Source organism: Streptomyces sp. NPDC047043, from assembly GCF_040644055.1.
Lineage (GTDB): Bacteria > Actinomycetota > Actinomycetes > Streptomycetales > Streptomycetaceae > Streptomyces.
Map to the genome: position 1 here is coordinate 1 of NZ_JBEYVO010000047.1, position 93,245 is coordinate 93,245.

The 93,245-nt window shown below is 69.4% G+C and carries 64 protein-coding genes, 3 pseudogenes and 1 CRISPR repeat array; of the genes and pseudogenes, 15 read left to right on the top strand and 52 right to left on the bottom strand.

All coding sequences use genetic code 11. The features are described 5' to 3' along the window. Positions 1-221: 221 nt before the first annotated feature. The 6 genes from ABZ880_RS48330 to ABZ880_RS48355 all read right to left on the bottom strand — a co-directional run bounded on the left by ABZ880_RS48330 (position 222) and on the right by ABZ880_RS48355 (position 9,772). Complete coding sequence (locus ABZ880_RS48330) at positions 222-2,015, bottom strand: pentapeptide repeat-containing protein (RefSeq protein WP_361277433.1); 1,794 nt, start codon at positions 2,013-2,015, stop codon at positions 222-224. A 1,204-nt stretch (positions 2,016-3,219) separates the two neighbouring features. Further along, a CRISPR array of direct repeats spans positions 3,220-4,577; the repeat unit is 28 nt; unit sequence GGGACCATCCCCGCGGGTGCGGGGAGCA. Between the two features lie 132 nt (positions 4,578-4,709). Then, positions 4,710-5,375 (bottom strand): type I-E CRISPR-associated protein Cas6/Cse3/CasE, encoded by a 666-nt coding sequence (locus ABZ880_RS48335; RefSeq protein WP_361277434.1) that lies wholly within the window; start codon positions 5,373-5,375, stop codon positions 4,710-4,712. Positions 5,376-5,425: 50 nt separating this feature from the next. After that, positions 5,426-6,277: a type I-E CRISPR-associated protein Cas5/CasD gene (gene cas5e / locus ABZ880_RS48340; RefSeq protein WP_361277435.1), complete on the bottom strand. Its 852-nt coding sequence runs from the start codon at positions 6,275-6,277 to the stop codon at positions 5,426-5,428. Then, the gene (locus tag ABZ880_RS48345; RefSeq protein WP_361277436.1) at positions 6,274-7,614 is read right to left on the bottom strand and encodes a type I-E CRISPR-associated protein Cas7/Cse4/CasC; all 1,341 of its coding nucleotides are present in this window, start codon (positions 7,612-7,614) and stop codon (positions 6,274-6,276) included. The genes cas5e and ABZ880_RS48345 overlap by 4 nt, the downstream gene beginning before the upstream one ends. Then, positions 7,611-8,216: a type I-E CRISPR-associated protein Cse2/CasB gene (casB, locus tag ABZ880_RS48350; RefSeq protein WP_361277437.1), complete on the bottom strand. Its 606-nt coding sequence runs from the start codon at positions 8,214-8,216 to the stop codon at positions 7,611-7,613. Before casB ends, ABZ880_RS48345 begins: the two co-directional genes overlap by 4 nt. Beyond that, positions 8,213-9,772, bottom strand: coding sequence for a type I-E CRISPR-associated protein Cse1/CasA (locus ABZ880_RS48355; RefSeq protein WP_361277438.1), 1,560 nt, complete (start codon positions 9,770-9,772; stop codon positions 8,213-8,215). Before ABZ880_RS48355 ends, casB begins: the two co-directional genes overlap by 4 nt. Before the next feature lie 65 nt (positions 9,773-9,837). Here ABZ880_RS48355 and ABZ880_RS48360 point away from each other — a divergent pair, with 65 nt between their 5' ends. Continuing rightward, entirely contained in the window at positions 9,838-10,725 is an 888-nt protein-coding gene (locus ABZ880_RS48360; RefSeq protein WP_361277439.1) for an HD domain-containing protein, read from the top strand. 142 nt (positions 10,726-10,867) lie between these two features. On the opposite strand, the gene ABZ880_RS48365 is transcribed toward ABZ880_RS48360, so the two are convergent. Together ABZ880_RS48365 and ABZ880_RS48370 are read right to left on the bottom strand one after the other, a co-directional pair. Further along, positions 10,868-15,265, bottom strand: coding sequence for an AAA family ATPase (locus tag ABZ880_RS48365; RefSeq protein ID WP_361277440.1), 4,398 nt, complete (start codon positions 15,263-15,265; stop codon positions 10,868-10,870). Beyond that, positions 15,262-16,128 (bottom strand): hypothetical protein, encoded by an 867-nt coding sequence (locus tag ABZ880_RS48370; RefSeq protein ID WP_361277441.1) that lies wholly within the window; start codon positions 16,126-16,128, stop codon positions 15,262-15,264. Before ABZ880_RS48370 ends, ABZ880_RS48365 begins: the two co-directional genes overlap by 4 nt. A 2,687-nt stretch (positions 16,129-18,815) precedes the next feature. Here ABZ880_RS48370 and ABZ880_RS48375 point away from each other — a divergent pair. After that, positions 18,816-19,436 (top strand): hypothetical protein, encoded by a 621-nt coding sequence (locus ABZ880_RS48375; RefSeq protein ID WP_361277442.1) that lies wholly within the window; start codon positions 18,816-18,818, stop codon positions 19,434-19,436. A gap of 457 nt (positions 19,437-19,893) precedes the next feature. On the opposite strand, the pseudogene ABZ880_RS48380 reads toward ABZ880_RS48375, so the two are convergent. Further along, positions 19,894-20,349: pseudogene (locus ABZ880_RS48380) on the bottom strand (NAD-dependent DNA ligase LigA); the annotation flags it as partial. Between the two features lie 324 nt (positions 20,350-20,673). On the opposite strand from ABZ880_RS48380, the gene ABZ880_RS48385 reads away from it, so the two are divergent. Continuing rightward, the gene (locus ABZ880_RS48385; RefSeq protein WP_361277443.1) at positions 20,674-23,547 is read left to right on the top strand and encodes a hypothetical protein; all 2,874 of its coding nucleotides are present in this window, start codon (positions 20,674-20,676) and stop codon (positions 23,545-23,547) included. A 955-nt stretch (positions 23,548-24,502) separates the two neighbouring features. Here the strand turns inward: ABZ880_RS48385 and ABZ880_RS48390 are convergent. Then, positions 24,503-24,838, bottom strand: a complete 336-nt coding sequence (locus ABZ880_RS48390) for a hypothetical protein (protein ID WP_361277444.1) — start codon at positions 24,836-24,838, stop codon at positions 24,503-24,505. A gap of 552 nt (positions 24,839-25,390) precedes the next feature. On the opposite strand from ABZ880_RS48390, the gene ABZ880_RS48395 reads away from it, so the two are divergent. Beyond that, a complete protein-coding gene (locus tag ABZ880_RS48395) occupies positions 25,391-27,181 on the top strand; it encodes a reverse transcriptase domain-containing protein (RefSeq protein WP_361277445.1) in 1,791 nt (596 codons plus the stop codon). Between the two features lie 490 nt (positions 27,182-27,671). On the opposite strand, the pseudogene ABZ880_RS48400 reads toward ABZ880_RS48395, so the two are convergent. From ABZ880_RS48400 to ABZ880_RS48440, 9 genes and pseudogenes are all read right to left on the bottom strand, one after another. Then, positions 27,672-28,286 (bottom strand): annotated as a pseudogene (locus ABZ880_RS48400) (DUF2637 domain-containing protein); the annotation flags it as partial. Between the two features lie 558 nt (positions 28,287-28,844). Next, positions 28,845-30,950 carry a protein kinase gene (locus tag ABZ880_RS48405; RefSeq protein ID WP_361277446.1) on the bottom strand — a complete coding sequence of 702 codons (2,106 nt, stop codon included), beginning with the start codon at positions 30,948-30,950 and terminating at the stop codon, positions 28,845-28,847. A 425-nt stretch (positions 30,951-31,375) separates the two neighbouring features. Then, positions 31,376-34,039, bottom strand: a complete 2,664-nt coding sequence (locus ABZ880_RS48410; RefSeq protein ID WP_361277447.1) for a DEAD/DEAH box helicase family protein — start codon at positions 34,037-34,039, stop codon at positions 31,376-31,378. Positions 34,040-34,120: 81 nt separating this feature from the next. Beyond that, complete coding sequence (locus ABZ880_RS48415; RefSeq protein WP_361277448.1) at positions 34,121-36,739, bottom strand: TniQ family protein; 2,619 nt, start codon at positions 36,737-36,739, stop codon at positions 34,121-34,123. Then, positions 36,739-37,869, bottom strand: a complete 1,131-nt coding sequence (locus ABZ880_RS48420; RefSeq protein WP_361277449.1) for an ATP-binding protein — start codon at positions 37,867-37,869, stop codon at positions 36,739-36,741. Before ABZ880_RS48420 ends, ABZ880_RS48415 begins: the two co-directional genes overlap by 1 nt. Beyond that, positions 37,866-40,043, bottom strand: coding sequence for an integrase (locus ABZ880_RS48425; RefSeq protein WP_361277450.1), 2,178 nt, complete (start codon positions 40,041-40,043; stop codon positions 37,866-37,868). The genes ABZ880_RS48420 and ABZ880_RS48425 overlap by 4 nt, the downstream gene beginning before the upstream one ends. Then, positions 40,034-40,786: a TnsA-like heteromeric transposase endonuclease subunit gene (locus ABZ880_RS48430; protein ID WP_361277451.1), complete on the bottom strand. Its 753-nt coding sequence runs from the start codon at positions 40,784-40,786 to the stop codon at positions 40,034-40,036. The genes ABZ880_RS48425 and ABZ880_RS48430 overlap by 10 nt, the downstream gene beginning before the upstream one ends. Positions 40,787-40,942: 156 nt before the next feature. After that, positions 40,943-44,413 carry a hypothetical protein gene (locus tag ABZ880_RS48435; protein WP_361277452.1) on the bottom strand — a complete coding sequence of 1,157 codons (3,471 nt, stop codon included), beginning with the start codon at positions 44,411-44,413 and terminating at the stop codon, positions 40,943-40,945. Continuing rightward, entirely contained in the window at positions 44,413-44,856 is a 444-nt protein-coding gene (locus ABZ880_RS48440; protein ID WP_361277453.1) for a Tad domain-containing protein, read from the bottom strand. Before ABZ880_RS48440 ends, ABZ880_RS48435 begins: the two co-directional genes overlap by 1 nt. Positions 44,857-44,940: 84 nt before the next feature. Here ABZ880_RS48440 and ABZ880_RS48445 point away from each other — a divergent pair, with 84 nt between their 5' ends. Beyond that, positions 44,941-45,276, top strand: coding sequence for a hypothetical protein (locus ABZ880_RS48445; RefSeq protein WP_361277454.1), 336 nt, complete (start codon positions 44,941-44,943; stop codon positions 45,274-45,276). Positions 45,277-45,296: 20 nt separating this feature from the next. Here the strand turns inward: ABZ880_RS48445 and ABZ880_RS48450 are convergent, their stop codons facing one another. The 23 genes from ABZ880_RS48450 to ABZ880_RS48560 form a co-directional block, all read right to left on the bottom strand. After that, on the bottom strand, positions 45,297-45,797 hold the full coding sequence (locus ABZ880_RS48450; RefSeq protein WP_361277455.1) for a TadE/TadG family type IV pilus assembly protein: 501 nt from the start codon (positions 45,795-45,797) through the stop codon (positions 45,297-45,299). A 14-nt stretch (positions 45,798-45,811) separates the two neighbouring features. After that, positions 45,812-46,234 carry a TadE/TadG family type IV pilus assembly protein gene (locus tag ABZ880_RS48455; protein WP_361277456.1) on the bottom strand — a complete coding sequence of 141 codons (423 nt, stop codon included), beginning with the start codon at positions 46,232-46,234 and terminating at the stop codon, positions 45,812-45,814. Continuing rightward, positions 46,234-46,407: a hypothetical protein gene (locus ABZ880_RS48460; RefSeq protein WP_361277457.1), complete on the bottom strand. Its 174-nt coding sequence runs from the start codon at positions 46,405-46,407 to the stop codon at positions 46,234-46,236. Before ABZ880_RS48460 ends, ABZ880_RS48455 begins: the two co-directional genes overlap by 1 nt. A 188-nt stretch (positions 46,408-46,595) precedes the next feature. Then, the gene (locus ABZ880_RS48465; protein WP_361277458.1) at positions 46,596-47,480 is read right to left on the bottom strand and encodes a type II secretion system F family protein; all 885 of its coding nucleotides are present in this window, start codon (positions 47,478-47,480) and stop codon (positions 46,596-46,598) included. After that, a complete protein-coding gene (locus ABZ880_RS48470; protein ID WP_361277459.1) occupies positions 47,477-48,430 on the bottom strand; it encodes a type II secretion system F family protein in 954 nt (317 codons plus the stop codon). The genes ABZ880_RS48465 and ABZ880_RS48470 overlap by 4 nt, the downstream gene beginning before the upstream one ends. Beyond that, positions 48,427-49,914, bottom strand: a complete 1,488-nt coding sequence (locus ABZ880_RS48475) for a CpaF/VirB11 family protein (protein WP_361277460.1) — start codon at positions 49,912-49,914, stop codon at positions 48,427-48,429. The genes ABZ880_RS48470 and ABZ880_RS48475 overlap by 4 nt, the downstream gene beginning before the upstream one ends. Further along, on the bottom strand, positions 49,904-50,731 hold the full coding sequence (locus tag ABZ880_RS48480; RefSeq protein WP_361277461.1) for a hypothetical protein: 828 nt from the start codon (positions 50,729-50,731) through the stop codon (positions 49,904-49,906). Before ABZ880_RS48480 ends, ABZ880_RS48475 begins: the two co-directional genes overlap by 11 nt. Beyond that, complete coding sequence (locus ABZ880_RS48485; RefSeq protein WP_361277462.1) at positions 50,731-51,447, bottom strand: SAF domain-containing protein; 717 nt, start codon at positions 51,445-51,447, stop codon at positions 50,731-50,733. The genes ABZ880_RS48480 and ABZ880_RS48485 overlap by 1 nt, the downstream gene beginning before the upstream one ends. A 22-nt stretch (positions 51,448-51,469) precedes the next feature. After that, positions 51,470-52,366 (bottom strand): ATP/GTP-binding protein, encoded by an 897-nt coding sequence (locus tag ABZ880_RS48490; RefSeq protein ID WP_361277463.1) that lies wholly within the window; start codon positions 52,364-52,366, stop codon positions 51,470-51,472. Then, positions 52,312-52,824 (bottom strand): hypothetical protein, encoded by a 513-nt coding sequence (locus ABZ880_RS48495; RefSeq protein ID WP_361277464.1) that lies wholly within the window; start codon positions 52,822-52,824, stop codon positions 52,312-52,314. Before ABZ880_RS48495 ends, ABZ880_RS48490 begins: the two co-directional genes overlap by 55 nt. 367 nt (positions 52,825-53,191) lie before the next feature. After that, entirely contained in the window at positions 53,192-53,800 is a 609-nt protein-coding gene (locus ABZ880_RS48500; protein WP_361277465.1) for an OmpA family protein, read from the bottom strand. Positions 53,801-53,813: 13 nt separating this feature from the next. Then, positions 53,814-54,389 carry a hypothetical protein gene (locus ABZ880_RS48505; protein ID WP_361277466.1) on the bottom strand — a complete coding sequence of 192 codons (576 nt, stop codon included), beginning with the start codon at positions 54,387-54,389 and terminating at the stop codon, positions 53,814-53,816. Positions 54,390-54,491: 102 nt separating this feature from the next. Then, entirely contained in the window at positions 54,492-54,623 is a 132-nt protein-coding gene (locus tag ABZ880_RS48510; RefSeq protein WP_361277467.1) for a hypothetical protein, read from the bottom strand. A gap of 250 nt (positions 54,624-54,873) precedes the next feature. Next, positions 54,874-55,788: a replication-relaxation family protein gene (locus ABZ880_RS48515; RefSeq protein ID WP_361277468.1), complete on the bottom strand. Its 915-nt coding sequence runs from the start codon at positions 55,786-55,788 to the stop codon at positions 54,874-54,876. Then, positions 55,785-58,412, bottom strand: coding sequence for an ATP/GTP-binding protein (locus tag ABZ880_RS48520; RefSeq protein ID WP_361277469.1), 2,628 nt, complete (start codon positions 58,410-58,412; stop codon positions 55,785-55,787). The genes ABZ880_RS48515 and ABZ880_RS48520 overlap by 4 nt, the downstream gene beginning before the upstream one ends. Continuing rightward, the gene (locus ABZ880_RS48525; protein ID WP_361277470.1) at positions 58,388-59,035 is read right to left on the bottom strand and encodes a hypothetical protein; all 648 of its coding nucleotides are present in this window, start codon (positions 59,033-59,035) and stop codon (positions 58,388-58,390) included. Before ABZ880_RS48525 ends, ABZ880_RS48520 begins: the two co-directional genes overlap by 25 nt. Next, complete coding sequence (locus ABZ880_RS48530; protein ID WP_361277471.1) at positions 59,032-60,183, bottom strand: bifunctional lytic transglycosylase/C40 family peptidase; 1,152 nt, start codon at positions 60,181-60,183, stop codon at positions 59,032-59,034. Before ABZ880_RS48530 ends, ABZ880_RS48525 begins: the two co-directional genes overlap by 4 nt. Beyond that, the gene (locus tag ABZ880_RS48535) at positions 60,180-62,885 is read right to left on the bottom strand and encodes a hypothetical protein (RefSeq protein WP_361277472.1); all 2,706 of its coding nucleotides are present in this window, start codon (positions 62,883-62,885) and stop codon (positions 60,180-60,182) included. Before ABZ880_RS48535 ends, ABZ880_RS48530 begins: the two co-directional genes overlap by 4 nt. 1 nt (position 62,886) lies before the next feature. Beyond that, on the bottom strand, positions 62,887-63,234 hold the full coding sequence (locus tag ABZ880_RS48540) for a hypothetical protein (RefSeq protein WP_361277473.1): 348 nt from the start codon (positions 63,232-63,234) through the stop codon (positions 62,887-62,889). Beyond that, positions 63,234-65,921: an ATP-binding protein gene (locus tag ABZ880_RS48545; protein ID WP_361277474.1), complete on the bottom strand. Its 2,688-nt coding sequence runs from the start codon at positions 65,919-65,921 to the stop codon at positions 63,234-63,236. Before ABZ880_RS48545 ends, ABZ880_RS48540 begins: the two co-directional genes overlap by 1 nt. After that, positions 65,918-66,499 (bottom strand): hypothetical protein, encoded by a 582-nt coding sequence (locus ABZ880_RS48550; RefSeq protein WP_361277475.1) that lies wholly within the window; start codon positions 66,497-66,499, stop codon positions 65,918-65,920. Before ABZ880_RS48550 ends, ABZ880_RS48545 begins: the two co-directional genes overlap by 4 nt. Continuing rightward, complete coding sequence (locus ABZ880_RS48555) at positions 66,496-66,837, bottom strand: hypothetical protein (RefSeq protein ID WP_361277476.1); 342 nt, start codon at positions 66,835-66,837, stop codon at positions 66,496-66,498. Before ABZ880_RS48555 ends, ABZ880_RS48550 begins: the two co-directional genes overlap by 4 nt. Continuing rightward, positions 66,834-67,763, bottom strand: a complete 930-nt coding sequence (locus tag ABZ880_RS48560; protein ID WP_361277477.1) for a conjugal transfer protein — start codon at positions 67,761-67,763, stop codon at positions 66,834-66,836. Before ABZ880_RS48560 ends, ABZ880_RS48555 begins: the two co-directional genes overlap by 4 nt. Positions 67,764-68,470: 707 nt before the next feature. Here ABZ880_RS48560 and ABZ880_RS48565 point away from each other — a divergent pair. The 5 genes from ABZ880_RS48565 (at position 68,471) to ABZ880_RS48585 (ending at position 74,331) form a co-directional block, all read left to right on the top strand. Next, a complete protein-coding gene (locus ABZ880_RS48565) occupies positions 68,471-69,910 on the top strand; it encodes a hypothetical protein (RefSeq protein ID WP_361277478.1) in 1,440 nt (479 codons plus the stop codon). Positions 69,911-70,059: 149 nt separating this feature from the next. Next, on the top strand, positions 70,060-71,331 hold the full coding sequence (locus ABZ880_RS48570) for a hypothetical protein (RefSeq protein ID WP_361277479.1): 1,272 nt from the start codon (positions 70,060-70,062) through the stop codon (positions 71,329-71,331). A gap of 494 nt (positions 71,332-71,825) precedes the next feature. Beyond that, positions 71,826-72,581 (top strand): response regulator transcription factor, encoded by a 756-nt coding sequence (locus ABZ880_RS48575; protein ID WP_361277480.1) that lies wholly within the window; start codon positions 71,826-71,828, stop codon positions 72,579-72,581. A gap of 559 nt (positions 72,582-73,140) precedes the next feature. After that, positions 73,141-73,905: a hypothetical protein gene (locus ABZ880_RS48580; protein ID WP_361277481.1), complete on the top strand. Its 765-nt coding sequence runs from the start codon at positions 73,141-73,143 to the stop codon at positions 73,903-73,905. 21 nt (positions 73,906-73,926) lie between these two features. Further along, positions 73,927-74,331, top strand: coding sequence for a hypothetical protein (locus ABZ880_RS48585; protein ID WP_361277482.1), 405 nt, complete (start codon positions 73,927-73,929; stop codon positions 74,329-74,331). A gap of 215 nt (positions 74,332-74,546) precedes the next feature. Here ABZ880_RS48585 and ABZ880_RS48590 read toward each other — a convergent pair whose 3' ends face one another. Together ABZ880_RS48590 and ABZ880_RS48595 are read right to left on the bottom strand one after the other, a co-directional pair. Next, positions 74,547-75,434: a hypothetical protein gene (locus ABZ880_RS48590; RefSeq protein WP_361277483.1), complete on the bottom strand. Its 888-nt coding sequence runs from the start codon at positions 75,432-75,434 to the stop codon at positions 74,547-74,549. Beyond that, complete coding sequence (locus ABZ880_RS48595; RefSeq protein WP_361277484.1) at positions 75,431-76,120, bottom strand: restriction endonuclease; 690 nt, start codon at positions 76,118-76,120, stop codon at positions 75,431-75,433. Before ABZ880_RS48595 ends, ABZ880_RS48590 begins: the two co-directional genes overlap by 4 nt. Positions 76,121-76,674: 554 nt before the next feature. Between ABZ880_RS48595 and ABZ880_RS48600 the strand changes: the two genes are divergently transcribed. The 3 genes and pseudogenes from ABZ880_RS48600 (at position 76,675) to ABZ880_RS48610 (ending at position 79,231) form a co-directional block, all read left to right on the top strand. Then, a complete protein-coding gene (locus ABZ880_RS48600) occupies positions 76,675-78,075 on the top strand; it encodes an oxidoreductase (protein WP_361277485.1) in 1,401 nt (466 codons plus the stop codon). 34 nt (positions 78,076-78,109) lie between these two features. Next, a pseudogene (locus ABZ880_RS48605) lies at positions 78,110-78,391 on the top strand (DNA mismatch repair protein MutT); the annotation flags it as partial. 276 nt (positions 78,392-78,667) lie between these two features. Beyond that, positions 78,668-79,231, top strand: coding sequence for a hypothetical protein (locus ABZ880_RS48610; RefSeq protein WP_361277486.1), 564 nt, complete (start codon positions 78,668-78,670; stop codon positions 79,229-79,231). On the opposite strand, the gene ABZ880_RS48615 is transcribed toward ABZ880_RS48610, so the two are convergent. Continuing rightward, a complete protein-coding gene (locus ABZ880_RS48615; protein WP_361277487.1) occupies positions 79,218-82,319 on the bottom strand; it encodes a tetratricopeptide repeat protein in 3,102 nt (1,033 codons plus the stop codon). The two genes, ABZ880_RS48610 and ABZ880_RS48615, sit on opposite strands and share 14 nt — an antisense overlap. A gap of 112 nt (positions 82,320-82,431) precedes the next feature. Then, positions 82,432-83,067 carry a hypothetical protein gene (locus tag ABZ880_RS48620; RefSeq protein WP_361277488.1) on the bottom strand — a complete coding sequence of 212 codons (636 nt, stop codon included), beginning with the start codon at positions 83,065-83,067 and terminating at the stop codon, positions 82,432-82,434. A gap of 269 nt (positions 83,068-83,336) precedes the next feature. On the opposite strand from ABZ880_RS48620, the gene ABZ880_RS48625 reads away from it, so the two are divergent. Together ABZ880_RS48625 and ABZ880_RS48630 are read left to right on the top strand one after the other, a co-directional pair. Continuing rightward, positions 83,337-83,933 carry a hypothetical protein gene (locus ABZ880_RS48625; protein WP_361277489.1) on the top strand — a complete coding sequence of 199 codons (597 nt, stop codon included), beginning with the start codon at positions 83,337-83,339 and terminating at the stop codon, positions 83,931-83,933. A gap of 229 nt (positions 83,934-84,162) precedes the next feature. Further along, the gene (locus ABZ880_RS48630; protein ID WP_361277490.1) at positions 84,163-86,229 is read left to right on the top strand and encodes an NACHT domain-containing protein; all 2,067 of its coding nucleotides are present in this window, start codon (positions 84,163-84,165) and stop codon (positions 86,227-86,229) included. 142 nt (positions 86,230-86,371) lie between these two features. Here ABZ880_RS48630 and ABZ880_RS48635 read toward each other — a convergent pair whose 3' ends face one another. The 6 genes from ABZ880_RS48635 to ABZ880_RS48660 form a co-directional block, all read right to left on the bottom strand. Further along, positions 86,372-88,786 carry a hypothetical protein gene (locus ABZ880_RS48635; protein WP_361277491.1) on the bottom strand — a complete coding sequence of 805 codons (2,415 nt, stop codon included), beginning with the start codon at positions 88,784-88,786 and terminating at the stop codon, positions 86,372-86,374. A 240-nt stretch (positions 88,787-89,026) separates the two neighbouring features. Beyond that, positions 89,027-89,479: a hypothetical protein gene (locus ABZ880_RS48640; RefSeq protein ID WP_361277492.1), complete on the bottom strand. Its 453-nt coding sequence runs from the start codon at positions 89,477-89,479 to the stop codon at positions 89,027-89,029. Positions 89,480-89,759: 280 nt separating this feature from the next. After that, on the bottom strand, positions 89,760-90,455 hold the full coding sequence (locus ABZ880_RS48645; RefSeq protein ID WP_361277493.1) for a restriction endonuclease: 696 nt from the start codon (positions 90,453-90,455) through the stop codon (positions 89,760-89,762). Positions 90,456-91,294: 839 nt separating this feature from the next. After that, complete coding sequence (locus ABZ880_RS48650; protein ID WP_361277494.1) at positions 91,295-92,422, bottom strand: caspase family protein; 1,128 nt, start codon at positions 92,420-92,422, stop codon at positions 91,295-91,297. Further along, positions 92,419-92,817: a hypothetical protein gene (locus ABZ880_RS48655; protein ID WP_361277495.1), complete on the bottom strand. Its 399-nt coding sequence runs from the start codon at positions 92,815-92,817 to the stop codon at positions 92,419-92,421. The genes ABZ880_RS48650 and ABZ880_RS48655 overlap by 4 nt, the downstream gene beginning before the upstream one ends. Positions 92,818-92,912: 95 nt before the next feature. Further along, the coding region (locus ABZ880_RS48660) for a hypothetical protein (RefSeq protein ID WP_361277496.1) at positions 92,913-93,245 on the bottom strand (333 nt) is incomplete at its 5' end.

A 93,245-nucleotide genomic window follows, 5' to 3' on the forward strand; every position in this document is an offset into this window, starting at 1 on the left:
CCCGGCCCCCCCCCAACCCACCACCCCCCGGCTGGCCTCCCACCCACCACCGAGGGGCCCGGCCCCCCCCCCACCCACCACCCCCGCCCGGGGGGGGCGTCAAAACCCCCTGGCCCCCCCCCCCCCCCAACTGGGTTCGGTTCGGTGGCCTCCAGTCAAGATCAGGGACACACCCACTCAAGATCCCCGGCAGCGTCACGCACTGACGCCGATCAGCACATCTACCGTTTGACGCGACTGCGGGTGGCAAGGACGGCGAGACCGAGGAGGACAGGTTCGGTGAGCCGGGAGGCCATTTCGATGTAGGTGCCGGCTGTCGTCAGGTCCTGGCCGGAGGATCGGAAGATCACCGAGTTGATCAGCACTCGCAGCGACTTCTCGAACCGCTCAGTGGTGATGCGCTCATCCAATGGGCCAGTGGGGTTGACCGGGTCGGGAACGTCGGTGACCAGGGTGAGGGTCTGCCCGGCCTGGACCTGGCGGCCGACAGTGGTCGGTTTGGGTGCCTCCACTGGGATGCCCCACAACACCATTACTGTCACGGTGGCGGTCATCGCCGCAGCCAGCCAGGCCAATGCGCGAGAGGCACGCAGGCCATAGCCGGAGACGGCCCAGTACACCGTGAGCAGGATGCGTTCGGCCCAGGTGGTGTCGGTGCGGTCGTGGCGGCGCATCTCGCACTCGCCGTAGTAGAAGTCCGCGGCTCCGGGTTCGTTCTTGCCGTCTTCCAAAGCCTTGCGTAACTGCCGGTAGATGGCAGCTATGGTATCCGGCCCCGCAGGGCGTGCTGGTCCTTGGGGACCCGGGCGCCACTCCCGTACGGACGGCTGATGGCCCGGTGCGGGGCGGTTGGCGGCGGCGGCGCGCCAGTGGTGCTCTTCGGCGAGTGTGCGCCGCTGGGACCAGCGCAAGACCACCGGCCCACGGCGGTGCCAGCCCACCGGAGGGCGGGAGAAAACTGTGCGGCCCTCGATGCGGAGCTGGTCGAGGTGCACCGTGCCGACGAAGCGACAGTCGGACAGGTCCACGTCCGTCAGCGCCAGGTGCACGGCATCCACCCCGCTGAGAGCCTGCACCCGCACGCCCGGATCCCGGTCCTCTAACCCCAACTCGGGCAAGTCCCCGCCGTGTTGATCGGCGAAAGGTTCTGGCTCGGCAGCCAGTGTGACTGGATACTCCAGCACCGCTCCGGCCAGGTCCACCTCGGCATAACGCAGCCTCAGTGCAGCCGTAGAACGCCAATGCGTCCGTCGGCACGACAGTGCTCTGGGCGCCATCTGCACCGTCACTGGGCCGCCGAACACCGCACGATCAAGATTGACCGTGCCGCCGCAGACCAGCGGCCCCAGGTGCGGGGCCGCTTCGAAGCGGGCCTCGGCGAACCCGGCGTCGGCGTTGAAGATCGTCCCGTCGAACTCGGCGCCGCTGTTGAAGGTCGCCTTCTTGAATCCGGCGTCTCCCCTAAACACCGTTCCGTCGAACGTGGCGTTGCCGTTGAAGGTGGTGCTGTAGAACGAGGCATGGTCGTGGAAGGTCGTCCTCCTGAACGAAGCATCGTCGGCGAAGGTCGCCCCGAGAAACTGGGACATGCTCGTGAAGGTCGTCTCGGTGAACAGGGCGCTCTGGTTGAAGGCCGTCAAGCCAAAGTGGGCGCCACCATTGAAGATCATCTTGTGAAACATGGCGATGCCGTTGAAGATCGCCCCGTTGAAGGTTGGCCCAGAGCCAGAGTCGCCGGGGGCGAAGGCCCCGTGCAGGAAAGTGACGTCGCCGTTGAAGATCGCCTCGTCGAACGCAGCGGTGCCGTTGAAGACTGCTCCGCCGAAGTGGGCACCGCCGTCGAAGGTCGCGCCGACGAACATGGCCAGGCCGAACTGGGGGCCGGGCGTTGTGGGGGAACACAGGGCGTCGAGCAACCGGTTCAACAGGGATCGGGTGAAGGGGGTGCCACTGTGGTCGATGTCGGCGCCAGGACTCAGGGCGGCCAGGTAAGCGGCGCGATCAGCCTCCTCCAAATGTGCTAGGCATACGGTCCATCCGGGTACGTGGACACCGCGGCAGCCGACCGGATCATCCGAGGTGGCGCCGTGACCACAGTGGGGCCAGTGCGGTGGAGTCGTCAGTGGCTCGGGCGTTGAGGACGTCACTTCATGAAAGACGATCGAGCACCATCAATCAGTTTCCTCACCAGGCACCCATGGTCTGGCCCCGCAGCGTTTCCCGGTCGCGGCCGAACCGCCGGGCCCTGCGCCCTTTCGAGGCGACGCACCACCATGGGCACCAAGCCCGTGTCCGTCACCGGCACGGCACCAGACCACAGCACCGACACCCAGGACTGCCAGGCAACCCTCGCCTGGAGCGACGCACGCGTCGAATGAACTCCCTCAACCAATGTGAAACTCGATGGGACCATCCCCGCGGCTGCGGGGAGCAGATTCCCGCCGAGCTGCAGCGCCGCGACGGCACGGGACCATCCCTGCAGGTGCGGGGAGCAGGCCGTGACCGCGTCGTCCGCCAGGAGCAGATCGGGACCATCCCCGCGTGTACGGGGAGCAGTGCGCATTCGGCCGTTCTGGCTCGTGCGTACCGGGATCATCTCCGCGGGTGCGGGGAGCAGCGGCCTGATCCTGGCCTATAACAAAATCGGCTGGGGACCATCCCCGCGGGTGCGGGGAGCACATGGAACACAAGCACACCGACATCCCGGAGGAGGGACGATCCCCGCGAGACGGGGAGCAGACGTTGGTCGGTCCGAACGCGGTGTAGAGGTGGGGACCATCCCCGCGGGTGCGGGGAGCAGAGCTGTTTGCACCCGGACGTGGTCAGCAAGGAGGGAACATCTCCGCGAGTGCGGGGAGCAGTCAGCGACGGGGACCAACCACGCTGAGGGGCCGGGACCATCCCCGCGGGTGCTGGGAGCAGTGCTCGGCCGAACTCTGCTTGGCGCCGTACAGGGGACCATCCTCGCGGGTGCGGGGAGCAGCCGGACCCGGAAGTGCTCGCCACCTACCGGCAGGGACCATCCCCGCAGGCGCGGGGAGCAGCCCGTGGACGCCCGGGCGACCCTCACCCAGTCGGGACCATCCCCGCGGGTGCGGGGAGCAGTTGCCGGACCCGCGCACGCGTTCGGTGCCGTAGGGACCATCCCCTGTCGGCGTCGCTCGAATCCTGACCCTCTGACGGCACGTGAGTTCCAAAGTGGGTCCAGATTCAGCCGCCGCCGACATCCCCGCGGGTGCGGGGAGCAGATTCGCTTCTTCACAGGGACAGCCTTCCTGTAGGGACCATCCCCGCGGGAGCAGCGGATCTCTCCGGCCGACACCGCCAGGAAGCCGGGACCATCCCCGCGGGTGCGGGGAGCAGCCGGACGCCCGCCCGATCGTCGCCGTCAGCAAGGGACCATCCCCGCGGGTGCGGGGAGCAGTGTCGGTGACGACCTGGCGGGCTTCGGCTTCGGGGACCATCCCCGCGGGTGCGGGGAGCAGTCACCGGACTGCTCGACGGCAAGCAGTGCTTGAGGACCATCCCCGCGGGTGCGGGGAGCACCACTTCGACAAGTCGTTCATCACCCGGAACTGGGGACCATCCCCGCGGGCGCGGGGAGCACCCTTCGCTCGTCTGAGCCACGAGCGGGAGCACGGGACCATCCCCGCGGGCGCGGGGAGCACCGTTCTCCTCTACTTGCGTCCGGTCACGACGAGGGACCATCCCCGCGGGTGCGGGGAGCAGTGTCAAGTGCCGTACCAGTACGAGATGTTGTCGGGACCATCCCCGCAGGTGCGGGGAGCAGTGGGGGGCGAAGCAGGGGCCGCCGGTGACGACGGGGCCATCCCCGCGGGTGCGGGGAGCAGTCGAACGCGTTCATCGCCCCGGCGGCCTGCCGGGGGCCATCCCCGCGGGTGCGGGGAGCAGTTACGGAACGGCACGCCGCCGCCGAGCGGGAGGGGACCATCCCCGCGGGTGCGGGGAGCAGGGCCTTGTGTCGGGTGATCCACTCGCCCTCGACGGGACCATCCCCGCGGGTGCGGGGAGCAGCGTGCGTGGGCCTGGCCGGCCACCCTGGACCTGTGACCATCTCCGCGGGTGCGGGGAGCAGAGCGTCGTCTTGATCTTCCCGGGATTCCAGTCGGGACCATCCCCGCGGGTGCGGGGAGCAGGAGCAGACCACCGACGCCCTGAAGCAAGGCGTGGGACCATCCCCGGGGGTGCGGGGAGCAGCTGCACACGGACCTCACCCCGGGTTCGAACACGGGACCATCCCCGCGGGTGCGGGGAGCACGTTGGCCAGGACCTGCGCAACGGCACATGGCTGGGACCATCCCCCCGGGTGCGGGGAGCAGTGGCGCTACGCCGGCAACGAAACGCCCGACGAGGGATCATCCCCGCAGGCGCGGGGAGCACCCGAATCGCTGCATCGTCTGCACGGCGACGTTGGGACCATCCCCGCGGGCGCGGGAGCACGCCTTCTCGATCTGGTACATGAGTCAAGGGACCGTCCCCGCGGTGCGGGGAGCAGTCTGCCCATGAAGCGGTGAAGTCGTTCTCCGCGGGGCCATCCCCGGCGGCGCGGGGCGCGGGCCAGATGTTCGCGTCCACACAAGGACGGGATGATTCCCGCGGGTGCGGGTGCGGGTGCGGGTGCGGGTGCCGTTGTCGGTGTCTCAAGGACCACCCTCGCAAGTGCGGGGGATGGTCCCGCTGACGGGTGTTTACCGTGTGAGGAGTAGTCCGCAGCTGTATGCCCGTGCGTGTCCGATGCCGTGGGTCATGGTGTCGACGAGGGCGGCGGGGTCGGTGACTGTGAGTGTGCCCCGGATTTCCGCGCGGACTATGCGTAGGCCTTTGTGGGGGCCGGGGCTGGTGATGGTGGGGAGCATCCGGACAGCGAGGGATTGTTCTTCGGTGGTAGCGCCGATGCGGGTGAGGCCGTCGGGTGTTTGGCGTGGTTGGCCGGGAGGTTGCAGGCGGCGTACGAACCAGGTTTTGACGTGGTCGGGGCGGGTGTGAGCGGTTCGTTTGCCGCGGGGGCGGTCTGGAGCCGGCGGTCCGGTTGGGCGGTTGTGTGTGGGGTTGACGACTGTGCGGAAGGTGAAGGAGTCGCCGGCGCGCAGGGTGCGGTCGACGGTGATGACGTGCGGTTTGTCGGTGAGGGCGCCGCGGGGTATGGCTGCCCAGTCTCCTGGGACTTTGGACTGCACGACCAGGACGAGGGCGCCGGCCTTCAGGTCGACGGACCAGGTGGACAGTACTCCCATCTGTGCGCGGGCGTCGGGGGCGCCGTCTTCGACCCAGCCGCGGAAGCCGCTCATGACGGTGCGGTGCATGTCCTGGGCGTCGACGAGGGACTTGGCCGTGTACGGGTGCCGGGCGTCCATGGTCAGGACGCTGTGTGTGGCAACGAAGCGGGCGGCAGCAGGGGGTTTGGTCACGGGATGACGTCCCATTCGGTGGCGTTCTCGGCGATGGTGACGCGGGTTCGGGTCTCCCATCGCGTGGTGTGTGCGCGATGGTCTGCGTCGAAGGTGACGGGCTGGTCTTGTACAGGGGTTGCGGCTGGGGCGCCCGGTGCCGCTTCAACCCATGCCCAGGGGCGCGGTGAGGGCCGTGGCCCGATGCTCTGCGAGGGCAGGAGGGCGGTGGACTGGAAGGCGTCTTCGATGGTCCCGCTGCGCAGGGGGCCGGCCAGTGTTCCGGAGGGTGGGCACGATTTGCGGCCCAGCCACAGCAGGCGTTTCGGGCTCTCCAGAGCTGCGGCGATCTTTGCGAGGAAGGCCCGGTCGGGGTGCTGCAGCGCGGCCACGAACGCGGCGTCGGCGAGGTACCAGCGTTCGGTGACGAGTGCGCCTCGGGAGAGCTGCTTGGAGACCAGAGCGCCTGAATCCGGATCGGTGACGACGTATTTCGGCGCTCCGTACCAGTCGGCGAGCTCGTGGTGGCCGAACGATGTGCCGTCGGTGTTCGCAAGGTCTGCGGCCAGCGCGGCCGCCAGGCGGTGGTCGGTGATGATGTCACGGGGGCGGACGGGGTATCTGCCGGCTCCGACGACGTGGTAGTCGCGCACCGGGCTGCCGGGGTGGTCGGCGCGGACGCCGAAGCGGGCTGTGATGAGATCGTCGTCGAGGTCTTCTGCCCGGTCGTGCCCGAGGGCTGCGGCGCACAGGCCGATCACCCCGGATTTCGTCGGCCGGTTGTGGGTGTCGCGTCGGGAGAACCGGGAGACCGTTCCCCAGGACTGCAGCGGGGCGGCGAGCCTGATGAGCAGGACGTGCTCGCTCACGCGGTGAGCTCCTCGACGGACTCCACGTCCTTAATCCCCAGTTCCTGCAGGACGGCGTGGATGGCGGGGTCGTAGGTCAGGATGCGGCCTGCGGTGATGTCGTCGCGTCGTCGGCAGACGAAGTCGTGGTGGGCGAGGAGCCGGCGTACGGCGAGCTCTCCTGCGGGGCCTGCGTCGGAGATTTCGTCAATGGGCTTTTGGAAGGCGGCGGCGTAGTTGAAGGGGCGGTCTCCGTCGAAGGCGAGGACCAGGGCGGGCAGCACTCCCGTTGAGGCGGTCGAGTTCTTCTTGGCCTCGGGGAAGGCGTTGACGAAGGAGCTGACGAATTCGGCTTCGGCAGCGGTGGCGGCGGACTCGGCGTCCGGTTCGGACATGCCCGCTGCGCGCAGGTTGTGCCGTAGTTTGCGGCGGTCGAGGACGGCGTGGCGGTAGAAGGTGCCGGAGATGAGGGCCTGGTAGCCGGTCATGCCGGCTCCGGAGTCGTCGGCGGCGTCGAGGAAGTCGAGGGCGTTGCTCTTGCGGGCGAGTTTGGCGTCGTCGGCGGCGGCGTAGAAGTCGTCCGTGTGCTCGGCTTCGTGGACGGTGAAGGCGTGGCTGCTCTGGATGGCTCCGTCGACGTTGGGTGAGTCCGGGATTTCGGCGAGGAAGCGGCCGTAGAGCGCGATGTCGATCGCGTCGCGGGGAGCCAGCGCCGTGAGCACTGCGTTGCGGGTCGCCTTCGGCAGCTTGGGAAGCTTGGCATCGGCGGTCTCGGGGGCACCGTCAGTTGGGTCCGTGCTCGCGTCTTCCTGAGGGGCGCTTTGGCGCCGTCCCTTCGGCTTCTTTGCGGCTGCCGCCGTCTCGGATTGCGCGATGTACTGCTCCGCCCAGGCGGCGATCTCCGCCTGTTCGGCTTGGATGTGGTCGGCGATACGGTCGCCTGCGTCCGCCGGGGCGAAGAGCAGCACTTTGGTCCGGTTGGCGACGGTGGTCTTGGCCGGGTCACCGAACTTGAGTCCGATGGCCTGCAGAACGGCGCGCGACGTCAGCAGGGCCTGCTCCTTGGGCCAGCCGTGCCGAGTTTCCAGGGCGCGAGCGGTCATCAGCGCCCACTCCCGGGTGCGGACACCCATGGTGTGGCCGGCCAGCGGCCCCTTCTGGGCGTTCGCCCGGTCGCGCGAGTACACCCTTTCGGCGCGGCGGCGCGCCTGGCTGGTGATCATGTGTCGCTCCACGCCGCCGTACACGATGGACTTCGGGGCGCCGTTCTCGTCCCGGACGGGGAGCACCGCGGCGAGGGTCTCCAACAGGTGGAGGGAGAGGAATTGGTGCCCGGCCGGGCCAACGTGGGTGCTCACAGTGTGTCCTTCGTGGTCGTCGTGGTGGTGGTCCTGTTGTCCCTGGCATTGGGTCTTGGCGGTGGTGCATGGAAGTCGACGGCCCACTGGTAACGGACGCGGGCCTGACGGTCGGTCCAGCGGGCCAGGTCGTCCGCGAGCCGTGACCAGGAGGGCGGCTGCTGGTCGCACGAGCGCAGCCGGGTGATGGCGTGCTGAAGGTGTCGCTGAGGAGGCCGACGGCTGGCGACGATGCGGTCCATCAGTCGGCTGGCGCCTGCGTCGTCGGGACCACGTCCGACACTGGTGCCGATCCGGCGGGCAGCCGCCCCGAGGCTTCCGTAGCCTCTCGACGGCTCGACGGCCCCCCGGTGGTAGACGGCGAAGAGGAAGGCCACCTGCTCGAACACCTCACGACGTCGTGGGTCGAACCAGCCGGCTTCGATGTGGGCGTTCTGGCTGATGGTGGGCCGTCGCAGCTCGGCAAGTTTTCCGTAGTTGCGGCTGGTGACCAGAGTGACCAGCCACTGCGTGAGCAGTTCGCTGCGCGAGGGCTCACGCAGGCCGGTTGTCTCGCCAGTGATCGTGGTGCGGTTTCCACCGCCCGGTGCGTCGGCGATCACCTGCGGTCCCCTTTCAGTTCGTCAGGGGCTTTGGGCCCGGTGAGGTCGCCGGCAAGGCGGCGAACCGCTTGTGCCCGTGCCTGATAGCCGCGCGAGTTGGCGGGCAGCGAGTCGAGCCGGTTACGCAGGAAGCGCCTGGCGGCCTCGTCGAGTACGGTCGCGTACTGGACGAGTGCCGCGTTGACCTGATCCTCGGTCTCGGCTGCCGTTGTGTCGTCCAGCAGCACGTGGAAGGGCTCTGCGGCGTGGGCCCAGTGTTCCGGCCGCGCGTCGAACCGGGCGATCTGGTCGTCCTTGTCGGCTGGCTTGGGGTTGGGATAGGTCACGGTCCAGGCGACATACGCCGCCCTGGAGAGGCTTGAGGCGACGTAATCGGCAATCAGAGAGCCCCGCTCGGCCGCGTAGCGCAGGTCTCGCTCCCGGCCCGGCACGAAGGGGAATGTGTCCGACACCCAGGTGACGACCGTGGTCTGTTTCGCGATCAGTCCGACCGCCCAGAGGTTGAGCCGGCGGCCGCTGAGCTGGGCGAGGCGGTCGTAGAGGTCGGGTCCGTGGTTCCGCTCCGCTACAGCGGCGTACAGGGCATGCGCTTCACGCCACAGAGCCCGGGATGCGGAAGGCCGCAGCGGCTTCGCCGTACCGTCCGCCGCAGTCGTGTAGACCGCGTCCTGCAGGTGGTGAGCCGCCAGGGGTTCCAGGAGCTCACCGGCTGCCACCAGGACACGGTCGACGGCAGGCTGGCCGTCTTCTGTGCGGGTCGGCCGCATGAGGATCGAGCGTCCGAGAACGGTATGCAGGTCGGCTGGCCCGTCCACCCGGCGCCCCGACGGCTTGGCTTGAAAGCCCCGGCGGGGCTGGGGAGCCACTGTCCAGGTGCGGTTGAAGCGGCCGGGGCCTGTGTCGCTCGGCACAAGGTTGAGCCGCAGCGTGTCACCGAGGGTTTGCCCCAGCGCGAACACGCGAAGGCGCGTGCTGAGCCGTCCGGCGGCCAGGTTGGTGATCGTGGGGCCCAGGGTGTCCTTGCCGGAGATCCGAGCACGGCCGCCGGGTCCGTAGACGTGCTGGGTGAGCATCGCCCGGAACGCGGCATCGGCGGGCAGAGGAGCTGGGTGTTCGAGGTGGTGGTGGTCGAAGAACAGGTTGTAGTCCCCGGCGTGTTCGATCACCAGCTGGGCCGGGCCCGCTCCGTGTTCGTCGAGGTAAGGGGCTAGCAGAGCGTTCTGGCCCAGTGGTTCCGAGGGGTGGAAAAGGTTCCAGTGCTCGTCTGGGCGGCTGTCCAGCCAGTCGGCGGCACCGGTCAGCGGGCTGCTGTCGTGCACCTGGTCGAGCCACTCGTCGACGTTTGCGGGGCAGGCCCCGGAGGCGTAGCAGACGGCGAGGAGGTACTCCAGCAGTGCGACGGTCTCCCCGGCGGTAGTTGCCGAGATGCCGAGTAACTCGTCCGCGCGCCGCAGAGCGTCAACCAGGCTGACCGAGGTACTTTGCCCGGCGGTTGTCAGTGCCGGGACGCATGCTTGTCGGCGCGGGTCCCAGTGGGGACGGAGCTCCTCCGCCAAAGACGGAGGTAATCCGGACAAGGGCACGTGCATCCCCCCTTCAGTCTCCACAGTTATCTGATGAGATGCGGCAGGACCGTAGCACGCGGGATGAGGGCAATATGGGCGAACCAGAAGATCTCAACAGCAGTGCGCATCAATGGTGTTGGGGAACGATCGATCTCTCCGCCCGGCGGGCATGGAATCCACTGGTCGCTGAGATGGCCGCGGCTGCCTCCGTCATGCTCGAACTGTGGGAGAAGGTGTTGAGCCCGCGGCAACGGGCGGATCTCGCGAGCAGTTTCGCAGCCGTAGACGAGCAAAATGCCCGCCTGGCCGCCGCCTTCCTGGCCGGCGTGCGCCGCATCGGGGAGGCCAGCCCGTCGCACATGGCGTCGTTCGGCACGGGGCAGCAGCCCTCCCGTGCCCTCGAACAGGCGCGCACGGCATGGCGGGAACAGGCAACGGGGGCAGCACTTCCACTGCCGGCGGTGGGCGCCCGGGTCCGTCACGCGGAACCGCAGCACATCACGGCGGCGGTACTGCCGCGGCTCACCGGTTGCGACTGCGCGGGGTACGTCGACGGTGAGCGATGCCGTGACAAGAACCATCGAGGTCTCCACGTGGCTGCTTACGCACTCAATCGTCACGGCACCGATGTCCTGCACGCTGACACGGTCGCCAGGGCCTATCGGGCGACCGGCGGCCCCGCCTGGGATGCTGTCCGGACCGCGTTGGTGGACAGCGTCGCTCACCACGTGGGTATCGACGCACGGGATCTTCCGCACCTGATTCGGCCATCGGATCCCCTGCGCCTGACAGCCTTCGGCCGCCTAGTCTCCCAGAGCAGCGACCTTGCCCGCGGGGACGCGCTTCGCGGCTTCGCCTCGCCCCACGACACCTGGGAGGCGATCTCGAACCGTGCGCGGGCGCACGCCCAAGAAGCCGTGTACCGGATACGCGTGGCCGGGTGACAGCCGCGATCCCCGCACTGCGGGGGGTGTGCCTCTTCAGTCGCCACAAGGGCCATCTCCGCAGTGCGGAGCAGGTCACCCCGTTCGTGGCGGCGTGCCGATCGTAGCGGAATGACCAGCAGCGTCCGCCCTGCCTTGCGGATTACTCCTCGGACTGCGGCAGCCGCAGCGTCACGGCGGCGATCCCGGCCGGACCACCAAAAGCGATCAAGGGGTGTCGGGCCGCCGGCATGCCGTAAAGCGGCGGGACACCGAGGGATGTCAGGGACGTGCCGGTGACCAGTCGCAGCACCTCTTCGCCCGTGCGGGCGTGGCACAGCCGCACGGTCGTGTCCTTGCGGCCGCTGCTGACGATCAGAGGGCGGGAACCCGACGGCTGCACGATGCCGAGAGCCGATACAGGTCCGTCGTGGCGGGACAGCAGCGTGTACGGCTGCTGCTCCGGTGCAGCAGGCGCCCACAGGTGTACGCGGCCATCGACTCCTCCAGCTGCCAGGAACCACTCGCCCTCGTCATCCCCTGGACAGACGGCCAAAGACTCCACGGGGCCGATATCTCCCGGCCACTGTTCATGCGGTGGTTGAAAGGGGCGACAGAGCGAAACGCCCTGATCCGAGCCGATGGCGAGAACAGCGCCTGATGGCAGAGGCAGGTACGCCAGTGCGCAGACGGGGCCGCTGTCGTGACGGTTGTGGAGCCAGCCCAGTACCTCGCCGTTCGTCGGATCGCAGTACGCGACTGATCCGCGGCTGGTTCCTACGGCCACCACAGTGCGTGTGCCGTCGGCGAATGCAGCGAATGCGGTCGCGTGCTCCTCATGCGAGGTCCAGGCGTTCATCAGCTGCCAGCCGCCGTTCCAGCAGCCGACCGACTTGTCGGGCAGCCCGACGAAGACCATGGCGGAACCGTCTGCCGCCGTGTGTGTGGCGAGGGCGGTCACCGGGCCGTCAACTCCGGTCTGCGGAAGGGGGAGCGCTTCTGTGGCCTCGCCAGTCGTGGCCGACCTCACGACAAGGTTCCGGTCGGGGCCGACCGAGACGAGTTCAGCGGAACCACGGCTTCCTGGAAGCACGGCAAGCAGTGTTCCATCGGCAGACTGGGCAGACGAGACCGTGCGGCCAGTTGATGCTTCGGGATTCCAGACACGGACGGTCCGGTCGAGCGAAGCGGAGACCAAAACGGAGACTCCGTCAGGGGCAGGCACAACGGTGAGCCCCGTTACGGCACTTGTGTGCTCGGTGGGAAACCGGCAGACCTCCTCACCGGTATCGGGATCCCACAGCTGTACGGCGCCGTCGCCGGTGCCAAGCGCGAGCAGGTCGTCCCCGCTCGGCTGGGGGTAGGGCGTCAGCGCGGACGCAGACCGCCTGATCGCGCTGTGCCGGCGTTCAGTGCCTGTCAGGGCGTCCCAGAATCTGACCGTCTTCGAAGATGCCGTTGCCGTGACCAGCAGGGGGCTTCCATCTCGCGTCTTCAGCAGGGCAAGCGCGGAGATCTGATCCTCCGGAAATGGCACTGCACACACCGGATAGAGAGAGACACCGTCCAAAATCTCGACGGTTCCCGCCCCGCCAACGGCCAGAAGCGCGCGGTCTCCAGAGAGGGCCACGGCGGCCAGCGCGTTCCCCTGACCCGCCGGGGCGCCTGCGTCCACATCGCTGGACACAACAGTCCCAGCACGCGGATCGCACAGGACAAGCCCGTCGGAGGTGCCGATGGCCAGCCGAACCACTCCCTCCCGGTCGCTTATGGCCACCATGTCGTGAACGGACGCGGTCAGGGGTAGTGGCGTGTGCTGGCCGCTCAGTGGATCACACGTCCATACTCCGCTGTCGCAGCCGACGGCCAGGAGGGGGTCTTGGCCTGGACGGGTGATCACGCTCAATGCCCGCGCGAACGGCCCATATCCCGGGATCGGTGGACCTACCGGAGCCACAGTGGACGGATCCCACACTCGCACGGCGCCGTCCGCACCCCCCGTGGCTGTCAGCGGTGTTCCGTCCCGCAGGGTGAAGGACACGAGGGAGCGGACGTCCGTGTCCTCCCGCGCCAGGACGTTGCCAGCCACCGTGAAGTCCTTCCATCTCGGCACGAGATGCCCGCCAACTAGGCTGCGCGTGCCGTCTGGGCTCGACGCAGTCTCAGCCTCCGGCCCCCACTCCGCGAAGTGCAGGCTTTCCGCACGTGCGAGAGGCGATGCGTCTGCAAGGAAGGGCTCGATCCCGGACCATGCGAATAGGCGCGTTGCGCCCTCGGCGTGTTCGGAAAGGAGTCCGAGTGCGCCCCGCACACTCCCGCTCGTCTCCCAGGGTAGGAACTTGGCAGTGATGATCTGGTCGTTCAGCACACCTCCGGCCGCCGCATGCTGGATTAGGTGGCGACGCAGATACGGGTGCGGCGGCACGGTTTTCGTCTCCTGCAGAGCGCTGAAGGCGCCCGCCAGTTGCCGATGAGCCGCCCTGACGCGTGCAGCCGACGCCTCAGACGTACTGGGTGGGGCGTCACCACCGAGAAGAACGCGTGGGTCCTCCCTCAGCACTTCACTGATGCGCTCGTGAATCGGCCGGTAGACGTACCTGTCGTCCTCGACTCCGGTCGTCAGGTACCCCTTGAGCCGACTCTCCCGTACACCTCGGATCACCGTATCGGGAGCGCTGACGTCGCCTTCTGTCAGTGCCCCCACCGCGCACGGCCACACTTCGGCCCACGGAAGGCCGGTGCCCTGGGCGAGCGCTGTGGCTCGCAGAACCTGTACGACATGCTCGGCGGGCAGACCTGTGTGGCGCCCTACCGCGGCAATGTCTTGCCGCAGAAGCTCTCGCGTCCCCTGGCGCAGGGTGCGCCGCCACTCCAAATCGTTCGGATCGGGCAGCTGGCCTCGGGCGTGAAGCGCCTCGACGGCGAGGCGGGTATCCAGGAAGGAGGGTGCCACTATCTGAGCTACTACCGCAGCAACCTCATGCAGGAGGCGGGGATCCGGGCACTGTGATGAGTCGGAACCGTCAAATAGCGCTCTGAGCAGCGTGCTCGCGTATGCCTCGATGTCCTCCGTGGTGCCGGTATCGGTGCGCAAGGGTTCGCTGGCGTCCGTAGAACGGATCAGCAGGTGCAGCAGATCCGACGCCTGGTCCGGTGACGGACGGAGCCCATCAAGCGTGGCCACCTGCGCACTGCGGATGCCCAGAAGCATCCGGACAGCGGGCCGCCCATCGTCCGTCCACTGGTCGGCCAGCCGGCGGATGAGGTTGGTGACGATCGATCGTGGATTCCTCGCCTCGTCGATGCCGTCGACGACGATCGTCAGAGGCCGGCCCTCTTCGCGAACAGTCGCCAGCACGTAGTCCAGCAACTGATCGAGGGGGGTGACCCCCCTGCCATCGGCGGGCGGTTCGTCCGCGAGGGCCGTGTACAGGGCGGCAGCCAGGTCATCGACGTCCATGTTCCGGCCGAGCACGGCAGCGTCGACGACTCCCTCCGGCACGAGGAGATCGCGTGGTACCGCCTCGATGACAGACCGGTACTTCTCGTCAGACCGGAACGCTGGGGTGCTGAGTGTGACAACGCTGGCGAGCAGTGCGGACTTGCCCGAGCCTGCTTCTCCTGTGACGACGAGACTGCCGCTTCCTTCCTTGAGGAACTCGGTCAGGCGTCGTACGTGGCTGGTCCGGCCTGTGAAATACCAGCCAAGATCATCATGAGAAGGGCGCCCGGAAGCCCGCGAAAGCCAGTATGAGTCGAGGTCGGGCCGGGGCTCGTAGCCTGGGTTAGGAAGGCACGGACTAGGCTGGGCGTGATCCTTGCGGCCCGGCAGCGTAGGTTTCGGCCACAGGAACTGCACTTCGGGTGCGATGCCCGATTCGTACAGTGCCGTCATCGCCGTGAAGAGCTCTTCAAAGCTCAGGTGAGAACGTGCAAACCCCGATTCTTGAGTTGCGAAGTGAGCGACAACGGATCCGAGGAAGCGTGTGAACTGTTCGGGATGGGGGGTCCCTGTTTCGTTGGCAGACGAGATAACAACAAGAGAGTTCAGCTGTTGTCGCGTGTCGCTGAGTGCTTGGCAGCGCCTCATGAGTTCTTCGCGGAGGACACCGGAGTAGCAGGAATCAACCATGACCAGAATATGGTCAGCATCGGAATCAAGGACCCTGGTGATCAGGTCGGCGGTCGGAAACGCCGTTGCTGGAAGACGGTGCGTGCGGGACTTCGGCAGAAGTAGAAAATGATCACCTGACGGCCTACTGACTCCATGGCCTGTGATGTATATGACGAGGGCCTCGTTGTGGGCAGCGTTCTCCGGTCGCTGCTCATCCAGAAATGCGCGCAGTTCGTAGACGTCCTGGAGTTGCTGGGGCGCAACAACGTTGAACCTGTGCTCTGTGCTGAGGTCTTTATGGGTCCACCAGCCCCGTACGGCGGCAACTTGGGCGTCGATAGCATTTTTGAAAACGGCGTCTCTGGAGGCGTCGCCTGTGTCGTAATCCGAGACAGCAATTTCGATCAATGTTCGTTTTTTTGTCTCTGGAACCGTGCTGCGGCTCACCGGCAGCCGTCCGCAATTGTCCGCGCAACCGGGCTGGTCCTGAGGTAGCGCAGCGCGCTGTGCGGGTCGCCGTTGCCGTTGTTGACTTGCGCATCGATGATTCCTGGCGAAAGAGTGCTCAGCCCCATGCCTCCGGTGATGAAGTCCCCGGGGTCGAAGACATTGACCCAGGCGGTACCGCCGGGCAGTTTCAAAGGTGCTCCGTCGGCGACGTCCAACCCACGCCTGACTGAGGGAATGCTCAAGGGGGATCCGCACGTCACGAGCGTTCGAACAGCTGCCGTTCGGTCCGGTGCGATCTCGCCCCGGCGAAGCAGGTCGTAGGCGATCACGCTTCCCAGTGAATGCCCGATGACGACGGAGGTACGAGCATCGAAGGCCTCGGCAACGAAGGAACGGACCCGAGCTGCGAGCTCGGGCTCGTAGAGGTACAACCGCACCTCACGCATCGCGCTCACAAGCAGCTTGCCCCCACCTCGGGGAAACCGCAGGTCGTACGCCATCACTAGGCGCGTCAGGTAAGGAGGCCAAAGCTGTGGCAGGCCAAGCGTCTGCAACTCCACCTGCTGGATACGGTCCAGGTCTTCCTGGCGGACAACTTCTTCCAGCGCGCCGGCTACAAAGTCGACTTCTCCCTGGCTCAGCGGTACCGAGGCATCGAAGCGGTCCTTCTCCGGACCTAGGTCGTTTGCTCCGCGCTGTAACAGCCCTGTCCAGTGCGGCAGCTCCAGCGCGTCGCTAGACAGGACCGGCATACCTAGCTCGCCAAGGCCATCATCGAGCGCCCCGGACCAGTCCTCCGTCAGTTGTCTTTTCGACGTCCCGGACTGTCGAATCCCATGTACCCCAACAATGCGCGTCATGTTCGTGTTTCCCCCGCCACCATGCCGTTCAGTACCGGCAACGAGGTTAGTGCGTCATCGAGTTCGTGCCCAATAGGATGGATGCCAGCGTGTACCTGCAGCACCTAAGAAGATCAAGTCGCCATCAGGCGGGGAGCACGGAGCTCGATGATGCTGCTCCTCGCACAGTAGAGACCTGGGCCCAGCTTGACTCAGCCCGCTTCCCGCACTAGCGGGGATGTCCCCCAGACTGGCTGCACCTTCAAGGACCGTTTCGTCTGCGCCCGGCACCCGCGGGGATGGTTCCACGGGTGGCAACGCCCGGTTCTATGGGATCGCCTGCTACCCGTACCTGCGGGGATGGTCCCGGCTGGAACCTGCGCACCGGCCCGTCCACCGGCTGCTCCCCGCGCCCGCGGGGATGGTCCAGAGATCCGGCTCATCGGTCAGGGTGCCGAGAACGCACCCCCGGGGATGCTCCCAACTACAAGGAGAGCGTCTGCGGAAAGTACCTCTGTTCCCCGCACCTGCGGGGATGGTCCCTACGTCGCCACCACCCTGGACGACCTCCACACCTGCTCCGTGCACCCGCGGGGATAGTCCCTACGCCGAGTGGCTGCGCGTCGGCACCGAAGGCTGCTCCACGCACCCGCGGGGATGGTCTCAAGGTCGGCTGGTGCCGGGCGTTCGTCGATGGCTGCTCCCCGCACCCGCGGGGACGGTCTCCACGGGTCAGCCGCCGTGTGGGAGTGCGTGTGCTGCTCCCCGCACCCCGGGGATGGCCCCAAGGACTGGCGCGCCCGGGTCCGAACTCAGCGCTGCTTCCCGCACCCGCGGGGATGGTCCCCATCCTACCTGCCACCATTAGTCCGGGGTGTACTGCTCCCCGCACCCCCGGGGATGGTCCCACCGGCCGCTTCGAGGTCCACTCGACCAAGTACTGGTCCTCGCACCCGCGGGGATGGTCCCCTCACCCAGGAATCCCTCGCCCACACCAGCGTCTGCTCCCCGCACCCGCGGGGATGGTCTCGACACGGGCAACACACCTGATCCCGTTTGGCGTTGCTCCCCGCACCTGCGGCAATGGTCCCGGGGCGGACCGCGTGAACTCGCCGCTGTTGGCCTGCTCCCTGTCCCGCGGGTATGGTCCCGAGCCGATCGGCGACTCGGCCGGCACCAAGTTCTGCTTGCGCACCCGCGGGGATGGTCCCGAGACGAGGTTGATCGGCCAGGGCGCCGGCAACTGCTCCCCGCACCCGCGGGGATGGTCCCAAACGCACCGGCGAATGGGAGCACCCTCCCGCCTGTTCCCCGCACCCGCGGGGATGGTCCCGACGACCCGCGCCAGCTGACCGGCGGCCGGTACTGCTCCCCGCACCCGCGGGGATGGTCCCTCGAGTCCGCCCGGGCGGAGTACGAGGCGCAGCTGCTTCCCGCGCCCGCGGGGATGGTCCCAACCCGCGCGGCGTGTTCCAGTTCCCCGACCTCTGCTCCCCGAACCCACGGGGCTGGTCCCTTCGTTCACGGAGTGGCCGAGATCGTGACGGTCTGCTCCCCGCACCCGCGGGGATGGTCCCGGCAGCAGGTTGAGGCCGCCGCAGATCTCCTGCTGCTCCCTGCACCCGCGGGGATGGTCCCGGGCTCAAAACCGCGGCGGGCGAGGGCAAGATCTGCTCCCCGCACCCGCGGGGAAGGTCCCGACACCCAGGCATGGGTGAACGCCGTCGCCGCCTGCTCCCCGCGCCCGCGGGGATGGTCCCACCGGGGCTGACGTTGATGGTCAACCCGGCCACTGCTCCCCGCGCCCGCGGGGATGGTCCCGAGGAGGAACGTGAGCAGAGCGAGGGGCTTCCCTGCTCCCCGCGCCCGCGGGGATGGTCCCGTGTGGCGTAGCTGTTACGCCTGCTTATTGATCTTGTTTGTGGCCTGCTGTTGCTCAGCTGTACTGAGCGGTATGCCTGTTGCGTGGGGAAGGCTTACGCGGGGCCGTGGTGTCGACGACGGGTGGTACGTGTGCTGAGCTGGGCGTTTATGGCTGCGCAGCGGGTTGAGTGTGGTGGCGGTTTTTGCGCAGAGTAGTTGGCGCGTCTATAGGTACGGGAGTTGTGGGCCTGTTCTGTCGGGGCTGGGCAGCGAGGGGTGTGGATTGGTTCAGCGGGTGGTCAGGCATTGCCAGAGGAGGTCGTGGTCGGCGGGTGTGAGGCGGGGGAGTTGGAGGCGGCCGGCGAGGTGGTGGAGGAAGGCGGTCTGCTGCGCGTGTGTCAGGGGGTGTGGGGGCAGGCGGTCGAGGGCTGCGGCGAGGGTGAGGGGTTCGGGGTAGGTGATCAGGTTCCGGCCGGGCCGTACTCCGGAAGTCGACGTCGACGAGGACCGGCGCGGCCTCTTCGTCCGCGTCTTTACGGCGAAAGCCCGCGCGGCGGCCGACGGGTCTACATGCTGCGCCGTAGCGCCTGACGCGACGGAGGGCCGTTGCCCGTCGGCTCCGGCCCTCCTATCCACTAGCCGCACTCACGCATCAGGCAGTGGATGCGTCTGGCGCGCGGGCTTCTCGGGCCTGCGGCTGCGCTCAGGGGACGGCGAAGGCGCCCCGCTCCCCACCGCCGTTGCGGCAAGGAGCGGGGCGCCGGTGTGTCACGGCTCGGCGACAAGCGGGTACCTGTAGGGCGCACATGCTTTACCGTGTCGGCACGTTCAACCCTGGGGGACCCATGCGCGCACGCGCAACCGCGGCCACGGCCGCCCTGCTTCTCGCCGCACTCACCGCATGCAGCGGCGGCAGCGATAAGAAACCCGACGCGGCTCCGAAGGCACTGGCTTCCACGTCGGCCAGCAGCAAGCCGTCCGCGCCGGCCACGCCGAAGGACACGCCGTTCGGGAAGCCAGCCCAGACAACAGGCGTGGCCGAGACAGGCGTTCTAGAGATCACGCCAACGAACATCGTGTACAGGAAGAAGGGCGGCGGGGAGACGTCGCAGTACGGCACGTTCGTCGTCGTCACCACAAGAGACAAGGCCGTGACAGCTGTCGCTGCGGACGAGGAGCCGCCCGCGAATGGCGGCGGCTGGAAGTGGCTCGCGCCGGACGGGCAGTCCATCAACGAGGGCAACGGCAACGCCTACAACGTGGTCATGGACCAGTACAACAACGCTGGGATGATCGAACCCGGCTCGTACCAGTTGCGCGCGAAGGTCTTCGACCTGACGGCGGCGCAGGCCAAAGGCGGCACCCTCGTCTACGTGGACGGCACTTATAACACGCACCGGTGGACGGCACCCACGAGTGACACAGGTCCTGATGTGGCCGAGGTGAAGAAGCAGCTGGAGTTCTGACACGACGAAGCGCCCCGCCGCCTGCGCAGGCAGGGGCGGGGCGTAGTCGTGCCACCTCAGAGTCCGAGGCAGGCGCTGAGGCCGACGTACAGGTCGACGACGAGGTGCAGCATGGGCGGTCACCTCCCTCCCGCACGAGTGGACTGGTGGGGGTCAGTCGGGCTCGTCGGCGGGCGGCAGGTCGGGTTCGAGGAACGGGCTGATTGGCTCTGACGTCGTTTAGCGCCCCTCAATATGGGGTGCTTGAGGGGTATGTGGCCGCGCACCGCCCCGGGCATGCCCCGGTCTCCCTGGTGCACAGACCGTGGACGGCGGAACACCCCGCGTCGGCGGGCGCGACGGGCAACTCCAGGTCTTCCAGCTCATGGGCCCGCTTGAACAGCTCCCGCTGGCCCAGGCCGGCTATCGCGCCGACACTTCCGATAGTCCCGGGGTGCGGGTGGCGCAGATCGTGGGCGATCGCGTGCGAGACGTCCTCCCCGGCCGTCCCGTCCCCGCGGGTGATCAGCTGTCTCAGGCGGCCGCCGGTGTAGCGGGCGGCGACCGCGAGCCCGTCCAGCTTCGGCTCGACACTGAACCGTTCGACCTCGTGGCCGATCCTCCGGACCAGCGAGGCGGTCCAGGCGGTGAACTCCTCCGGCGAGAACACGTTGTCCAGGCTCAGCATCGCCACCGTGTGCGGGACATCGCCCTGAACGGCGCCGCCGGCGACCTTCCCCGTCGGGGAGTCGGACAGCACCTGGTCGGGATGGTCGGCCTCCCACGCGGCGCTGCCACGCACCAGCCGGTCGTAGGCGTCGTCCTCCAGAGGCGAGGTGCCGCCCGCGTAGTAGGCGGCCGACGCCTTCACCGCGTCCTCGACCGCCTGCGCGTAGGCGGCGCCATCCACGATCACTGCAGCTGGTGTGGTCATGCCCGCACTCCTGCACGCCACCACTGACAACGCAACGGTGTGATTTTGCCCTCTTCGGGCTACTGGCTGCGGTGGTGTGTCTACGCCGGGCGTACGGACGCGGGCGCATCCGGGGAGTCACCCTGCGCAGTGAGGGGCCGGGCGCAGGCGAACCGGAAAGCGCCATTTCACACTCGGATTTTCGATAGAAGCGATGCTGGCAGCTCAACGATACCCGCGGCAAGTAGAAGTGGCATTCATCAATTGCGTCGCATACGTAGCAGGGGATCCACAGTGTCAACTAGCCTTCGCTCAAGCAAGTGCGTTTGATCCCGGAGGCGTCGGATGACCTCAAATCCGCAAGGAAGCCTGGCATCCATACCTAAATGGCTACGCTGGATTGCCCTTTGGGTCCTATGTGGCTACGTGGCACTGATGTTCATTGTAGTGGCGCATGCGAACGTCCGTAATTTCTTCGACGAAGATGCGAGCACGAAAAATCCATTCAGTTGGAAGACTGCACCCTGGCGCAGTGCCACACTCGACAAGAGCCACCCTCGGCGCGACTTCATGACCACGGTAGAAATTCGGCAAGATCATACACAGGTGGTCGCGACCGTAATCCACCAGTTAACACTTAAACCCAATGACCGACTGCTCAACCAATTTCGCGCGTCACCGGACGGATTTATCCTCAAGAAGGCACTCTCTTCCATCGTTGGCACCGTGATTACCTGGGTGGAGGGGCCCGAGGTTGAGGCTGATGGATGGACGCTCACCATTTCTCAAAAATCCCCAGATTCGAACGCCTTGATTACGGCGCGAGGTCACCTTTCCTGCGCACTGGCCAGATGTCATCCGATCACAGTGCAGGTGGAAATAGGACCACCATCCTGGGGAGAAGTTGATGCTTACAAGCTAGACGATAGGGGCTATACACCCGAGCGAACGACCCGGCGCGCTAAGGTCCTGCTAGAGAATTGGCCTGTGCAACGGGTCAGCGGAGCCAGCGCCTCAGCGCAGCACGTCAACACGGTTTCCCTACTGCTCGGCTCTCGCGCTGCTGATATCACCGGAATTATGACGGGGGCAGATAGCAAGCGCGTGATTGAGCGCTGGTATGACGGCCCAGGGCAGCCGGGAGATCCTCGAAACATCTCTCGTCGTGCATCGCTGGTCACGGTGTTCGCACTCTCGCTGAGCGTACTGACTGTAGCGCTCTCCATCCTAAATGCGGTACACCATCCGCCTAGCCTTCAACGGACGTTCCCCGACCAGGGGCAGCCGTGGTTCGCGATCGGAGTACTGATGCCATGCATCACTACCTTATTGCTAATGCTGGCAGGGCTGTCAATCCCTCATCTTTTCTTCCTATTTCTGCTAAGCGTGCTGATCGCGGGGGTTCCCTTTCTTGTGCTGCGCCATTCGGCTCGCCCGGCCGGCTCTGGCCGTGGGCGACGCTGGTTCTCTGTCGACTTTTTGATACCAAGCATTATATGGGTGGCATTGCTGGCGTCGATCCCGGGATACGGTTACTATTATGGACATCTGGATTCCCGCTTGAGTGTCCTGTGTGCCGTCCTGGTCCCTTCCCTGGCGGCTTGGCTCTTATGGCTTTACGCCCCTATACCGGCAGTCGGACGAGCGTGGGCATATCGCGCATCCGTGGCTGTTTATGCCTGTCTCTCCATTTTCTGCTTTGCGCTTGACGTGTGGACTTCATCAGGATTCAAGATCAGCCCTTACTTGCTACCCTTGATCGTAGGGCTAACGGCCTACTTTTACCTACGGCTTAGGCGCCGCAGCTCCGGGATTCCTCATGTATGGGCCAACGCCGCTGTCGTCAGCGCGACAATAATGGCCACCTGGAGAGCATACGAGTACGATGCGGGCATCTATTACACCGTTTTCGATGCTCCCAGCGGTCTCATGGCGGCTCTCTCTGGAACCCTGTGGCTGCCTGCGCTCATTCTTATGCTAGTTACTGATTCGCCGACCTTCAGGCGCAGCAGGCGCCGTCTCGTCGCTGCCGCAGGCGTATGCGTAGTGCTGTATCTTCCGGTGGTTGACCCTCATGGCGGGTACGGAAGATATTGGGATCTTGGCCCGGAATCTCTACATTTTGGATACGCTCTTGTCAGCACTGACGCCGCTGCCTGTGTCGCAATACTTGCCGCGACGCTACTTCTGCGGCATCGCGGACAGGATTCTCAGAGCGGTCCTGACCGGCGGATGATCCCAGTTGTGGCCAGCGTGTTGGTCTTAGCTGGCGAGCCGATTGTTGTGAGTTCCGCTGCGCCCTTCCGCTATCTTGCAGTTGTCGCTTTAGCCATCGCCATCAGCTTTACAGTGCTGTTGGCCCCTAAACGGCGGATGCAGAACTTGGATGAGCTCCTCATCAACTCCAATACTCATCTGATGCGGGTGCAGGATTTCGCCGAGCGGGAATTGATGAGCCGTGCACAGCAACGGCTCGCCAGAGACGCGGGCGCCACTATCGCTGGGAATGAGGGATCAGTCGAGGACTTCCGCACCAAGTGGCGCGCAATGAACACTCCGGTGTCGGGGGCATCGTCGGCCTCTGATCCGTTCTCGCACGAGCGAAGGGCGCTGGGCAGCAATGCTGGTTTGAGCCCATGGGCCCTGGGGCGAATGGCAGCGGTCTCCGCATTCGTCTTGAGTCTGCCGATGATCCTCTATGACCTGTGGGCAGTCCGCGGCTGGTTCGTCTCGCTCACCCTGGTGCAGATCCTGGATCTGCTGCGGCACTCTCTGCGCTGGGTTGGGTACGGGTTCGTGTACGGCCACTTCTACCCAATGATTCCTGGCCGTGCGCCCATGGCCAAGGCGGCAAGGCTACTCGCGGCAATCGCAGCACCAGAGGTACTGCTGGTGCTGTTCCCACAGTCAACAGGGGCCGGCAATCTCGGCATCGCCGTGCTCCTTCGGCTTGGTGAGTCAGTTGCCTTCTGCATGCTGCTGGGGCTGTGGTGGGAACGGAAGATCGCCGTTACAGCTCAGCTGCCTTGGGCAGCCATTCGCAATCTTCGCAGCGTCACAGCTCTCGGTGCGCCGGCAGCAGCCGTAACGGTCGCTGCAGTGACGACGCTCGCCACCGCCCTCGCGGGCGCCGCCACCGTGGCACTGCTGCACTCACCTACCGCCCAAGAGCCAGATCAATCCGGCTCCCCCACACCGTCCGTCTCAGAATCCCGGTAGAACGCCTACCAGAGGAGCAACCGGTGGAGCAAGTCCGGGTCTTTGCGTTCCAGGAGGCGGACCGGGATGTCGACTTCGGTGCCTTGGGTGATGCGGGTGAGGCGGGGGCTGGGTGGTGTGGAGACGACGGTGGGCGGTTCCACCGTGGTGAGCAGGGCGCAGGCCTGGCCAGATGCGCGGGGTGGGCACTGAGCCGGGCCAGGTCCTCGAGGACGGTGACGGTCTTGGGCCGGGGGTTGTGCTTGGTTGCGTGGGGAGGGGTGAGCAGTCGGCCGCGGCGTACGCACTCGTCGGCGGCCGCGTGCAGCTGCTCGGCCGCGATGTCCAGGAGGGCGGGGTTGTCGTGGACTCGTTGGGCGATGTGGTGGAGGCGGTGTCGGGCGGTCACGCTGGGCTTGGGCAGGCTGGCCATCTCCGGGGACCGGCGCGGGTTGCGGCCGTTCGGCCGTGGCGTCCTGGGCGCCACGGGTGAGGAAGTCGCCGGCCGAGTGGAGCATGCGGGCGGCGTGCCTCCACCTCGGCCTGGTCAGGAGGAGGTGCTGGACGGCGGTGTGCCGAGGGTGAGGTATTCAGGTGGCGAGGATGCGCCAGGGGGCGCCTTCGCCGAACTCTTGGGGCATGCCCAGCCCGGCGCGTTCGGAGATCTTCCCCCCGTCGTGCTGGGGGGCGGGGTGCGGCCGGTTGCTGGTGTCGATTGCGTGCGAGGGGCGCCTGTCGGCGGCCTGCGGCGTCGGTGGACCGGGCGGTGCCTGTCGCGGACTGGGTGTGTCCGCGATTTCGGCTGTTGAGGGCGTCGTGTGGGGCGCCGTGTCCGTGCTGGGGTGTGCAGAGTACGGGGAGCGGCGAGGGGGCGTCGTGTCGGGCTGGGCCGCCGTGTTCCGGTGGTGCGTTGGGCGGATAGCGGAGGCAACGGGGTTGGGGCTGGCTGCGGGTGGTGTGGTGGTGCGTGGTGTGGTTACTGCTCCTCCGTGGTGGGGTGTGTGTGGAGGGTGTGCCAGCGTCGTTCGAAGTCTGCGGTCAGTTTCTCGATGTGGTCGGGGGTGAGGGGTTTGTTGTATTGGGCGGTGATGTGGTGGGTGGCGCATTCCTGGGTGATGGCCTGGAGTGGCGGGTTGGGGTCGTGTTGGCGGTGTTGGGCCCAGATGGTGTAGATGCGGTAGGGGAGGAGGTAGCGGCGTAGGTGGGCGGGGCTGATCGGTGTTTGTCCGCGGCCGTGCTGGCCGTGGGCGGCGAGGTAGGCGGACAGTTGCTGCGCCGTGGGCTCGTTGCCGTTGTCGGCCTGGTACTGCATCCATGCGAGGTAGTAGCGGTGTGCGCCGTGAGGCGCTTCGTTGTATCCCCGACGCAGTCGGGAGGAACAGGAGGGAGGTTCTTGGGTCTCCTGGCTTACCTGGACGCGAAAGCGCGAGGGGACAAGAGCATGCCAGATCAACGGTGGCCGTTCGAAAGCGTCTCGGACGGGGTGCCGCGAGACCCGCGCGACATGGCCAAAGCTGTACTGCCTGAAGCCCAATCCCCAGGTGGTAAAACTACCGACCCGCCGGAACGACGCCTGAAACCGGTGCCGCACCCTGCCCTGGTCACGGCCGATGGCCGAGGCACCCTCTGGGTTGTGGACCGCCGTCCAACGAGGACGGCCAAGGGGATGAGTGGGCGGCCTACCTCGCGCTCGATACGTACAGCGAAGACGTACCACGGGATCACCTACAGGGCGCGAGCCCCAAGGTGACGGAGTGCCCGTAGTAGTCGCAGGAGTAGCGACCTGCCACGGAGACCGGGAAAGCCGGTCGCAGGGCGAAGGGGCACAGGTGTTCTTGACGCTCGGCGAAGGGAGGTATGCGAAATGCAGAGCGCCGAAACGGTGCTGAGCGTCATCCGGGAACGCGGCAGGCGTGGCCTGCCGCTGGAGAGGCTGTACCGGCAGCTGTTCAATCGTGAGTTGTTCCTCCTTGCCTATGGGCGCATCCGCACCAATGCGGGTGCGATGACTCCCGGGGTGAACGGGGAGACCGCGGACGGTATGTCGCTGGCCAAAATCGACGCGATCATCGGGGCCTTGCGCCGCGAGTCGTATCGGTGGATGCCAGCACGACGGGTGTACATCGAGAAGAAGGGATCCAGGAAGAAACGCCCGCTGGGCCTGCCGACCTGGTCGGACAAACTGGTCGCTGAAGTGGTGCGCCTGCTCCTTGAGGCGTACTACGACGTCCAGTTCTCGGACCGGTCCCACGGATTCCGCCCGCGCCGGGGCTGTCACACCGCCCTGCGCGAGATCGTGGACAACTGGCAGGGAACCCACTGGTTCATCGAGGGTGACATCTCCGACTGCTTCGGATCCCTCGACCACACGATCCTGGTCGAGACCCTCGCAGCGAAGATCCACGATGGCAGGTTCCTGCACCTGATCGACCGGATGCTCAAAGCCGGGTATCTGGAGGACTGGCGATGGAACGCCACCCTCAGCGGTGCGCCGCAGGGCGGTGTCGCCTCGCCGATCCTGTCCAACATCTACCTGGACCGGCTCGACCAGTTCGTTGAACAGCAGCTGATGCCGGATTACAACCGGGGCAAACAGCGCCGGAGAAGCCCTGCGTACGCAAGCGTCCACAACCGGATGACCCGGGCCCGCAAACGCGGCGACCGCGAAGCGGTAAGGCAACTGCGCAAGCAGAAGCGCCGCCTTCCGGTCGGAGACCCGTTCGACCCCGGCTACCGGCGATTGCGGTACGTCAGGTACGCCGACGACTGGCTGCTCGGGTTCGCTGGGCCCAAGGGCGAAGCAGAGGAAATCAAGGCCCGGATCCGTCGGTTCCTGCGCGATGACCTCAAACTGGAACTGTCCGAGTCCAAGACCCTGATCACGCACGCCGCCAGCCAGCCGGCGCGCTTCCTCGGCTACGACATCAAGACCCAGTACGCCAACACGAGGATCACCGGCGGTCTCCGAGGCGTGAACGGGACCATCGGCCTCTTCGTGCCTGGGCAGGTAATCCGGCAGCGCTGCGCGCTGTACATGAAGCGCGGGAAGCCGGTGCACCGTGGCGTGCTGATTCACGACAGCGACTACTCGATTGTGTCTCAGTACCAGGCGGAGTACCGGGGGTTGGTTCACTACTACCTCCTCGCGCAGGACGTGTTCCGGTTCAACCGGCTGTACTGGGTGATGGGGTACTCCCTGCTCGCGACCTTGGCGAACAAGCACAAGTCCTCCGTAGGGGCGATGGCGCACAAGCTCAAAACGACCATCGACACCCCCTACGGGCCCAGGAGGTGCCTCGAAGTCACGGTCCACCGAGACGGAGGAAGGGAACCGCTCATCGCGCGCTTCGGCGGCATACCGCTCAAGCGCCAGCGCACTGCCAGGCTGACCGACGCCGCGCCGCCAGAAAGCCGCGCAGGCAATAACGAACTGCTGCACCGGCTCCTGGCCGAGGAGTGCGAACTCTGCGGACGGCGGACTGCCTTACAGGTCCACCACATCCGCAAACTCGCTGACCTCAACCGGCCCGGTCGACCACCTCGGTCCACCTGGATCCGCCTGATGGCGAAACGGCGCCGCAAGACCCTCGTGGTCTGCCTGCCCTGCCACCAGGACATCCACGCAGGCCGTGCCACAGCCTCAACCCGGAAATGACCACTGGAGAGCGGTGTGCCGGGAAACTGGCCCGCACCGTTCGGGAAGGGGCCGTCGGAAAAGGACCCACACCATGGGCACCTCGTCGGCGGCCTACTTCACCGGCCGTGTTCGGGGCGGCTGGTTGTCGGGAGGTGTGGTCCTGGTCCGGTAGGACACGCAGGGCGGTGTTCGCCTGGGGGGTGCGTCGCGTTGTGGTGTGGCGCGTGGTGGCGCCGGCGGGCGGCGCCTTGGGAGGTTCGCTCTGTTCTGGGGGGTGGTCGGTGGCGTGCTTGCGGTGGACGGCGGCGGTTTGTGGGGTGGGTGCCGGCGTGTCACGTGACGACTCGGCCGGGCGGGTTGGGACAGGCTGCGGCGGGGCTGTGTCCGGCTCGGTCGTCTGCTGCTCGTGCTTATGGATGGGTGGTGCAGCGCGGTCGGGGAGGTTGGATCGGGTGGGGGCCGGCACCTCGGTGGTGGGTGGGAGGCCAGCCGTGGGGCCTGGTGGGGTGGTTTGGGTGAGCGGTATGCCGTGGCGGGCGAGCCGCAGCGGTATCAGGGCCTCTACCGGGGCTTTGTGGCGCCAGGTGCGGCCGTACCGTGCACGCAGTCGTGCCTGGTAGACCAGGCGCTGCTGCTCGAGCTTGATGGCCTGCTGGTAGGAGCGCAGTTCCCACAGTTTCATCCGGCGCCAGAGGAGGAGCGTGGGGAGGGGGGAGAGCAGCCAGCGGGTGGGGCGGACGCCCTCCATGTGCTGGTCGGCGGTGAGGTCGGCGAGGCGGCCGGTGGCGTGCCGGGCCGCCTCGACGGTCACCACGAACAGCAGGGGGATGACCGCGTGCATGCCCGCGCCCAGCGGGTCGGGCCAGGCCGCCGCGCCGTTGAAGGCGATCGTCGCGCTGGTGAGCAGCCAGGCCGTCTGCCGCAGCAGCGGGAACGGTGTGCGGAGCCAGGTGAGGAGGAGGTCGAGGGCGAGCAGCACGCAGATGCCCGCGTCGATGCCGATCGGGAAGACGTAGGAGAAGGTGCCGAAGCCCTTGGTGAGGGCCAGCTCGCGGAGCGCGGCATACGAACCGGCGAAGCCGATGCCGGCGGTGATGACCGCGCCGGAAACGACCGTGGCGATGAGGCCTTGCTGGGGGCGGCTGAGGGCCGGTGGTGTGCCGCGCCGGCTGGGCGGAGGCGCCTCCGGGGGCTGGGTGTGCGCCCTTCGGCCCGTGGGAGAGGGCGGTGTTGTCGGCTCGCGGTGCGTTCGGCCCGTGGGAAGGGGCGGCGTCGTCGGGTGTGTCGGGTGTGCTGCGGGTGGGGTGGGTGGCGCTGATCGTATGCGGGTCGTCACGGCAGTGGCCGGTGTAGGGTCCGCGACTTCGTGAGCAGTGCCCCTGCGGGAATGCAGAAATCCGGGCTTGGTGAGCACGGTGTGTGTCGGCCTGTTGTGAGCATTCTCGGTCGTGAGGGGCTCTCTTGTGGCGACGGTCGGTGTTGGCGAAGGGGTTGGGTGGAACGGCCTTTTGGCGGATCGGCAGGGCCTGCCGTGGTGCTCACGCCGCACCTTCTGGCACCCGATCCTGAGGTCATGATGTGCCGTTCTTGCTGGGCAATGTCTGTATCTTCGGTCGAATCCTCGTGATTCCCGGGCTCAGAGCGCAGGTTCCGTCTCGTGTTCTTGTCGACCCGGCCCCTGCTAACGGTCGGATTCAATCGCGCCGCCAGTGGGCGAAGCCGTGCTCGCCGCAGGAGCAAGGAAGGAACGGAGCAGGAGATCGGGGGCGGGAGCGATGATCACGTCGCCCAGGGTGACGAGCCGCGGAATGGGTCCGATGAACTCGGTCGCACGGACTGTCCCTATCGAGGGCTGGCTCTGCCACAGGACACCGCCGGTGCGCCGGTCCAAGGCGATGACCGTTCCGTCCTTGGACAAGAATTGGACGCGGTCGCCGTCCACCGACGGAGCGGAGAGTCCGTCCCGCAATGTGGTTGACGACCACAGGCGTCTCTTCGCGGAGATGTCATAGGCGCTGACCACCCCCGTGCCGCTATGAGCGTAGAAGACCTGCCCCGCCACGCCTAGCAGTTCCTCGGGAACCTCCAGCTTCAGCGACTTCACCGCGCCGGTCTTGCGGTCGATCCGCATCAGCCTGCTCACCTCGGCGCCGGAGGACGAGGACCCCGTGGCGTACACGAAATTCCCGGAGACGGTGACGAGATCGGCTCCCTGAGGGACATCGCAATGCCAGAGGAGCGTTCCGTCGCCCTGCGTGATCTCTCCGACTTCCGTGGGGCGTCCGCTCGCGTCAGGCTTCACCACGTAGACATGGTCGAAGGACTCTCCGGTGCCCGGGGAGAGCAGGTCCCAGCCCGAAGCACCAGTCCACATGCGTTCCATGCCCACCGGCTCTCGGGCGGTGATCGCTCCGCCCTGCGTGCAGAAGAGGGTCTCTTCGGCGACGACGCACCTCTCGGCGCCGGCGATCACCTGTTCACGCAAGGGTTTGCCGGTCTGTGCATCGAATGTCCAGATCCTGTACGCATCGGTCCGCGCGCCTTCGTTGTTCTCGCCGACCACGACAGCCTCCTGCGTCACACCGAGGAGGGTGGGGGCCGCGTGGTTGTTCAAGGTCCGCCGCCAGATCGCCTTCCCTGTGCGCGGGTCCAGACGAGCCGCCAGAGTGGTGCCTTCGGTGCACCAAAGAGCCGCGGACCGGTAGCGGCAGGTGGGCGAGACGTCGGGCAGACCGTCCCCCAACCGGGTTGTCCAAGGCTTCCAGCCCGGCAAATGGACCGGCGTCGGCGTCGCTCGTGGGGCGGTGGCGGATGGCCGAGCTGCGTCCGCCTCGCCGCCCTCGGACTGGGGCCACCACTGCCATACGCCGACCACCAGCGCCGCGCATACCAGCGCCGACAGCGCCGACGCGCCGCGGCGCAGGCGTTTACGACGTGTGAGTGCGAGGGCTGCACCTCGCGCCAGCGCCGGCTGGGTGCGCCGCTCACGCCGGGACGACAAGAGAGCCAGCAATGCTTCCAGGTCGGGTCGCGCGGAGGGCTCTTTGTGCAGGCACGGTTCCACGACCGGACGGAGTGACTCCGGCAGCCCTGAGAGGTTCGGTTCCTCGTGGACCGCGTTCCAGGCGATCGCATAGGGGGTGTCGGCGTCGAACGGACCGTGCCCAGTCGCCGCGTAGACCAGCACCGAACCCAAGGCGAAGACGTCGGCGGACGACCCGGCTTCACGAGGATCCCGGAATTGTTCCGGTGCCATGAACAGCGGAGTCCCCATCATCTCCCCGCTCTGTGTCAGAGCGGTTGCGTCCACGATGCGGGAGATTCCGAAGTCGATGACCCTGGGCCCGTCTTCGGCCAGCAGAATATTGGCCGGTTTGAAGTCCCGGTGCACCAGACCGACTCGATGGATGTCCCGCAGTGCCTCGCAGAGACCGGACGCCAGTTGCCAGACCTCCTCGGCGGGCAACGGGCCTCGCTCTTTCACCGCGTTGTCGAGAGAGGGACCGGCGACGTACTGGGTGGCCATCCACGGGACGTCACTGGTTGTGTCCGCGTCCAGTACCGGCGCAGTGAACGCGCCGCTGACTTGTCGGGCCGCCTGGACCTCACGGGCGAACCTCTCGCGGAATCCCGGTCTCGCAGCGAGGTCCTCCCGGATGACCTTCACGGCCACCGCCCGTCCGGAGGGGGAGTGGGCGAGATAGACCTCGCCCATCCCGCCGGCGCCCAATAACTCAGCCACCTGGTAGTGCCCCAGAGCAGTGAGGCTCCTCTCTCCCTGGTCCATCTCCACCCCCGAGCCAACGATCACGCAAATGGCTCGGTCACCATAGCGGTGATCGGTGGGGGCGCATGAACCCTCCGCAATCTCCGACCGCGGAGGCGCGAAACGGCGTCCTTTTCTCGGCGAGGACCACGGCGGCGGCGGTGAGTCCTGCCGCCTCGGTCCCGACTGTGGACGATCACTCGTTCAATCTTCAACCCGACCGTGACGCGCAACTGCACGAGCGCTGGCGCATGAGGTTGCACACGGGAAAGTGCCGCACAGCCGATCACTACCGACCGTAGTCATTGCTAACGCAGGCACGGATTTGCTGAGTCCACTGCTAACGAACGGCCTTCAAGCGGGGAGTGTTGGTGGATGGTGAGCAGTCGGTGGCTCCTCCGCGGTCGTGTTGGTGATCGCGGGTTTTGCTGGCCGGGGTTCGTCGGCTATGGGGTGGGGTGGGTGTGCTGGCCGTTGGTGGCTGGGTGGGTGGTGTGCCAGGCGTTCCAGATCTGTGCGCGGAGTCTGCCGCGTGGTGGTACGTCCATGCCGTGTTCGCGGGCCCAGGCCCGTACTTCCGCCACGCTCGGCGCCGCCACGGCCGAAGGGCGTGGCTGACGGGCGGCGGGGACAGGAGGGCGGGGTGGTGCGGGCGGGAGATTGTCGGGGGTGGTCGTTGTGAATCCGCGGCGTTCGAGGATGCGGCGGCGTTTGTGGTGCATGCGCTGAAGGAGGGGGACGTCGGCGTCGAGGTAGTCGTGGGCCTCGACGTGGGGCTTCCTGGCCTCGGTGTTGCGCATGATCCGGCCGACCTGCTGGATGACGCGTCCCTTGAACGAGATGGGGTTGGTCAGGAAGAGGGTGTCGAGGCGCGGTGCGTCGAAGCCTTCGCCGGCGAGTTTGTCGATCGCCAGGAGCACCAGCGGCTGATCGTGCTCCTCGGCCAGGGCGGAACGGACCCGGGCGCGTTCGGCCGGCGGCATGCCGCCGTGCAGGATCAGCGGGGTGATGCCGTGCGGTTGGAGGGCTTCGGTGAGCTGGTGGAGGTGTTCGACGCGGTTGGTCAGGGCCAGGCTGCAGCGGCCGCGCCTGGCGGCGTCGGCGATGTCCGCCGCGATCAGCCGGTTGCGGCTGGTGGTGTGGGCGAGTTCGTTGTAGATGGCCTGGATGGAGGCGCCGTCGGTGCCGGGCTCGTCGGTGGTGAAGGTCGTGGTGTGGATGACGAGGTGTTTGGCGAAGGTGCTGGCGTCGTCGATCTCGTGGCGGATCGGCCCGCACAGCATGGTGATCACCGGGTCCATCTGGTCGGCGCGGTACGGGGTGGCGGACAGGCCGACCCACCGCGGCGCCTTCGCTTGGCGGATCGCGGCCTCGGCGCCGGGGGCGCCGACGGCGTGGCACTCGTCCACGATGACCAGCCCGTAGCCGTCGAGCAGGTCGTCGGGGGCGTCGCGGTGGGACAGCGTCTGCAGCATGATCAGGTCGACGGTATGGCCGCGGCGGTCCTTGCCGCCGCCGAGCGTGCCGACGTGGCCGTCTCCAAGGTCCAGGAACGCGGCCAGCCGGTCCTTCCACTGGGTCAGCAGCTCGGCCCGGTTGACGATCACTGCGGTCGGGGTGTGGTGGTGGGCGATCAGGGCGCAGGCCATGACGGTCTTGCCGGAGCCGGGCGGCGCGACCAGGGTGCCCGCCGGGTGCTTGGCCATCGCGTCCACGGCCTGCTGCTGGGTGGGGGTGAGCACGCCGGTGAACTGGGCGGTGATCGGGGCGGGTTCGGGCAGGTCGCTGGTGATGGTGAGGGCGCCCCGGGCGGCGGCGATGAGCTGGGCGGCCTCGTCTGCCAGACCGCGGGGCAGCCTCAGCCAGTCGGGGTCGGAGGCGTCGAAGCAGCAGATGAGGCGCGGGGTGTTGAAGGTGGAGAAGCGCTGGTTCTGCTTGCGGTAGAACTCCGGGTTGTGGAACGACGCGGCGTGCTTGAGTGCGGCCAGCAGCTGCGGCGGCAGCCCGGCCGTGGAGATCGCCAGCATCGCCGAGAGCCGGGCTGCAACGCGTGCGGGTGCCTTGCCGAGGGCCTTGCGGCGAGGGCGGGCACCCAGCTGAGGGGTGGTCGGGGACGGGCCGGCCTTGACCGGGCCGAGCTTGCCTGCGAGCGCCTCAACATCGGCCGGAGCCAGCCGCTCGGTTAGCGACAGGTGGGCGAACTGGTCTGGATACGGCTCCCAGGTGTCGGGGTCCACGAAGACGGTGGTGCCCTTGGCGCGGGAGACACCGTGCAGCGGCAGCGCGATCAGGCTGCCGAACCGGAAGCTGCCTCTGGCCTTGGTCGGCAGGAAGTCCTGGGCGGGAAAGAGCCGGTCGTAGCTGGACAGCGCCATCTGGCCGCGGGCGTCGATCGCCCGGCGCAGCAGTGCCATCCCCAGGGCGCGGGCGGTGGCCGCCGCGACGGGCGCGGTGAAGAACGTCCACACATGCGCGCCCTTCCCGGACCGGGAGATCTCCAGGACGGCGGGTACCCCCGCCTCGTGGCAGGCCGTGACGTACGCGCTGGCGTCGGCGCGCCAGTCGCTGCCGTTCTTGCCGTCGAAGTCGCACGCCAGCAGGCGGCAGGCGTCGTCGGCCAGCAGCGGATACAGGCCGATGTGCAGCTCGCTGCGCCCCTGCCGGGTCGGGTCCAGGTGGCGGTAGAGGGTCTCGTCGGTCAGCGGCCAGAAGACCCGGTCCTCGTCGGCCTTGTTCTTGTCGAACGGGTTGTCCTCGGCCGGGCTCCAGCCGGTTCGGCCGGACTTGGCGCTGACCCACCGCTTTGCATAGACGTCCTCGCGGCCTGCGAACAGGGCCCTGAAGAGGGCGATCTTCGCCTCGGCGCTGGAGGAGGCATCCGCATACGGCAGGCCACCGGCCCCCGTGGACGGCGGGAGGGCGACCGGCTCGGGAACGGACGGGATGGCGGCGGGAGTGGCCTGGACATCGCGGCCCAGAAGGCTGTGCAGCCGCGCGTTGTCGGCTCTCAGTCGGGCGATTTCCTCGTGTAGCTCTGCGTTCTCCTCCCGCACCACGTCGAGACGGATGCGCAACTCGTCGGGATCGAAGCAGTCGGACCAATCCTCCACGCTCCCATGATCCAGACTGCGCGTACGTCACGCAGCGAAAGCATTCAGGTTTCCCTCTCCCGGCGCCCCTGTTGCAGAGGCTCACTGGGATTTCGGACGGATCTTGTCGGCGATGCGGAGGATCTCGGTGGCCTCGCGGAGGAAGTCGTGTCCGCGTGGGGTGGGGGCGAGAGGGCGGGTGGAGCGGTCGATGATCTGGAATCCGGCAGCCTTTTCGATCTTCGTGATGCGTTGTCTGAGAGCGCCGTCGCGTCCGCCGTAGATGGCGCGTGCGGCGGTGGCGATGGTGGGGTGGCCGGGGATTTGGATCAGGGTTTGCAGCCGGTGGAGTGCGGTGGGGGATGCGGTCACGGCCTGGATGGCCGGGGATGGGGTCCAGGGCAGGTCGAGGTGGCCGATGGCGTTGTAGCGGCGCCCGGTGCTGCGAATGGGGAGCTCCCATCCTCTGGCCAGGGTGGTCAGGTGGTAGTGGCTGACGCCGCGTTCGCGGGCGAGTTCGGCCATGGTGCGCCGCTTTTCGACGTACTCGCGCTGAAGCCATGCGCGGGTGATGTCGGGACGTGGTGGCAGCCGGTCGGGCCGCGGGCGGAGCGGGACTTCGTCGTGGATCAGCAGCGCGCGGACGGTACCGGGGTTGCAGGACGCCAGCCGGGCGATGTGCGCGAGGTGCAGTTGATGGTTTTCGTAGAGGTCACGGAGCTTGTCTGGGGCGAGAATGCCCTGGCGGACCTCGGCGGCCTCGGGCGTGAGCTGGTTGGCGAGGTTGCCGATCGCGTTACTGGGGGTGGGCGTGCCGATGTCCGCGAGGTCGCAGTACAGGCGGATGTGCTCGGGCGTCAGGTCGAGCGCATCGCTGGCTTCGTTCACGGAGGTGACCGTGCTCAGGAGGTCGCGGACATCGTCTGGGTCAAGGCTTGTGGGGCTGATCCCGGGCCATGTCGCACCGGTCACCCAGGAGTTGGGGGGTTCCCAGGTCAGGGGTTCGTCGATGCCGTGGCGGGCGAGGTTGTCCTCGGCCTGCCGGCGCAGGAACGAGCGAAGGGCTGGGGGTGCGCGGAAACGGAACTCGGTGCAGTTCCAGGCGAATCGTGTGTTGGCGCCGCTGGGCGGCGGGTGCATCTCGCCGGTCAGCAGCATCAGCAGATACCAGCGCAGCAGGGACGTGCGGTGCTCCTGTCCGGTTCTCCAGCCGTGCTGGGCGCAGAGCCGCTGGTAGGCGCTGTGATCGAGGTGGATGGAGGCGTAGGTGAACGTGACCCTGCGCCGCGCGTAGTCGATCGGGGCGCCGTGGGCGTCCAGCGCGTAGGCGAGTTGGGCCAGTGTCGAGGCCAACGGGGTCAGGTCGTGGTGGCGGTAGAGGCGTCGCTCGACGCTGTCGCGATCGGTGTGGATCTGGCCGTTGTTCAGCAGTGGACCGACGCGTTCGAAGTTCAGCTTGGGCGGTCCGCCGGGCAGCAGGAGGAAGCTGCTGCAGCCGCGCCGGAAGGCGCCGACGCGCAGGTTGACGGTGTCTTTCAGCCGCGGCAGCAGGCGCATGGTCCAGCCCGGCCAGAGCATCGAGGGGATCAGCGCCGCCCGCTGGATGATGGTGTCGGCGGGCAGCCTGGGCCAGCGCGGGCGGGGGCTGGCGCTGGCGTAGCGCAGCCGGGCATGCAGGGTGGCTTGGCGGTCGAGCCTGGCCAGGGCCCGCTCGACGAGTGCGGGGCCGCTGAAGGACCATCTGGCCGTTCGGCTGCCGAGGTTGGCTCGCGGGCCCTTGTGGAGTGACTGGTCGGCCTCGAGGACCCAGTCGAAGAGTGCGTCGCGGTCGCGGTGTCCGGGGTGGAGAGCGACGTGTGCCAGGGCGGTGCCGAGGGCTGCGTTGTGGGCGTCGTGTCCGACATCCTCGTCGGTCAGTTGCGGTAGCACTCCGCCGCACTCGGTCAGCGCGGCGCGTACGACGTCCGGTGCCCGGTCGGCGACGGTGTGCAGGCCTCGCAGGATGCGCCAGGCCAGCGCGTACAGCTGCTTGAGCTCGGCCAGTGCCTTCGGCCGTGAGGAGGCGTCACTGGCGAGAAGGGTGATGATGCGCTGCTGGGCTGGCAGCACCAGACCGGTTTCGGGCAGCCGGAGGACCGGAGCCTGCGCCAGGTCGGCTCCGCAAGGACGTCGGCCGGTGTGGCCTGTGGGGCTGGTCAGGTTGTCGCGGGTGCAGACGCCCGCACCGCGTGGGCCGAGGCGGCGTGCGTTCCACGGATTCGGTGGCCGCTGGCAGTGCGGGCACAAGTCGAGGAGCACAGTGCGGTGGGTGGGGCAGGCGAAGGCCCAGGGCAGACGCCAGAACACCGGGCCCCGGCCGGCGTTCTCGGCCAGACACGCGGGGCAGTAGCGGGTGCGGGCTCCGTTGAATCTCCAGGCCGGAGGCCGGGTCAGTCGGCGTCGGTGGGGATGGATGGTCACGGCCACCCCGTCGTAGGGCGTGAGCGTCATCGCGGTCAGCACGGGCAGCGGGATGCCGGTGGCGTGGTGGAGGGTGTCGGCTTCGGCCTCGGTGAGCCGCACAGCCATCTGTGTCGTGCGGGCCCCGGTCAGGCCGATGGCGTCCAGGAATGCGCTGTTGGTGGCGTGCAGGCGTCGGGCATAGGCGCCGATCCAGCTCTCCAGCGCCTCGCCGGGCAGCGGCCTCAGCGAGATCGGGAGCGAGCCGCCCATCCAGGTCATCACGCACTCTTTCTGCGTCGGCGGGCCTGGGGGCGGGATGTCAGCAGTCCGGCCTCCAGCGCGCAGGCGAGTTCTCGGCGGGCTTCCTCGGCGGCCGCGTCGTTGTTCACCTGGTCCATCAGCCAAGTGTCCAGGCGTTCGTGACGCGTGCGGATCGCCCGCAGGCAGCCGCGGTTGATCAGCGCCATGAGCGAGGCGAAGTGGCCGCTGGAGCGGGCCAGGAGGTAGTCGCAGAGGTCATCCGCAAGCATTCCGGGATACTTCTCGGCCAGTACCAGCTTGTGCTCGATGGTCAGCAGCAGGCGCCGCCATTCCAGGCGCCCTTCTTCGGTGTCGATCTGGAAGGGCCGCAGTGACAGAGCGGTGGTGCGGCGGCCGAACTGTGCGTGCAGCGTCTGATCGGGGGACAGCCCCTCGGTCAGGATGCCGCGTTCGCGAACCCCGACGCCGATGTAGATCAAGGTGACGGGGAAGGTGTTGGCCAGGAACTTCAGGTGGTTGGCCATGGTCGCGGTCGCCCGGGCCGAGGCATCCAGGAAGTGGATGTCGTCGATGATGAAGACGGCCGTCCTCAGGCTCAGCACCGCGTCCTTGGCCCGTTCGGACAGGGCGTCGGCATCCCCTCGGGTGGGCAGCCCGTAGAACCGGCAGATCGCCGCGTTCAGGCCGCGGATACGGGTGTTGCCGCTCAAGGCGATGTAGAGGACCGGGACCCGGCGATGGCCCTGCGGGGAGGTCTCTCCGCGCAGGGCGATCTGCGCGCGGTGGAAGTCCCGCCCGTACTCGAGCACTGCCGTGCTCTTGCCCAGCCCGGGATAGGCGTCGACCAGGGCCGCGGGCTTGGCCTTGTCCCCGTCATGCCGGTTGGAGTCGACGATCTCGGCGAGCTCGTCGTGCAGCCGCAGCAGTTGAGGAGTCTTGATCGGCCCGAGATTCGCGTGCCAGACCGCCCGCCGGTCGTTGTGCCGCAGCAGCGCCGCCGGGGACAGGGCCGCCAGCTGCGGGCGAGAGAGCGTCTCTGGCTGGCTTCGCTGGGGGCCGTCCACGAACTCCAGCCAGCCCTCCAGCCGGGTGGGCGAGTAGGGCCGGTCGTCTCCCTCGAAGACACCGGCCTCCTCGGCCCGGCTCACCGGCTGTCCATGATGTCGGCGTAGAACTCGTCCTCCTCCGGCAGCACTTCTTCGTCGCCGGGGAAGGCGGCCTCGCACTCGTCGTCCTCGTCATCGTCCCCGCCCAGATCTGCCCCAGCGGGCTCAACCACCGGCAGATCCGGCTGACCCTCAGCGTCCAAGCCCCCGGGGGACGACGCCACCGCAGCCAGCCGGCGAAGCGACGGCAACTGGTTCACGTCGTCCGTCGGGGCGTCGTCCTCGCCGACCAGCCGCAGCCGTTGCTGGGACAACCGCACCGCCATCCGCCGCTCGGTGCGGTCCGCGGCAAGCCCGGCACCCCACCGCTCCAGCAGCTCGACCAACGCGCGTTTGGTGTCCGGGAACCGGTGGGTCTTCCGCGCGAGCCTGCGGGCATAGACCAGCGCCTCCCGGCTGAAGGGGTTGTTGAGCGTGGCCGCGTGTTCCCAGTCGAGCGGATGCCACGTCTGCTTCTTCGGGTCCTGGAAGTACACCTTGGTCATATCGCCGCGGTCCACCGCGATCGGCCACTTGCCCGCATCCACCCCGCCATACGGACTTGGCTGGTTGCGGTAGTCGTCCAGGCCGTCGCCGTTGTAGCGCAGCCCCTCGATCTCGACGCCGTAGTGCTGGATGGTCGTGCGTTCCTCCTCCAGGAATTCCAGGGCCAGATGCGGGCGGGCCGGAATCCGGAGCGGGCCGGCGCGGGTGACGCCGTGCTCGAACATGTCCAGCGGGCTCAGCTTCAGACCCGGCACCTCCGGGACACACAGCCCGCGGTGGTGGCGCCGGTGATAGATCCGGGTAATCCACTCCCGGATGATCGCTTCGAGTTCGTCGATGAAGAAGAACGCCTCGTCCTCCACCTTCTCCCCGCGGCTGTGCACGTCGGAGCCCTTGTAGCCGGGCAGTGCGGCCAGCAGCCCCTGGTTGAGGGTACGGAACCAGCGCTCGATCGGCTTGTCGGTCGGCGTCTTCGGACGGGCCGGCTGCAGCGAGATGCCCAGCTTCGTGCAGACGCTCTGGATGTGGTTCGACAGGTACACCTTGCCGTGATCGAAGATGATCGTCTCGGCCGCGACCGTGGGCAGCAACGGCTGACCGTCTCGGTCGACCAGCTTGTCCGCGTCGACCACCACGGTGGAGGGCACCCCGCAATACGGCAGCGGTTCACCCCCGTCTTCCGGCACCGCCCGAGGACGGACCGTCTCGAACAACACCCCTGCCACGTCCGTCGACTTCGTCGACACGGGAGTCAGCCGCAGACCGGTGATGCACCGGCTGTAGAGGTCCATCGCGACGGTGAGCTCGCACTGCACCCAGCGACAGGTCACCGGCTCCATCGCGAACACGTCCAGCCGGTTGGTGTCGAGCACCACATATTCACCCGGTCGCGTCGCCCGCAGCCGGCCGTAGACGCCCTGCGGCCGCTTCGCGATCGAGCGCTTGCCCTTGGTGCTGCCCTCGAAGGCGTTGGTGCCCTTGGCCAGCTCGCGCAGCAGCTCGTAGCCAGTCGTCTTTGCCGGGATCGGCACCGCACCGCGGCCATGCTCCTCAGCCAGGCGCTCCTCGATCTCCAGCAGGACCAGCTTGCGCACCGGGCGGCTGGACTTCACATGCCCTGCCAGCACCGAGCGGGCCATCTCCACCCAGCGCGGATCCACCCGGTCCAACACATTGCGCACCGGTCGCCCGCTCACCAGACCAGCCGGCCCGGACTTCCGCACCGCCGCCACCCAGCGGCGGACCGTACTTTCACCCACCCCGAGCTCGGCCGCCTTGGCCGCGTACCGGTGCAGCATCGGAGTCCCCGGAGCGTAGTCCGGCCGCGGCTCACCTTCCAGCGGCAATTCCGAGGAGCCCAGCCGGTAGCCGGTGAGGACTTCTTGGACATGGCGGACCCGGATCGTCAGCTCATCGTCCTCCTCGCCGCTCAGCCCGCCCAGCCGCGCGGCAGCCGCAGGCTCCTCCGCGGGGACCTCCACCAGGACCTGCGTCGAGGGATGAGACAACAGCATCGTCACATCGACTTGCCGCCACACCGGGGCCTTGCCGTTCGAGGCCCCCTGCAGCAACACCCGGCGCCCTGCGACCTCGGCGACAGTGAACTGCTCACCGTCAAAGCTGATCAGCAGCCCCGGCTGCAACGCAGCAGTCCAGGCGCTCACGCGCACCTCCGCAGCACCGAGTCACCCGAGAGCGGACGGGACAGGTCGGTGACCAGCTGCCCGGCCCACAGCAGCGCCATCAGGGCAGGACGCACCTCGTGGGCCGGGCGCCCGCCCGCCAGCCGCCGCTCGGCCACCGCAAGCTCATCCCCGTCCCGCACGCTCCGCCAAGCAGCGTGGACATCGCGCTCCGCCACCACGCCGGGCCGCCGATAGGCCGCCAAGAACCGCACGTTCGCCAGCATCACAGGATCCGCGCCCGACCAGGCCTCGTACTCCCAGCCACGACGCTCGACCAGCCCACGTGGCCAGGCCAGCGCTTGCGCGACCTTCGGGTCGGCCAGCCGGTCTGCCGGCTTGACGTTCACCACCCGCGCCGTCCCCGACCGCGTCACCAGTAAGAAGTCCGGAACATACCGACGCACACGGTCGCCGAACCGGGCCACCAGATGGCACGGCTGGCCATAAATTTCCCGCACTACAGGATCGAAGTCGGCCAGCAACAAACGGGCCAGTTCCAGTCGGCTCTCATACACGACCGGCCCGCCCGTCGTGGCCGACATGTACGTGCCGGAGTAGTGCCGTTGGCCGTGCACCGAGCGGACCTGCCGCCACGGCCCCGACTCCGCGAAGTCAGCCAGCCGCAATCTGGAGAACGGCACCGTGCGCACTGAACCGTCGAGGTACCGGATCGACGCAGAGGGCACCGCCCTCTCGTCACCGACCCCGCTCATGCTGCGTACCGCCATACCCGGGACGGTACGGAGCACTGGTGCGCAGCCGCTGTGAAAGATCACAACAGCCCGATAAACGGCTATTACTGACCGTAGCCAGTGCTCATGATCGCCCGGAAATGCCCAGACGGTGCTCATGGTCACCCGGAATTGCTCACGCTTCTCCGGAACCTACAGCCGGCGGATGTCGGGTGTGTGGTGGAGGAGTTGATTGATGAGGTGTTGGGTTTGCGGTTCCATGTCGCAGTCCAGGGCGCTGTTGATGTGGTGGAGGCGGGTGAGGACGGTGTGCAGTCCTTGCCGGTTTGCGGCCGCAGCCTCGATGCGGAGCCAGTCCCGGTAGAGGAGTTCGGCGGTGGGGTCTGCGTCGAGGCCGGTGGCGACGGCCTGGCGGGCGGCGCCGAGGTCGTGGTGGGGGCCCGCGGGGATGCGGTGGGTGGCGACGGTGTGTGCGACGTCGATGATGCGGGTGGTCATTTCCTGGGCGTGGGGTTCGGCCCAGGGCAGCGCGTTCCCGCCGAAGGGCTTGCCGCGGACCAGTGTGAGTGCCTTTTCCAGGTCGGTCAGGCCGGCCGGGCCCTGTGGGAGGGCGTGTTCGGCGAGTTGGAGGAAGTGGGTCCAGTCGCAGCGCACGCCACCGGCGAGCCGGTAGGGGTCCTCGCCCGCCTTGCGGCGCGGCACGTAGGGGTTGCCGTCCGGGTCGTTGCCCAGGCAGCGGCGCAGGCCCTGCAAGCGGGCGTTGAGGGTGCTCGTCGACCAGGGGCTTGCGGGATCCATGTCGGCGCACAGCACATCAGCGCTGCGCCCGGGCCGGAAGTACAGCAATGCGGCGAGCTGCGCCATCCGCGGGCCGTGGCCGGTGCTGTCCACACGGTCCACCTCGACCGGGCCCAGGACCCGGATCTCCGGGGCGTGCAGGTCTGGCGCCTCGCAGTCGTCCGCCTGCGACCCCGTTGGCTCTTCAACGGCGGGCCCCGGGCCGTCCTCTTGCGTGGCCTTTGCCGTGTGGGTGGAGTCGGCAGCCGGAAAAGCCGGCGGCGGAGCCTTTTCCGCGTCGGTACCCGGCTCGGGTTCCTTATCGGCCTGGGGCGTTGGCGCGGTGGCGGGCAACAGGCGCAGCCCGGACGGATCCGTGGTGGCGGCGATCAGGGCCGGGAAGACCTCGCCGCCCCCGTCCGCGCCCGACGCCGCGGACGGGGTTGTGCCTGTGTCGGGCGTGGGCCCGGCGAACTCCTGCGGCGCGGGCTCCTGCCAGACGTCGGGTTCGTCCGGGATGTTCTGCCACGAGCCCTCGGCCGGGTGCGGCGGCTGCGCGGACACCCGCAGCGCAGTCGTGATCTGAAGGTAGGCGGCGTGCTGAAGGCGCTGCACGGTGATGTCGGTGCCGGCGGCGTGGAGAGGCTGCGGGTCGCTGACCGAGGCGTTGAGGATCTCCGCCTGGGGGAAGTGCGCGGCCGCCGTGCTCGCGGGCGCGACCAGGGTGACGGGCACCGTCCCGGCCTTGTCGATGACGTCGGCGAACTTCCACGCGGTGTCCGAGTCAAGGGCCGCCGCGCACAGCAGCAGGTAGGGCTGATGGCTGGTCTCCGGCATCTGATGTGCTTCCAGCAGCCGTTCACTCAGGTCGCGCAGCGCGTGCGCGGCCTGCCGCAGGTGGGCGATCCGCGCGGTGGGCAGCAGGTGCGGCAGGTCCTCGCCGAACCCCACCGTCACGACCTCGACTTCGCTGGCCCACGGGCTCATCCCGAGCTCCAGGGCGAGCGAGGTGCACACCTCGGTGATGTGGACCGGATTGCCGTCCAGCAGCAGGGCGGGCAGCCGGGCGAGGTTGAGCAGCAGGAGGTCATCCCCCTCGGTGCTGCCGATCGTGACCAGCCCCGGGTAGGGCGCCGGCACGTCGCGGGCGGCGTCTTCGTTAAGGAGGTCGGCGTCGGCGGGCAGGACCCACCAGCCGGCCGTCCCGGAGACGAAAGGCGCCACCGCTTCCAGGGCGAGGTCCTCAGGCAGCACCTCCACCGTGCGGGCACCGATGCGTGCGGCCCGCACCGGCGGCAGGACCGCGTCCTCTTCCCGGTGGGCCAGCTGGTCGGCCAGGGTCCGCAGGGCCAGGTCCAGGCGGGCGGCGGTGCCGGGTTCGGCGGCCACCGCCAACTGCGCCTCGGCGGTGGACGTCTGCGAGGCGATGGCGATCGTCTCGCCGGGCCCTCGGCGGCGGCGCTGCAGCGTTCGGCGCAGGGCGAGCGCGCCGGTGATGGCGGCGACCAGCAGCGCGCCGGCGCCCAGGACGGTGCGCAGGTTCAGCGGACCGTCGGACGGAGCCGGCGCCGGCGTCTGGGGCGCCGTGGCGGCGGGGGAGGGGGCAGCACCGGAACCGGAGGCTGACGTCGGCGGGGAGGCGGCAGAGGGCGACGCGCTGGCGCTGGGCTGCGGGGTCGCGGAGGCCGGTGCCGAGGGCGATGCCTGATCCTTTCCGGGCTGCTCGGCGGGGCGACTTGCCGGTGCGCTGGGGGCCGACGATGGGGGTGCGGGCGTGGTGGTCTGGCTCGGCGCGGGCGCCTGGCCGGTGCCCGTGCCCTCGCCCGGCTTCTGCTCACCGTCCGGGTTCTGGCCGGCCGGCGGGGGAGTGGTGTCCTGGCTGCCCGCCTCCTCACCCTGGTCACGGTCCTGGGACGGCTCCTCGGCCTGCGCGCCGGGCACGGTGACCTGCTGCCCCGGGTAGATCATGTTCGGGTTGGTGATCTTGGGCAGGCCGTGTGGCTGCGGCTTGTCCTTGCTGGCCTGGAACAGCTCCGGCCACTGGTCACCGTCGCCGAGCTCCTCCTCCGCGATCTTCGACAAGTAGTCACCTGAGTGGACCGTGACGACATGCTCCCGGTCCCCGGAGGCAGTCTCGCGGCCGTCGCCCAGCTGCGCACGGACGCCTCCGGGAAGGGCGCTGGTCTCGGGCATCTGCAGCTGCCAGCCGGGCTGCAGAAAGCTGTTGGCGCGGAAGGTCGTGCCGTCGGCCATGGTGTGGCCTTCGTTGAGGGCGGCGATCTCCCGCCACCGCTCGCCGTTGCCCAGCTCGCGTTCGGCGATGCCCCACAGGCTTTCTGCGGGCCGCGTCTCGCGCACCGTGTACGTGCGCGGCGTCGGTGTGCTGGCCGGGGACGTCGGGGAGGTCGGGTCGGCGGCGGTCTGCGCGGCCTGAGCCCCCGTCTGGCCGGGCACCAGGCCCGCAGTGCCGGCCGGTGCGGCCTGCGCATCGGAGGCCAGGGCCGAACTCGTGGGCAGCAGCACCAGGATGCTGCCGATCAGCAGCGCCGCGGCACGCTGCGGGGCCCCCATTCCCCGCGGGACGCGCCACGTCCGGCTCCGTACCTGTGCGATGAGTTCGCGTATCGCGCAGAAGCTGAACTGGGCCCATCCGATCCAGCCCACGCAGGTGAGCAGCAGCAGAAAGACCCCGCCGGTGTCCTGCCGGTCGAGCAGGTGGGTGAGGTCGTCGTGGGTGGCGGCCCAGATGAGGGGGGTGGCCCAGGCCAGCAGCAGCGGCAGCCCGGCGACCGCGGCGGCCAGGACGAGCAGGCTCAGAACGCCCTTGAGGATCCGTGCCAGGGTGCGGGCGGCCGGTGCGGCGGGGGAGCGGGTGGTGGTGCGCATTAATTTCCTTCGGGTGTGACGCCGTGCAGGAGGGTGGCCGTGCCGTGGCCGGTCACCGGCAGCGTGCCGATCCCGACGACCGACAGGAACTTCGTGTCGTACGCGTCGGTGATCGTGACGGTGAGGGTCTTGCCGTCCCCGGACAAGTTGACGGTGCCGGTGGCGCCGGCGGAGTGCAGGTAGGCCTGCGCGGCGGCGGCGGCCGCCTGCGGATCGACGTCGATGGCGGTGCCGCTGATCGCGTCGGCGGGGTCGATGGCCTGTCCGCCGGCCCGTGCGGCCTCGCCGGCGATGTAGTCGGCGCGCTCGGTGGCGCGCATGGTGCTGCCGCCGTCCACGGCGAGGCCGATGATGCCGATCAGCGCGAAGACGCACACCGCGACGAACACCGTGACGCCTCCCCGGTCGTCACACCGTGTCCGCAGGATCCGAAGCAAGATCATCAGTCGCCTCGTGTCGGAAAAGCCGTAGGTTCGGCGGCGGCCGCCCCGTCGGCGTGACCCAGCACGGTCACGGACAATGGGGGCATGACGCGCTGGTTCCGCAGTCACTGGGCCGAGGAAGACACCTGGTTCTACTTCGAGGTCGACGCCGACGGCTGGGTCACCCGCCAGGTGGAACTCCAAGGACCGCTCGAAAAGCCCGTCGCTGCGGCCTCGTTGGCCGAATGGGAGGCCGCCCGGCAGGCCGGGACTCTCGCGGATTACGAGGCGACATTCGGCGTCACGGCGGAGGTTTCCGTCCACGAGTGGGACGCCCACGAGCCGCAGGACCTCACCGCTGGAGAGTTCGAGACCGTCTGGCGCACCGCACGGGCAACCTGCCAGGCAAGAGCGCGTGCACGCTCGAGGCGCGGAGCGTGAACCCAAGTGCCCTCGCGCGCTCACTGCTGAGCACCCGCACTTGGGTTCGGCCCCCACGGCACTTCAGAATTCGCGAACCCAAGAGCCCTTGTCCGGTACTGGTCCACTACCGAGGTCGCCGTCGAGGTGAGGGTCTTGGCTCCGGGCAGGCCCGGAAGCAGCAGGTCGGAGAGGGTGACCGTGCAGGTCACGGTCACGGTGACCGTGCCGACCTGGCCCACCGGCACGCTCAGGCCGCCGGTGTTGATGCTGACGGATGTTGACGCGCACTTGATGCCCTGGTCGTCCAGCGACTCGGCGGCCGCCGCCTGCGCGGCACCTTGGGCGGCTGCCGCCGTGCGGTGAATGGAGGCCTCCCGGGCCGCGTCCTCGGCCGCAGAATCGATCTTCGAGCCGGAGGTGACGATCCGGCCGCCGGCGATCGCCAGACACAGGAACATGATCAGCGACGGCAGGATGATGGCCGCCTCGATCGCGGCACTGCCTTCGTCGCGGCGAAGCCTGTGAGCCCAACGGGCCATGTCACGCACGTGATTCACTCCCCCGGTGTCCAGCGTTCTACCGGGCCGGACGCCGACTGGCTGACATGCAGGCCCGACACACCGGGGATCATGGACAAGGCCGTACCAGTCACCTGGACCCGCACACGCTGCCCGTCGCTGCTGGCCACGACGCTGTAGCCGCTCAGGCTGTCCCCCGCCGTGCGCCCCAGCACGTCCCGCGCCTGGGCCGCTCCGTTGGCCGGACTCGCCTGGTAGGCGCGGGCCGCGGAGGCGCCCTCGCGGGCCGCGGTCAGCGCGATCTGCCGTGCGTAATACCACAGGGAGGCCTGGATGACGGCCACCGTGGCGAGCAGCACGAACGGGAAGATGATCGCCATCTGGATCGAGGTGTCGCCGCGGTCGTCATGCCATCGTCGTCCCTGCCACCAGTCTTTCAGCCGCTCGGGAGGCTTCATCACAGGCCGGTGAGCTTGCCGTTGTACTTGGCGATCACGACGGCGATGGTTCCGGCGATCAGGACGGCGCCGGTGACGGCGGCCACCCAGATGATGACGGTGGTGGTGGAGATGTCGCCGCGGTCCGGACGGTGGGCGGCCTCCTGGAGGCCTTCCTGCACGCGCGTGGTCATTCGCAGGACCGCACGGTGCGCGCGCTGCCAGGCACGCGCGCCCCGACGGCTTCGCCCCGGCCTGCGGGAGGTGGGGTGCCGGCCGGTGTGGGGGTGCGAGCTCGCGCGGAGCACCGCACGGCGGGTGCGGGCTGCGGTGTGCGTCATGTTCCTTGCCTCTCTGGAGCGTTGAACGAGTCGGGGTGGTCTCAAACGGTCAGCATGCGGATCACCGCGGGGAAGGCCATCAACAACATGACCAGCACCGCGAGCAGGGCTCCGGGCGCGGTCATCTTTTCGCTGGCCGCGTTCGCCTCGGCGGCCTGGTCGGCCAGGAGTTCGGCATTCAGCGCGGCGGTGCGGGCCCGTAGGGCCTTGTAGACGGCGGCGCCGTCGGTGGCCGAGCCGCGCATGATGTCGGCGACGTCGGTGAGGACGGGCAGCTCGTATTGGTGGGCGAGTTCCGTGAGCGCCTGGTACGGGGGGATCTTCTCCAGGCGGGCTCGGCGCAGGGCGCCCTGCAGGTACAGGAACGGCCAGCCCGCGCCGATGGCGGCGGCCTTCTCCAGGGCCTCGGCGGGCCCGGCGTCCGCGGCCCGCTTGAGGGCGACCAGGTCGAGGTAGGCGGACAGGGCGTGCGCGAACTCCTCCCGGGCCCGCTGGGCCGCATCCCGCACCGCGAGATCCGGGGTGATGAACAGCAGGCCGGCGAGGAGGAGTCCGAGGCCGGCGGGCACGTAGAACGGCAGGCCCACCCCGGCGATGATCCAGGGAATCGTGGCGGTCACCGGGCACAGCAGCCCCAGCGCGGCGAGCGCGGTCTTCTTCAGCATGAACTGGCCCGGCCCCTGGCCGAGCAGGGCCAGGTTCGTGGCCGGGACCTTCACGCCCGGCAGGCGCTCGAGGCGGGCCAGCAGCCACCGGCCCCAGACCTCCTCGCGGTCCGGTTCCGGCCCGGGCAGGGGCAAGGAGGCCGGGGCACTGCGCTTCAGGGCGGGCCCCAACGCGGGCTGGGGCTTAAGGAGTTCCCTAATCAGCAAGGCGACGCCGGCGCCGACCGTGCCGCCGGTCGCCACGACGGGGAGCAGGTTCACCGGATGGCTCCTTCCGGCTCCCGGGCGGCGGCCGGCGCGTCCGGTTCCGGCGCGGGGGCGGGCAGCCGGACGGTGCTGGTCGGGTCGGGAATGAGGAAGCGCGGGAGGCGGCGGAAGGTGCCCAGCTGTCGCATCAGGGCGAGCACGCCGACGAACCCGGCCGTCAGGAAGGCGAGCACGAGTTGTCCCAGCAGTGTGGAGTAGGGCGTGGTGTAGGACGGCACGAAGAATCCGGCCACCACCACACCCACGGTGATGATCGTCATCCACCGCACGGTCGTGCGGGGTTTCGCGCGGTCCGCCTCGATGGCGCGCTTCTTGGCGACCTCCTCGCGGACGGTGCCCGCCAGGTCCTCCAGTGCCTGCGCCAGGCCCGGGCCGCGGTCGCCCGCCGACAGGATGAGTGCGGCGATCACCTTGTCCGCGGTGACGTCGTCGAGTTCCTCGGCGAACGCGCGCAGTGCCCCGTCCGGCCGCCAGCCCAGGCGCAGCCGGTCGGACAGGTTGATGATCTGCCCGGCGAGTTCGTCCGGTGCCCCCCGACGGCTGGTGATCATCGCCTGCTCCAGGCCCATGCCCAGCCGCAGCAGCCCGGCCAGCCGCTGCGTCCACTCGCTCAGGCCCTCCAGCTGGCCGATACGTTCCTGCGCCATCCGCGCCGGGGTGATCAGCCAGGGCACGCCGATGACGGCCGCGCCCAGCAGCGCCCCGCCGACGAAGTTCCCCGAGACCAGCCACACCGCCACGAAGACGACGACGGCCGCGACCATGAGGGTCCGCCGCCGCAGTCGGACGTCCTCGCTCTGCTTCTTCCCACCATGCAGGCCCGCCTGCCAGCGCTTGAGCAGCGGAGCCCGGCGCGGCGCCGTGGTCCCCACGAGACCCGCCACGACACCGATCAGCCCGCCGATCACGGCCATGCCGCACAGCAGCCCCAGCAGCAGCGTCATCGGCCCGCCCCCACCTTCAAAGGCAGCGGCGCCGCCCAGGCCCCGTACGACTCCTGCAGCAGGCCGGAGTCGAAGCCGACGCGGCGCAGGTCGTCGATGCAGCCCGGGTCCATCCTCGGGACCGCCCGCAGGTCGCCCCACTCGCGGCCGGGCGAGAACACCTCGTTGGTGGCGGGCCGGCCGTGCTCGCCGATCCCGGTCAGCTCCAGCACGTGGGAGACGTAGCGGTGGCGGCGGCCGCCGATCTGCGTCTCGTCCGTCATGTCGACGTACACGACGAAGTCCAGGCCGTTGGCGGTCTGCCGGTAGGCGAGCTGCTCGGACAGGTTCTCCTGGGCGAGCGCGTACAGCTCGGCGATCCGGTCGAAGATGATGTCCGGCCGCCGGGCGTGGATCGTGCACAGGTTGCCGCCCGAGCCGTTCGTCAACGCCTGCATCATCGCGACGACTTCGGGGCCGCGGACCTCGCCGACCACGATCCGCTCCAGCGACATCCGCAGCGCCGGATGCATCAGGTCCAGCAACGTGACCTCGCCCGCGCCGCGCCCGGTGACGTCCTTCTCCCCGTTGGACTCACGCCCGACGAGGGACACGACCTGGCGGTGGTAGCCGTTTTGGTGGGCGAACAGCTCGTCCTCGGTCTGGATGGTCGCGAAGCGACACTCCGGGTCGAACTCCTTGAGCATCGCCCGCATCAGCGTGGTCTTCCCGGCCTTCTGCTTCCCCGCGATCATGATGTTCTTCTCGGCGCGCACGCACGCGCCGAGGAACTCGCGCAGGATCGGGTCGATGGTGCCCAGCCGCACCAGGTCGTCGAGATCGGCGTGGGAGACCCGGTGGCGGCGGATGACCGCATACGTCATCGGCCCGAGCCCGGTGATGGCCTGCAGGCGCGAGCCGTCCGGCAAAGACAGGGCGAGGGTGGGGTTCGCGGTGGAGATGGTGCGCTCGCTGTGCCCGGATCCCCGGGCCAACTCCCGCAGCAGCTCCAGCAGTTCCTCTTCGGACTCCGCGATCGGCCCGACCCGGCGGCGTTCGCCGTCGCCGTAGTCCAGCCACACCTCGCCCGCGCCCTGGATGATGATGTCCTCGACCCGCTCGTCGTCCAGGTACGGCTGCAGCCGGCCGGCCCGAAACAGCAGGTCGTACACGGCGCGCCGCAGCGCCTCGTCTTCCCGCGGGGTCATGGCCTGGGCGTCCGACCACAGGGCGACGGCCTCGGTGATCCAGTTCAGGCAGCGCTGCTCCTCGCTGGCCCGGTCCATGTCGGGTTTGGTCTTGAGCAGTTCTTCGCGCTGCTTGGCGACCTGGGAGGCGATGTCCCGGGCCACCCGGTAGTCGACGGTGACCTGCGGAGCCGCCGTGCCGAGCACTTGGGTACTCGAGGCGGCACCGGCCGCCGCCGGTGCGCCGTTGGCGTGCCGCGTCCACTCCTGGGGCAGCGGGGCCACGGTGGGGTCGGGGTGCAGGGGCCTAGCGTGCATGGGTCACCTCCCCGCCTGCCCTACGCGCGACGCGCGGATCGAGACGGGCCCGACGCAGGGCGGCCCGCTGCAGAAGGAGAGTGCTGCTCGTGCGGGCGGCCTTCATCAGCGGCGACCTGGTAAACCGGCGGGGCTGCTCGGCGCCGTCGGACAGCACGCGGGCGTCGTCCCGGGCGTACGGCAGGGTGGCGATCACCGGCACCTGCAGCACGCGCTGCACCTCGCCCGCGGGATACGGGCCCTCCTCGATCAGCAGCACGCTGACGTCGCCGACGCGCTCTTCCAGGGCGCGCACCCGGCCCTCGGCCGCCTGCAGGCAGCGCAGCGTGTTGCGGACCACCACGAAGGTGGCGTCGGCCCGCTCGGCCAGCACCCCGGACGGCCCGTACGCCCCGCGGCGGCCGAGGTCGATCAGGACGTCGTGGCCGGCCTCGGCCTCGATGCCGCGGAACATCTGCGCCAGGACCTTCCACACCGAGCCGAGGCTCGCCGCCTGCCCGGGGTCGGTGATGCCGGGCAGCAGCAGCCGGTCGCGCGGCGACTGCTGCTTGCCGTTCTCGCTGCTCAGGTCGATCAGCTGCCGCCAGAAGGCGTCGCTGAACTCCCCCTTGCGGGCGGCGACCGAGAGATTGCGCAGCCCGTACCGGTCGCCGAGGGTGCCCTGCAGCAGTCCGTGCAGCACGGCCCCGCCGTCCGGGTCGCACTCGGCCAGGATCATCCGCCGGCCCGCCTCCAGCGGCCACGACAACAGCAGGGCCAGAGCGCTCGTGGTCACGCCGGGCGCGCCGCTGCACCCGGCGAGCGCGATCACCGCCATCAGCTGCCGTCCGGAGCAGACAGGACCAGGCGCAGGGTGCCGGCCGCCTCCCACGCGGCGGCCGTGGCGCCGTCGGATGCGGAGGTGGCCACGTCGACGACCACGATCCCCGTGCCGGGGGCGGCGCCGGACGCCTTCACGACCCGGCCGTCGATGGTCTGCGGTGCGGTGTCGGATGTCTTGCCCGTGCTCGTGTCCGTATCCGCGGTGCCCTGGGCCGGCACGTGCACCAGCTCTACCCGCTGGCCTGGCACCAAAGCGGTGGCCGGGATCTGCTTGGGCTCCAAGCCGATCGGCACCAGCTGCTCACCAGCTTTCACCAGGTTGTCCTTCGTCACCTGCGAGGGGGCGAGCAGGGAGCCGGGCTTGAGCTCGACGGCGGCCCGCTTGCCCACCACCGACTTCAGGCCATCGGCGCGCACCGCCTTGACGGCCGGGTCCAGGGCGACGGACGCCTTGCCCAGGTCGTCCTCGGCGAGGACCTGGCCGACCTGGACGTCGCGGACCACGGTCACCACGTCCGTGCGGTGGCCGACCTGGAGCAGCAGGACCGCAACTCCCGCGCCTCCGGCGGCGATCAGCGCCAGCGACAGGGCGATGACACCTGGTCGTCGCCGGCGCGCCGACACCCGGGGCGGCGCCACCGGTCCCGCGGTGCGTCCCTGCTGGGGGACGCTGTTCGGGGTTGTGTCTACACGTTCTTGGGTCTTGCTCACCGTTGTTGTCCTTCCGGCGGCGTTACCTGACGACCTGGACTTCGCCTATCGCCACCTGCACGTTGGTCTGCCGGACCTCGGTGAGCTGGCCGGCCTGTCCGCCGCCCTGCCAGTTGATCGTCCACGTCGAGGTCGCGGTCACGGGGAACTTGCCGCTCTGGGCTTGGGCCGAGGTCTTGGCGTACACGTGTCCGCAGGTCGGCGATTCGGCCATGCCCTTGGACGATGCATAGGGCGTGCCGGGGCCGTTGCACGTCACGGAGGCGCCGTCGCCCATCGACCACACGATCTTCGACACCTTCGCGGTCGCGGTGACGGTGACCCCGCCCGCCGCGGCCGTCGCGGCGTTCGGTCCGTACGTCGTGGCGCTCTGGTTCACCCACATCCACATCGGGACGCCCACTGTGTACTTCCCGGCCGCGCGCGGGCTGGCGATGTCCGGACCAAGCAGCGTCATGGAATCCACCGCGCGCTGGGCCAACTCCGCAGGATCGACCTGCGGCGCAGGATTCTGACCCGTCGGCACGACGACGAAGCTGGCCGGGTTGTCCTGACCGCCGTCCGAACACTCCATCAAATACAGGTCGTTCTTCTTGGGGTCCTTGCCCTTCCAGGCCGGATGGCTGGCCGGAGGCTTCGGATCGGCCTTGGTGTAGGTGCACTTCATCTTGCTGTCGCTGCCGTCGCCGCCCTGCGAGCCACCCGCCTGCCCGCCGCTGCCGCCGGATTCGTCTCCGACACCCACGTCGACACAGAACTTGATGACCTGGCACTTGCCGGCACCGACGTCGGGATCGTCGCCAGCGTGCGCGATGCCGGCCGAGGCCAGGACGAGCGCGCCGGTGAGTACGGCGAGACGCCCGGTCAGCAGGATTGCTCTTGAGCGGTCAACTTCGTGACCATCCACTTCGGCCCCCACTTTTCAAGAGTTGCGGTGCTGACGTATTTGATGAGCCGCGTCGTGGGCAGCGGGACCGGCTTCTTCGAGGCCTTGTCGGTCAGGATCCAGTGCGTCGTGTCGACGCAGTCCGTGACCGTGGCCGTGGGGATCTTGGCGGCGGTCACCTTGACGACCTTCGGACTGATCGCTGGCTTTCCGGTCGTCACCTGCCCGGCCTTCCGCATGACCGCCAGATCCTTCTCGATGTCGGCCAGCGCCTTGAAGGTGGTGTTCTTCTTCAAGTCGGTGCCCGCCGAGGAGGCCTTGCTGTAGGCCAGGGTCTGCGCGTCCCAGGAACTGGTGTACGCCGCGATGACAGCGGCGTCCTCGGCCTCGTCGGGGGAGGTGGGGGACGACGGGCTGGTCGGTTGACTATGGCTGGGCTTCGACGGTGACGCGTCCGTTCCGCTGTCGCTACAGCCGGCCAGTATCACCAAACTCCCAGCGAGAAGCAGGGCGGTTGCATGCTTTCGGGTGCGAACAGTAGCGGGCCTGGGCCCGGATGAGCGTCGTTGTGTAGCTGTCACGTTGTCTCCCCGTGCGGACGTTCTGGCGCATCGACTGCAGTCCTGGGCATCGGCCAATGCTGTGATCCGGTACGTTGCGTGGTCGAGCTGCGATGATGTGTTTGCGTGGCCGCGAGGCTACGGACATGCCGTCAACTTCCCACTTCTATATCTGAGTTCACTTTCATATCTCGGGGCGTTTTCGGTCACTCTTGAAACCCGATGCGGGTGTGTGGCGGGCGGCTTTGCTTGTTTCGCATGCAACGAATTGAGGCGGCCTTGCTTTGCGTGCCGCGTTTCACCTGGCTGTTCGCGGGAACGAGATCTCCACCCGCCGGTTCATCTGGCGGCCGGCCTCTGTGGCGTTGGAGGCGATCGGCTGCCGTTCCCCGAATCCGTGCGTCTCGAAAGTGACCGCGGTGGCTCGGAGTTCACCGGCCAGGACGGTCTGCACGGCGCGGGCGCGCTGTTCGGAGAGCACCTTGCCGTGGGCGGCGGAGCCGAGGTTGTCGGTGAAGCCCGAGATGCGCACTCGTGTCGCCGGGTGCTGCTCGATTGACCGGGCGATCGCGGCGATGCGGGACCGGGCCGAGTCGCTCAGCCGTGCACTGTCCTTGGTGAACAGCACACCGGCCTGCAGCTCGTACGTCACGTCCCTGGCCGTGTCCGTGCGACGTTGGGCACGGTCCTGGTCCTCCACCGTCCGGCTGATGTCGACGGGGTCCGAGCGGAGATCGAGAATCTTGGACGGGGCCAGGGTCTCGCCGGTGCGCAGCGCGAGATCGGGGCTGCTGCGGTCCGGGTGGGTGGCCGCCCGTGGAACACTGCTTGCGGCGGCGCCCAGCGTTGCTGCCAGGGTGGTCAGGGTGAGCAGCGACACCGTGAGCGGGGATCCGAACGGATGCATGCGGCTGGTCACCTCACTTCGCGATCTTGATGTTCGCGGTGTCGAACAGGGGCAGTTGGAAGCCGACCGTGGTGGTGCTCGCCGGCGGGGCCGGGAACTGCATGAAGACGCGGACGTTTTCACCGGCCTTGAGGGTGGACAGGCCGGTGGTGGTGAGGGGGTGTCCGGTGGTGTCGCGCAGCACGTAGTAGCGTTTGCTGTGGGTGAAGTCAACGAGGGTTGCCCCGGCCAGCGACGGGCCGGTCCTGAGAATGTCGAGCTCGTTGCCGCGTAACTCGGCGGGAACGACGGTCGTTTCGGATGCGTCGTTTATCAGGTTGCCGTGGACGGTGAGATAGCCGGCCGCTTCCCGCTCGGCCGATGTGATTGTCAGCGTGAGGCCGTTCTGGCCCTGCAGTTCAGCCAGGGGCGTGCTCGGCTGGTCCTGTTGTGCACGCGGGGCGGAGCCGCTTGTGTGTGCGGCTGCTGCCTGGGTGAGGTCTGGTTGCTGGCTGTCTTGGGAACAGCCGGCGATTCCCAGAGCCAGGCCTGCCGTGGCGGTCAGTGCGGCAAGGCTCCTGCCGAGGCTTGTGCGAGTGGGAGTGCACATGGATCTGGGTCCTTCGGTTGAGTGGGCGGAAGGTGAGGGCGTTGCGTGGTGCGGGCGTCGCGGGGGTGGGGCCGTGCGACGGCTTTCGGGGAAGGTGAGGCTTCAGCCGTCCGGAGCGGAGGTCGGCGGCCACACGGTGATCACGTCACCGTCGAGCGTCACGCGTTGGTGGGGGAACTGGCGGCGTACCAGGTTCAGGTCGTCGAGGTCGAAGTCCCCGGTCCCCTGGACCACGCATGCGCTCCCGATGTTCGAGATGGCTCGCGTCCGCTGGGGCCACACGCGCTGAGCGCATTCTTCGTTGCTGCGAATTGCTCCAGCTGCTCGTTCCACCTGCGGAACTCCCTAAATACGTGAGAGACAAGGGAAGGTTGGGGCTGACGCTCACTGTGCGCTAGTAAATTATCTGTTCGCGTAAGCAAATTTCAAGCGGCTTCTCGAGTGGTTGCAAGGCTGAGACATTCGGCCCCCGCCCAACGGGGCGTCACAGCTTGGTCCAGGGCCGCAGACCGCCGCCGGCGAGGGGCACCCAGACGTCACCGGTGGGTCCGTGGTCTTCGAGGTCGTCCAGGACGGCCGCGCCTGTGGGGACCTGGCGGGCCAGCGTGCTCACGAGGGGATGCTCCGCCGCCATGGCCTGCAGGTCGCTGATCCGGTTGTCCAGGACGTAGCGGGAGGCCCCGGTCAGTACGAACAACACTCGCGGGAACACCGGGTACCAGCGCAGCCACACTGGGCCGGGTGGGGCGGGCTGCCGTGAGCGGGGCCGGCCGACGGGCTGTGGTTGGTAGGACCACAGCCGGGCGTAGTCGATCAGTTTGCAGGCGAGCCGTTCGCTGCTCATGGTGGCCCGGTCGACCTCGATGAATGCCCGCAGTTGGGTGCGCTCGTCGTCCTCGTTGAGGGTGTAGTGCATGACTGCGTCGGTGATGATCCGTTCGCCGTCGCTGAGCGGGTGGGCGACCTCCGGGGTCCAGTCCAGGGGGCCGTGTTCGTCGCCGCGGCGGCGGGCGTCGGTGACGAATGCGAGGTGGGTGCGGACCACGGTCAGGGTGTGCGGCGTCTTGAGTGAGGCAGCCGTGGCCGAGTTGATCGGGTACGCGGGGCGTCCCCGCAGGGCGGGGAAGTCCTTCGTCAGCCGGGCGCCCGCGGTGGTGAGGTACCAGGCGCGGGACCGGTTGGACTGCGGCAGCACGGTGTAGTCGATCAGGCCGTGGCGGCGCAGCTTGTTCAGCGGCGCGGAGATGGTCTGTCGCGCCGCGTGGGGCCGCAGCAGCTGGTGGAGCTGGTGGGTGGTTGCCATCCGGTGCTGGCCGAGTGCGGCCAGGAGCTGATGCGGCAGTGGCTCGGTGGGGCTGGGCGTGCGGCTGGGCGGCATGGTGGGGAAGGCGGTGATCACTGGTGTGTCCCCTTCTTGTGCAGGCGGACGGTGGGCTGGGCGGTGGGGGTGTGCTGGGCGAGGAAGTCGCTGACGTGGGTGAGCTGGATCTCGGCCCGGTCGGTGAGCGTCTGCAGGGGGGCGGCGCGGGCCGTGGTCCGGGCGGCGTGCTCCAGTGCCTTGGCGCGGTGTGGGCGGGCGTGGTCGGCGAAGACGTCGTCCAGGTGCGGGCCGGTGATCTGCACGGGGCCGACGCGACGCCCCTTGACGGTCAGCGACATGTAGTGCTCGAAGCGGTCCAGCGCGGCGACCACGTCCGGGCTGGGCCGGTCGCCCCATTCCGCGGTGATGGGGGCGATGGCGGACCGGGAGCCCGCGGTGGAGGCCAGGGTGGAGGCGTTCTGCATCAGCGACAGCCGCACCGGGAGGGGCAGGCGGGCCAGTAGCTGGGTCATGCCGTGGACGTGCACGCGGTATTTGCGGAAGTCCTCGAACATCGCGGCGATCGTCTCCGGGGCCGCGCCGGTGAGGGTGATCAGCTCGTCGAAGTAGGCGCGGAACGGCACCCGCCGGCCGTGCGGGGTGTCCCTGCGTGAGCGCACCGCGCGCAGCAGGTCCCTAGCGAGCAGGGCGGTGATCAGCCGGTCGGTGGGCCCGTTGCCGCCCGGGCACACCCACACGATCATCCGGGAGTCCATTGCGGCCCGGATGTTGTAGACGCCGGCCGGCTGCCCGAGGAAGGCCCGGGTGACGGGGTTGGCGGCCAGCCGGGCGATCGGGTTGAGGACGACGGCGTACGCGTCGGTGGGCAGCGTGGGGAACACCGTCTGCCACCACGAGTGGGTCTGGGTATCCAGGCGCCCGTCGACCGCTTTGAGCGCCGTCGTGCGGAAGTCCGGGTCGGTGAGCAGGGGGTGCAGGTGAAAGACGGTGGTCTGGTCGTGGGGCCGGCCGGCCTGGCAGGCGGCCTCGTTGACGGCCACCAGCACGGCCAGGCAGGCGGTGAGGAGGGTCAGGGCGCGGGGCGCGGTGGTGTCGTCCCAGCCGAGCACGGACGCATACGCGTCGGCACTCGCCTCGACGACCTCGTGGCCGATCTGGCCCTGGTGCATGCCGATCGGGTTCCAGCAACTGACCCGCGGGGCAGATCCGCCGGCGTTGAGGTCGATCAACGCGATGCGCGGCATGAGGTGGTCGTGGGCGAGGAAGGGCACGGCGCGCGGCCAGGAGTCGCGGTGCGGGTCGACGAACATCAGCCCGCCACCGGCATGCGCCCAGCCGATCGCCTGGGCCAAAGCCCGTTCGGTCTTGCCGCCGCCCGCCTTGCCCACCCCGACCTCGAACAGCGTCTCCGTGGCGTAGGTGGCGACCAGGCGCCTGCGGCCGTCCGGGCCGCGGTAGATGCCCTGCAGCAGCAACGTCGGATTGTTGAACTCGAACGTCGGCAGATCGTCGGCGAGCAGCGGCAGGCGGCAGTGCGCCGTGGGCGGCTTGAGCAGCCCCACCAGCTCGTTCAATTGGACCCAGTTCGCCCGGGGCGGCTGGCAGTGTCCCAGATCCCAGCGCCGCTCGAAGCCGCGCCGGGAGGGCCAGCGGTCCGCCCCGAATCGCCACGGGCCCACCCGCACCCCGCGCATCGCCCACCGGGAGCCGCCGCCGAACACATCGAGCGCGGCCTGGAGTTGAGCGAGCCTTGCCTCGGCGCGGCCCTCGGTGTTCGACGCGCACATCACCAGCAGCTGCACGCGCACCAGGTGGTCGTCCTCGGCCAGCTTGCCCAGCGCCTCTTCCGGGTCCACTCGGCGCGGGATGGGCGGCATGACCAGCCGGCGCCCGCCTGCGCCCTGTTGGCCCGTGACCAGTTGGTGCAGCTGCCAGGTCAGTGAGTCCTCGATACCGCCTGCGTCCTGCCGCATCCACCGGGCGGCCCGCTGGGCTTCGCGCCGCTCCGCGCGGCGTGCGCCCGCCATCAGCTGCAGCCGGCGGGCGCGCAGCGACCACTTGGCGGCGCGCTGGAGGTCGAGCCGTATCTCGGCGAGATCCCCCAGCTCGGCACGCAGGTCCGAGACGGCGTCGATCAGCGGCTGCAACGGGTCCGGGTTCAGCGGGACCTCACGCAGGGGCGCGGTCGGCTTGCCGCGCAGGAGGAACTCCGCCCGCACCACGTGCGCGCGGGCCTGGTCGATCAGAGGGCGGGCCCGTTTCACGGTGACGGCCGGCCCGAACGGCGTGATGGACAGCAGACGTTCGCCGCCGGCGGGGCCTTCGACGCGGTAGCGCAGCGGGCTGGAGCCGTCGGCGCGCAGCCTGATCTGCACCGCCTTCGATCGGCGCGGCGCCCACCATGGCATGCTCGTCGAGGCCCGGGCCAGCTGGACACCCCGGCGGAAGATCTCCTCCAGGCCCGGGTCGAAGTGCTGTGAGGGGACGAGCTCCAGGGCCATCCGCTCGGCGGAGGCCTTCCGCGCCAGCTGGCGCACGAGCGCCTCGGTGCCGGCCCAGCAGGCGACGGCGGCCAGGGCCACCACCCACCAGTAGGTGAGCATCCAGCCGGCGGTGTGCACGAGGGCCGTAACCAGGCCGAGCACCCGGCTGGATGCCGACGCGGCAGCCTGGCCGGTCAGGTACGGGGTTGCGGTGTCCACGTGGACGCCCCCTTCGTGGTGGTGGTGCGGGTGAAGTGCCAGTCGGTGATGCGCAGATCGGTGAAGGTTCCGCCGCGGTCGGTGCCGGCCCACACCAGATGGACCACCGCCGTGTGGGGGCTGTGGTCGCGGCGGGCGATCGCGGCCTGGATGCGAAAGCGAGCGGTGGCGAAGGCCGGGGCCACCGTCTGGCCCGAGTCGCCGAAGATGGTGGGCCACTGCGTTCGGCCGACTCCGGTGGCGTCCGCGCGCAGCAGCGCACGGCCCGCGGCGAGCAGGACCCGCTCGTCGGCTGCGGGGAGATCGGCGGGCCAGGCTGCCGCCAAGTTCCGCTGGACCACCTGGTCGCCGGCCGCGCCCTCGCCGTGCAGGGGCAGGGCAGACTCGACGGCGGACGGTGTGGATGGGGTCGACGGCTCGGTGGCAGCCGCCGGTGCGGTCGGCTTGCCGGCGGGAGGCTCGGCGGCGGCCGACGCTCCGCCCGTGGTGGCCTGGGTGGCCGGCGACGGTGCCGGGGCCGATGGCTCCTGGCCGTGCGGCATGCCCAGCAGAGCGAGGCCGGCGACAGCGAGCAGGACGGTGGTGAGCAGCAGCAGGCGTGGGGAGCGGGGGGTGGTGGTCACAGCAGTCGGGCTCCCCCCGCGTAGCCGGACATCGCGTTGACGGCGTCCAGCCGGACGATGGTGCCCGGGCGGGCGGCGTTGACCATCTGTCCGCTGCCCAGGTAGATCCCGACGTGATAGATCGTCAAATCGTGTCCGGGAGCGGTGGCGTAGAAGACGAGGTCACCGGGCTTGAGCGCGCTCGTGCCGAGGCTTGCTGGGATGCGCTGGCCGGCCCCGGCCTGGGCGGCTGCGACGCGTGGCAGGGTGATGCCGGCCTGTGCGTACGCGTACTGGGTCAGCCCGGAGCAGTCGAAGCCCTTGATGTTTGCGCCGCTCGTGCCGCTGGGGGAGCAGCAGAATCCGTACGACTTGCCGCTCGCGGTGCCGCCGCCCCAGGAGTACGGCACCCCTCGCTGGGAGAGCGCCGCCTCGATGGCGGTGCGGGCCTTGCCCGAGACGTTCTTCAGGTCCGGGTCCTTGGCGGCCGCCGTGTACTGGTCTATCCAGCCCAGGACGTTGGCGACGTATGCGCTGGAGTGGTTGTACTGCCAGATCGCGGCCGTGAGCTGGTCCCGCTTGGTCAGGTCGCGGCCGTCTGCGCACAGGTAGATGGCGGCGCCGAGCGCGGCGTCGTCGGCGTTGTGCGGATCGGCGGTCTTGTCGCCGCCTGCGTCCTTGCCGATCGACTCCCAGGTGGAGGGCAGGAACTGGAAGGGGCCGACGGCACGCTCTCCCTGCGCGGTGCCGTCCCACTTTCCGTTGTCGGTGTCGGGGAAGGCGGTGGTGTTGCCGCCGGCGCCGGAGCCGTTGAGGAGCACCCCGTAGATGCGCGGGCGGATGTCGCCGTTGTCAGCGATGTTGCGGCCCACCGCGTGGTCGGACTCGACCCTCGCGATCCCGGCGAGGATCGGCCAGCGCATGCCCTGGCACTTGGGCACGTACTTCCCGACCTGCTGGACGGCCTTCTTGTAGGCGGTCAGCATCCGCGGCGGGATGTCCGCGGCACTGCCGCCCTCGGCGATCCCGCCGTCGTCCTGCGCACCGGTCTTCAGCGCGACGTACGCGCTGATCGCGTTCCCGGCCGGCGCCGCGCAGCACACGGCGGCGAACATCAGCAGTGCGACGACACATCCCCACCGCCTGATGCGGCGTGCCGGCGGCCTCACTCGTCCTCACCCTCTTCGTCCAGCCACCGCTCCCGCACCTGGCGCAGGCGGTTGAGCCCCTCGGCGTCGGCCTCGGTCCGCCGCAGCAGCTCCCGCATCCGCTCCCGCGCCTCCTCCCGCGGGTTGCGCACGGTCCCACCTGCGGGACGAGCAGGGCTGCCGAGATCGGGCCGAGGCGGGCGCGGGCGCCGCGGCGGGAGCGGTGCCGGCGGCGGATCTGCGGGACCCCCCGCCGGCGGAGCGGGTCGTGCAGGCGCAGCCGGTCGGGTGGGCCGCGCAGGCGCAGTCGGTCGGGGCGAGGCGGCCGGGGTACCTGCGGCCGGCAGTCGGCGGCCTGTGAACGGGCCGGGTCCGCCACTGTCGTCGGTGTGGTCCCGCAGGACGCGGGCCACGTGACGGCCCGTGTCGCCCCAGGCCCGGCCGTCCTCGCGGACGGTGTTGCCCCACACCCGCACCTGCTGGCGGGCGTCCTGCGAGTAGCGCGACCCCCCTGACCGGGCGCGGCGGACGTTGGCCGGCAGCCCGATCGTCGCCCCGTACGCGGCCCGCCCGCCGCGGTGCAGGATGCGGTAGCCGCGGAAGCGGACCAGCCGGTTGTGGGCCCGGGTCGACAGCAGGGTGCGGTCGCTGTTCTGGTCGTGCAGCACGCGGCCGGTGGTGCGGTCGACGACCTGCCCGTCCTCGTCGCGGTACCGGTCGGGCGGGCCCGAGGGCCGACGCGGCCCCGTGCCGCCCGGGCCGCCGCCCCCGCCATCCGATGGCCCGCTGGCGCCGGGGTCGCCGTCGGCGGTGGGCTTGCGCCACTTGGCCAACTGCTCCCGATCCGGACGGCGTCCGATCAGCAGCCAGTGCGCGCCCTTCCCGCCGAGCCGTGCGCCCAGGGAGCCCACCGCCGCGGCCGCGGTCAACGGGGCGAGCCCGCGCCCCGCTTCGGCCGTGGCATCGGCGAGGAGCCCGCCGGTGTCCACCGGCATGCCCGCCCCGTCGAACAGCGAGGCGAGTGCGCCCATCAGCCGCTGCCGGGTGCCGAGCATCCCGAACCGGCCGCCACCCCCGCCCGTGAAGGCCCGCAGCCCGCCGCCGTAACCGCCCATCGCGGCAGGGGAGTTCATGGCGAGGGCGGCGCCGAGTTCGGAGGTGTCGCCGGGCAGGTGGGTGCCGCCGACCTTGGCGTAGCGCATCCGCATCGCCATGCGCCGGCCGAAAGAGGCGATCGATGTCAGCAGGCGGCGGTGCCCGGCCGCACCGGCGATGGCGAGGACGTCGATCAGGAGGATCCGCTCGACCATCAGGTCGGGCCCGCGGGTGATGGTGGCGTCGATGGCGATCCCGAAGAACGGGATGAACGCGCAGATCCCGACCACGGCCAGGACTGCGATCCCCCACAGGGACAGCCACTTCCACACGCTCTGGCGGGCGGGGCCGGGCAGCATGCCCGCGACGAAGGTGACGCCGCCCGCGGCTGCGGCGGCGGCGCAGATGCCCTGGGTGCCGAGCAGGACGATCGCTGACGACAGCAGCATGCCGCAGATGAACAGGGCGGCGATCAGCAGCAGGAAGGCTCCGCCGACCCGCCACCAGGTGGGCTTCTCGGCGTAGGCGGCACACGACTTGCCGACCGGTCCGGCCTTCTTCATGTCCGCGAGGAACGCGGCGAATTCCTGGTCCTCGTCGGTGACGATCGCATTGGAGGCGTCCAGGAGTTCGCCGCCCGGCGTCAGCTCGGGCAGTGCCCCCGCGGTGCCCTTGTCGTCGTTCCCCCGCTCGCAATACGCCCGGCCCGGTCCGGCGATTCGACGGCAGGGATCGTCCTTGGCGTCCGTGCCGTCGGGCCCGGCCTTGTACCCGCCGATGACCCACTTCAGGTGGACGGCATAGGCCTTGCGGTCGGCAGGCTTGGCGGGGTCGAGGATGCGCCCGTACTCCAGCAGCATGTACGGCTTGACGATCAGCGCGTTGGTGATCGAATCCTGAAGGGGGCGGGCCACTTCCGTTGCCGAGACCGGTCCTTCGCCCTCCCGCTGCTCACACGTGATCTCGGCGTTGCCGGCCATACCGGCGCACGGGTCATAGCTGGCGAGCTTGCCGCCCCAGTCATAGGAGTTGACGCTCTGCTGCGCGACCTCGGCCGCCACCTGCTGGGACTGCCCCAGCGGCCCGTCCGGGCCGAGCAGGGTGTCGGGGCGGATGAGAGCCGAGGCGGCGATCGCCCCGATGAGCAGCGTGAGGAAGATTTCGCCCAGACCGCGGCCGACGCGACCACGCACGATCATGAACCCCGCGAACACGAACGCCCAGGCCAGCAGGAGCCCCTTGATCCCGAGCGTGTCGACGACCACCGTGTCGTAGGTGTCGGCGACCTTCTGCGCCGGGTGAGTGAGGAGCTTGAGCAGCGGGAACCGGAAGGCCACCTCGATCGCCCAGCCGGCCAGCCCGACCAGTAGCCGGATCAGGGTGAACAGCCCGGACAGGGCGAAGGCCAGGGCCTGCGTCTTGAAGGCGACGATGGAGCCGCCCGACGCGTTCAGGTCGTACCCGTCGATCGGCACACCCTCGGACGAGTAGATGTTCAGCGGGGCGAGCAGATCCCCGGTCTCGCTGTCGACCGCGTACACGACCTGGGTGTTCACCAGCAGGAACACGCCGGTGAGCAGCACCACGAAGCCGGCCGAACGCAGCGTCGCGCAGTCTGGACGCAACACGTCAGTGCCGCCTTTGCCCAGCGGCCCGAAGCCGCCACACCACCAGGGCTGCCACGCCCGATCCGGCGGGCACCAGCCGCCACGCCCCGCCGCCGACGTCCTTGTGGCCGGCGGAGGTCTTGGCCGCGGGGCGGCGCTCGCAGTACGCCGTGGCCGGGTCCACGATCAGGGCGCAGGGATCCCGGCGGGCGGCGTCGGCGGCGAAGGCCTGCCCGGTGTGCGGCCACCACGCCCGAGGCACGCCCGCCCCGAGGACGAGCACCACCGCGGCGATGACGACGGCGAGCACGGTGAGGACGCTCACGGCGGCGGCGACGCGCCGCGCGCGGTCCCACGACAAGGTGGTCATCAGACGGTTTCCTTCGGACGGGTCTCCCCGGCACCGGCGGGCGGCTCCGGCACGGAGGCGGAGGCAGAGCTCGTGCGGCGTCCCGGCGTGGTGGTGACGGAGGTGGTGATGCGTTCGATGCGGGGGATGGAGACCTTGATGCGGCCGGTGTTCTGCCGCGGGCAGGTCAGCAGGAACTCGCCCTCCCGGCCCTTCTGGCCGACGGGGGACAGGCCGGTGGTCACCAGCCGCAGCAGCTCGCCGTCGCCTGGGTCGAGTCCGACGAATTCCAGTCCGCGACGCGCGCGTTCGCGATCGGCGGTGCGGGCGAGGGCGCGGTAGGCCATCAGGCCGCGGTCGGGGCCGAGTTCGGCGGCGTCGTGTGAGCCCGCCAGCAGGCCGGCGCCGTGCTTGCGGCCGTCGTGGAGGATCTCGTGGACCAGGGCGGTGCCCTCGGCGGACGAGGTCAGCCAGTACAGCTCGTCCAGGACGACGGCGGTGAACCGCTCGGGGTCCTCGAAGGCGGTCTGGCGGGCTATCGCGGCGATGAGGTAGAGCACCGCACGGCCGATCAGCGCCTCCAGCGGCTGCTGGTGCAGGATCTCGGGGTTGGCGAACGCGGCCTTCGGGGGCAGCTTCAGCCCCGTGGTGGTGATCACGATCATGTCGGAGGTGCTGGAGGCGTCCAACCGCACCGGCGGCAGCGTCGGGTCGAAGACCATCGCCGCGAGGGAGTTGGTGGCGACGACCCGGATGAGGCCGGCGAGGGTGGCGGCCGCGTCCTGCCGTTTGCCCGCCTCGCGCGTGGCCATCTCCTCGAGGACCTCAAGGACGCGGTGCATGGACGGGGCGTCGCTGAGGGCGGCCTGCTCGACGGCGTGGTGGAGGACCTCGCCGTTGGTGCTCATCGGGCCGATGCCGAGCTGCAGGGTGAGGTAGGACAGGGCGTAGTGGCGGCCCTCGGGCCCGTCGAACATGCGCAGCGGGTCGATGGAGACTTCGGCCTGGGCGGCGTCGATGATCTGGACGCGGCCCTTGGCCGCGGTGCGCGCGAAGGTTGCCCATTCGCGTACGGGGGTGCGGTCGATGCAGATCGCGCAGCCGCCGCGCGCCCACACCGCCTCCGCGATCAGCTTCTGCAGGACGCTCTTGCCCGCGCCGAGATCCCCGACGATGCCCATCGAGGCGGAGGCATCGACCTTGGGCGCATCCGCCACGTTGATCATGACGGGGCGGGTGGTACCGCAGTCCAGGTCGATGCCGAGGAACATGCCGCCCGGGTCGCCGACCTCCGCGGCCGTGAAGGCCCCGGACAGCGCCCAGTCCTCGCTGATCTGGTGCTGGGTGAACTCCCGCACGACACCCGGCCGGACGGTGCCGGGCAGACCCAGGGTGAACAGGGCCTCCTGCAGACCGGCCGGCCGCACCGCCCGGTAGTCGGCGCCGCCCAGCAGCGCGGCCAGGGCCCGGGCCCGGGCGTCGCAGACGGCGGCGGTCGGCCCCCACACCGTCAGCACGGTCACCGACTGCACCTCGACCTCCACGCTGGTTCGGGAGAGGCGGGCATCGAGCTCGCCCAGGTCGCGGGCGGCCTCGGTCAAGGAGGCGGGCATGCCGGTGGGGCGGGCGTCGTACTGGTCGGCCTGGTCGATGAGTTCGTTCTTCTTGCGCCGCACCTGCTCGCGGGCCTTCTCCGCCGGCACGAGGGTGAGGTCGACGGCGTAGTCGACGGGAAAGTCGAGCAGCTCCAGCTGGGCGAACAGGTCGGCGGCGTCCTGACTGACCGCGGGCGGGCACTCGGCCAGCGCCAACTGCGCCTGGTAGCCCACCCCGTGCTCGGACTCGACCTGCAGCCAGCGCCGCCCCAGCGGCGAGCCGGTGCTCAGCCGCCACCAGGCGGTGCGGCCCGACCGGGTGATCCGGCCCGCGCTCTTGAGCTCATCGATGTCGTCGAGGTCGGGGTCGACGCCGCCTTCCTGCAGGCGCACCTGGCCGAGGTCGGCGTAGCTGGGGGAGTGCAGCACCCCGTCACGGATCTGCCCGCCGTACATCTCGCTGGTTTCGGCTTCGGCGAGCAGCGGCTCGGCCAGGCCGCGGTGCAGGGCGTGCTGGATCATCCACACGATCTCCGCCGGGCGGGCGGGCCGGAAGGAGATGCCGCCGGCGAGCGCAGCCTCCACTCGGGAGGCCTGCTCGCGATACGCGCTCACCTCGCGCCGGGCCACCGGCGCCGGCCGCATGCCCAGCAGCGGCGCGACCTCGGCCCACGCCGCACCGAGGGACGCAGACACCTGCAGGCCGCCTGTTTCGGTCTGCAGGGGCACGGCCAGCCACAGGGTGCGGTGGTGCATCTCCTGGTCGTCCAGCAGATCCAGGGCGGCCTCGACGTTCTCCACCCACGGGTGCTGGCCCGCACCGGGTGCCTGCTCGGCCGGCTCGATGCCCTCGATCATCTGGAGGGCGATCTCGCCCGGGTCGACCTGGGCGCACATGCCGTACAGGCGCGGGGCCCCGGCAAGAGAGCGCACCAAGTGTGTGGTCTTGGCGAGTTGTTCGTCGCGGACGGGGGCGGGCACGTAGGTGCCCTGGACGGTCTCCTCGCGGCGCCCCTGGGCGTCCGGGCCCGGGTGCAGGCGGTAGAGGGCCCACACGCTGCCCTGCGTCGACCACACCAGATGCCCGGCGATATGACGGATCGGCACCCTCACCGCGCACCCCCGCTCTGGGCGAGCGCGAGCAGGTGCTGCACACCCGACACCGGCCCCGCGGCCACCGCGGGAGCAACCGGCTCTGTGCGACGGGGCGCAGACGAGCAGCCTGTGGCCGGGCTCGGGTGCGGCGCCCGGGCTGGACGCTGCTGAACCGCACGGGCGGGTGCGGCGTGCACAGCGGAATGGGGCGCGGGAGTGTCCTCGATGGTGAAGCCGCCGAGCAGCGGGCGGGGAGCGCGGTCGCGGCCGGCCCGCCCGCCGATCCGCCCTCCGCGGGGCTGCCAGAGAAGCAGCACCCAGCCCAACGCGGCCTGCATCGGAGCACGGCCCCGGACCTTCGGCCTGCGCACCATCCAGATGGTCAGGCCCCACCCGACGATGGGGACCGGCCCCATCCACGACCACCAGCTGATCGTCTTGACCAGAAGGAAGCCGCCGATGACGGCGAGCGCGATCTGCGCGGGCGTGTATGGGCCGAGGGGGATCTTCCAGTCGGCGACCTTGCCCAGCACCCAGGGGTGGCGGCGGGCGGCGGTGTAGTAGCGGCCCACCCGGGCCGCGGCGGCGGAGCTCACCGCCGGCCCCCGACGCCCGGCGAGTGGTCACGCGAGGCCGGGAGTTCAGAGCGGACGACGCCGGGGACGGCGGGCGCGCCCTTGGACGGGTTCTTCACCTCGTCGGTGAACATGTTCGCCAGGTCGTTGCGCGAGTTGTACAGACCCAGCGCGATCACCATCAGCAGCAGGGCGCCGATCCCCGCCTTGAGGGAGAATTTCTGGATCATGATGACGACGACCAGGCAGATGAGACCGGCCTGCAGACCCTTCGTCGCCCACTCCTTGAACATGGTGATCCACGAGTTGCCGAGGTCGTCCAGCTGCCCGGCGAGCATCAGGCTGTACACGGTGTTCATCGCCCGCCCCCGTCCTGGGCCGTGCCGGACTGGAGCGCGGCGACTTCCCACCGGCTAGAGCGGGCGGTGAGGGTGAGCTCGTACGCCAGCGGCCACCGGCCGGTCGCGTCCCGGGCTTCCACCGAAGCGAGCACCCGCACCGTCGTGCCGTCCGCCGGCACCTGCTCCGCGGCCGCCGCCTCCTCGATGGCCGACACCTGCTGGACGGCGATCGCCGTGTACGGGGCAGGGGCGACGGCGGTGAGCCTCACGCCGGGCGCCAGGTAGCGGTCGACTTCGCCGGCACTCGTCAGATAGGCGGTGAGGAACTCTCCGACCGCGGACGCCAGATCACCGTCCGGGACGGTCACGGCGTACGACGACTTCGCCACCGAGGCGCGGGCCGGGCCGGCCACCACGCCGGGCGCACCGGTCACCGTGAACGAGGAGCCCGTGCTGTCGCAGGCCACTGGCACGGCGTAGTAGCGCACCGGTCCGCCTGCGTATTGCGCAGCCACCGTCACCGACCACGCGCCGGTGCCGCGCAGCGCACTGCGCACCGCCGTCACCAACCAAGGCGCCGATTGCGCATCGGTAGCCGGGTCGGGCAGTGCGACGTCCGGCGCCATCGACTGCGCAAGCCGTGCCTGCGCACTCGTCTCGTCGTTCGCGTCGCTGCGCAGCCACGCGCTGACGAACACCTGCGCATAGCCGCCCGGATTGGTGGCGGCCGTGGCGGTGCGCACGGCGGTGGGCTTGGTCGCGGGGGCCGCGACCGTGGTCGGGGTGGAGGCGACGGCGACGCACAGGGAGATGGGGCCAGCCGCGATGACGGTCCAGACCGCTATCCGTGAGAGGCGCACGCGGCGGCGCATCGCCTCCAGCCGGGCGCCGGCCGCCATCGCAGCAGCGGCCTCGCTCGGTGAGGCCTGCGTGCCAGGGGACATGGTCAAACTCCCAGGTCAGAACGGATGTTGCTGACCTCGAGAAAACCGGTCGACCCCGACCCGACCACCGACCACGAACCCCCGACCACGGTCACGATGGGGACACGAAGTCCGTGGTCGGGGTCATGGTCGGCCCGACCATGACCCCGACCACGGGTCAGCCGGGAGCCGACGACAGGCCATCGCGTCCGGCGCTGAATCCCCTCACCGGCGACCGTTGTGCGATCACCGGCCGCCGGGCCACAGGGCCCGGACACCGATGCGCAGACGCAAGCCGGCCGGGCCGCGTCAGGCATCTGCGCAGTGCGTCAGAGGGACCTGCGCAAGTGAAGATCAGGAATCTCGGGGCGACTGCGCAGCCGACCCGGCACCACTGGACTGCGCAGGATCCTCAGGCCGGTTGCGCAGCCCGATTGCGCAACGCCCGTTCGGGGCTGCGCAGTCGGCTGCGCCATCACCGAGCGCCCCGGTTGAAGGCGCCGTGGTCGGCCCGACCATGAGCCCGACCACGGCAGCTAGAGGGCTGCGTTGCCGGATCGTGACCGATGGTCGGGGCTCGTGGCCGTCAGCCTGGTCGGGGTCGGCGGGTGAGCTGACGCCATGGAACACACGCACGCCTCCACGCCCAGGACTACCGGCCGCCCCACCTCGGCGGGCCCGGTGTGCCGCCGTGGCCACAGCGTGCGGCAGGCGTCGGGGGCGCGGCGGTGAGTCGCTTCGGGGCGGGGATCCGCCGGGGCGTGATGGCGGCTGATCAGTTCACCCAGATCGCCAACGCGCTGTTTCGTGACTCGGATCTGTCGTTCAAAGCGAAGGGCATCTTCGGGTACGTCAGTACGCACCGGAACGGCTGGCAGGTGACGGTCACCGACCTCGTCCGCCTGGGCCCGGACGGACGGGAAGCGGTCCGCACCGGCCTGCAGGAACTCGAGGCGCACGGCTACCTGATCCGTGAACGCCTGCGCCGCCCGGACGGCACCCTCGGCGAGATCGTCTACTGCATCACGGACCGCCCGGTCACCTTGGACCTGGCGCTGATCGAAGCCGGCCTGGTGGTCACGGCCCCCGAGGCCGAGCACGTCGACGGACTCTCGGCGGGCATCCGCCGGGGCGTGATGGCCGCCGATCAGTTCACCCAGATCGCCAACGGGCTCTTCCGCGACACCCAGTTGTCCTTCAAGGCCAAGGGCCTGTTCGGCCTGCTCTCCACGCACCGGGACGGCTGGCGGATGACCGTCACCGACATCGCCCGCCGCGGCCGCGACGGTGACTCAGCCGTCAAGAGCGGCCTGAAGGAACTTCAGAAGCACGGCTTCCTGGTCCGGGAACGCGAGCGCGGCCCAGACGGCACCCTCGGCGCGGCCGTGTACTTCATCACCGACCTGCCCGCTTGGCAAAATAGCAGGTCACAACCAGAGTCGGGTTTTCCACCAGTGGATGACCCTGCGTTGGCTGATCGGTCCACTAAGAACACCAACGACAAGAACACCACTCAGCAGAACACCAGACCCCTCCGTCCGTGCCGCGGCCACGCGCCGCGCGCACCTGGACGCACGGACCGGCCGGACACGCCGGCGTCCCCGCCGGCCGCGCCCGCGGCGGATGAGATGCACCCGGGGATCCGGCTGCTGCTCGAACTCGGGGCGGCCCGCCCCGAGTTGCTGCTGATGGGGCAGGCGCTGACCGACCAAGGCCGCGTCGTGACCGTGATGCTGGAATCCGGCTGGAGCCGCGAGCAGCTGCGGCACGTCATCGCCGCCCGGCCCTTGCCTCATCCGGTACGAACTACGGTCGGCGCGATCATCGCGGCCCGGCTGCGTGCCGCCCAGGCCTACCCGCCGCCCACCCTCGCGGCCGACCCTCACCACGCACCCGTGTGGGACGACCCGCCGACGCAGCCGATGACCGGCTCCGCCGCCACCCGCACGGTGAGCGAGGCCCTGACCTACCGGGCCCTTACCGAATGCGCCGGCTGCGGCGTACCCGGAACCGCCCCCGGCGAGGACCTCTGCCCGGCCTGCCTCGGCTGGCCGCTCTGCCGCACCTGCCCCGGCCCCACACCCCGGCGCGCCCACCCCGACGGCGACGGCCGCTGCACCACGTGCGCCTCCGCCTTCACCGCCCAACCGGAAGGAAGCAGCCCGTGACCGCCACCCGCCGCACACCACCGCCATCCGGCTTCGCTCAGCGCCAACCCCCTTTCGCGGCTGACCCGGGCCGGTGGGCGGCGGAACACGCGCGCGCCCTGCGAATCGGCCACGTCCCAGGCCACACCTGCACAGCCGAGTGCGAACCCGTGCTCGTCTACGAGCGCACCCGGTGGGGCTGGTTCGCCTGGACGATGCCGGGCGACGGCTCCCGGCCCGAACTCCCCCACCAGATCGGAGTCCTCACGCCATCGGCCACGCCAGCGCAGCGCCTGACCCTGCGCTGGCTGACCAGGCGCCCCGCCCGGCGCATCGGCCTGGCCCCCGGCATCCCCGGCTCGCTGCGCCTCGTCACCGTCGCGGTCGCGTTCTTGAGCCTGATCGCCGGCCTGTTCGCCATGGCCGACGGCATCCCCGCTGACGTCGCCCTGCCAGCGATCGTGCTCGTGCCACTGCTCGCCGAGCACCTGCCAACCACGCTGGACGCCCGGAGCCGCGAACACGTCCGCAGCGTCGAAGGCGCCAGCGCCTGCCGCTACCTCCAGCGCCTCGCAGCCCTGCACACCTGCCTCGTCCAGGCCGCCGCCAGCAGCGACCGCTACGAACTGCGTCGCCCGGCCGAGATTGGCCAACACCTGCTGTGGGACGCCGCCGACCTGCTCCAAATGCACGACACCCGCTCAGCCTCATGCGAACTCGTCGCCCGCGAACGGCTGATGCTCCAGCTTGCCGACCAGGTCGCCCAGATCCTCAAGCACGCACCCGCCCAGGCCAGGCAGGGCAACACCGACCAGGCCCGCAAGCCGGGGCGGCCGCCTGGCCTCCGGTCGACACCTCAACACACGCCCGGCACCTCACCACTGGAAGGAGCACTCGTCATGCCCGATCCCAACACCGCTACCCGCACCTCAGCCGTCTACCTGCTCTTCGCGCACCAGCCCTACTACCCAGGCCCCGGAACCCAGGAGATCAACACCACCCTCGTGGCCGCCGACACCCTGCTCCACCCGCGGGTACTCCAGCCCGACGGCACCCGGATCCACGACCTCCTCACCCAAGGACGACAGCCTGGCGAGATCATCCCGCTGGCCACCCTCACCCACGAACTGAACGGCGGCGCCGACTGGCCGACAGTCGGAGACTGGGAGCGCGTCACCATCGACCTGGTACACCTCGTGCAGACACAGAGGTGCGACGCCCTCAGCCTCGGACTCCCCGAAGTCGCCCGGGCCCTGATCTGCACCGGTCCCGCCAGCCAGGTGCGCGCCTTCGACGCTGCAGCAGGGGAGTTCACGATGTACGGGCCGGACGACCGAACCAAGGTCCTGACCGAGGTCGGCCTGTTCCTCACCGGCCTTACGGCTCAGCAGCCCTTCTGGCCGGGCGACGGACTCCTGCCGCCGCTGTGCCAGAGCGCCTGAAAGCAACACGGCCCCCTCCTCACCACCCCGACACCCCTCATCACGGTGGTGGACCACTCCGCTCCCACACCGGCCGCCGCCGGGGCGCCCGGCGTGACGGTACGGGTCTTTTGGTGGGGCTTTCACCTGCAGATCGACCACGACACCCTGCGGCAGATCCTCGACGCCGCGGACACGGTCAACGAACTGGTGGTCGCCGTCGGCGGCAGCATTCCCAGCCCCGCACAGCCGTGGATCCGCCTGGCTCTTCGTGGCCGGCACACACGAGGCGCTGCGCGCCCTCGACCGCGGCCAGGGCCTCTACATCAGCATGAGCTGGTTCGCACCGGGCGTCTTCATACCCACCCCGGTCTGAGCACCCACCAGCCCACCGGGACGGTACACGGGGGGACCGTCCCGGTGCCCCACCCCCTTACCCCACCCGCGGCCCGGGAGCATCCTGACCGGTGCCGCACACCCCATCCGCGTGCCGCCCGCAACCCTTGGATACCGCCGTGCCCCACACCCCGCCCCCGCCCCAAGGCCCGGATCCCGCCGCCCCCGGGCCCGTCCGCGTACTCCTGGCAGACGACCAACTCCTCGTCCGCGGCGGCATCGCCATGCTGCTCAACAGCGAAGACGACATCGACGTGGTCGCCGAGGTGGCAGACGGCGCCGCCGCCGTGGCCACCGCGCGCGAACTGAAGCCCGACGTCGTCGTCATGGACGTCCGCATGCCGCACATCGACGGCGTGGAGGCCACCCGCCGCATCACCGCGGACCACTTCTCCACCGACCCCGACGGACCCATCAAGGTCCTCATCCTGACCACCTACCACCTCGACGAAGCCGTCTACGCCGCCCTGCGCGCCGGCGCCTCGGGCTTCATGCTCAAGGACGCCGCTCCGGCCGAACTCGTCCGCGCCGTCCACACCTTGGCCCGCGGGGACGCCTGGCTGAACCCGGTCGTCACGCCCAACCGGCTCCGCGAGTTCGCCGCCCGCCCCGAAGGCCGCCTGCCCGCCCCACAGCGCCTGGCCGAACTCACCGACCGGGAACGCCAGGTCTTCGTCCTGATCGCCCACGGCTTCACCAACCCGGAGATCGCCGACCACCTCACCATCGGCGACGCTACCGTCAAGACCCACGTGAGCCGCCTGCTGATGAAGCTGGGCGCCCGGGACCGAGCCCAACTGGTGGCCGTCGCCTACCAGAGCGGTCTGGTCGCACCCGGCAGCGTCCCGCCGGCACGCGAGACACCGACGGGATGAGGCGCAGTGAGCGGTGCACCGGGCCAGGGCGGGCGACACGTGGGAGGGCGCGGCCCACACAGCTGTCCGGGGCGCGCGCGATCTGCGAAGTGCTCAGAGCGTCTCACTCAAGAGCAGCAGTTATGGGACGGTCCAGAGGCGGACTCGGACCGCTGCCTGATCCGGCGGGCCGGTGCTCAACTGTATTGAATTCCCCCACGCTTCTTCCGTTTGTCTGTGGAAGAACGAAGCGGCAGATAGTGCTGATGATGGTGCGGTGGGAGTAGGCGATCTCTCGGCGCTCACATGCGCGGGCTTGGTGTACTCAGCGTGTCACACTCGCCGAACGGCCCATTCGGCCTTGAACGTGCCTGTCCCCGTTGCATTTTGACGGGCGAACACGACGGGGTGAACCTTGCCATCCATGCGCGTCCAACATCAGCCAACAGCGGTGCCGCAATGGCGGGCTGCACCAGCCGCGGAACCCGCCAGTCAGTCGTCTCTCTCCACGCGGACTCCAGCCAGTGAGCAGGATCTGCCGGCGCGCAGTCCGGCTTCATACCGTGAGCAGGATCTGCCCTTGCGCGGTCGGACATCGCACGGTGAGCCGGAGTGGGCGGAGCCGCGGACGCCGGGCGGGGCGCCCTACGAGGAACACGCTCCACGGAGCCCGGGCAGCCAGACGCGCGGTGGGAGGCCCGAAACGCGGTTCGATCCCGTCCACCGTAGTGCGGGTGCGCCGGCGGCTCCTGCCGAAGCGCCTGCAACCGGGACAACCTCGCCGGCCTCGACCACGGTCATCAACAACACCACCTACATCGGTGAAATCCATGGCTCGCAGGTCGCCATCGGCAACCAGGGCGGAGTAACGCAGATCCGGAAGGAGATCCAGGAAGCGGCCCGGCAATGCGGCGACGACCTCAGGCGCACGACCCAGAGCTTCCGTGAATCTCTTCAGGCGAGCCGGCGCACACACCTCGCCGATCCCGTCGGCACGTCGCCGCTCTCGCCGACGAGCAACACACTGCCAAGTGGTCCGCGGCAGGCCACCCTTGCCTGCCAGCATGTGAAGGTCGTGCTCGAGGAGATCAGGGCCGACCTGCCAGCCATGCATCTTGGCCATGCTGCGGAGCAGGACATCAGGCGCCGTGCCGACGACCTCGACGCTCACCTGGCCGGCACCCGTCCCGATCTTGTGCTGGTCCGGGCCGGCCTGGACGAGATCATCACCGTACTCAGTGATGCGAGGCGGGCCGGTGACTCGCCGGCCGGCCAGAAGACCACGGAATCGCTGGTCCGGATCCGGGCCGCACGCGCCGGGCTGGACACCTCCGCGGTGGCCTGAAGACCTGAGGAGAGGTCGACGATGAACGAGACGAGCGGACCCCAGTTCCACGGCCCCATCAGTGGCAGCCAGATCGCGTTCGGCAACGAACGGGTAGATCAGCGCCAGTATCTGGGGGCAGGCCTGAGTGAGGAGACCTGCTCCCGGCTCATCGCCATCATGCAGCAACTGCTCCCTGCACTGGGTGACTTGAACCTGTCCGCGGAGCGCGAGGCGACGCTGCGTCGTGACGCCGATGAGGTAGTCCAGCAGGCGTCGAGCCGGCGGCCGGACGAGGGACGACTGCGGACGCTGGTCAGCCGCATCAGGAACACCCTGGTTGCCGTGTCCGCGGGCGCCGTCACCGGGATGGCGACGGGGGTCGGCAGCAGTAGCGCCGAACTGGCCCACACCGTGGTGAGCGACCTCTACCGGGTACTGCCCTGAGAACAATGCCGTCGTCCTGCCCGCCCCGGACACGCCACCACGACCGCCGACGAGGACTCGCCGGCCAGCTCCCTCACGCGCAGCCGCTCCCCTGATCACGGAGAAGCTGCGCGGGGTGCAACTGCGGCCACTGAAACCGGCCTTCCTGATCGGACAGGGGTGCCGCCGACTGAAGAGCATGGCCGTTCAAGGGCAGCAGCGGGTCTTGCTGTCGGTCACCTGTCCCGCTTCTTCCACGAGGCTACCGTCGTAAAGTCGAGCGGGCCGGAGGCCGGGGGTGCTGGAGTGGCCGGTTCAAAGATTTGTGTCTGGTTGACGGGGCCGTTGTTGTCCCAGGCCAGCTGCGAGTCCATGACGTCCCCGTAGAAGACGGGCCCTTTGTAGACAGACACCGGTCCCTCGATGATCGTCGTGTGCTGCACCGGGCTGGGCGGTGCGTCCAGGACCGCACAAGGATGGTCCGTCTCCAGCGGATACGCATCGGACTTCTCCACTATCTCGTCCCGCTGCTCCATCAGGTGGGTGAAGAAGCCGCTGACGCATGCGTGCTCGCTCTCGCGTATCGCGTACTGTTCAGCAGCCTCCTTCTTGCCGGTGTACGGGAAGGGGAGAGGGGAGCGGGACGGCGTCTCAGATGCGCCACCACCCAAGAGCGGCTTCCCAGACCAAGAGTCCCCCAGCCCGTCCTTCGGCTGCAGCCCATACGGACTGAACTGCCACAGTGCCTCGTCCAGTTCGGCTGTGAAGGGCGCGAACTCTGCTTTGCCGCGAGGCATCTGCTTGATCTGTATCTCCCGGGCGATACGTGATGCCCCTGACTCTTTCTTGTCCGCCTCCACGTAGAGCGTGGAGAGCTCCAACGGCATCTCAGGCGCGTCAGGATTGATCAGCCGCGCGGTGGCTGCAAGGTGCCGAGTCTTTTCGTCGACGAGGCGCTGAGCGAAGTCAGCGGCGCCCTGCTCACACAGCTCGACGAGCAGGCCCTCAATGGGGCGGAGTTCCTTTAGGACCTTGCGTTCCACCAGCCTCGGACTGGCCAGTCCCCGCGCTGTGACGTCGATCGCGACCCTTCCGCGCCCTCCTTCGATGCTCTGGAGCTTCATAGCGGATCCTCCTGCTTATTTCGCCGTCTGTCGCCAAATATCCCACTCCTGCTGCCACTTGGCCATGGGACGCGCGTTCGAGCCGACCGGCACAGGTGCAGGTGCAGGTGCTGCTGGCGGGCGAAGGTGCGGGCGGGTGTGGTGATGCGGCCGTTGGTGATCAGGACGGCGATGTCGGCGTGGTGGACGGGGCGGGCGGTGCCGTTGAGGATCTGCAAATCACGGGTGCCGACGGGGGCGCCGGTGTCGCCGCCTCGGCGGTGTTTGCACTGGATGACCCAGCGTCGGCCGTAGGGGTCGGTGGCGGTGACGTCGGCGCCGAGGTCACCGCTGCCGCCGACCCGTGTGGCGTTACGGCAGCCGTCGCGGCGCAGCAGCGCCTGGATGGCGTGTTCGAACTCGGCGTGGTGCAGGGCGTCCAGCTCGGGCAGGGCGTAGCGCAGACCTTGTGCCTGTAGCGCCCGCTGCTGGGCTTGCCGGTGGCGGTGGTACGTCCATCCGGTGGCGGCCGCGGCGGCGAGCGCCGCACCTGGGAGGAGCACCCATCCGTGGGCCGTCAGCCAGACGGCGGCCTTCGTTGCCAGGGCGATGGCCGCGGCTGCCGCCACCAGGGCGGCGAACAGGGCTGTGTCGGACGGCCGTTGGCGCCTGCCGCGTCGGCGGCGTGGGGCAGGCCGCCGGGTCACTGTCGGCCACCCGGATAGGGGTGGCTGCCTGGATGCGGCAGCGGGCTTGAGGCCACTGTGTGCGCGGCAACCGTTTTACTCTGCGGTGTCGTTGGAGTTGTAGGGGCCTGTGTGTCGGTGGCCATGGGTTACGCGGCGCGGACCGTGCCCGCGGGGGAGCGGGGCCTACCGCGTGCGGGTGCGCGCGAGAGCGGATCCGGGGCATGGGCGGTCTCCCCCTTGTGCTGTTTGCCGGCTGGGCCATTCATCGTCGCATCGGCCTCTGACAACGCGTCAGGCCGACGGCCCTGGAGTGGGCATGGTGGGTCTGCCGGCTGCCGGGGTGTGGTTCCGGCGGGGGTGCGCGGGGATCTGCGCTGGCAGCCTCGGCTATCGCAGTCACGCCGAGTATGAGGTCGCCCTCGCGGCCTGACCACCACACCGATGGCGTCAGTGAAAGCGGGAACAAGCCCACCTGGTTGTTCCGGACCCGGGGCGGGTCGGTGACCATTGTTCCTCCATGGTTGGAAGGTTCCGGCCGTGCGCTGCACCACCCACGCTGTGGCGTTCAGCCCATGTCCAGTGAACCGCTGGGATCGGTGGAGGCTCCGGACTGTCCCGAGGTGGTGGTCGTAGCCACGGCCTCCGCCACGTCGTGCAGCGTGGTGTTGGAGTGCCGGGACACCCGAGCCGACATCTGCCACGCCTCTTCCTCGGTGCACGGCCGGGGCGCCATCTGCTGCGGCCGTGTCAGTCACCGGTCGCCGTTCCAACGCCTCATCGACTTCTTTGTCGTGATTGGTCCGTCCTGTGGGTGTTCATTCCAGCCGTTCGGAACTAGCCTCCGCGGGATGGGTGTTCTGGCTCGCAGGTCAATGTTCCGCGTGTACGCGTTCGTTGGGCTGGTGATCGTCCTGGCTGTTTCGGCGGCGACGCCTGCACCGGGTGTCTCTGCCCGCGCGGCGGGGTTGCCCTCGTGGCATTTCACGAAGACCGCCACACGCCACGCTCTGAGAGCAGTCGACGTCGTGGATCGCTCTGTCATCTGGGCTTCCAGCGGCGGATTTCGAGGCGCCGTCAATGATGGAACGGTGCTGAGGAGTGTGGACGGCGGCCGGTCCTGGCAGGACGTCACTCCACCCGGGGGAACGCTCTACCAGTTTCGGGACGTCGAGGCGTTCGACCGCAACCATGCCCTCGTGCTGGCGGTGCCCAGGGAGCCCGGACCCACGCGGTTCTATCGCACCGCTGATGGGGGCGTTTCCTGGCAGTTGGTGTTCCGTGACCCGAACCCGAGCCCCGACGCGCTGTACGACTGCATGGCCTTCTTCGACCACCGCCGGGGCCTGGCAGTGGGCGACACAGCGGGCAGTGAGTTCCTCCCCATCCAGGCCACCGTCGACGGCGGCCGCACCTGGCGCTTGGCTCCGACCCGCGGCATGCCGGCCGCGGTACCTGGCGACGGCGCGCTGGCGAGCGGCACCTGCCTGGTGACACAAGGCCGCAACGACGCATGGTTTGGGACAGCGGGAATCCAGACGGGAACCCCTCACAGTCCTCAGGTGTTCCATACGCGAAACGGCGGCCGGACGTGGACGGTGGCGGACACACCGATACCTGCGAGCACCGGCATCGCTTCGATGGCCTTCCGGGACCGCCGACACGGCCTGGCTGTCGGTGGAAACGTCAGCAACTTCGACGAAGGCTTTGCGGCCCGCACTTCTGACGGCGGCAAGTCCTGGGCTCTCGCGGACACACCTGGTGGGTTCCGCGGCAGCGTCGCGTGGGTTTGGGGCCGAGGAGAGACGGCAGTTACCGTCGGTATCAGCGGGAGTGACGTGAGCTTCGACGGCGGCCGGTCCTGGAGGCGGTTCGACAGCACCGTCCTGCTGGGTATCAACTGCTCGCCACACGCAGGGTGCTGGGCAGTCGGGGAGAACGGCGTGGCAGCTCAACTGAAGTTCCCTCGGCGATGACGCGTCCTACGCCTGGCTGTATCACCGTCCGTGGATACCCGAGCTGTATGAGGAGACCGGTCTGACCGTGAAACCGGACGCGCTGAAGATGGCCCACGTCATCCACGGCGTGTGGGGCGTCGAAGCGCCAGGCGGATTCCTCACCATCGTCTTGCGGCTCACGAACGGCCCGGAGAACCGGGAGCCGCGTTTGCACGCTCAGGTCCGGTGGGTCGACATCAACGCCATCCCCGAGGACTTCGTGGCCACCACCGGCAGTGCTCTGCACCGGTATCTCGGTGGCGGGCCGCAAGTCTCCCCGTGCGGCTGGAAGTAGACACTCGCTCGGTGCTGTCTGCCGTCCGCGGCAGGGAGGACTACCGGCTGGTGCTGGCCGGCGGCTATGCCAGGGCCTGGCCACCGACGCTCCTGCGGGTCGGACGATCCGCATCCTCGAGATCGTCCCGCGCATGTTCGCCACCGGCGCGGCAACCGGCGCGCTGGAACCCGTAGGTCATCATGCGGGCGCACCGTCGCATCGCACGGCACTGCGTGGCAAGGGCCGGGGTCGGTAGGCTCCGTGGATCGTTGGGATGGTGGGGGGATTTGACCTGTGGATACGGAGATTGCGACGGCGTTGATCGCTGCTGGTTCTGCTGTCGGGGGCAGTGCGGTGACCGGGGTGCTCACGTGGCTGGCTGCCAGGCGTCAGGCTGATGCGGCGTGGGCTGCGGGGCAGCGTCAGGCTGATGCGGCGTGGGCTGCGGGGAAGAGTCAGGCTGATGCGGCGTGGGCTGCGGGGCAGCGCCAGGCCGACGCTCAACTCGTTGTCACCCAGCAGACTCTTACCGAGCAGGCACGGGCCGTCGAGCGGGACGTACGTCGCACGGCCTACGTGGCGTTTCTCGGCAAAACCGAAGCCGCGGCACAGGCCCGAACCGCTCACCAGAACGCCCTTGGCGCTCCCGCTGCCACAACCCTGAGACAGGAGTATCTGGATGCCGTGAACGCCGTCCACGAAGCGCTGAACCTCGTGCGACTGGAAGGTCCTGACACAGTCGTCACGGCGGCGGAGGACCTCCACAACACGCTCGCACCACCTTCGACGTCGGCCCAGTACACGGCCGCCCGCAATGCTTTTCTCGCCAGCGCCCGCGCTGCTGTCACCGCGCCGTAGCAGCGGACTGCGGGTCCACGATCGCTGGGATCGAACCAGGCCAGACGGGAGGAGGTGCCGTCCACGCGGTCGCAGTGGACCCGTCGGCTTCCCATCCGTAGCGCCGTAGCTGTTCTGCTTCCTGTTCGCGGCTCCCTCGCTCAAGCACGTCAGTCGTCAGACGGAGACAGGGGCCCCACCCACGCACTGCGAGCTGCCACAGCCATGCGAGTGCTTCCTCATGGCGCTCTAGGGTCTCGTACCCCTCGACGGTGAGCCACAGGAGGTCAACGTCGCCGGCCTCGGTCGCACGGCGGAACCATTTCACGGCTTCTTTCAGGTCGCCCGCGTCCCTGAGCGCCTCGCCCGCGGCTCTGTAAGCACCGTACGTGTAGCTGGTGTCCCGCGCGCTTCGCTCCCACCACTGCAGAGCCAGGTCCAGCTCGCCGGCCTGGGCGTACAGTTCGGCGACCTCACGGGGCGCCTGGTCGTGTCCGCGCTCTGCCAGGCTCAGCGCCCACTCCAAGGCCTCGACTTCGCGGCCGGCGTCGCAGAGTCTTGTGATGGCGTAGCCCATGGCGCTGGGGTGGCCGCGCTCGGTCAGCCGGAACAGCCAGGTCAGTTTCTCGTCGAGCGGGGCGTTCCACCGTCGCAGGGGCTTGCCCAGAAAATGGGTGGTCGCCGCGTACGTGAGCCGCCACTGCGTCAGGTCTGCCTCGGTTTTGCCCTGGGAGGCCAGCAGTTCGGCTTCCCACTGGTCGATGGCCTGCAGGAAGCGGCGCTCGCCTCCCTCTACTGCGCGCTGGTACCACACGAGAGCCTCGGGCAGCTCGTTGCTCCTGGCGAGCGATCTGGCGTACTGGAGACAGACCCAGGCACTGGGATGCTTGGCGGCCGCCGCGCGCCGCCAGAAATCGGCGCCGTCGGCGTGGCGTCCGGCCTCCTCGAGCAGGCGAGCGGCGTCGGTCACCGCCTCGTCGTCAGCGTCCGCAGTGCTTTCCAGAAGGCCCTCCAGAACCTCGAGAGCCGCATCGTCTCGCCCGATGCGAAACAACTCCTGTACAGCCTGTGCGCCGGTAAATCCCGTGAGGTTTCGTCCGGCTTTGGCCAGCCACTCGACCGCCTTCTCCCCTTGCCCGCTGCTCAACAGCAATCTGCCGAGTCGGAGATGGGCGTCGCTGTCGTCCTCGTCCGAGGCCGACAACAGGGATATGGCCTCCTCGGGGCGGTTCAGCTCGACGAGCAGGTCGGCGGCTTTGCACCGATACCAGCGGTTGTCCGTACAGCGATCCCGATACCACGTCAGCACCGCGTCGGGACCCCCCGTCTCGCGGAGGTGGTCGACGAGTATCGCCTCGGCCTCGGGGTGCCCCTGTTCGGCGGCCCTGCGCCACCACATCATGGTCTTTGGATCGTCCGTCGGGCCCAGGCGCCGGATGAGGGTGCTCAGGTGGGTTCCTTGCGCTCTGTCCTTGGGGACGTTTTCCCACCACCAGGTCAGGATCGATTCGGCCTCTTCCGGTGTCCCAGAGGGTGCCGTCTCCACCACGCGACCCAAGGCATAGCCTTCGCCGTTCTCCGAGACACTGCGGATCCACCAGGGGCGTGCTTCCTCCTGCCGCCCGCAGGAATTCAAGAGGCTCGCCAGTTTCTCTGCGCCACCATCCGCCTCCGCGTAGAACCGCGCCGCTATGCGAAGGAGGCCGGGGGCCTCTGCCGATTCACCCAGGGCGAGAAAGCCGCTTCTGTCCCCGTGGGTGAGCAGTGCCTGCCACAGTGTGGCGGGCACCGGTTCGTCCTGCCGGGTGTGCCGGCCGTGCTGGTCGAGATAGTCAGCCAGTCGGTACTGGGGAAGAGCGCTGGGAGCGGCGAGACCAGGCGTGCGGCGGGCACGAGGACGCCTGCGGACCAGGGCTCCGCGCATTCCGGTGAGGGGTGCGGCGACGTAGGCCATACCCGCCTCAAGCCAGTCCTCCGCGAGAAGGCCCCATTCCTCGTCTGGCAGGTAACCCTCGGCGCCCTCCGCCAGGAGCCCATAGGACAGCGAGGGGCCGTGCCCCAGTCGCTGGGCGTCCATTGCCGCTTCGAGCAGGGCCTTCGCAGCCGGTGTGCCGTGCTGGTAACGGTCAAGCAGCGCGGGCGCACCGGCAAGGTCCTGCGCCAGACGGCCGCTGTCCACCGTGCGGGCAAGGGACTCGGCCAGGAGTCCGTCCCCCGCTTCGGCGAGCACGGAAGCGGCGGCCAGGGCCCGGGCGTCGAAGGCATCGGGGACGGTGACGGTACGCCCGGTGAGCAGTTCCCGGACCCGGCTGTGGGGATCAGGCTTGCCCGGCTCGGGCCGGGCAGCGTACTGGCGGGCGTATTCGGGCCACAGGGTGCCCAGCACAAGCACCGGACCACGCGCGGGTTCGATGAGCAACGCGTGCAACGCCGCGGCGATCTCCTCACCGGCCCGCTGGTCACCCAGGTAGTGCTGGCTTTCGTTCAGCCACACCACGGTCCGCGGACCCACCCGGTGCAACTCGTCCAGCGCGGCCGCCGCCCGGCTCGGGTCGAACGGATGCCACAACATCCAGCCTTTGTCGGCAAGCGGTTGCACAGCTTCCCAGCATGCTCTTGTCTTCCCTGTCGACGATGACCCGACCAGCACCACCATCCGGCTACCGCCGCGCAGGACGTCCTGCACGGTAGCGGCCAGGAGACGGTCGTGGTCCCGTGCCACGTAACCGGGTAGCTTCTGCGCGTCGCTGCCGCCGTGCACGCGAGGTGCGAATCCCGCCGGATGCACCTCCAGATCGTGGGGGTCCCATTCGGCGATCGGTCGGCCCCGCACCGGCTTCGCTTCTGGTGGAGGGGTGGCAGCCGCGCGCAGCAGGGCAAGGAGCTCATCGGTGGGGAGGCGCAACGCGCGGCCGAGAGCGGCGACGGTCTTCGCAGAGGGGGCTGGTCCGCCGACCTGGAAGGCCTGATGGACCGTGGTACGGCCCAGCCCAGCCCGGACTGCGAGTTGGGTCTTGTCCAGGCCGGCTCGGGCCAGCCCGTCGGCCAGCTGGGCACGTAGCGCCCCCAGTGCTGGATGCTCTCCGCCCCACTCGGCTGCATTGTGCACTTCTGTCCCCCGGCTTGGTGTGCGTTGGTGCCCATTGTCGCGACAAGGCTGGGCGGTGCACACCGCCTCGGCCAGGCTGGATTGGCCGTCCCCGCCGACTGCGCGAGTCGGCTCAGTCTTCGGTTGTTTCCTGCTGCGCCTCGGCCGGGGTGGATGGCGTGGGCTGGGGCGTGTCGGGGGTGGCGTAGTAGACGGAGCGTCCTTGCTTGGTGCGCTGGGCCTGGCCCTTGGCGACGAGGTTTTCGAGGGTGGTGCGTACGACGGTGTTCTTGATGCCGCGGTCGGGGTGGGCCTGGTCGAGGGCGGCGGTGATCTCGATGGTGGAGCGTGGTTCGCTCTGTTCGGCGAGGTGTTGGCGGATCAGTTCGATCAGCGAGGGCTGTGTCGTTGTTGAGGTTGCGGCGCGGATCTTCTTGGCCGGCTTGCGGGCTTGTTCCCGGCTGGGTGCAGCGGTGGTCTTCTTGGCCCGAGCGGTGGTGTGCGTGCGCGCGGCGGCTTTCTTGCGGGGAGTGGACACGGTGGCCTGCTCGGGCGCGGGGGGCTCGGCAGGCAGGGGGGTGATGCCGAGTGCCTGCTGCATGTTCGTCAGCACGGTGTGGTCGTGCTGCAGGGTGGCCAACTGCTGCTGCAGCGCGGTGATTTCTGCGCTGACGCGTTCCTGTTCTTTGAGGTTGCGCTCGAGGTCGTTGGTGACCTGGGCGGTGTACTGCGAGGTCAGTTCCGTGGAGGCGGTCGTTGTCTCGGACATGAAGTTGACCTTTCCTTGAGGGTGCCGCCGAAAGGCGGTGTGCGGCGGCCGCGGCGAGCCCGGGGGAGTGATGCGCGTGCGTGGTACGACGGCGCGGGATCACGGCACGGGATTTGGTGTGTGGAGATAGTACGGACCGGCGGAGCAGGTTGTTCCGCAGGCCAACCGCCTTTTCTCCCTCGCTGAACCGGCTACGGGGACAGTCTCATGCGCAGCGGAGGCGTGCCGACGGGCACGACCCAATCACCCCGATCGGGAGCATCCACGCGGTGCCGGAGGACCTGGCCGTGTGGCGGAGGAGCTGGTGCGCCGCCGATGGCTGCCCGAGACGCGACAATCGGCGGGAGTGGGCCGGCGCGAAGGAGGTCCGGGCGGCTGTCATCGACTTTCGCCGCAACGCCTTCGGACTTTCCCCGGCCGGGACCAGGATGGGGGAGGAGATCGCGGAGGGGGAGGGCGTGCAGCTGACCCTCGACACCCAGACCGACACGTACGAGCAGGCGATCGCGGCCGTGCAGGCCGCCTACGGGCTCAACACCGCCGCCGTGGCGGGCAGTTGGCCAGACGCTCCGGCGCATGAGCCCCGGCCGGACCCTGCGGACCTGAGCGGCGAGGATCTCCGGGAGGGCTGGACGGACCGGCCGCTGTTCGACACCGTCGCCGCCGTGATGCCCGGCGCCCGCGCCGTACTGCGCCGCGTGGTCGAAGTTGGCGGCACCGCCTCCGACGACGACATCCGCGAGCACTTCATCGCCCCCCTCCGAGACACCGATCCCGCAGGGGAACATCGGCGGGGCACTGACCAGCGTCCGCGCGGTCCGGCGCAGGATCGGACCGGACAACCGGACCAAGGTGCTCGAACTTGACGACCAGGTCCGCGTCTACCGGATCGAACACGCCCTCATGGGAGGCCTCAAGAGGGCCTTCGGCCTCGCCGACGTCCGCCCCGACCTTCTGCGCGCCAGGTGCCAGACGTTCCCTGAACGTCCGCGGGATCGAACCGATCATCCCTTCAAAAGAGCCGCACCCCCGGTGATAGGTCACAGGTGGGAGAAGTCGGCTGTGCAGCGGGAGAGCGGTCGTGATGATCGGGAGATGGCAGGACTCGGGGGGCGCCGCCAACGGCGCAACTGGCGGCTGATCGGGGCTGTGTGCGCCCTGCTGTTCGGGGTCAGCGCCGTGTACGCGGTGCGGCAGATCCTCCACGGCGGTCTGCAGCCGGCCGACACCGCCGGCCTGCTGGGTCTTCCGTTGGGCGTGGCCGGAGTCGTGGCCGCGGTCGTGGCGTTGCGCAAGCGGGTCGAGGGCAACGACGCCGAGCTCGCCCGCGGTTGGGCGGCGACGCTGGCTGGCCAGGTCGAGGCCGGGGAGAGCGTGGTGTGGCGGCAGCTGTTGGGTGATGACACCCGGCGTATCGACCTCGCCTACACCCTGCACCCGGCCGCGGTCCGCCCCGCTGCGGCCCCCGGGCGGCTGACCGCAGGCGGCCCGGGCCCGGTGACACTGCCGGACATCGTCACCTACTACCGTTCCACCCGGCCGCTGCGCCTGGTCGTCACCGGCGCCGCAGGGGCCGGCAAGACCGTACTGGCCCTGGAACTGCTGCTGGCCCTCATCGACGGCCGTGCCGAGGACGCCCCCGTCCCGGTGCGTATTCCACTGTCGCTGTGGGACACCGAACGCCAGTCCCTGCCCGAGTTCCTGCAGCAGCGGCTGGTCGATGCCTACGACTGGCCTCCGGACCTCGCCGCCGGTCTGGTCCACCACCGCATGGTGTTGCCGGTCCTGGACGGCCTGGACGAGATGGATCCCCTGGCCCCCGACGGTTCCCCCGACCCCGTCGCGCCCCGCGCCACCGCCGTCGTACGCGCGCTCAACGCCTACCAGCAGGGCCGCGACGCCGGGCCCCTCATCCTGACCTGCCGCACCCGGCACTACGACGCCCTTGCCGGGCACACTGAGGTCCTGGACGCCGCTCGCATCGCCGTCGCGCCCGTCGACACCGACAACGCCCGGGCCTACCTCACCGGCCGTGCCCTCGACGCGGCCCGCTGGCGGCCCCTGCTCGACCACCTGGCCGCCCACCCCAGCGGTCCGTTGGCGGCCGTGCTGTCCACCCCCTGGCGGCTCTGCCTGACCGCCACCGTCTACCACCACGACGGCGACCCCGCGGAACTCCTCGCCCTCCCCGACGATGACGCCCTGGACCGCCACCTCCTGGCCCGGTACATCCCCGCCGCCACCCGCATTGTCCCCAACCCCCGTGGTTACACGCCGCAGGACGTCCACCGCTGGCTCCACCACCTGACCACCCACCTTGACCCCACCGGCAGCCTCAACGCCACAACCCCCGCGGCCGCGGAGGCCACCGACGTCGTTCTGCACAACCTGTGGCCCCTCGCCGGACGCGCCCGCGTCCGCGCAGCCGACGCCCTCCTCACCGCCCTCGCCGTTCTCACCACCCTTCCCCTCGCCTGGACCGCCCCTCAGTGGCAAATAGGCCTGCTCGCCGCCATGATCGGCCTACTTGTCGTCGTGGCTGGAGTGGTCGCCACCACGACCGGGATCCCCAGGAGCCTGGGCAACCCGCTCAGAACTTCTCAAGGACGCAAAGACCTTGTGATCGGGCTCGCGCTCGGGCTCGCCTTCGGGCTTGTGGTCGGGCTCGCGCTCGGGCTTGTGGTCGGGCTCGCGCTCGGGCTCGCGTTCGGGCTCATGTTCGGGCTCACGGCCGGGCTCGCCCTCGGGCTCACGGTCGGGCTCGCGCAGCAACCGGGCGCAAGCCTCGGAGCCCGAGCCGTCATCAGGAGCGACGCCTTGGTCGGGCTTGCGCTCGGGCTCGCCTTCGGGCTTGCGATCGGGCTCACCTTCGGGCTCGCGTTCGGGCTCACGTTCGGGCGCGCGAGCGGGCTCATGACCGGGCTTGCGGTCGGGCTTGCGGCCGGGCTCATGGCCGGGCTCATGGCCGGTGCGCAGGCTTCGCGACGGTATGCGGTGTTCCTGCTCTGCTCGCGCCGCCGTCTGCCGTTCCGGCTCGGCCTGTTCCTGGACTGGGCCGTCACCGCAGGGCTCATGCGCTACAGCGGGCCCGCCTACCAGTACCGCCACCGCGAACTCCAGCACTGGCTACGCCAGCACCCCCAGCCCCCAACCACGCCCTGACGCAGTGCCTGACACTCACAGGACAAGTAATCCTGGACCGGGCATCTGTACGAGAAGACGTCCCCCACGACCCCCTGAACGGTGCCGTCATCGCCAAACATCACCGTCTCGACCTGAGAAAAGGAGGGTGCGAGACGGGGCGTTAGGGCCAGGGGGGTGTGGGGGTGCCGTCGGGGTCGAGGCCGTGGGGGAAGCGGGGGTGGGGGCTGTTGCGGCGGAAGTCGGCCCGTGGGATGTGGCCGGCGTCGATGGCCTGCCGGGCGAGAATGTCGGCGTCCTGGTGGCGTCCGGCGCGGCGGCGGACCGTGACCAGGTGCGAGAGGGCGTGCGCGGCGCCTGCGTCGGCGGCCTGCCAGGCGAGGGCTTCGGCCCCGGCCGGGTCGCCGGCCCGCTCCCGCAGCGCGGACAATGCCGTGAGCGCGGAGAGGTGGCCGGCGTCGGCGGCCCTAAGGTAGAGAGTCTCCGCGGTGTGGGTGTCGTCGGCTTTCTCCCGCAGCCGCGCCGCGGACAGCAGAGCCTGGCTGTGGCCGGCCTCGGCGGCCTGACGGTACAGCTCCTCGGCGCCGTCCGGGTCGCCGGCCTGTTGGCGCAGCCCGGCCAGCACGAGCAGGGCCTGGGTGTGGCCGGCCGCGACGGCCCGGTCGCACAGGGCCTCGGCACGGTCGTGGTGGCCTGCTTCGGTATACAGCCCGGTCACCAGTGTCACAGCGCGCAGGTGCCCGGCTGCGGCAGCCTGCAGGGCCAGGTCATCGGCGTCGTCCAGGTCGTGGGCCTCCTCACGCAGCACCGCGAGGCAGACCAGGGCATAGCTGTGGCCGGCCTCGACGGCCTGCCGGTACAGGGCCTGCGCGCCGGCCAAGTCCCCAGCGACCTCGCGCAGTTCAGCCAGCATGGCGAGCACATGGCCGTGGCCATGGCCGGCGGCGAGCCGGGCGATGGCCACGGCGTCCTCGCGCAGTCCACGCGTCTCACGCAGCGCGGCCAGCCGCTGCAGCGGCTGGCCGTGGCCGGCCTCGGCCGCCCGCAGGGCCAGCGTTTGCGCTCCGGCCCGGTCTCCGGCCTGTTCCCGCAGCACCGTGATCCGGGCCAGCGCCCTCACATGGCCGGCCGCGGCCGCCTGCCAGGCCAGGCCTTCGGCCATCTCAGGCTCGCCGGCCTGCTCGTGCACTTCCGCCAGCAGCGCCCAGGCCCGGGGGTGGCCGGCGTCGGCGGCCCGCCGGTACAGCGCCTTGGCTTCCGTCCAGTTGGCGGCCCGCGCGCACCGGGCCGCCCGGGCCAGCAGCGCCCGCACCTGGCCGGCTTCGGCGGCACGCCGGCCAAGGTGATCAGCCCACCGCAGGCGGTAGCGGGCCCGGGCCGCGCGGGCCAGGCCATCGAGGTCGTCCGGGCCGGAGAGGTGCTGCCCGGCAGCGTCCCAGAACGAGGCCGGCGGGCACAGCCTGCGGCGCGTGGCCCGGCCGTGCTGCTCCAGGTAGTCGGCGAGCTGGAAGAGGACCGGTGCGCCGTCTGCCAGGCCGTCGGCCGGTGCGGGGAGGGGGGAGCGGTGCCGCACACGGGGGACGATGCGGCGCAGCGGTGCCTGCTTGCCGTGCACCAGCCGGGTCAGTTCAGCAAACGCCGACTCCACCCAGCCCTCGCCGAGTTGGACGTAGTCGACGTCGTCGAGATAGTCCACGCACGCCTCGGCCAAGAAGAGCTGCGGCAGATGCACACCGACCCCCAGCCGTCGGGCATCCATCGCCGCGTTGAGGATGGCCGCGGCGGCCGGTGAGCCATGCCGGTAGCGGCGCAGCAGCTCGGGCGCCCCCGCCAGATCCTGGGTGATCCGCCCACTCGTGCCGGCCCGGGTGAGCGCATCGGCCAGCACCACATCACCCTCCTCGGCCAGTGCGGTAGCCGCGCGCAGCGCCTCCTCGTCGAAGGCCTCCGGCACCGACAGCATCCGCGCGGCGAGCAGTTCCCGCACCCGGCTGTGCGCATCCCCCTCGCCCGGCCGGGGCAGCGCCATGTACTGCTGGACGAGCTCCGGCCACAGCGTGGCCAAGATGAGAACCGGCCCTTGGCCGGCATCGGTCAACACACCATGGAGCGCAGCAGCGATCTGCTCACCCAGCAGGGGATCACCGAGGTAGTGCTGGGCCTCGTTCAGCCACACCACCGTGCACGGCGGCACCGTCTGCAGGCCGGCCAGCACCGCCTCGGCCCGACTCGGGGCGAAGGGATGCCACAACCACCACCCCCGCCGCGCCAACGGTTGGACCGCTTCCCAGCACGCCCGGGTCTTCCCGGTCGAGGACGAACCGACCAGCACCACCAGGTGACTGCGGCCCCGTGCCGCCTCGCGGACCACCTCGGCCAGCACCCGGTCATGATCGCGCACCACATAGCCGGGCAGCAGCGCCTCCCGGACACCCTGCCGGCCGGCACGGCGCGGTGGGGATCCGGCCGGGTGCACCTCCAGATCGAGCGGGCTGCACCGTGCGATCGGCTGCCCCAGACGCCCTGCGCCCAGCACATCGCGCCGCGCCGCGGCACGCTGTGTCTGCTCATCCGGCACCCGACTGGTCTCCCGCCACTGTCTTGTGTCCGCTCGTCATTCATCTTCGCCTGCTCACCGATCGTTTTCTGCGTCTTTGGCACGCAGAAAGACGCAAGGCGGGGTGCATCAGCGGGATCTTCGACACGGCCCTGCGCTCACGCACCCGCTGCACCGGCGACGGCCAGGGGACGCCACGCCCGCACGACACGAGGGCGCGCACGGCGGCCGTGTCAGAGAGGTCGCCGCTGCGGCTGACGGTTACGCGCTCCGGGTGGGGTCACGGGGCATGGGTTGCAGGCCGAGCTCGCCACGGATGGCGTTGAGGAAGTCCTGTTCGGCGTCCCACAGTTGCTGGAACACCCTGGAGGGCAGGTCCGCTGGGCTGCAGGTGGCGCGGGCGGCGGCGAGTTGGCGTGCGTGGGTGACCATCTCAACAGCCGTGCCGACCGTTGCGGGGCGGAGCGCGACCAGGCGCATGGCGGTGAATCCGGCCTCGAGTGTCTCCTTGTAGGGCCGTCCCGTCTCGTCGAAGAACGGCATCAAGCGACCCGGCGAGCGGGGATGGGGTGCCGCGGTGATGCGGGCGGTCGGCTCCACGACGAACGCCACGTACTTGCGGTGCGCTGCCAAGAAGTCGTTGTAAAACCGCAGCCGGACCTCGCGCCACTGCCGCTCATGCTCGCGCTGCGCCATGCGGTCGTGGTTGCGCATGGAAAGCCAGCCTCCCAGGACTACACCGCCCAGGGCGGAAAGACCTGCGACCAATGTTGCGATCATGCTTGTGCCCCCCTTCTCCCCTCACGCTGACCGCGGGCATGGGGGCGATTGCCTGCACACCCGCCCCACCACTCCTTCCCTTTCAACATCCCTGGATATGCGGCTGGTTGGGGCCGACGAGGCCCCTGTCGGCCAGTCATCGGCTAGACGAGCCCGCGCTTGCCGCCACCCCCTGTCTGCCGGCCGTGGTCCAGACGGCAGGAGGGCGCCGGGTTCAGGGTGGGGGCGCGTGGCGTGGGGGTGGGGGAGTGGTTCCCAGGTGGTGCCAGAGGGGGTGGGGGCCGCTCGCCCAGCTGGCGAGGAGGCGCCGGTCGACCAGATGCAGGCGCTGCTGGCTCGCGAAGGTGCGGGCGGGGGCGGTGATGCGGCCGTTGGTGACCAGGACGGCGATGTCGGCCCGGTGGACGGGGCGGGCGGTGCCGTTGAGGATCTGCAGATCCCGGGTGCCGACGGGGGCGCCGGCATCGCCGTGATGACGGTGTTTGCACTGGATGACCCAGCGCCGGCCGTAGGGGTCGGTCGCGGTGACGTCGGCGCCAAGGTCGCCGCTGCCGCCGACCCGCACGGCGTTACGGCAGCCGTCGCGGCGCAGCAGCGCCTGGACGGCGTGTTCGAACTCGCTGTGGTGCAGGGCGTCCAGCCGGGGCAGCGCGTAGCGCAGCTCCTGTGCCTGTAACGCCTGCCGCTGGACCTGCCGACGGCGCCGGTACACCCAACCGGCGCCGGCTGCGGCGGCGAGCGCCACACCTGGGAGGAGCACCCATCCGTGGGCCGCCAGCCAGACGGCCGCCTTCGTCGCCAGGGCGATGGTCGCGGCTGCCGCGGCCAGAATCGCGCACAGCGCTGCGTCGGACGGCCGTTGACGCCTGGTGGGGCGACGTCGCCGGGCGGGAGGCCGGCGTGTCACCATTCCTCGCCTGCCGGCCGGCAGGCGGCTGGCAGCGGTCGTGCTGTGCGAAGAGGCAACGGATCCATGGCTCCTCGGTGCACGGAAACGGCCGCGCTTTGCCGTGCTGTGGAGGTCCACGCGCCGGCGGTTAAGAGCCGTGTCTGGCGGCCTGTATCCGCGTTTGTGGGTGTGCTTCGGCGTACCGGTGTGCGGTGGGGACGCACACAGGGACGGGTTCGGGGCATGAGCTGGCTCCCCTCGTGGCGTGTGCCGCTGGAAGCGTTCATCGTGGCATCGGGCTCTGACAGTGGATCAGATCGTGACTGGCCGTCATCCAGGCCGGGGATGCTGAGGCATGGCGGTGCGAGTCCGGTCTGACAGCGGCTGGCGGCGTGCGCCAGGCAGGGAGCAAGTGGTGTGGCGGGTGCGTGGTGCGGCTGCTCGGGTGCTTCAGCTGTCCCGCTCGTAGCAGGCCCGTATACCTCTCGTTACCTGTTGTGATGGCGTGTATCGGCCATTTTTGGTGTATCTCCTATCTCATCGGCCGGGTGACTGCGACACTCCGTGACGGCGGCGGACGGTCCGCCGGCCAGAAGCCGTTTCGTTTCGGGGGTGTTGGCGTGGCGGGGCGTTCAGGGCAGTACTACCGGGCCGGGCATTGGGTGAACCGGTCTTCGGGCGGTTCGAAGAGCAAGCCGGGAAAGAAGTCCACGGCCATCGTGGTGGGTGGTCTGCTGGTGGTGGGTGCGTGGATGGGGCTGTTTTCCCATGGCTCGGATGCCCAGGGCACGACGGACCGGCCCTCTACGCCTGCCTCCTCGGCGTCGGCGGGCCGGTAACCGCGGCTTTGCCAGCCGGGTTTACGCTCTGCGTTTGCCGCGGCCCAGGCGTGCCCGCCACCCGCGGGTAGCGGGTTTGGTGCCGGTGGCTGTGGGGGCGGGGCGGGTCGCCGGCTCGGTGGCCCGCAGCCGTTGCCAGGCCGTCTTCCAGGCCTCGGCTTGCTCGGGCGGCAGACCGCAGGCCGTGAGGTAGATGGCGGTGGTCTTCCAGGTCCTGGGCAGGGTCGTGCGGTTGAGCAGCGCGCTGATGCTGCCCGCGGAGATGGGTGGGTCGGCGCGCTGGCTGAGCGCGCCGAGGGTGTGGCCGCTGACGGCCCTCACTTCGGCCAGAGCCTCCAGGAACGCGCGCGGCGTGTGGCACTGTTCGGGGTCGGGCCATGCGGTGCTGGCCGGGTCGGCGGGCCCGTTCGCCGGTGCCGGCCGGTAGGCGGGATTGCGGGCGAGGATGAGCCGTCCGGCGGTGTTGCGGACGCGTTTTTGCGGCCGCGGCAGCCCGCGTGCACTCAGCGCTGTGCGCAGGTGCCGGTAGACCAGGTCCAAGTCCAGGTCGCGGGCAGTGCCGGGAATACCGTCGCGCAGAAGGTGCAGCAGTTCCCCGGTGAACGCCGTATAGGTCGCGCCCGGCGGTGCCAGCGCGAGACCGTTGTCGGGGGCTGCCGCCAGCAGGTAACTGCCCTCGATCTCCGCCTGGTCGGCGAGCATCTCGTCACTGCTCATCGAGCCCAGCGCCCGCCCGCTCATACAGCAGTCGAGGATGATGACGAACCGCTGGGCCCGGGCGTCGGTGAGGATCTCGCGCAGCGCCTGATAGGTCACGCCGGTGTGACTGCGCCCGGCGACGGAGCGGGACAGCCCGAAGAAGAGCTCGCCGCGGCCATCGAGCAGTCCGTGGCCGGCGAAGTAGACCAGCAGCGTGTCCTCGGCCACCTCGGCGGCCTGCTGCACCGCGTCCAGCATCGCCGGGGTGCTGTCCGGCTCGGCCACCACGGTGCAGTTTCCGTCAGGAAGATTCCACGAGCCGTCACTGGTGAGCACGTCGGCCAGGGCGGGCAGATTGTTCGCCACCGCCGGCAGCGGTTCGAGATGCATGTAGCCGCTGACCCCGATGAGCACGGCCCGCGACGGCGCCGGATCGGGAAGCCCGCTCACGACGCGGGCCGTGGTGTGTCATCGCCCTGCTCCAGAGCGGCCACCAGCGCCCGTACTTCTTCCTCGCTGCCCTCGGCCAGGCTGATCTCCACCTCACCGCGCCGGATCACCACCTGCGGCGGCCTGGGCCGGGTCTGCCGCCAGGTGAGGACCGACAGCACGAACGACGCTGCGCTCCAGCCGTTTCCCGTCACCAGCTCCAGCACGTCGAACAGTTGCCCCATCGAGCCCGGCGCGGGCGTCTTCCCGCCCAGAGACACCGTTGCTGCGCGCGTCGCCGGCTCGTGGCGTAACCACCCCTGCAGCGAACGCAGTTCACTCTCCTGACGGCTGGACGGCACCTGTATCTGAAACTGCACCAGCTTCCCTCCCCGCTCCCCGTTGCCGGGCATCATCTCGCTGGATCCTGCCCAGCCGACAGGACTCGGGCACGCCATGGCAGGGAAGTGCCGTTTCGTGGCCGACAGGGGGAGGCGTGACGAGGATGTTCTTACAGGCCTCGCCATTTGCGGGTGAGACGGCCGATGTAGCGGCGGGGTCGGTAGGGGTCGTAGTCGGGGTGGGCGTCCAGTTGGCGCAGCAGGGTGAATTGGTGCGGTGCGCGTTGGCCATCGCGGATGGGGGCCCATTCGCCGGCGACGGGCCACTGGCCCAGTTGGCCTTGAATGCCGGGGCGCCATTGGTTCCAGGTGTCGTGTCCGACCCAGCCGAGTTGGCGTAGTTCGAGTTGGGTGCGGTTCCTTTCGAGGGATAGCTGAGCTGGGAAGACGCTGATTGACGTGTGGCGGTGCCGTCGTACTTCTACCGTGGCGAGGTGGAGGTG

Bases quoted from the DNA above. Each gene is read 5' to 3' on its own strand.
- ABZ880_RS48335 (WP_361277434.1), bottom strand. From the start codon at position 5,375: ATGGACGCCCGGCACCCGTACACGGCCAAGTCCCTCGTCGACGCCCAG.
- ABZ880_RS48360 (WP_361277439.1), top strand. From the start codon at position 9,838: ATGCGGCAGGACCGTAGCACGCGGGATGAGGGCAATATGGGCGAACCA.
- ABZ880_RS48370 (WP_361277441.1), bottom strand. From the start codon at position 16,128: ATGACGCGCATTGTTGGGGTACATGGGATTCGACAGTCCGGGACGTCG.
- ABZ880_RS48375 (WP_361277442.1), top strand. From the start codon at position 18,816: ATGCGCGCACGCGCAACCGCGGCCACGGCCGCCCTGCTTCTCGCCGCA.
- ABZ880_RS48385 (WP_361277443.1), top strand. From the start codon at position 20,674: ATGACCTCAAATCCGCAAGGAAGCCTGGCATCCATACCTAAATGGCTA.
- ABZ880_RS48390 (WP_361277444.1), bottom strand. From the start codon at position 24,838: ATGCAGTACCAGGCCGACAACGGCAACGAGCCCACGGCGCAGCAACTG.
- ABZ880_RS48395 (WP_361277445.1), top strand. From the start codon at position 25,391: ATGCAGAGCGCCGAAACGGTGCTGAGCGTCATCCGGGAACGCGGCAGG.
- ABZ880_RS48405 (WP_361277446.1), bottom strand. From the start codon at position 30,950: ATGGACCAGGGAGAGAGGAGCCTCACTGCTCTGGGGCACTACCAGGTG.
- ABZ880_RS48415 (WP_361277448.1), bottom strand. From the start codon at position 36,739: ATGACCTGGATGGGCGGCTCGCTCCCGATCTCGCTGAGGCCGCTGCCC.
- ABZ880_RS48430 (WP_361277451.1), bottom strand. From the start codon at position 40,786: ATGGCGGTACGCAGCATGAGCGGGGTCGGTGACGAGAGGGCGGTGCCC.
- ABZ880_RS48435 (WP_361277452.1), bottom strand. From the start codon at position 44,413: ATGCGCACCACCACCCGCTCCCCCGCCGCACCGGCCGCCCGCACCCTG.
- ABZ880_RS48440 (WP_361277453.1), bottom strand. From the start codon at position 44,856: ATGATCTTGCTTCGGATCCTGCGGACACGGTGTGACGACCGGGGAGGC.
- ABZ880_RS48445 (WP_361277454.1), top strand. From the start codon at position 44,941: ATGACGCGCTGGTTCCGCAGTCACTGGGCCGAGGAAGACACCTGGTTC.
- ABZ880_RS48450 (WP_361277455.1), bottom strand. From the start codon at position 45,797: ATGGCCCGTTGGGCTCACAGGCTTCGCCGCGACGAAGGCAGTGCCGCG.
- ABZ880_RS48455 (WP_361277456.1), bottom strand. From the start codon at position 46,234: ATGAAGCCTCCCGAGCGGCTGAAAGACTGGTGGCAGGGACGACGATGG.
- ABZ880_RS48460 (WP_361277457.1), bottom strand. From the start codon at position 46,407: ATGACCACGCGCGTGCAGGAAGGCCTCCAGGAGGCCGCCCACCGTCCG.
- ABZ880_RS48470 (WP_361277459.1), bottom strand. From the start codon at position 48,430: ATGACGCTGCTGCTGGGGCTGCTGTGCGGCATGGCCGTGATCGGCGGG.
- ABZ880_RS48475 (WP_361277460.1), bottom strand. From the start codon at position 49,914: ATGCACGCTAGGCCCCTGCACCCCGACCCCACCGTGGCCCCGCTGCCC.
- ABZ880_RS48480 (WP_361277461.1), bottom strand. From the start codon at position 50,731: ATGGCGGTGATCGCGCTCGCCGGGTGCAGCGGCGCGCCCGGCGTGACC.
- ABZ880_RS48500 (WP_361277465.1), bottom strand. From the start codon at position 53,800: ATGCATCCGTTCGGATCCCCGCTCACGGTGTCGCTGCTCACCCTGACC.
- ABZ880_RS48505 (WP_361277466.1), bottom strand. From the start codon at position 54,389: ATGTGCACTCCCACTCGCACAAGCCTCGGCAGGAGCCTTGCCGCACTG.
- ABZ880_RS48540 (WP_361277473.1), bottom strand. From the start codon at position 63,234: ATGACCACCTTGTCGTGGGACCGCGCGCGGCGCGTCGCCGCCGCCGTG.
- ABZ880_RS48555 (WP_361277476.1), bottom strand. From the start codon at position 66,837: ATGAACACCGTGTACAGCCTGATGCTCGCCGGGCAGCTGGACGACCTC.
- ABZ880_RS48560 (WP_361277477.1), bottom strand. From the start codon at position 67,763: ATGTCCCCTGGCACGCAGGCCTCACCGAGCGAGGCCGCTGCTGCGATG.
- ABZ880_RS48585 (WP_361277482.1), top strand. From the start codon at position 73,927: ATGAACGAGACGAGCGGACCCCAGTTCCACGGCCCCATCAGTGGCAGC.
- ABZ880_RS48590 (WP_361277483.1), bottom strand. From the start codon at position 75,434: ATGAAGCTCCAGAGCATCGAAGGAGGGCGCGGAAGGGTCGCGATCGAC.
- ABZ880_RS48600 (WP_361277485.1), top strand. From the start codon at position 76,675: ATGTCCAGTGAACCGCTGGGATCGGTGGAGGCTCCGGACTGTCCCGAG.
- ABZ880_RS48620 (WP_361277488.1), bottom strand. From the start codon at position 83,067: ATGTCCGAGACAACGACCGCCTCCACGGAACTGACCTCGCAGTACACC.
- ABZ880_RS48630 (WP_361277490.1), top strand. From the start codon at position 84,163: ATGGCAGGACTCGGGGGGCGCCGCCAACGGCGCAACTGGCGGCTGATC.
- ABZ880_RS48640 (WP_361277492.1), bottom strand. From the start codon at position 89,479: ATGCGCAACCACGACCGCATGGCGCAGCGCGAGCATGAGCGGCAGTGG.
- ABZ880_RS48645 (WP_361277493.1), bottom strand. From the start codon at position 90,455: ATGGTGACACGCCGGCCTCCCGCCCGGCGACGTCGCCCCACCAGGCGT.
- ABZ880_RS48655 (WP_361277495.1), bottom strand. From the start codon at position 92,817: ATGATGCCCGGCAACGGGGAGCGGGGAGGGAAGCTGGTGCAGTTTCAG.